The 97564-nt window shown below is 64.6% G+C and carries 85 protein-coding genes, 1 tRNA gene and 1 pseudogene (1 of these 87 only partly in view); 52 read left to right on the top strand and 35 right to left on the bottom strand.

Features of this window, described 5'->3' with window-relative positions; all coding sequences use genetic code 11:
• The 3 genes from M8523_RS08755 to M8523_RS08765 all read left to right on the top strand — a co-directional run.
• On the top strand, positions 1-151 hold the 3' end of the coding sequence (locus M8523_RS08755) for an alpha-ketoacid dehydrogenase subunit beta (RefSeq protein WP_282584453.1). It extends 848 nt beyond the left edge of the window; the window shows 151 of its 999 coding nt (coding positions 849-999); its start codon lies beyond the left edge, outside the window; its stop codon occupies positions 149-151.
• A complete protein-coding gene (locus M8523_RS08760) occupies positions 151-1563 on the top strand; it encodes an acetoin dehydrogenase dihydrolipoyllysine-residue acetyltransferase subunit (RefSeq protein WP_282584454.1) in 1413 nt (470 codons plus the stop codon). The genes M8523_RS08755 and M8523_RS08760 overlap by 1 nt, the downstream gene beginning before the upstream one ends.
• A 121-nt stretch (positions 1564-1684) precedes the next feature.
• Positions 1685-2470, top strand: coding sequence for a hypothetical protein (locus tag M8523_RS08765; RefSeq protein WP_282584455.1), 786 nt, complete (start codon positions 1685-1687; stop codon positions 2468-2470).
• Positions 2471-2690: 220 nt separating this feature from the next.
• Here M8523_RS08765 and M8523_RS08770 read toward each other — a convergent pair whose 3' ends face one another.
• Positions 2691-4418 carry an HAD hydrolase family protein gene (locus M8523_RS08770; RefSeq protein WP_282584456.1) on the bottom strand — a complete coding sequence of 576 codons (1728 nt, stop codon included), beginning with the start codon at positions 4416-4418 and terminating at the stop codon, positions 2691-2693.
• A gap of 236 nt (positions 4419-4654) precedes the next feature.
• Here M8523_RS08770 and M8523_RS08775 point away from each other — a divergent pair, with 236 nt between their 5' ends.
• Positions 4655-6010 carry a glycerophosphodiester phosphodiesterase family protein gene (locus tag M8523_RS08775; protein ID WP_282584457.1) on the top strand — a complete coding sequence of 452 codons (1356 nt, stop codon included), beginning with the start codon at positions 4655-4657 and terminating at the stop codon, positions 6008-6010.
• 108 nt (positions 6011-6118) lie between these two features.
• The gene (locus M8523_RS08780) at positions 6119-7747 is read left to right on the top strand and encodes an inorganic phosphate transporter (protein WP_428350174.1); all 1629 of its coding nucleotides are present in this window, start codon (positions 6119-6121) and stop codon (positions 7745-7747) included.
• A 61-nt stretch (positions 7748-7808) separates the two neighbouring features.
• On the opposite strand, the gene M8523_RS08785 is transcribed toward M8523_RS08780, so the two are convergent.
• Complete coding sequence (locus M8523_RS08785; RefSeq protein ID WP_282584459.1) at positions 7809-9458, bottom strand: long-chain-fatty-acid--CoA ligase; 1650 nt, start codon at positions 9456-9458, stop codon at positions 7809-7811.
• A gap of 300 nt (positions 9459-9758) precedes the next feature.
• Positions 9759-10781, bottom strand: coding sequence for a LacI family DNA-binding transcriptional regulator (locus M8523_RS08790; protein ID WP_282584460.1), 1023 nt, complete (start codon positions 10779-10781; stop codon positions 9759-9761).
• Between the two features lie 163 nt (positions 10782-10944).
• Between M8523_RS08790 and M8523_RS08795 the strand changes: the two genes are divergently transcribed.
• Positions 10945-11838 (top strand): sugar phosphate isomerase/epimerase family protein, encoded by an 894-nt coding sequence (locus M8523_RS08795; protein WP_282584461.1) that lies wholly within the window; start codon positions 10945-10947, stop codon positions 11836-11838.
• Positions 11839-11856: 18 nt separating this feature from the next.
• Here the strand turns inward: M8523_RS08795 and M8523_RS08800 are convergent, their stop codons facing one another.
• The 4 genes from M8523_RS08800 to dnaG form a co-directional block, all read right to left on the bottom strand.
• On the bottom strand, positions 11857-13083 hold the full coding sequence (locus tag M8523_RS08800; protein ID WP_282584462.1) for an MFS transporter: 1227 nt from the start codon (positions 13081-13083) through the stop codon (positions 11857-11859).
• 208 nt (positions 13084-13291) lie between these two features.
• Positions 13292-13591 carry an HlyU family transcriptional regulator gene (locus tag M8523_RS08805; protein ID WP_282584463.1) on the bottom strand — a complete coding sequence of 100 codons (300 nt, stop codon included), beginning with the start codon at positions 13589-13591 and terminating at the stop codon, positions 13292-13294.
• A gap of 55 nt (positions 13592-13646) precedes the next feature.
• Positions 13647-15692, bottom strand: coding sequence for an RNA polymerase sigma factor RpoD (gene rpoD, locus M8523_RS08810; RefSeq protein ID WP_282584561.1), 2046 nt, complete (start codon positions 15690-15692; stop codon positions 13647-13649).
• Positions 15693-15860: 168 nt separating this feature from the next.
• Positions 15861-17801: a DNA primase gene (dnaG, locus tag M8523_RS08815; protein ID WP_282584464.1), complete on the bottom strand. Its 1941-nt coding sequence runs from the start codon at positions 17799-17801 to the stop codon at positions 15861-15863.
• 188 nt (positions 17802-17989) lie between these two features.
• On the opposite strand from dnaG, the gene M8523_RS08820 reads away from it, so the two are divergent.
• Genes M8523_RS08820 through M8523_RS08840 form a run of 5 tightly spaced genes read left to right on the top strand, consistent with a single transcriptional unit; the run spans position 17990 to position 22677 of the window.
• Positions 17990-19150 carry an acyltransferase family protein gene (locus M8523_RS08820; protein WP_282584465.1) on the top strand — a complete coding sequence of 387 codons (1161 nt, stop codon included), beginning with the start codon at positions 17990-17992 and terminating at the stop codon, positions 19148-19150.
• 33 nt (positions 19151-19183) lie between these two features.
• Positions 19184-20044, top strand: coding sequence for a prolipoprotein diacylglyceryl transferase (gene lgt, locus M8523_RS08825; RefSeq protein WP_282584466.1), 861 nt, complete (start codon positions 19184-19186; stop codon positions 20042-20044).
• Positions 20041-21240, top strand: coding sequence for a class I SAM-dependent methyltransferase (locus tag M8523_RS08830; protein ID WP_282584467.1), 1200 nt, complete (start codon positions 20041-20043; stop codon positions 21238-21240). Before lgt ends, M8523_RS08830 begins: the two co-directional genes overlap by 4 nt.
• Position 21241: 1 nt before the next feature.
• The gene (gene pgeF, locus M8523_RS08835) at positions 21242-22015 is read left to right on the top strand and encodes a peptidoglycan editing factor PgeF (protein ID WP_282584468.1); all 774 of its coding nucleotides are present in this window, start codon (positions 21242-21244) and stop codon (positions 22013-22015) included.
• Positions 22012-22677, top strand: coding sequence for a DUF998 domain-containing protein (locus M8523_RS08840; protein ID WP_282584469.1), 666 nt, complete (start codon positions 22012-22014; stop codon positions 22675-22677). Before pgeF ends, M8523_RS08840 begins: the two co-directional genes overlap by 4 nt.
• Before the next feature lie 9 nt (positions 22678-22686).
• On the opposite strand, the gene M8523_RS08845 is transcribed toward M8523_RS08840, so the two are convergent.
• From M8523_RS08845 to fdhD, 3 genes are all read right to left on the bottom strand, one after another.
• Positions 22687-23547 carry an oxidoreductase gene (locus M8523_RS08845; RefSeq protein ID WP_282584470.1) on the bottom strand — a complete coding sequence of 287 codons (861 nt, stop codon included), beginning with the start codon at positions 23545-23547 and terminating at the stop codon, positions 22687-22689.
• A 28-nt stretch (positions 23548-23575) separates the two neighbouring features.
• Positions 23576-24562 carry an aldo/keto reductase gene (locus M8523_RS08850; protein ID WP_282584471.1) on the bottom strand — a complete coding sequence of 329 codons (987 nt, stop codon included), beginning with the start codon at positions 24560-24562 and terminating at the stop codon, positions 23576-23578.
• A gap of 102 nt (positions 24563-24664) precedes the next feature.
• Positions 24665-25510: a formate dehydrogenase accessory sulfurtransferase FdhD gene (gene fdhD / locus M8523_RS08855; RefSeq protein ID WP_282584472.1), complete on the bottom strand. Its 846-nt coding sequence runs from the start codon at positions 25508-25510 to the stop codon at positions 24665-24667.
• Between the two features lie 64 nt (positions 25511-25574).
• Between fdhD and M8523_RS08860 the strand changes: the two genes are divergently transcribed.
• Both M8523_RS08860 and M8523_RS08865 read left to right on the top strand, forming a co-directional pair.
• Positions 25575-26057, top strand: coding sequence for a DUF2721 domain-containing protein (locus M8523_RS08860; RefSeq protein ID WP_282584473.1), 483 nt, complete (start codon positions 25575-25577; stop codon positions 26055-26057).
• A gap of 132 nt (positions 26058-26189) precedes the next feature.
• On the top strand, positions 26190-26690 hold the full coding sequence (locus M8523_RS08865) for a GNAT family N-acetyltransferase (RefSeq protein WP_282584562.1): 501 nt from the start codon (positions 26190-26192) through the stop codon (positions 26688-26690).
• Positions 26691-26739: 49 nt separating this feature from the next.
• On the opposite strand, the gene M8523_RS08870 is transcribed toward M8523_RS08865, so the two are convergent.
• From M8523_RS08870 to M8523_RS08890, 5 genes are all read right to left on the bottom strand, one after another.
• On the bottom strand, positions 26740-27150 hold the full coding sequence (locus M8523_RS08870) for a hypothetical protein (protein WP_282584474.1): 411 nt from the start codon (positions 27148-27150) through the stop codon (positions 26740-26742).
• Between the two features lie 487 nt (positions 27151-27637).
• Positions 27638-29734: a hypothetical protein gene (locus M8523_RS08875; protein ID WP_282584475.1), complete on the bottom strand. Its 2097-nt coding sequence runs from the start codon at positions 29732-29734 to the stop codon at positions 27638-27640.
• A 34-nt stretch (positions 29735-29768) separates the two neighbouring features.
• A complete protein-coding gene (locus M8523_RS08880; RefSeq protein WP_282584476.1) occupies positions 29769-32567 on the bottom strand; it encodes a DUF4159 domain-containing protein in 2799 nt (932 codons plus the stop codon).
• Positions 32567-33508, bottom strand: coding sequence for a DUF58 domain-containing protein (locus M8523_RS08885; protein WP_282584477.1), 942 nt, complete (start codon positions 33506-33508; stop codon positions 32567-32569). Before M8523_RS08885 ends, M8523_RS08880 begins: the two co-directional genes overlap by 1 nt.
• A complete protein-coding gene (locus tag M8523_RS08890) occupies positions 33509-34513 on the bottom strand; it encodes an AAA family ATPase (protein WP_282584478.1) in 1005 nt (334 codons plus the stop codon).
• A 232-nt stretch (positions 34514-34745) separates the two neighbouring features.
• On the opposite strand from M8523_RS08890, the gene M8523_RS08895 reads away from it, so the two are divergent.
• From M8523_RS08895 to M8523_RS08915, 5 genes are all read left to right on the top strand, one after another.
• Positions 34746-35348, top strand: coding sequence for a DUF1285 domain-containing protein (locus M8523_RS08895; protein ID WP_282584479.1), 603 nt, complete (start codon positions 34746-34748; stop codon positions 35346-35348).
• Positions 35345-36007, top strand: coding sequence for a CoA pyrophosphatase (locus M8523_RS08900; protein WP_282584480.1), 663 nt, complete (start codon positions 35345-35347; stop codon positions 36005-36007). Before M8523_RS08895 ends, M8523_RS08900 begins: the two co-directional genes overlap by 4 nt.
• A gap of 8 nt (positions 36008-36015) precedes the next feature.
• Positions 36016-36264 (top strand): DUF6111 family protein, encoded by a 249-nt coding sequence (locus M8523_RS08905; RefSeq protein ID WP_282584481.1) that lies wholly within the window; start codon positions 36016-36018, stop codon positions 36262-36264.
• A 2-nt stretch (positions 36265-36266) separates the two neighbouring features.
• Positions 36267-37595, top strand: coding sequence for a CCA tRNA nucleotidyltransferase (locus M8523_RS08910; protein WP_282584482.1), 1329 nt, complete (start codon positions 36267-36269; stop codon positions 37593-37595).
• Between the two features lie 85 nt (positions 37596-37680).
• Entirely contained in the window at positions 37681-37950 is a 270-nt protein-coding gene (locus M8523_RS08915) for a hypothetical protein (RefSeq protein WP_282584483.1), read from the top strand.
• A gap of 40 nt (positions 37951-37990) precedes the next feature.
• On the opposite strand, the gene M8523_RS08920 is transcribed toward M8523_RS08915, so the two are convergent.
• Entirely contained in the window at positions 37991-39292 is a 1302-nt protein-coding gene (locus tag M8523_RS08920; RefSeq protein ID WP_282584484.1) for an Nramp family divalent metal transporter, read from the bottom strand.
• A gap of 315 nt (positions 39293-39607) precedes the next feature.
• On the opposite strand from M8523_RS08920, the gene M8523_RS08925 reads away from it, so the two are divergent.
• On the top strand, positions 39608-40828 hold the full coding sequence (locus M8523_RS08925; RefSeq protein ID WP_282584485.1) for an adenylate/guanylate cyclase domain-containing protein: 1221 nt from the start codon (positions 39608-39610) through the stop codon (positions 40826-40828).
• A gap of 170 nt (positions 40829-40998) precedes the next feature.
• Here the strand turns inward: M8523_RS08925 and M8523_RS08930 are convergent, their stop codons facing one another.
• Positions 40999-42060 (bottom strand): double zinc ribbon domain-containing protein, encoded by a 1062-nt coding sequence (locus M8523_RS08930; protein WP_282584486.1) that lies wholly within the window; start codon positions 42058-42060, stop codon positions 40999-41001.
• Positions 42061-42524: 464 nt separating this feature from the next.
• On the opposite strand from M8523_RS08930, the gene secE reads away from it, so the two are divergent.
• From secE to M8523_RS08955, 5 genes are all read left to right on the top strand, one after another.
• The gene (secE, locus tag M8523_RS08935) at positions 42525-42716 is read left to right on the top strand and encodes a preprotein translocase subunit SecE (RefSeq protein ID WP_282584487.1); all 192 of its coding nucleotides are present in this window, start codon (positions 42525-42527) and stop codon (positions 42714-42716) included.
• Between the two features lie 32 nt (positions 42717-42748).
• Positions 42749-43285 carry a transcription termination/antitermination protein NusG gene (nusG, locus tag M8523_RS08940; protein WP_282584488.1) on the top strand — a complete coding sequence of 179 codons (537 nt, stop codon included), beginning with the start codon at positions 42749-42751 and terminating at the stop codon, positions 43283-43285.
• Between the two features lie 146 nt (positions 43286-43431).
• Positions 43432-43860: a 50S ribosomal protein L11 gene (gene rplK, locus M8523_RS08945; protein ID WP_282584489.1), complete on the top strand. Its 429-nt coding sequence runs from the start codon at positions 43432-43434 to the stop codon at positions 43858-43860.
• A gap of 4 nt (positions 43861-43864) precedes the next feature.
• Positions 43865-44575, top strand: a complete 711-nt coding sequence (rplA, locus tag M8523_RS08950; protein WP_282584490.1) for a 50S ribosomal protein L1 — start codon at positions 43865-43867, stop codon at positions 44573-44575.
• 162 nt (positions 44576-44737) lie between these two features.
• Entirely contained in the window at positions 44738-45442 is a 705-nt protein-coding gene (locus M8523_RS08955) for a glutathione S-transferase N-terminal domain-containing protein (RefSeq protein WP_282584491.1), read from the top strand.
• A 13-nt stretch (positions 45443-45455) separates the two neighbouring features.
• Here M8523_RS08955 and M8523_RS08960 read toward each other — a convergent pair whose 3' ends face one another.
• From M8523_RS08960 to M8523_RS08980, 5 genes are read right to left on the bottom strand one after another with little or no spacing between them, the layout of a single operon-like run.
• The gene (locus M8523_RS08960) at positions 45456-46361 is read right to left on the bottom strand and encodes a glycosyltransferase family protein (protein ID WP_282584492.1); all 906 of its coding nucleotides are present in this window, start codon (positions 46359-46361) and stop codon (positions 45456-45458) included.
• 6 nt (positions 46362-46367) lie between these two features.
• A complete protein-coding gene (locus M8523_RS08965; RefSeq protein WP_282584493.1) occupies positions 46368-47291 on the bottom strand; it encodes an efflux RND transporter periplasmic adaptor subunit in 924 nt (307 codons plus the stop codon).
• Positions 47291-47497, bottom strand: coding sequence for a DUF1656 domain-containing protein (locus M8523_RS08970; RefSeq protein ID WP_282584494.1), 207 nt, complete (start codon positions 47495-47497; stop codon positions 47291-47293). The genes M8523_RS08965 and M8523_RS08970 overlap by 1 nt, the downstream gene beginning before the upstream one ends.
• Positions 47494-49569, bottom strand: coding sequence for an FUSC family protein (locus tag M8523_RS08975; RefSeq protein ID WP_282584495.1), 2076 nt, complete (start codon positions 49567-49569; stop codon positions 47494-47496). The genes M8523_RS08970 and M8523_RS08975 overlap by 4 nt, the downstream gene beginning before the upstream one ends.
• Positions 49566-50015 (bottom strand): MarR family winged helix-turn-helix transcriptional regulator, encoded by a 450-nt coding sequence (locus M8523_RS08980; RefSeq protein ID WP_282584496.1) that lies wholly within the window; start codon positions 50013-50015, stop codon positions 49566-49568. The genes M8523_RS08975 and M8523_RS08980 overlap by 4 nt, the downstream gene beginning before the upstream one ends.
• Positions 50016-50572: 557 nt before the next feature.
• On the opposite strand from M8523_RS08980, the gene rplJ reads away from it, so the two are divergent.
• The 5 genes from rplJ to M8523_RS09005 all read left to right on the top strand — a co-directional run bounded on the left by rplJ (position 50573) and on the right by M8523_RS09005 (position 61561).
• A complete protein-coding gene (gene rplJ / locus M8523_RS08985; RefSeq protein ID WP_282584497.1) occupies positions 50573-51094 on the top strand; it encodes a 50S ribosomal protein L10 in 522 nt (173 codons plus the stop codon).
• Positions 51095-51164: 70 nt separating this feature from the next.
• Positions 51165-51539, top strand: a complete 375-nt coding sequence (gene rplL, locus M8523_RS08990) for a 50S ribosomal protein L7/L12 (protein ID WP_282584498.1) — start codon at positions 51165-51167, stop codon at positions 51537-51539.
• A 414-nt stretch (positions 51540-51953) separates the two neighbouring features.
• On the top strand, positions 51954-56075 hold the full coding sequence (rpoB, locus tag M8523_RS08995; protein WP_282584499.1) for a DNA-directed RNA polymerase subunit beta: 4122 nt from the start codon (positions 51954-51956) through the stop codon (positions 56073-56075).
• A gap of 232 nt (positions 56076-56307) precedes the next feature.
• The gene (gene rpoC / locus M8523_RS09000; RefSeq protein WP_282584500.1) at positions 56308-60489 is read left to right on the top strand and encodes a DNA-directed RNA polymerase subunit beta'; all 4182 of its coding nucleotides are present in this window, start codon (positions 56308-56310) and stop codon (positions 60487-60489) included.
• Positions 60490-60619: 130 nt separating this feature from the next.
• The gene (locus M8523_RS09005; RefSeq protein WP_282584501.1) at positions 60620-61561 is read left to right on the top strand and encodes an NAD-dependent epimerase/dehydratase family protein; all 942 of its coding nucleotides are present in this window, start codon (positions 60620-60622) and stop codon (positions 61559-61561) included.
• 9 nt (positions 61562-61570) lie between these two features.
• On the opposite strand, the gene M8523_RS09010 is transcribed toward M8523_RS09005, so the two are convergent.
• From M8523_RS09010 to cpdR, 3 genes are read right to left on the bottom strand one after another with little or no spacing between them, the layout of a single operon-like run.
• The gene (locus M8523_RS09010; protein WP_282584502.1) at positions 61571-62245 is read right to left on the bottom strand and encodes a phosphatase PAP2 family protein; all 675 of its coding nucleotides are present in this window, start codon (positions 62243-62245) and stop codon (positions 61571-61573) included.
• 13 nt (positions 62246-62258) lie between these two features.
• Positions 62259-62894 (bottom strand): short chain dehydrogenase, encoded by a 636-nt coding sequence (locus tag M8523_RS09015; protein ID WP_282584503.1) that lies wholly within the window; start codon positions 62892-62894, stop codon positions 62259-62261.
• Positions 62895-62953: 59 nt separating this feature from the next.
• Positions 62954-63331, bottom strand: a complete 378-nt coding sequence (gene cpdR / locus M8523_RS09020) for a cell cycle two-component system response regulator CpdR (protein WP_282584504.1) — start codon at positions 63329-63331, stop codon at positions 62954-62956.
• Between the two features lie 182 nt (positions 63332-63513).
• Here cpdR and M8523_RS09025 point away from each other — a divergent pair, with 182 nt between their 5' ends.
• The 5 genes from M8523_RS09025 to aidB all read left to right on the top strand — a co-directional run bounded on the left by M8523_RS09025 (position 63514) and on the right by aidB (position 68071).
• A complete protein-coding gene (locus M8523_RS09025; protein WP_282584505.1) occupies positions 63514-64500 on the top strand; it encodes a DUF2891 domain-containing protein in 987 nt (328 codons plus the stop codon).
• Between the two features lie 55 nt (positions 64501-64555).
• The gene (hmuQ, locus tag M8523_RS09030) at positions 64556-64894 is read left to right on the top strand and encodes a heme-degrading protein HmuQ (RefSeq protein WP_282584506.1); all 339 of its coding nucleotides are present in this window, start codon (positions 64556-64558) and stop codon (positions 64892-64894) included.
• Positions 64895-64958: 64 nt separating this feature from the next.
• Positions 64959-65864: a glutamate racemase gene (gene murI / locus M8523_RS09035; RefSeq protein ID WP_282584507.1), complete on the top strand. Its 906-nt coding sequence runs from the start codon at positions 64959-64961 to the stop codon at positions 65862-65864.
• A 51-nt stretch (positions 65865-65915) separates the two neighbouring features.
• Positions 65916-67133 carry a TCR/Tet family MFS transporter gene (locus M8523_RS09040; protein WP_282584508.1) on the top strand — a complete coding sequence of 406 codons (1218 nt, stop codon included), beginning with the start codon at positions 65916-65918 and terminating at the stop codon, positions 67131-67133.
• A gap of 113 nt (positions 67134-67246) precedes the next feature.
• Positions 67247-68071, top strand: a complete 825-nt coding sequence (aidB, locus tag M8523_RS09045) for an AidB family quorum-quenching N-acyl homoserine lactonase (protein WP_282584509.1) — start codon at positions 67247-67249, stop codon at positions 68069-68071.
• A gap of 425 nt (positions 68072-68496) precedes the next feature.
• Here aidB and M8523_RS09050 read toward each other — a convergent pair whose 3' ends face one another.
• The 5 genes from M8523_RS09050 to M8523_RS09070 all read right to left on the bottom strand — a co-directional run bounded on the left by M8523_RS09050 (position 68497) and on the right by M8523_RS09070 (position 74317).
• Positions 68497-69219 (bottom strand): pseudouridine synthase, encoded by a 723-nt coding sequence (locus tag M8523_RS09050; RefSeq protein ID WP_282584510.1) that lies wholly within the window; start codon positions 69217-69219, stop codon positions 68497-68499.
• Complete coding sequence (locus M8523_RS09055) at positions 69216-70133, bottom strand: class I SAM-dependent methyltransferase (RefSeq protein ID WP_282584511.1); 918 nt, start codon at positions 70131-70133, stop codon at positions 69216-69218. Before M8523_RS09055 ends, M8523_RS09050 begins: the two co-directional genes overlap by 4 nt.
• A gap of 442 nt (positions 70134-70575) precedes the next feature.
• A complete protein-coding gene (locus tag M8523_RS09060; protein ID WP_282584512.1) occupies positions 70576-71607 on the bottom strand; it encodes an ABC transporter permease in 1032 nt (343 codons plus the stop codon).
• A gap of 10 nt (positions 71608-71617) precedes the next feature.
• The gene (locus M8523_RS09065; RefSeq protein ID WP_282584513.1) at positions 71618-73111 is read right to left on the bottom strand and encodes a sugar ABC transporter ATP-binding protein; all 1494 of its coding nucleotides are present in this window, start codon (positions 73109-73111) and stop codon (positions 71618-71620) included.
• Positions 73112-73279: 168 nt separating this feature from the next.
• Positions 73280-74317 carry a sugar ABC transporter substrate-binding protein gene (locus M8523_RS09070; protein ID WP_282584514.1) on the bottom strand — a complete coding sequence of 346 codons (1038 nt, stop codon included), beginning with the start codon at positions 74315-74317 and terminating at the stop codon, positions 73280-73282.
• Between the two features lie 175 nt (positions 74318-74492).
• Between M8523_RS09070 and M8523_RS09075 the strand changes: the two genes are divergently transcribed.
• From M8523_RS09075 to M8523_RS09135, 13 genes are all read left to right on the top strand, one after another.
• Positions 74493-75038, top strand: coding sequence for a YidB family protein (locus M8523_RS09075; RefSeq protein WP_282584515.1), 546 nt, complete (start codon positions 74493-74495; stop codon positions 75036-75038).
• 119 nt (positions 75039-75157) lie between these two features.
• Positions 75158-75424, top strand: coding sequence for a DUF2934 domain-containing protein (locus M8523_RS09080; protein ID WP_282584516.1), 267 nt, complete (start codon positions 75158-75160; stop codon positions 75422-75424).
• Positions 75425-75570: 146 nt separating this feature from the next.
• The gene (locus M8523_RS09085; RefSeq protein ID WP_282584517.1) at positions 75571-76314 is read left to right on the top strand and encodes a 4'-phosphopantetheinyl transferase family protein; all 744 of its coding nucleotides are present in this window, start codon (positions 75571-75573) and stop codon (positions 76312-76314) included.
• Between the two features lie 160 nt (positions 76315-76474).
• Complete coding sequence (locus M8523_RS09090) at positions 76475-77419, top strand: metallophosphoesterase family protein (protein WP_282584518.1); 945 nt, start codon at positions 76475-76477, stop codon at positions 77417-77419.
• A 25-nt stretch (positions 77420-77444) separates the two neighbouring features.
• On the top strand, positions 77445-77789 hold the full coding sequence (locus tag M8523_RS09095; protein ID WP_282584519.1) for a cupredoxin domain-containing protein: 345 nt from the start codon (positions 77445-77447) through the stop codon (positions 77787-77789).
• Positions 77790-77834: 45 nt separating this feature from the next.
• Positions 77835-78362, top strand: a complete 528-nt coding sequence (locus M8523_RS09100) for a sigma-70 family RNA polymerase sigma factor (RefSeq protein ID WP_282584520.1) — start codon at positions 77835-77837, stop codon at positions 78360-78362.
• A complete protein-coding gene (locus M8523_RS09105) occupies positions 78359-79150 on the top strand; it encodes an anti-sigma factor family protein (RefSeq protein WP_282584521.1) in 792 nt (263 codons plus the stop codon). The genes M8523_RS09100 and M8523_RS09105 overlap by 4 nt, the downstream gene beginning before the upstream one ends.
• Positions 79151-79338: 188 nt before the next feature.
• The gene (locus tag M8523_RS09110) at positions 79339-80358 is read left to right on the top strand and encodes a hypothetical protein (RefSeq protein ID WP_282584522.1); all 1020 of its coding nucleotides are present in this window, start codon (positions 79339-79341) and stop codon (positions 80356-80358) included.
• Positions 80359-80572: 214 nt separating this feature from the next.
• Positions 80573-82393, top strand: coding sequence for an ATP-dependent nuclease (locus M8523_RS09115; protein ID WP_282584523.1), 1821 nt, complete (start codon positions 80573-80575; stop codon positions 82391-82393).
• Between the two features lie 66 nt (positions 82394-82459).
• A complete protein-coding gene (gene ispG, locus M8523_RS09120; RefSeq protein ID WP_282584563.1) occupies positions 82460-83746 on the top strand; it encodes a flavodoxin-dependent (E)-4-hydroxy-3-methylbut-2-enyl-diphosphate synthase in 1287 nt (428 codons plus the stop codon).
• 173 nt (positions 83747-83919) lie between these two features.
• Positions 83920-84321, top strand: coding sequence for an endonuclease domain-containing protein (locus M8523_RS09125; protein WP_282584524.1), 402 nt, complete (start codon positions 83920-83922; stop codon positions 84319-84321).
• A gap of 41 nt (positions 84322-84362) precedes the next feature.
• Complete coding sequence (locus tag M8523_RS09130; RefSeq protein ID WP_282584525.1) at positions 84363-85010, top strand: glutathione S-transferase family protein; 648 nt, start codon at positions 84363-84365, stop codon at positions 85008-85010.
• 95 nt (positions 85011-85105) lie between these two features.
• Entirely contained in the window at positions 85106-85345 is a 240-nt protein-coding gene (locus M8523_RS09135) for a hypothetical protein (protein ID WP_282584526.1), read from the top strand.
• 67 nt (positions 85346-85412) lie between these two features.
• On the opposite strand, the gene M8523_RS09140 is transcribed toward M8523_RS09135, so the two are convergent.
• On the bottom strand, positions 85413-87875 hold the full coding sequence (locus M8523_RS09140) for a DUF3772 domain-containing protein (RefSeq protein ID WP_282584527.1): 2463 nt from the start codon (positions 87873-87875) through the stop codon (positions 85413-85415).
• A gap of 94 nt (positions 87876-87969) precedes the next feature.
• The gene (locus M8523_RS09145) at positions 87970-88926 is read right to left on the bottom strand and encodes an alpha/beta hydrolase (protein WP_282584564.1); all 957 of its coding nucleotides are present in this window, start codon (positions 88924-88926) and stop codon (positions 87970-87972) included.
• A 138-nt stretch (positions 88927-89064) separates the two neighbouring features.
• Between M8523_RS09145 and M8523_RS09150 the strand changes: the two genes are divergently transcribed.
• From M8523_RS09150 to M8523_RS09165, 4 genes and pseudogenes are all read left to right on the top strand, one after another.
• Positions 89065-91143 (top strand): molybdopterin-containing oxidoreductase family protein, encoded by a 2079-nt coding sequence (locus M8523_RS09150; protein ID WP_282584528.1) that lies wholly within the window; start codon positions 89065-89067, stop codon positions 91141-91143.
• 120 nt (positions 91144-91263) lie between these two features.
• Positions 91264-91353 (top strand) — tRNA-Ser (locus M8523_RS09155).
• Between the two features lie 126 nt (positions 91354-91479).
• Positions 91480-91706: pseudogene (locus M8523_RS36720) on the top strand (metallophosphoesterase); the annotation flags it as partial.
• A 119-nt stretch (positions 91707-91825) separates the two neighbouring features.
• Complete coding sequence (locus tag M8523_RS09165; RefSeq protein WP_282584529.1) at positions 91826-92893, top strand: M42 family metallopeptidase; 1068 nt, start codon at positions 91826-91828, stop codon at positions 92891-92893.
• A 313-nt stretch (positions 92894-93206) separates the two neighbouring features.
• Here the strand turns inward: M8523_RS09165 and M8523_RS09170 are convergent, their stop codons facing one another.
• Genes M8523_RS09170 through M8523_RS09180 form a run of 3 tightly spaced genes read right to left on the bottom strand, consistent with a single transcriptional unit; the run spans position 93207 to position 96762 of the window.
• Positions 93207-94229, bottom strand: a complete 1023-nt coding sequence (locus M8523_RS09170) for an ABC transporter permease (RefSeq protein ID WP_282584530.1) — start codon at positions 94227-94229, stop codon at positions 93207-93209.
• An 11-nt stretch (positions 94230-94240) separates the two neighbouring features.
• Positions 94241-95809: a sugar ABC transporter ATP-binding protein gene (locus M8523_RS09175; protein ID WP_282584531.1), complete on the bottom strand. Its 1569-nt coding sequence runs from the start codon at positions 95807-95809 to the stop codon at positions 94241-94243.
• A complete protein-coding gene (locus M8523_RS09180; RefSeq protein WP_282584532.1) occupies positions 95806-96762 on the bottom strand; it encodes a substrate-binding domain-containing protein in 957 nt (318 codons plus the stop codon). Before M8523_RS09180 ends, M8523_RS09175 begins: the two co-directional genes overlap by 4 nt.
• Positions 96763-97062: 300 nt before the next feature.
• Here M8523_RS09180 and M8523_RS36725 point away from each other — a divergent pair, with 300 nt between their 5' ends.
• Positions 97063-97443 (top strand): SDR family NAD(P)-dependent oxidoreductase, encoded by a 381-nt coding sequence (locus M8523_RS36725; protein ID WP_428350158.1) that lies wholly within the window; start codon positions 97063-97065, stop codon positions 97441-97443.
• The last annotated feature ends 121 nt before the right edge of the window (positions 97444-97564 follow it).

Here is a 97564-nt window from a genome sequence, read left to right on the forward strand (position 1 = left end):
CGAGGCCTTCGACTACCTCGACGCGCCGATCCTGAGGCTCGGCGGGGCGGAATGCCCGATCCCGTATAATCCCGATCTCGAAAAGACAGCCGTTCCACAGGTCGACACGATCCTGGCGGCGGCGCGTTCCCTGCTCGCCGGGAGGCTCTGATGCCAAGCGAGGTCATTCTGCCCCGCGTGGACATGGACATGGCCACGGGCAAGATTTCAAAATGGCTGGTGCCCCCCGGTGCCACGGTAACCAAGGGACAGCCTCTCTTCGAGATCGAAACCGACAAGGCCACGATGGAGATCGAGGCCGAAGCCGACGGGACGATCCGGGATCTCGTCGACGCGTCCGCCAGGGATATCCCGGTGGGCAGCGTGGTGGCCTGGATCGATGCGGCAGGCGAAGCTGCCGCAGAGAAGCCGGCTGCGGCCGAACCCGCGCCGGCTCCGCCGCGCGGCCGTCAACAGGACGAGGGCGCCGAGCAGGCCGTTGCTGAGTCGCCCGGAACCCCCAAAGTGTCCTCCGGTGGATTGGCCAGGGTGATCGGACGGGAACGCGCGACCCCGCTGGCACGGCGCCTTGCGCGTGAGCACGGGATCGCATTGGCCGACCTGCGCGGCTCGGGTCCTCGGGGACGTATTCAAGCATCTGACGTCGCAGCGGCCTCGAAGCCGGTTCTGCTGGAACCTCGTCCTGCAAGGTCCATCCCGGAGGCGTCACCCCCAGCGACGAAAAGCCTCTTTGCTGCCGGGGATTCCACAAACCCCGAAACCACGCCCGTTGCCGCATCGGCCGCGCCGCTCTCACCGGGTTCCGCCACCCTCGTGCGATTGCGGGAAGGAGATGGGACACCGCTGGTCCTGATTCACGGCTTTGGCTCGGAGGCCAACGGCTGGCGCCCGTTCTTGACCGGCCAGAGCTTCACCGGTCCGGTCTTCGGCCTTGATCTTCCCGGACATGGCGGCGCGGCCGGCAATGCCGTCGCGGGGTTCGACGATCTCGTCGATGCAGCCGAATCCGCGCTCTTGGAGGCCGGGCTTAAGGGTGCGATCGATGTGGTCGGGCACTCTCTCGGCGGAGCCGTCGCGGCCTCGATGGCCGAGCGCGGGATGCTCGACGTCCGGTCTCTTCTTCTGCTGTCGCCGGCCGGCTTGGGACCGGAGATCAATGGCGGGTTTCTCCAGGGCTATCTGGGGGCAACCTCGGAGACGTCATTGCGGCCCTGGATGCTGGAACTGGTGGTCGACCCTCAAACGATCACGCCGGCCCTGGTTCGTGCGACCCTCAAGGCTCGCCAGCGATCCGCTGGCGTCGAGGCTCAGCGGAGAGTGGCCGCGGCTGTTTTCCCGGACGGCACGCAGTGCTTCTCGATCCGGGCGGATCTGGCGCGGCTCCGGATGCCGGTCCGGGTGATCTTCGGAACGGACGACAGGATCATCCCGGCTCGGCACGCTGCCGGCCTGCCGCCGCTCGTGGCCCTCCATCTGCTGCCCAACATCGGCCATATGCCACACTTCGAAGCGTCCGAGGTCGTAACCACCATCCTGAACCAAGTGATTGACCCACAACGGTAACCTAACCTCGCTAGACCGTGACTCCGGTGGTGCTTGCATTGCCACAGTCCGGTGGCAATATCAGTTCCAGTCCTGACCGGCTTTCCGGTCTGTTGAAGTCGGCCTGAAACTTAGGTGTCCTATGCGGCGTTCGGCCAACAACCTCTTGCACTCGATCAAGGATCAGGTCCGCAACGTGCGGTATACGATTCGGGCCGAGGCCGATGCGCCTGGTTCGGGCTTGCCGAAGGCGGTGGGCAACATTGATCTCGGTCCGCTGATTGCCATCGGCTCCGTCGTCAGCACGCCCGCCTTGCGGGTGGTCGACGGCATTTTTACACAGGTCGAGTCCCTGGCCACGGAGGTGATGAAGCCACGCGGCAAGTTGGAGCTGCGGTTCCCGCTTCACATCGGCGCCTACCTTGACGGCGACGGTAGCTTTTCCGCGTATCTGTACGAGGCCTACAAGGATCTGACCGAAGTGCAGGGCGTTCGTAACGTCTTGATTTCCGAGCATGCCTTGGATGACGCGCAGGCCAAATTCCAGGCTCGCCATTCGGATGCCGCCGCGTCGAGGACACGTGGGTCGGGACAGGGCAGGGCGACGGATTTGGTGCAGCTCTGCGCCGGTCTCGCCTGCGCGCTTGTCGATGCGCGTCCGATCCGCAAGCTGGAATTCGGTGGTTCCGATATGGGCAATCAAAGCTTCATGCTGTCGCCGAACATCTACTGTGGTGTCGCGATCGGTCTGGTGACGGCCCTCGTTACCCAGAACCCGGCCTTACGGGATGACATTGAGAGCCTTCAGGACAGCGTCGGCTCCGTCGTCAGTGCGCGTTTCGACCGGTTCAAGCGTGCTCTTTCGGGTAAATCCCCGATCATTGATTTGGCGAAGCAATTCGAGGCCGTTCTTCCCTTCCTGCCTTAGTTGTGACGCCACATATCGATTTAAGAGGAAAGGTGATCGCTCTGTTGAGCGGATCGCCTTGATGTGGTGAGTTTCTCGGCATCGGGTGCAAGGGGGTAAAGCGCGGCCTTACCTGCCCCCGGACGGCCTTTTGTGGGTCGCCACCGTGGACCGCGGCGCAGGCAGGCCGGAGGCATTCCAGCGATGCCATCTCTGTCCTATCACGTGTGTCGGAGATCGCTCAGTCCGGCGTTGCCGGGGCTGTATAACGCTGCTCTACCGCGGCCCGCACCATTTTGCGGGATTCAGCGACGTCGATGCTCTCGTTGGCGGCGATATTCGCGATCTCGTCGGCCAACTCCTCGTCCTTGATCGACGTGCGAAGCCAGGTGTCGACATCCCCATTCCGCAAGTGGAACAGGTAGGTCTCGGCATCGACGCCATCGCCAATGTCGAGGAACATCGACAGGTTATGCGCCCGGATGTCGAGGCGATCCTCGGGGCCTTTGAAGTAGAAGCTCCGGTCGGGGCCCAAGGTGCCCTGGGCATATTTGCGCGTATGCCGCTTGACCGCCCCTTTGGGCTTTTCGGTTCGGATCAGCACAGGTGGCTCATTGGTGCGGCAAGCCCAGAACACGGCCTCGCCCACCTCCGGTCCTCGTTCCGGGAGAACCGGGCAGGGGCGGCCAAACTCTTGACTGAGGGATTCGATCAGGCCGAGGCTGTTCCGCCCAATGATCAGCACGGTTCCGACGCTCCGAAGCGCCGCCGCGGCGAGCGTGTCCGGGTGCACGGTGATGAAGATGGTCGGGACCTGGGCGTCGAGGTTGATCCCGGCCCCGGCGTCTTGCCCGCGCGGCAGCATGTGATGGGCTTCGTCGATCAAGATCCAGTGGGGCCGGCCATAGCGAGCCCGGATGTCGAGAACGGCGGGTAGCAGGTTGGCTAGGACTTCGGGCCGATCCTCCACGCTCGAGCCGAGAAGATTGGCCGTGACATTGGTGCCGAGCTTCCGCACGGCGTCGAGCACCGCTTCGGGAGCCACCGGCGTGTTGGCGTCGCCGAACGTGACTGTCGGCGCGAAATTATCGTAGTCACCCTCGGGATCGAACAGGCAGAGCTGGAAATCGGCTTCCGCGAGTCGTTCCAACAGGGCCGTCGCGAGCGTCGACTTGCCTCCACCCGAGGTGCCGGTGATCAGCACGCTGCCGCGATCGGGCCTCAAGCTGACCTCCTGGCCAAGGCCAAGGGTGGCCCCGATCAACACCGAATGGCGATAGATCGCCGCGTCGAGAAGTTCGCCCTCGCGATCGATCCAGCGGTCGATCAGTTCGGCCACACCGGCTCCACGAGGGGCGTCTGTCACCATATCGGCTGCCTCCTTCACGGCCGGCAGGGCGTTGCCGACCGCGACCGCGCAGCCGCAGGTCCGCATGAAGGCGAGGTCGTTCTCCGCGTCGCCGGTTGCCACCACATTGTGGGCGCTGAGACCCATATCTTCCAAGGCCGCCCCAAGTCCCGACGCCTTGTTGATACCGTTCGGGAGCACCATGACGGCGCCCTTGTTGAAGATGATCTGCAGATCGAGCCCGAGATCGCGGATCGCCTCGAGAACGGCGGTTTCGTTCGGCTCCCACGTCGCCACGATCACCTGGCCGATCGACAGCGGCTGCAGGCCGAGGCTCTGGAGGCGGTCCACGAATGCCGGCGGCGGCGGCGGTCCGAGGGGACGTTCCTCCTTGGTGGCGGGGTTGTAGAGCAGGGCGCCGTTTTCGACCACGACACGGTCGAACAGATCGAGGCGGGGGCAGACACGTTGCAGGTCGGGCAATTCGCGTCCCGTCACCATGATGAGGCGACGCCCGGCCCGCTTCAGGCGGTCGAGCGCCATGATGGTCGCCTCGTCGACGACGCCGTCATGCGCGATCGTGCCGTCATAGTCGGTGGCGAGTGCCCGGAAATATTGCATGCCTGCGATCCGCTTACTGCGCGATGCCGGCGCAAAAAGGAGCCGGTGTTCCCGCCCGCAGGGTAGGAGATGCGCAAGACATATTGATAACCATACGTCGGCGCCTTGGCCGGGGTTCCGAGAAGGGCTCCTGCCACTCGTGCCGGAGGCGACGCGCCTGTCGGCCGTCGATGCCGGGTCATCTCAGCGTCACTCCGCCGCACTAAGCGTCTGCTGGACGTGAGACGGAGGAATTGATGGGCAGCAACAACACGATGTGGATCGCGATCCTGGCTACGGCGACGAGCTTGCTCGGCTCGGCTGCGGTCCAGGCGTCCGACGCGATCCCCACCCTCGACGGCAAGCCTCCCTTGATCATCGGCCATCGCGGCCTGCCTGGCCTGATGCCGGAAGAAACCCAGCCCTCCTATGAACTCGCAGCCGATCTCGGCACGGATGCGCTGGAAGAAGACCTGCACCTCACCAAAGATTGCGTGCTGGTGGCCCGGCACAATCCCTGGCTCAGCGACAACACGAATGTCGCCGAGGTTGCGGCGACCAACCCGTCCGTTGCGGCCCGCAAACGCACCGTCCCTGGCGTGAAGGTCAAGGTGTCTTGGCCTCAGACGGCGACCAGCGGCCCCTCCGAATACCTGACGGACCTCACCGATCCGAAGGATCCGAAATCGGCTCTGAAGAGCCTCGTGGTCGATGGCGAAGACCATACGGGTGACTGGTCGATCACCGACTTCACGCTGGCGGAACTCAAGCAATGGTTCGGCGGCACGACCTATGACGCTCGGGCCGAACGGCCGACGATCTACAATGGCAAGTTCCCCATCCTGAGCTTCCAGGAGATCATCGATATCGCGAAGGCCAAAAGCCACCAGACGGGCCGCACCATCGCGGTCTATCCGGAAAGCAAGAATCCGACTTGGAACGATGCGCAGGCCATCGCGAATGGATGTGGCGAGCCCGGTAGCCATCCGCTCGAAGACGCGATGATCAAGATCATCACGGACAACGGCCTCAACACCAAGGCGGCGCCGATCTTCGTGCAGAGCTTCGAGCCGGGCAGCCTGAAATATATGGTGGCGCATGGCCTCAAGACGAAGATCGTCCAGCTGATCGATGGGTATGACGTCGACTTGAAGACCGGCTCGGTGATCTACAATGAGATTACCGACAGCCGCCCCTTTGATTGGACGGTCTCGGGTGACCCCCGCTGGTTCGACGCGATGCTGACACCTGCGGGTCTCGCGGAGATCAAGACCTATGCGGACGGCATCGGTCCCTGGAAGCCGCAGATCATCCCGCTGAAAATCGAGGCCTGGACGGACAAGACTGCCGACGGCACAGCCTTCACCGGATCGACCGCGCAGGCGCAGATCCAGCCGCCGACGAGCCTGATCGCGGAAGCCCACAGGGCAGGCCTGTTCGTCCATGCCTTCACGTTCCGCAACGAGAAGAAGTACCTGGCGGCGAGCTACGCGGGCGACCCGCAGCGGGAATATCTGACCTTCTTCCGCCTCGGCCTCGACGGCGTGTTCACGGATTTCTCGAATGCAGGCGTTGCGGCGCGCAGCCGCTTTTTGAGCGAGATCGCCCATTGAAGGGGCCTGCCCCCAGGACCACGTCGGCCTGCTGCGGAGCCCGCGCGCTCTGCATAGGTAAATGAATCCTTAAAAAACTGTCACATTAAGTGCGTACAGCTTGACCCGATTGTGAGGTTGCCGATGTCCAGCGTTTCCGCCGCTCCCCTCTCTGGTTCTGCGCCAGATCGTCCGAAAGTTGACTACCCTACAAGCCCGGGCACTGCCTTCGCGGTCCTGGGTTTTGTGGGGCTTGGCCTCCTCTTCGCCGCTTACAGTGTCTGGTCTGATGTGAGCGAGGCCGGGGCTGCGAGCCACTCGCCGCTCGTCTATATTCTTCTCGGCGTGGCGTTGATCATCGCCCTCGCGTTCGAGTTCGTGAACGGGTTCCACGACACCGCCAATGCGGTCGCGACCGTGATCTATACCCATTCGCTGATGCCCAATTATGCCGTGATCTGGTCGGGCTTCTTCAACTTCCTGGGCGTGCTCACCTCGACCGGGGCCGTCGCCTTCGGCGTCGTGTCGCTCCTGCCGGTGGAACTGATCCTCCAGGTCGGGTCCGACGCCGGCTTCGCCATGGTGTTCGCCCTGCTGATCGCCGCCATTATCTGGAACCTCGGCACTTGGTATCTGGGCCTGCCGGCTTCCTCCTCACACACTCTGATCGGCTCGATCATCGGCGTCGGCGTCGCCAATGCCATGCTGCACGGCCGCAGCGGCACGGCCGGTGTCGATTGGGACCAGGCCATCAATATCGGCAAGGCCCTCCTCATCTCTCCGCTCGTGGGCTTCTTCGCGTCGGGCGCTCTTCTCCTCGTGATGAAGCTGGTCGTCCGCAACAAGGAGCTCTACACGGCCCCGAAGTCGTCGGAAGCCCCGCCATTGTGGATCCGCGGATTGCTGATCTTCACCTGCACGGGCGTGTCCTTCGCGCATGGATCGAACGACGGCCAAAAAGGCATGGGCTTGATCATGCTGATCCTGATCGGCACGGTCCCGACCGCCTATGCGCTGAACCGCGCTGTGCCGGACAGCGAGGTGCCCCGTTTCGAGCAGCTGTCGCAGGACGCTTCGAAGATCATCGACGCCAAGGCGCTCGGCTATAATATCACGGGCGATCCGCGTCCCGCCGTCACGGCCTTCATCCGCGACAACAAGCTCGAAGACGGTGTCTATCCGTCGCTCGCGGTGCTGATCCGGGACGTGTCAGATCAGGTCAAGGGCTACGGCACGCTCAGCAAGATCCCACCCGAGCAGGTGCGCAACACCCGCAACGACATGTATCTGGTGTCCGAAGCCATCCGGAAGCTGCCCAAGGTGCAGGACAACCAATTGTCGCCGGACGAGTCCAAGACACTCGCGAGCTACAAGAGCGGTCTCGATCACTCGACCAAGTTCATTCCGACCTGGGTCAAGATCGTCGTCGCCCTGGCGCTCGGGCTCGGTACGATGATCGGCTGGAAGCGCATCGTGGTCACTGTCGGTGAGAAGATCGGCAAGACCCATCTGACCTACGGCCAGGGGGCCGCAGCCGAACTCGTGGCCATGGCCACGATCGCGGCGGCGGATAATTTCGGCCTGCCGGTCTCGACCACCCACGTGCTCTCATCGGGCGTCGCGGGCACGATGGCGGCGAACGGCTCTGGGGTCCAGGTCGAGACAATCCGCAACGTGGCTCTTGCCTGGGTGCTGACCCTGCCTTGCGCCATCCTCTTGTCCGGCACGCTCTACGTGATCTTCAGCCACCTCCTGTAAAGCGACCGACTGTGAAAGCGTCCGGGATCCGGACGTTTTCACCCCCTCGGCCAAGTATCAGTCACCGCTCCTCGCCTTCCCGGCCCGGCGGTCCCCCGGTCGGGAAGGCATAATGGTTGAACATCGCCCTTAGCGCCTTCTTGCTGACCTTGCCTGTCGCCGTATGCGGCAATTCCTCGACGAACTGGACGTCGTCGGGCATCCACCAATGAGCAATCTTTCCCGACAAAAAGCTCAGCACCGCGTCCTTGTCAGGCGCCGTTCCATCCCGGCCCACGACGACCAGCAGGGGACGCTCGTGCCATTTTGGATGGGGTAATCCGATGACGGCGGCTTCCGCGATGTCCGGATGGCCCACCGCGAGGTTCTCGATGGCGATGCTCGAGATCCACTCGCCGCCCGACTTGATCAGATCCTTGGTGCGATCGACGACCTGCATGTAGCCATGGGGATCGATCGTCGCGACATCGCCGGTATCGAAATAACCTTCGGGGTCGAGAACGGCCGTATCATCCTCGAAATAGCCGCTGACGACGGCCCAGCCACGTACAGCCAAACGGCCGAAGGTCGTCCCATCCCACGGTAGCCGGCGTCCATCGTCGTCGACGATCTTCATCTCGACCCCGAACGGAGCGTAGCCCTGCTTTTCCTTGTGCCCCAGGCGGCTGCCGGGTCCGAGGCTGTCCAGCACGGGTTTTGAGGATCCGACCGAACCGAGCGGGCTCATCTCGGTCATGCCCCAGGCATGGCAGACCTCGACGCCGAATTCATTCTCGAAGACCTCGATGAGCGAGCGCGGGCAGGCGGATCCTCCGACTACGAGACGTCGTAGGGTCGACAGGCGCAGGCCGTTTCGGCGCAGGTGGTCGATGAGCCCCATCCACACCGTCGGCACGCCGGCCGCGAGCGTGACGCCCTCCTGTTCCATGAGCTCATAAACCGAAGCGCCATCGAGCCGGGCCCCCGGCATGACCAAGCGTGCTCCCATCATGGGCGCCGCGAAGGGCAAGCCCCAGGCGTTGACATGGAACATGGGGACGATCGGCATCACGGTGCTGTGCGCCCCGATGGTCATGCCGTTCATACTGCTCACCGCCATCGCGTGCAGGATGGTCGAGCGATGCGAGTAGAGGACGCCCTTTGGTTCCCCCGTCGTGCCCGACGTGTAGCAGAGCCCGGCAGCGTCCCGTTCATCCCCCTCCGTCCATTCCGCGGCTGCGTCCGCCTCGGCAAGCCACTCCTCATAGCCGATGAGCCGGGGGAGCGCTGCTCCCGTTGTTTCGTCCCCAATGACGATTACCCGCTCCAAACACGGCAGACGATCGATGAGCCGCGCGATGATCGGCAGGAACATCGACTCGACGAACACGATCCTGTCCCGCGCGTGGTTGATGATCCAGAGGATCTGCTCAGGGAACAGTCGCGGATTGACGGTGTGGTAGACCGCCCCCAGCCCCGTCGCCCCGAACCACACCTCCATGTGGCGGGCGCTGTTCCAGGCCAGGGTGGCGACCCGGTCGCCGGAGGCGATCCCATCCTGCCGCAGCCGTTGCGTCACCTGCAGTGCGCGACACCTTAGTGCGGCATAGGACGTGCGGCTTGTCTGCCCGTCAGCGTGCCGCGAGACGACGTCCTGCTCGGGAAATTGCTCTGCCGCATAGTCGAGGATGCGGTGGAGACGCAACGGCCAGTCCTGGATCAGCCCGAACACATCAATCCTCCCTGCGGGATTCTTCGGTCCCGACCGGGCGAAGCCTACGCGCGATCGATCTCGGCGCAAATGGGGAGGTTTCCGAGACGTCTGGCCGTCCGCACTCGAAGATCGCAAGGTGGATCGCCCACAGTGCACCGCGCGTTGTGCCTTCGCTTCTATGCACTCATGGCGGCGGTCGATGCTATTAAGAGTGGTCAGACCAATGTGGATCGGAAAGAATGAGGGTGGGTACTATCCGGCACAGGCTGGAGCCGTACACAGGCTTGTACCCACGCTGGCGCACATCCTCTCATTGTTTCAAGCCGCCGCGTTTTTCGGCTCCCTCTTTGGTCGCAGCGTCGAGCCGCGGATCTCGATCGCGCAGGACAGGCGCAGGTGCTCAGGCGCCCCATCGCCGCCCGCCATGCGCCGCATCAACTGCGCCCAGGCCGCATGCGCCATGTCTTCGACGGGCTGTCGCACCGCCGTGACCGGCGGCGTGACCAAGCGCATCCACTCCGTGTCGTCGAAGCTGGCGAACCCCATGTCGTCGGGGATCGAGATCTCCAATTCCGCCAGCAACTGATAGGCGATCAGCGTCGTCACATGGTCCAGGGTGAACAGCGCATCGGGGCGTGGTCCCTGACGCAGCCTGTCGCGAAGGCGCCGGTGGATGCCCGCGGGATCGAGGCCGCACTCGACCATGTGGACCGACTCGGGTGCGACCGCTGCCACCCCGTCCCAGCGTTCGCGGACGTTGCTGATCTCAAGCGTGCTGCCGGCCACGAGGCACGTGCGATAACCCTGCGCGGCGAGATGGGATGCCATGGCCCCGGCCGCCAGCGCATTCTCAACTGCGACGAGATCGAAACCCGCGTCGTCGGGAATACGATCCGCCACCACGATCCGGGGATGGCCGCCTTTCGGCAACCTGGCCGAGAGCGCACCGTCGCAGGGGATTACGATGAGCCCTGCGGGTCGCCAGGAGCGGATCGAGCGCAGTCGTTCGGCTTCCTGCTCTGCCTCGTTGTCGCAACTCACCACCAGGAGATCGAAGCCATCCTGTCGCGCGACGCACTCCAGGGTCGACACGAAGGCGCTGAACATGGGGTTGGTGAGGTTTGGCACCACGACCCCGGCCAGCGAATGCCTGCCCGACCGTAAGCGGGATGCGCTGCTGTCCGTCACATAGCCGAGATCGTCGACCGCCCTGCGCACGCGTTCAGCGAAGACCGGTGACACGGACGTCTTGCCGTTCAGCACGTTCGAGACCGTCGCGGTTGAAACGCCCGCGCGCTCGGCGACGATCTTGATCGAGACTGGGCTTGTTCGGTCCAACATCCCTATTCGGCCAATGCCGAACCTCCCTATAAATCGTTTTACGAAGGCTAGACTTCCAGATATTCTGTGTCAATCATGAGGCCCGCGTGTATTGCGCGCTTGTTGCTATGGCGTTGCGGGAGGGCCGTTTCGCACTTGCAGCATGAATTTTGGAGTGAGAACAATGAACAAGTTGGGAGTGCACGCCTTCGTGTGGACGGCTGGCTGGACGCACGACGATTGCGCCCATGCGATCGCCAAGACCGCAGAGGTCGGCTTTGACCTGATCGAGGCCTCCACCCTCGATCTCGACGCCATGGACGTGGGGTTCACGCAGAAGCAACTCGAAAAGGCCGGGATCGGCATCACGTTTTCGTTCGGGCTTGATGCCGAGACCGATATTTCCTCGAACGATCGTGAGAAGGAGAAGCGCGGCGAAGCCCGGCTCCTGAAAGCGCTCGGCCTCGCGCGCGATCTCGGCGCTACGCATATCTGTGGCATTCTCGAATCGGCGTTCCAGAAATATACGGTGCCCACCACGGCGGAAGGCGTGAAGCGCTCGGTGGAGGTTCTGCAGCGCGTGGGCGAGGCGGCCGCGAAGAGCAATATCGTGGTCGGGCTCGAAGTCGTGAACCGCTACGAATCGAATGTGCTCAACACCGCGAGCCAGGCCGTCGAGATGTGCAAGCGGATCGGCTCATCGCACGTGAAGGCCCATCTCGACGTCTACCACATGAATATCGAGGAATCCGATATCGGGCAGGCCATTATCGAGACGGGCGACCACCTCGGGTATTTCCATACGGGCGATTCGCATCGCGGCTATCTGGGCTCGGGATCGATCGATCTGGCCGGCGTTTTCCGGGCGCTCGTCAAAGCGAACTACCAGGGGCCGATCACCTTCGAATCCTTCTCGTCCCGCGTGGTCGGCCAGCCGCTCGAAGGCATTTTGGGCATCTGGCGCAACCTGTGGGAAGACAGCCACGATCTCGCGAGCCACGCCTTGATGTACACGAAGGCGCAACTCAAGGCCGCCCAGGAGGCATCAAAACAGGCCGAGCGCAGCCGGCTGCCATAAGGGGTCGAGGGCCGGCGTCTAAAGCCGGGATCGGCCGAGTTCGATCCGTTCGGCCTCCGCGACCGCCAAAAGGTTGTCGCGGCGCCGGGTGCTGAGCATCAGGAGAAGCGCGCCGAGACCGGCCAGCACGATGCAAAGCGGAAAGATCGAGCGATACCCGAAGGTCTCGGCCCAGGGCCCCACCGCCAAGCCGGCCAGAAGGGCGCCGACCTGACTCGTGATGGTGAACAGGGCCGCGGCCGCGCCGATTCGCCTCGGCATCAAGCCTTGCATGTAGGTGATGCCGACCGACGCCACCAAACCGATGCCGATCGCCCTGAAGGCTTGCGAGGCGACCACTGTGCCGATGCCGGGCGCAACGGTAAGCACGACGAAATAGAGAAGCATCGCGACGAAACCGATCATCAAGCCGCTGTAGCCGCCAAGTCGCGCGGGGACCAAGGCGACCCCCATCATCACCGGCACCTCCAGCAAGGCGCAGAGACCGGCACTGATGCCGATCACGGTCTTCATGCCGTGCAGATCGCGCGTGATGACGATCGGCAGCGCCACGGCGCCCATCACGAGCGCGGTGAAGAACAGGACGAAACTGCCGGCCGTAAGTCCGATCATACGCTTCAGGCCGACGACATTGATATCCGGTCCGTGGTGCGTTCGGCCTGAGGCCCGCACACCGCTCCAGGCCAATGCGCCGCAGGCAAGCGATCCGCAGATGGCGCTCGCCAGGAAGACGCCCGCGAAATCGTAAGCTTCCACGATCACGGCGCCGAGGAGCGGCCCGATGGCCCAGGCGGCCGAAAAGCTCGACCGCATGACCGCGATGCCGCTCTCGGCCAAGCTCATATCGAACCGGTCGAGGTGCCCTTTCGCAAGGGAAAACACCTGTGGGAACGCCGCGCCGGTAGCGGCGAGCGGCCCCCCGGCAATCAAGAGCAGCAGGGCAAAGTCGTTCGTCGTTGCGAGCAGCGTGTAACCCACGACCCCAGCCAGCAGAGCCAATACGAGGGGAAGAACGCTGGGCATACGGTCAAACCAAAGGCCGAACAGCATGCTGAAGCTGACGGCGCCAAGTGAGCGGACCGTCAGGAAAACCCCGAGGGCGAGCGGTGCCAGATGAACCTTCTCAACTGCGAACAGAACGATATAGGGTTCCACCATCGCGTCGCGACAACCGATCAACACGGCCGTGAGGAACAAGGGGCGAAACCCCGGTGAGGCCCCCAGCCGCAGCAGCGGCTTGAACATCGGAACAACTCCCGATTTTCACGGTGGAGTGTCTCCGAACCGCGTGGCGCCGCATGACGCGACCGCGCCGGCTGGCAGGACAAACTGGCGAGTCACGAAGATGCGACAGAACGCGTCGCGAAGCTAAGACCCGTCTCCACCCCGTAGCGCATCCGTCGAGACGCGCAACATGAAAGATGTTAGCGCCATCCTTTGCCGTCGGCCTCGGTCAGCCGCCGGAAAATAGGCTCTCGCCCATCTGATCCACCATGAGCTGCCCTTTGCTCAGAGCGAGCGTGGTCACTTCATCGACCGAAGGGCTGCGGTCGGCACGCACAAAGCGATGCGTCTTCACGCTGCCTCCGATCTCCTTCTCGATCGTGCCCGCAGTTTGGTACTGGCCGTTTTCCTTGAACGGGACGGCCCGGATGGTGAAGCCCTTGTAGTCGACTTCTCCCGTCACGACCGGCTCGGCGGCCTTGCCCGGGGACTCGGCGCCGCCGCCGAACAGCTTCTTCAGAAACGACATGCCACCTCCCTGGCGTTTCTTTGAGACGAAAAAGGAGCCTTTCGGCTCCTTTTCCTCAATTGTCGAGGAAGCTTCGCAGCTTCCGAGACCGGCTCGGATGCTTCAGCTTCCTGAGCGCCTTGGCCTCGATCTGCCGGATGCGCTCGCGCGTCACCGAGAATTGCTGGCCGACCTCCTCAAGCGTGTGGTCGGTGTTCATCCCGATGCCGAAGCGCATGCGCAGCACGCGCTCCTCACGCGGCGTCAGCGACGCCAGCACCCGCGTGGTGGTTTCACGCAGGTTCGACTGAATGGCCGCGTCGATCGGCAGGATGGCGTTCTTGTCCTCGATGAAATCGCCGAGATGCGAATCCTCCTCGTCGCCGATCGGCGTCTCGAGGCTGATCGGCTCCTTTGCGATCTTCAGCACCTTGCGCACCTTCTCAAGTGGCATGGCGAGCTTTTCAGCCAGTTCCTCCGGGGTCGGCTCGCGGCCGATCTCGTGCAGCATCTGGCGCGAGGTGCGGACGATCTTGTTGATCGTCTCGATCATATGCACCGGGATACGGATCGTGCGGGCCTGGTCGGCGATCGAGCGGGTGATCGCCTGGCGGATCCACCAGGTGGCATAGGTCGAGAACTTGTAGCCGCGTCGATATTCGAACTTATCGACCGCCTTCATCAGGCCGATATTGCCTTCCTGGATGAGATCCAGGAACTGCAAGCCACGGTTCGTGTATTTCTTGGCGATCGAGATGACGAGACGGAGGTTAGCTTCCACCATCTCCTTCTTGGCCTGGCGCGCTTCACGTTCGCCCTTCTGCACCATATGCACGATCTTACGGAACTCGACGATTTCGAGCCCGGTCTCGGTCGACAGCATGTGGATGTCGTTGCGCAGGTCGTGGATCCCCTCCTTCTCGCGCGCCACGAACTCCTTCCAACCCCGACTGCCGAGCTTCGACACTCGCAGAACCCATTTCGGGTCGAGCTCGGAACTCTGATAGTTGCGCAGGAAGTCTTCCCGGCCGACGCCGCAGCTTTCGGCAAGCCGCATCAGCTTGGTCTCGTAACCAATGAGATTCTTGTTGATACCGTAGAGCTGCTCGACAAGGGCATCGATGCGGTTCTGGTTGAGCGACAGCGACTTCACGTCGCCGACGATCGCCTTCTTCAGGTCCTTGTATTTGCGCTCCTGAGCCGGGCTCAAGGTCTCGCTGTTGAGGCGATTCTCGATATCCTGGTCCTGCAGCCGGCGCAGCTTCTTGTAGGCATCGGCGATCCGGTCGAAGGTCTCCAGAACCTTGGGCTTCAGTTCCGCTTCCATGGCGGACAGCGACACGGAATTTTCCATGTCGTCATCTTCCTCGAAATTTTCCTCCGCCATGGGCATGTCGTCGAGGCCCGGCGGCGGATTGCGCGGCGCCGTCGCGGGCGCCGCATTGCGGGCCGCGAGCGCCTCCTGGGCGTCGGGAGCCGTCATGTCGATCTTGGGCGTGTTCTTGCCGTCCGGTCCCGCATAGGTGGCTTCGAGATCGATGATCTCGCGCAGCAGAACTTTGGCCTCGTTCAGCTCGTCCCGCCAGATGATAATGGCCTGGAACGTGAGCGGGCTCTCGCAAAGGCCCGCGATCATGGCCTCGCGCCCCGCCTCGATCCGCTTGGCGATGGCAATCTCGCCTTCGCGCGACAAAAGCTCGACCGAACCCATCTCGCGCAGATACATGCGCACGGGGTCGTCGGTGCGGTCGGTCGGCTCGCTCGTACGCGTAGCGACAGCGGTCGGACGTGGAGCTTCCGTCAGCTCGCCGCCTTCGCTCTCTTCCTCCTCGTTCGTGGCGGCTTCCTCGGCCGGCGCGGCACCCTCCTCGGCTTCCTCGCTTTCCACCACGCTGATGCCCATCTCGCTCAACATCGCGTAGATGTCCTCGATCTGGTCCGAGGTCACTTCCTCCGACGGCAGAACGGCATTCAGCTCGTCATGGGTGACGAAACCCCGACGTTTCGCGGCCTTGATCATCCGCTTGACGGCGGCATCCGAAAGGTCGAGCAAGGGGCTGTCGGTGGTCGTCTCACCAGCCACGCGCTCGCCCTCCGCCTTTTCCTCGTCCTTTTTCGCCATGCTGCGCTCCATTCCGGTCAGCGGACGGCCGGCCCGCTTCTCGGAAATTATTTGTGTGCTCATCCACATCCCTGGAGGTTCGCGACCTGCTGCGTTCAAGCATCGCACCAAGACTATAAGCTCGTGTTAACCATCGAGCTTTTTCGGTACGGGCCAGACGCCGCGATCTCAGATCTCGGGTTCCGGTCTGCCAGAACTGGTGCCGAACCCTTCGACTGTGGCCTCCATTCCGCCCAGTGCCGACAACCGCGATTGGACGTCACGCAATCGCGCGAAGTTCATTTCACTCGCATCGTCCGCAAGTGCGCGCTCGGCAGCCCTGAGGTGCTTATGTAGCGCCTGCATTTTCTGATGCAAGGTCAAGGCCTGTTGTAGAACGTGTTCGGCGTCGATCTCGGCGGCATCTTCGCGCAGGTGCCAATGTGGCAGCCGGTCGGCTGCGGCCTCGACATGCTGGCGGACGGTGTCGAGACCGTGCCGTTCGAGGGCGTGGCGCAGGGTGCCGGCATCGTGCAGCTCCTCGCCGGCGAGATGCACGATGGCATCGCGCAACTTCGCCGCTTCGGCATTGGTGAGGTCGAGGGATTCGATCTCGTCGAAATGCCGTTCCAGCAGATGCGGGTGGCTGAGGATCAGCGCGAGGATCAGGGCCTCGCGCTGGGGTAGGGCAGCTCGCGCGAAGGCGGGGCTCCGGGTGATGCTATCGCTCAACGGCGGCAAGCTTGCACCGCGATAGCCGCGCAAGGGTGGTGGAAACGGCTGCCGCCGTCCGCCAGCCATGAAGGCAGGGCGCGCTCCCGTGCCGGCCGCCGCTTGGCGTCCCGCCGGCTGGCGTCGATTGGTGCCGAGAAGCGCGGCGAGACGCTCCTTCATGGCAACCGCATAGTGGCGGCGCAGGCTGTCGTCTCCGATGCCGCGCACGATCTCCTGGAGGCGATGTTCCAGTCCCGCCCGTTGCTCTGGCGTGTCGATGCTGTGTCCTTCTGTTTCTCGCAGCCACAGGACGTCGACGAGCGGCTTCGCCTTGTCGAGCACCTCGGCCACGGCGGTCGCGCCGCCAGCCCGCGCGAGGTCGTCCGGGTCCTGTCCGTCGGGCAGGAAAGCGAAACGCAGAGAGCGGTTCGGGCCGATGAGGGGCAGGGCGGTCTCGACCGCCTTGAAGGCCGCGCGTCGCCCCGCCGCGTCGCCGTCGAAGCACAATGTCGGCTGCTCGGACATTTTCCACAGGAGTTCGCACTGGTCGGGCGTCAAGGCCGTACCGCAGGTCGCGACCACGTTGGGGAACCCCACGGCCGTCACGGCGACGACGTCCACATAGCCTTCGACCGCGATCACGGCACCACGGTCCATCGCTGGCTTCCGGGCTTGATGGTGGTTGTAGAGAAGCGCGCCCTTGTGAAAGAGCGTTCCCTCGGGTGAATTCAAATATTTCGCCGGCACGCCTTTCTCGAGCGCCCGGCCCCCGAAGGCGATCACACGACCCGAGCGATCGCAAATCGGAAACATCACCCGGTCGCGGAACCGGTCGTAGGGCACTTTCACGTCGTCGCCATGCACGAGAAGCCCAGCCTCGATCATCGTCTCGACATCGGCATCGAGGCTTGCGAGGTGGTCACGCAGGGCGTGCCGCTCTGCCGGCGCATAGCCAATCCGGAAGGTGGCCTGGCTCGCGGCCGAGATGCCGCGCTCGGTCAAATAAGCCCGCGCCTTCGCGCCCTCGCGCCCCGACAGGCGCTTTTCGAAGAACTGCGCGGCTTTCTCCAGCACTTCGTGCAGGCCGGCGCGCTTGCGCTCGTGCTCGACGCTCTCGACAGTGCGTTGCGGCAGCGCGAGGCCCGCCTCGCCGGCCAGACGCTCGACGGCCTCGGGGAAGGTCAGGCCCTCGGTCGCCATCACGAAGTCGAAGATGTTGCCGTTCTTGCCCGACGAAAAGTCGAACCACGCCATCTTGCCGTCGTTCACGTAGAAGGACGGGGTCTTCTCGGCGTTGAACGGCGACAGCCCGCGCCATTCCCGTCCCGCCTTCTTCAATCGCACCCGTCGGCCGACGACTTCCGACACCGGCAGGCGTGTCCTGATTTCCTCGATGAATTCGGGCGAAAAGCGCATCGGGCTATTTTAGGGCCTTGGCGCCGCGCAAGCGAGTCCGATGCGCAGCCGACGAACAGCCCGAGCGCCGACGCGTTGAGCTTTTGGAAAGCATAAGCCCCTGTCGCTCGGGTCTTCTTCAATCTTCCGAAGCGATTGCCAGCCACGCTGCTGGCATGCACGCGCTCGACTGCCACCCGACCTGAACCGTGTCGCTCGCCGCAACCACGACAGACCTTGCAGCCACGACGCTCCGGGAGCGCGCTGAGCCCGCCGTCTCGACCGTGCGGATCCCTGAACTCGATGGCCTGCGCGGTCTGATGACGATCTTCGTCGTCGTCTCACACTATTTCGGCGAGGTTCCGCATGGGATCGGCCCGCTTTGCGTCGGCTGGGTCGCCGTCAATGTCTTCTTCGTGCTGAGCGGCTATCTCGTCGGACGCCTCATCATCGAGAAAAAAGCGGCCGCCAACTTCCTGCCGGTCTTCTACATCCGGCGGCTCTGCCGGACGGTGCCGACCTATCTCCTGTGCTGCGCGCTCGTCCTCCTCGGCATTGCGGCGCTCGGGCAGACATCCTGGGCGCGCGGCGGAGATCCCCTGCCGGCCTGGACCTATTTCGCCTTCGTGCAGAACGTCTATTTCATCGTCGAGAGTTCGACTGGCGTCCGCTGGCTGTCACCCACCTGGACCCTGGCACTCGAAGAGCAGTTCTACCTCGTCGCGCCGCTCGTCTTTCTGGTGCTGCCGCGCCGCTTTTGGCTGCCGGCCCTGGGGCTCCTTGCGGGGCTCGGCTTCGCGGGCCGCGCCTATGGCATCACACACGGTCTCGTGGCCTATGCGCCCCTGGCTCTGCTTCCGACCAGCGGCGATGTTCTCTGCATGGGATTGTTGCTCGCGGTGCTCGTGAAGGAGGAGCGCATTGCCTGGGCGCGTTGGAGCCTTCCCTTGCGTGTGCTCCCCATCGTCCTCCTCTTCGCAACCTTCGGGGTGCAGCGGCTCGACGCGGAGCCGGGCGGACCCTGGTTCCAGGTCTTCGGTCCCCTGCTCATGGCCGGGGCCAGCGCCGCGTTCATCCTGATGCTGGTCAAGGGTGCGCCAGAGGCACAGCGATTCAAATCCCCACTATTGCGCTTCTTCGGGGAGATTTCCTACAGCGTCTATCTCACGCATCTGGCGGTGCTGGGCCTTCTGCACGGCTGCTTTTTTGGTCGAGAGCCGCAACTGGGGTCCGTCTCCACGGTTGCCGCGACCCTGCTTGCCATTCCCGCAACGATCGCGATCGCCTGGCTGCTGACCTCTCTGGTGGAACGTCCCCTTACGGCATGGGGACGTGGCTTCCGGTGGCGGGAGGACTCACCGCCGGCTTGACGCCCTCGCGGGCGGCGGGCATGTGCGGGAGCAATGCCCATCTTCGCCATACCCTATCCCATGATCGACCCCGTGCTGGTCGATATCGGCCCATTTCCGATCCGCTGGTATGCGCTTGCCTATGTGGCGGGCCTCGTGGCCGGCTGGGCCACGGCGCGGTACCTGGTCGGTCGCGACAAGTTCTGGGCGGCAGGCCAGCCGCGCCCGAGCGTGCTCAGCATCGACGACCTCGTGGTCTATATCGCGGTGGGGATCATTCTGGGCGGCCGCACCGGTTACGTCCTGTTCTACAACCTGCCGTTCTTCCTCGCCCATCCGGTTGAAATCCCGAAACTCTGGACGGGCGGTATGGCGTTCCACGGCGGTCTCGTCGGGGCCGTGCTCGGACTGTGGATCTTCGCCCGGCGGAACAAGATCCCGATGCTGACCGTGGCCGATGTCGTGGCGGCCGGCGTGCCGTTCGGTCTTTTGTTCGGACGGCTCGCCAACTTCATCAAGCCGGAATTGTGGGGGCGGGAGACCGATGTCCCCTGGGCCATGGTGTTTCCCGGTGCCGGCCCGCTGCCACGCCATCCGAGCCAGCTCTACGAGGCGGCGCTCGAAGGTGTGGTTTTGCTTCTGATCCTGGCCGTTGTGATCCGTCGCGGCGGTCTGCGGCGCCATGGCCTCGTGGCAGGCCTGTTCGCGGCCGGCTATGGTGTCGCTCGCATTACGGCCGAGTTCTTCCGCGAGCCGGACCCGCAGCTCGGTTTCCTGTTCGGTGGCGCCACGATGGGCATGCTGCTCTCTGTGCCGTTGATCCTTCTCGGTCTCGTGATCGTGGCCGATGCGCTGCGACGGCCGGCATTTGGGACCGGCGAGGTGCCGCCCGCTATCGGCAAGGGTATGCCGTGACCACGCTGCTCGGCGAGCTCAGGACGCTGATCGCCACCGAGGGACCCATCTCGGTCGAGCGCTTCATGGCCTTGGCGCTCGGCCATCCGCGTTACGGCTATTACATGACGCGTGATCCGCTCGGGACGGCCGGCGATTTCACCACCGCGCCCGAGATCAGCCAGATGTTCGGCGAGTTGATCGGCCTCTGGGCGGCCGAGGTCTGGCACGCGATGGGGCGCCCCGAGCCTGTGCGCTTCGTGGAGCTCGGCCCCGGACGCGGCACGCTGATGGCCGATGCGCTACGCGCCGCCCGCGCCTTGCCGCCGTTCCGGGCGGCGCTCGATGTCCATCTCGTCGAGACGAGCCCGGTGCTGCGCCAAGCTCAGGAGCGGAGCCTGGCCGTGCACCCTGTCGGCGTGACATGGCATGGGACGGTCGACACCCTCCCGGATGGTCCCGCCATCATCCTGGCCAACGAATTCTTCGATGCCCTGCCGGTCCGGCAATTCGTCCGCACCTCGCGCGGCTTCTGCGAGCGCCTCGTGGGTCTGGATGTGGACGGCGCCCTCGTCTTCGGGCTCGCGGCGGAGCCGGTTTCGCTGGGGGATCCCGGCGTGCCAGACTCTCGAACTCACAGATCGGCGGATGCGGAGCCCCAACCCCTCTCCACAAGGGAGAGGGGAGCTTCTGGGAGACGTGCGAATGCCGTAGGCCTGCCGGGCCAAGAGCAGGCATTACCAAACGCCCCTGTCCTTGAGGTCGGGTTCGCAGCCCAGTCGATCCTGCGCGGTCTGGCGCAGCGCATGGTTAGGCAGGGAGGCGCCCTCCTGGTCATCGACTACGGCCATACGCGATCGGGCTTCGCCGAGACCTTGCAGGCCGTGAAGCGGCACCGCTTCGTCGATCCGCTCGCCGAACCAGGCGAGGCGGACCTGACCGCGCATGTCGATTTCGCGGCACTCGCCCGTGTGGCCAAGGTCGAGGGCGCGCGGGTCCACGGTCCTGTTTCGCAAGGCCACTTTCTTGGTACTTTGGGGCTTGCGGCGCGCGCAGAGGCTCTGAGTCGCACTGCCGCCCCTGAACAAGCAGCGGCGATCGAGGCTGCCGTGACGCGGCTCGCCGGGCCAGATCCCGGCATGGGCGACCTTTTCAAGGTGCTGGCCGTCACCCATGCCGCTCTGCCGCCGCCACCCGGCTTTTCTTCGGAGATCTGATATGCCGTTGCCTTTGATCCGAGACGCCCATCTCAACTATCCCCGCGTCGGCCACGCATTCTTCATGCGGCACGGCGGCGTCTCCGAAGGCATCTACGCTTCCCTTAACGGTGGGGTCGGGTCAAAGGACAGCCGCGACGCCGTGATGGAAAACCGGCGCCGCATGGCGGAGGCGATCGGCGTCGCGCCCGACAGGTTTCTGGTGCCGTTCCAGGTCCATTCCAACCTCGCCATCGCGGTCGATCGCCCCTGGGCCGAGGACGAGCGTCCGCAAGTCGACGGCATCGTGACCCGCACGCCCGGCCTCGCGATCGGGGTCACGGGGGCGGATTGCGGCATGGTGCTGTTCGCCGATCCTCAGGGCGGAGTTGTGGGCGCCTGTCACGCGGGTTGGAAAGGGGCGCTCAACGATGTCGCCGGGGCGACGATCTCCACCATGCTCGGGCTTGGTGCCCGGCGCGACCGGATCGTCGCGGTCCTGGGTCCGACGATCGCCCAGAAATCCTACGAGGTGGGGCCGGAATTCGTTGCTCGTTTCACTGACATCGATCCGAAATTCAGCCGATTCTTCAAACCCTCCGTCAACGAGGGCCACAGCCTGTTCGATCTGCCGGGTTTCATCGGCATGCGCTGCCGTGCGGCTGGTGTGGGCCTGTTCGAGAATACCGACCGCGACACCTATTCCGACGAGGAAAGTTTCTATTCCTATCGCCGGGCCACCCATCGCGGTGAGGCCGACTACGGGCGGCTCGTCGGCGTGATCGTGCTGCGATGATGGCCGGCCGGCGCAACGCCGCCGGCGCCATCGTGCTGGTCGCCTGCGGCCAATACCTCGTCGCCGAAGGCATCGCGGCGGCCGCGTGGCGAGAGCCACCCTACAGCTACCTCAACAACTACATCAGCGATCTCGGGGTGACGGCGTGTGGCGGCAACGGGCCGTGTTCGCCACTGCACGCGGTGATGAACATCGGATTCCTGCTGTCTGGAGTCCTCGCGATCGCCGCGGCTCTGTTGCTCGCGCCGCTCTGGATGCGGCCAGGCTGGGGCCTGGCGCTCGCGGCTCTCGCGGCTTTGCACGGCATTGGGTCCATCATTGTCGGTCTCGTGCATAGCGAGCCGGGCGCGGCGCACGGAACGCCGCATCTGCATGTCCTAGGCGCCTATGCGGCAATCCTGGGTGGCAACCTTGCCCTGATCGTCGCTGGCTTCGGGCTGCGCCGGGATGCGACCGTATGCTGGTTCAGAGCTGCCGGCCTGGCGCTCGGCGCCTTCGGGTTTTTCAGCGGTGCCGGGCTCGTGTTCCTGAAAGGATTTCCGGCCGGATTGCTCGAACGCGGGGCTGTCGACACCATCACGGTCTGGGAGATCGTCGCCGGCACAACCCTGGTGGCGGCGCTGCTTCGTTCCAGTCCCGCAACGCCGCCGTTAACGCGATGAAACGCGCCCTCACATCTTCTTTTGGAACTCCGGATAGTCGGCTCCGAGCGTCGTGTCTTTCCACAGGTCGAGATTGGCCCGCACCGAGTCGAGCTTGGCGTAGGCGAGTTCCAGGGCCGGCGCGCCAAGCACGAGCCGCAATGGCGGCTTTGCGTCCGTCACGGCCTTGATCACGGCTTCGGCGGCCCGAACCGGGTCACCCACCTGATTGCCGCTCCGCTCGCGGGTCTGCGTGCGCCGCTTTCCGGCCGTCTCGGCATAGGCGGCGATCTCGGTCTTCGATTCGACGATCGAACGGCCCGCCCAGTCGGTGCGGAAGGGGCCGGGCTCGACGATCGTCACATGCAGCCCGAGCGGCGCCACCTCGATCGCGAGCGATTCGGACAGGCCTTCCACGGCATATTTGGTCGCATGGTAATAGCCGGTCGCCGCGAAGCTCACGAGACCGCCGATCGACGAGAAGTTGACGATGTGACCGCTCTTGCGCGCCCGCATGCCGGGCAACACCGCCGTGGTAAGATCGATCAGGCCGAAGACATTGGTCTCGAACTGCGCCCGGATCTGGTCGTCCTCGCCTTCCTCGATCGCGGAAATATACCCATACCCGGCATTGTTCACGAGAACGTCGATGCGACCGAACGCATCTTCGGCCGCCTTCACGGCGGTCGCGATCTCCCCAGGGTTGGTCACATCCAGCCTGAGCGCGATAGCCCGCCCCTCATGCCCCGAAATGAGGTCGCCGATCTGCTCCGGCTTGCGTGCCGTCACGGCCACACGTCCCCCGTTCGCCAGTACGGCCTTGGTGAGTTCACGGCCGAAACCGGTCGAGCAACCGGTGATGAACCACACAGCATCCTTGGTCATCGTCATGACTGCAATCCTTTCACGATCAGGCCGCTCAGCGGTCGACCATCGCCATCTGGCGTTCGTTGTAGCGCGGACCCGACACGGCATCGGGCCGCAAGGCTGCTTCCAGGCGGACCATGTCGTCGGGGCTCAGCCGGATGTCCGCAGCCGCGACATTCTCCTCGAGATAGCTGCGCCGCTTGGTGCCGGGGATCGGCACGATGTCCTCGCCCTTGTGGAGCAGCCATGCGAGGGCGATCTGGCCGGGTGTCGCGCCTTTCTCGGCCGCGACCGCCCGCACCGCATCCGCGGCCTGCATGTTGGCAGCGAAGTTCTCGCCCTGGAAGCGCGGGTCGCCACGCCGGTAATCGCCTTCGGGGTAGTCTTCGGCCCGTTTCGCCGTCCCGGTCAGGAAGCCGCGGCCGAGCGGGCTGAAGGGCACCAGGCCGATGCCGAGTTCGCGCAGGAGCGGGATGATCTCGACATCGAGATTACGTTCCCACAGCGAATATTCGCTTTGCACGGCCGAGACGGGGTGCACCGCATGGGCGCGCCGGATGTTCGCCGCGCCCGCCTCCGACAGACCGAAGAAGCGCACCTTGCCGGCTTTCACGAGCTCGCCCACAGCGCCGGCCACGTCCTCCATCGGCACGTCCGGATCGACCCGATGCTGGTAGAGGAGATCGATATGATCGGTCTGGAGCCGCCGCAGCGACGATTCCACCACATCCCGTATATGTTCCGGCTTGCTGTTGAGGCCGGCGAATTGCTTGTCGGCCTCGATGGCGAAGCCGAATTTCGTGGCGATCGTCACCTTATCGCGTCGGCCTTGCAGCGCACGGCCGAGCAGCGCCTCATTGGTGAAGGGCCCGTAGACTTCGGCCGTATCCAGGAACGTCACGCCCAAGTCCAAGGCGCGGTGAATCGTGGCGATCGACTCGGTCTCGTCAAAAGCCCCATAGGATTGACTCATGCCCATGCAGCCGAGGCCGAGAGCCGAAACAGTGAGGCCTTGGCGGCCTAGCGCGCGGTGTTGCACGATCGTCGATCCGTTGAAGGTAAGGTGCGGTTCAAACTTGATATGGGGCGCCAGCGAGGCTGTGACAGACCGGCAGGACGTATGACGAGCGAAAGGTTCCGCTCAGTCCAGCCCCTCGGGCACGATCCTGTCCGCGCCATGAAACACCGTCACCGCGTCGCGGCGGGCGATCCCGACGAGGGTGAGATCAAGCGCGGCGGCGCGGTCCAATGCGAGCGCGGTCGGGGCCGAAATGGCGACGAGCGTGCGGCAGCCGAAGGTTGCGGCCTTTTCCACCATCTCGAACGAGGCCCGGCTCGTGATGAGGAGGAACCCCGCTTCGGGCGAGATCCCGGATCGCACTAAGGCGCCGATCAGCTTGTCGAGGGCGTTGTGGCGCCCGACATCCTCGCGGACCTGAAGAATGGCGCCGTCGCGACCGCACCAGGCGGCGCCGTGAACGGCATGGGTTTCGTTGTTGAGGGGCTGTCGGGTCTCGAGGTCCTGCAAGGCGCGTCGGATCGCACCGAGGTTCACGCGCGGGGCCGGTTCCCGAGCCGAGGTGGCGCGAACCAGAGATGACAGATCCTCGATGCCGCAGAGCCCACAGCTGGTGCGGCCGGAGAGGGCGCGCTTGCGGGCGAGATGAGCATGCAGCTTGGCCCCTGTCAGATCGATGCGGAGCCGCAATCCCTCGGTCTCCGCCGCAATGGTGACGGCGCGCACGTCGCTTACGCCATCGATGACCCCTTCGGTGAGGCTGAACCCGAAGGCGAAATCTTCAAGATCTTCGGGGGTGAGCATCATGACGCCGAACGGCACATCGCCGTAGGACACCTGTACGGGACGCTCGATCGCGACCGAGCGCAGGCCGTCCGCCACCGCTCCGGCGAACGTGAAGGTGCGGGTGGCGGCGGCGCGACGCGCCGGTAATTCTTCCTGGGACAGTGGATCGCATTTGTCGTTCATCGCGCCTTGAGGTAACGCCTCCGACGTTCGATGACCATGGCAGAGCAACGATGAGAACCAAGACGTGATCTTCGGCCTCGGTGCAGGCGCCCCGGCGTCCCTCGATTCCGTCACGCATATCATTCAAGTGGCGTTGACCCCCGTCTTCCTCTTGTCCGGCATCGGGGCGCTGCTCAACGTCTTCGCGACGCGCCTCGGCCGCGTCGCCGATCAGCTCGACAAGGTCACGGCGGAGCTGCGGGGCGGGGCGGGGGATCCGACCATGACGCCGCAGATCTTCAGGCTGAGGCAGCGGCTCTTCGCGCTCGACCTGGCCGTGGTCGCGGCTGCGATCGGTGGCGGGGCGACATGCGGCGCCACGATCGCTCTCTTCATCGGCGCGCTCCGGGATGACGTGATGGGTTGGGTCCTGTTCGCCCTCTTCGGCGGCGCCCTCATCTGCACGCTGATCGCCCTTTGCGCGTTTCTGGCCGAGATGCTGATTTCGAGCGCGGCCGTTCGACTTCGGCTCGATGTGGAGGAGACGACGGCAGAAGGCCGGCGCTGATCATGCCTCACGCGGTCATCCTGGGATGGCGATTTGCACCGCTTGGGCTCCTCCCGCGCGACTGATAAGACAGCCGGTGTGAGGCGCTCGGGGATCCTGGGCACGCGGGAGCAGATCGTGACCAATGATCCGATGAGCCTATCCGTCATCGTGTCGGCCGAGGCGCCAGCCGATGCCGCGGCGGTCGAGCGGCTGAGCGAGCGCGCTTTCGGGCCGGGCCGGTTTGCCCGGACGGCTTACAGGGTCCGCGAATCAGCGGCGGCCGATCCCGCCTTGTCGTTCGTCGCCAGGATCAGCACGTTGCTGGTCGGCGCGAATCGCATGACCGGGATCCGATGCGGCGCGGCGCGCGGGTTGCTCCTGGGGCCGTTGACAGTCGACCCGGCGTTCCGGTCGCGCGGCATCGGAGCGGCGTTGGTGAAGCGCTCCCTGGATGCGGCGATCGGGGCGGGGCACCGGTTGGTCATTCTCGTGGGCGATGAGGCCTATTACGGCCGATTCGGCTTCGTACGTGTTCCGGCTGGCCGGCTTGCTATGCCGGGCCCGGTCGATCCCGCGAGGGTCTTGTTCCGGGAGTTGCAGTCGGGTGCGTTTGCCGAGGCCAAGGGAACGATCGTGGCTTGGACAGGCTGAAGGCAGTCGCTGGTGACCCGAATTCGCGATCTTTGAAGATGTGCGTCGGTCAGGCCGTCAGGCGCATGGCGTTCGGGTTATAGGTATCAAGTGCGCGCAGAAGGTCGGCGGCGCTTGAGCGGTTCTGCAAGCCGCCGGCCTCCGGCTTGTTCGTGTTTACCGTCGCTTCCGGTTCACTGCCATCAGCTCCGCCGAGTTTGGAAAGGTAGACAGTAAGTGCCGCCGTGATCTGCGCCGTTCCGCTGCCGGTGCTGTCGATCGAGGAGCGGCCAATCGGACGGACATTCGATCCGCCAGATCCGTCATTTCCCGCGGTTGCCGCGTCGTCGGTCGACTTCGTCATCCGCGTCTGTCGGAGGAGATTCGACAGGCCGTTTCCGTTACCGGAGGTGGACACAGAAAGGGGCATGATCGATTCCAATCGTCGGTAGTTCGAAATTGGCTCATTCTGCTCCTTCAATTGCTAACGTCGGGTTAACCTTAATTCTTGGAACGCCATCTTTCTTCTTGACCGTGGCTCGACCATGCATGCGGAAGCCAGCCATCTCATAATGCCGTAGCTGGACGTTGGGACAGCGTCCCTCGTGTCATATTCCCCTTCATCGATGAGGCGAGCGAGACCGGGCTTTGAGCAACTTCGGTGCTCAAGATCGACATCAGGCGTAAATAATACAAAGCTGCATCAGATCCGACCGGTCGCTCAATGGCGAGATATCGGGCTTTGACCCTTCGCCCAGCTTGCGGGGAGAAGGTGCGCGAAGCGCGGATGAGGGGCGGATGGGATGGGGCAGGCAACCCCTCATCCGGCCTGACAGCCACCTTCTTCGCGTAAGCGGGGCGAAGGGACACGGCACCCGTCGATCCTCATGCAGGTGGGTATAAGATCCGAATGCCGCCGAGGACTTGGTGGAAGCGGGTGTTTGCCCTCATCCCGTGCTGCCGACGGCTCAGATACCGCGCCGGAACCGCCGTCCTTCCCCGAACCAGGCCAGGAGGAGGCTGCCCAGGAGGATCGCCAGACCCAAGAATCCGATCGCCACGGGAAACAATCCGACGCCCCTCACGACGCTGGATTCGGTTCGTTTGATGCCGATGTAATCCGCACCGCCGTAGCGGGGGGCCTCATGCATGCCGACGAGTCGCGGCAGCGTGATCGCGCCATTCGGATCCGCCGCAATGCGCCGCACCGTGCCGCCCGTCGCCTCGGCGAGCCCGCGGAGCCGGTCGGGCGTCGAAACCACATCCTGGAATTCGCGGGGGTTCTCGGGGCCGACATTGGCCAGCACCGAAAGCGAGCCGTTGGTCACCTTGAAGAGCCCGAGCTCATGCGTTTCGACGATGGCGCGCGATAGGCCTGGCGCCTCGTCTTCGAGCGGGACAGTCGTCTGCTGCCCCGACGGCGCCGTGACCACGATCGAACCGTTGTTGCCCTGAACGCTTTGGCGTTCGATGACGAGATCGCGCCCGCGCACGCTGGCGCGCAGCGCTTCGTCCTCGAGGTCGGGTTCCTTCATCAACCAGTGCGCGAGGCGACGGAACAGGTCGAGATAGGGGCCGCCGTCCTGGTAGCCTCGGGCCCACAACCACATCTGGTCGCTGAGCAGAAGCCCTACCCGGCCCCTGTCCTCGTGGGACAGCACCAGCAGAGGTTTGCCCCCGTTGCCGGCCATGACCGGCGTCCCCTTGAGGACCGATGCATCGACCTGGCGGAACCAGGGCGCCCAATGCGGCGGGCTCGTGTCGCCGCCCGGGAGACCGCGTGTCACCGGGTGCTTCTCGCCGTCGGCCGTGATGCTGGCCCGGAACGGCGCTTCGGTCAGGCCACCGGTGGGGCGGGCGGGCGTGACGGCCCCGAGGGGTGAAAAGAACAAACCGTCCGGGGTCGAGAAATCCGGCCCCGTCGCGATCAGCAGGGCACCCCCGTTGCGAACATAGCGGGCGATATTCTCGAAATAGACGTAAGGCAAGATCGCCTGGTTGGAAAAGCGATCGAAGATGATGAGATCGAAGTCCTTGATCTTGGCACCGAACAATTCATTGGTCGGGAAGGCGATCAAGGCTAATTCGTTGATCGGGGTGCCGTCTTGCTTCTCAGGCGGCCGCAGGATCGTGAAGTGCACGAGATCGACATTGGCGTCGGACTTCAGGATGTTGCGCCACATGCGCTCGCCTTGGTGCGGCTCGCCCGAAACGAGCAGCACCTTGAGCTTGTCGCGCACACCGTCGATCGTCACCACGGCCTTGTTGTTGAGACCCGTGAGTTCGCCCGGCAGGGTCGGGACCTCGATCTCCACCACATTGGGGCCGGCATGGTCCACCTTGACCGGGATCTCGATCGTGTTGCCGACGCTCGCCTGAAGGGTCGCGATCTCCTCGCCATCGCGGCGCACCACCACGGTGACCGGCTCGCCCTTGTCGCCGGTGTCGAGAACCCGGATGCCGATCGTCTGATCCTTGCCGACGAGGCCGAAGCGTGGCGCCTCCGTCAGCTCGACGCGCCGATCCCGCTCGCCCTCGTGACCTGTCACGAGCACTTGCAGGGGCGCCTGGAAACCAAGCCCCGATGGAGCTGGCGGAATGTCATCGACCAGCCCGTCCGTGACCATCAATACCCCACCGATCCGGTCGGGCGGCACGTCGGCGAGGCTTGCATTTAGGGAGGAGAAAAGCTGGGTGCCGTCGTTGGTCGCATCCGTGCGGTCGGATTCGATTACCCGTGTCTCGACATTGCCGAGCGCATCGAGGCTGCGTTTCAGGGCCTCGCCGGCGCGCGTGGTCTGCAATTCGCGCTCGCCGATCGTCTGCGAGGCGCTGCGGTCGAGCACGATCGCAACGACATCCTTCTGCGGCTCACGGTCCTCGCGGACGAGCGAGGGATTGGTCAGGGCGACCAGAATGAGCCCCAATGCAAGCGCGCGCAACAGAGGGCCGCGCCGCTGACCCGCCAGGAGGCCCAATGCGACGACGACCAGCGCCGCGACCGCGAGCACGATCAGCAGCGGCCAGGGCAGGAGAGGCGAAACATCGAGGGAAAACCGCGTCATCGGATCTCATGCGTCCCGGCGCACGTCGGATGTCTCATCGTGCCAGCCGTTCCAACAGATCGTGGACATGGACCTGATCGGCCTTGTAGTTGCCGGTCAGCGTGTACATCACCAGATTGACGCCGCCGCGCAGCGCCAATTCCCGTTGGCGGGCGCCGCCCGGCACAAGGGGGAACAGGGGCTGGCCTTCGGCATCCGCCGCCCAAGCCCCGGCGAGATCGTTACCCGTGATGACGATGGGCGATACGCTGTCGCCGGCCCGCGCCGGACGATTGGCCTCGGTGGCGCTGACCGGCGGCAGCGCCTCGATCCAGGTCTGTGCGGTGGCATAGCGCCCGACAAAGCCCGCCAGGATATAGAATGTGCGGGTCACGACATGGTCGGCCGGCAGGGGCTCGATTTCGGGAACGTCCACGCCGGACAGCAGGTCGCGCAGCCAGGCTCCTTCGGGCGTCGGGGGTCCGCCTGGACGCTGCGCCAGTGCGTCGCGGGTGTCGAACACGATGGTGCCGCCCTGCTTCATATAGGCCGCGATGCGCGCCTTGGCGGCCGATGACGGCTGTGGCGCGGTGTCGAGGATGGGCCAATACAGCAGCGGATAGAAGGCGAGCTCGTCACGTGCCGGATCGACACCGATCGGGTCTCCCGGCGTCAGCGAGGTGCGGTCTGCGAGCGCATGCGAGAGCGCCACGAGGCCCTGATGGCTCGTGTTGTCGAGCGACGCGTTGCCGCTGACCACATAAGCGAGCCGCACCGAAAGAGCCGATTGCATGTCCTGTTTCGACACGTTCAGGCCATCCTCGGCCCGCGCCGGGCGGGCCGGCACGGCAGAAAGGCCACCGACGACGATTAGGAGGGCCGCCGCAGTTGCAGCCGTCCGTCGCAAGCGCAGTCCACCGCTCAGCCAAAGTGTGGCGAGTGCGTCGAGCAGGAAAGCTATCAGGGCGAGGGTGACGAGCGCAGCCCGGAGATCGATGGGTTCGGAGGCCGCAAGAGCCTGTCGGTCGAGGGGCAGACCCGACAAATCGAGCGGGGTGAGCGTATCTCCCGCATTCAACGCGTTCACGGCCACGAGCCCGTCCGCCGGGCCGTAGAAGCCGGGCGGATGGTCGAGCGAGGGTGGCGTCGGGACACCGGCCGCGATCGGCTTGGCGCTGGCGGGCGGCGATCCGAGCGTGCCGAAGCCATCGAGGATCCTGGTCGGCGCGAGCGTTGCGGCGTTCTGGTCCGCGCCGGCTGCCCTGCTTGTCTTCGGATCGGCCGTGGTGCTGGACAGATCAACGATCCGGCGCAGCATCGCGACGAACAACCCCGACAAGGGCAGGTTCGACCACGTCGTGTCGGCCGTGACGTGGAACAGGATCACGAGCCCCTTGCCGCGTTTTTCGGCGGTGACAAGCGGCGTACCATCGGTCAGCTGCGCCCAGGTCTTGTCGGAAAGACCAGGATCGGGCTCTGCCAGAACCTGCCGGGTCACCGTCACCTCCTCATGGGGCGTAAGGCCCGCGAAGGGACTCTTGGCATCGAAGGCCGCCAGGGCCTTGGGCTGATCCCACGAAAGCGCGCCGCCGAAAGTCCGGCCACCCCGGCGTAGCGCCACGGGCACGAGGTCGTCGGCCGCCCCGGCCAGACGCACCCCTGCGAAGCGAACCAGCACCCCGCCATCCTCGACGAAGCTCGCGAGGCGGTCGTGGTCGATGCCCGGGCCGACATTGAGGTCGGCGAGCATCATGACGGAGGGCTTTTCGTCGAGTAATGCCGCGATCGGGTCAGCCGAACCGCTGCGGATCTCGCGGATATCCGCGAAGGGCGCCAGTGCCTTCGCCAGATAGAAGGTGGGAGAGAGGAGGGGTTGTGCCACATCGGCCGTCGTACCCGACACGAGGCCGACGCGCCGCCGCTTCCAGCGTGAATCGAGGAGCGTCACGGCGCCCGCCGAATCTTCGCCTTCGATTGCCACGCGGGCGATCTCGTTCCGCAATTCGACCGGCAGGTTGAGGGAGGCATGGGTCTCGCGCGCCGTCCCGAAGGCGAAGTCGGCGTCGCCGATGGCAAGACCCTTCATGTCGAACGCATGCAGACGTCCGCTGCCGGGACCGGTCTCGTTGGCCCGCACGAGCCGGATGTCGAGCGCGTCCGGGCGATTGTCCGAACCCGCGAGGGCGTCCGGCGTGCTGCCACTGCTGAGCACCGAGGCCGGATGCTTCGTCGTGAGAGCTGCGAGGCGCTCCGCGAAGTTCCGCGCATGGCCGTTTTCTAGGCCGTCGGCGATCCAGACCAGATCGGCGTCCGGCGAGGTGGCGAGCAGGTGCTCGATGACCGGGATAGCCTGCATCCGGTCCGGTTCGAACGGCTGCGGCCTGAGGGCACGCAGCCGTTCGATCGTCTGCGATGCCGATCCTGGTTGGACCGCACGCGCGCCTTCTGACATGGGGACGACGGCCGTTGGGCGCCCGTCGCGCTCCGCCGCGGCCGCCCGTTCGCCCGCGGCGGCGATGCGGCGAGCCCAGGTCGGCGCCGCCGCGAAGCCGTCGTCGAGAAGGATGACGAGCGGCCCCACCCCGTTTCGCAAGGCGGCCGGCGGGTTCCAGATGGGCCCGGCCATGGCCAGGATGATGGCGGCCGCAACGGCGAGGCGGAGCAGCAGCAGCCAGAGCGGCGTGCGCGATGGCGTCTCCTGCCGGGGACGTTGGTCGAGGATGAGCCGCAGCGGCGGAAAGGGGATCGACTGCGGCCGCGGCGGCGTCACGCGAAGCAGCAGGTAGAGCACCGGCAGCAGCGCCAGGGCGCCGAGGACCGCCGGAACCGCGAAAGCGAGGGGCAGCCCGAGCATCAGCCGCGTCCCCCGAAGGCCGAGCCGTCGAGCATTGCCGGCGCCAGCCCCGAGGCCAGGGCCAGCAGCGCATGCGCGGCCGACTGGTCCGTGCGGTGGATCATGACGGTCCAGCCGATCGATCGCGCCACGGCCCTCAGGGCATCGCGATGGGCGGCAAGACGTTCGAGATAGGTGGTGCGGAGGGCACTCGCTTCACCGAGCCGCAAACGGGCCGATGTGTCTGAATCCCGCAATTCGACATGGCCCTCGAACGGGAAGGTCTCTTCGAGCGGGTCGGCGATCAGCACGATCTGGCCTTGCGCACCGGCGGAGGCGAGCCCCTTCAGTGTGGCGGCGATCGCCTGCGGGTCGGCCAGGAAATCGCCGATCAGCACCCCGCGCGAGCGAGCCGGCAGGGGCTGGGACGAGGGCAGGTCTTCGGCGACGCCGACACGATCCGCGACCGCGAGCGCCTCGGCCAAGCGGTCGATGATGCCGCGGGTCGCGAAAGCCCGGGTAAGCCCGTGCAGCCCGACACGTTCGCCGCCGCGCACCAGGAGGTCGGCGGCCGCGAGCCCGAGAACAAGACCACGGTCGAGCTTCGATTGCGGCGCGAGGTTCGACTGATAGGCCATGGAAGGCGATCGATCGATCCAGAGCCAGATCGTTTGCACGGCTTCCCATTCGCGCTCGCGCACATAGGTGCGGTCGTCTCGGGCGGAACGGCGCCAGTCGATCCCGCCGGCGCTTTCCCCGGCCATGAAGGGTCGGAACTGCCAGAAGGACTCTCCCATGCCGGCACGGCGGCGCCCGTGCACCCCATGGGCCACGCTCGCCGCGATATGCTGGGCCGAAACAACAAGTGCAGGCAGGCGGCGCGCCAGATCGAGCGCGGCGTGACGCTGATTTGCTCCGATGACCCGTTCGTCCGTGCCATGCAGCCGGGCCTGAGTTGCCATCTAGCCGAGCCGCTCGACCAGCGTGGCCACGATCTTGGGGATGGTCTCGCCATCGGCACGCGCCGCGAACGTGAGTGCCATGCGGTGTTTCAGGACCGGCAGGGCGAGGGCCTTGACGTCGTCGATCGACGGCGAGAGACGGCCGTCGATCAGCGCACGGGCGCGGGTCGCGAGCATCAGGGCCTGCGCGGCGCGGGGTCCCGGCCCCCAGGCGATGTGTTTGGTTGCGGCGTCGCCTTCGCCGGGGCGAGCCGAGCGGACGAGGTTGAGGATCGCGTCGACGACGCTGTCGCCGACCGGTAGCCGGCGCACCAGGCGCTGGGCGCTCATCAGATCATCGGCCGTCATGGCAGGCCGCGCCACCGCCTCGTGCTCCCCGGTCGTCTCGACAAGGATGCGGCGTTCGGCGTCCCGGTCGGGGTAGAGCACGTCGATCTGCATCAGAAAGCGATCGAGCTGGGCTTCCGGCAGGGGGTAGGTGCCTTCCTGCTCGATCGGATTCTGGGTGGCCAGCACGTGGAACGGGCGGGGCAGGTCATAGCGCTGGCCCGCGACCGTCACGTGCAACTCCTGCATGGCCTGCAGCAAGGCTGACTGCGTCCGCGGGCTCGCCCGGTTGATCTCGTCCGCCATCAGCAGCTGCGCGAAGACCGGACCCTTGACGAACCGGAAGGCGCGGCGGTGGTCGGCGGATTCCTCCAGAACCTCGGAGCCCAGAATATCGGCCGGCATCAGGTCAGGCGTGAACTGCACGCGCCGTTCGTCGAGGCCAAGCACCGTGCCGAGCGTTTCGACAAGCTTAGTCTTGGCGAGGCCCGGCACGCCGACCAGAAGACCGTGGCCGCCCGACAGGACGGTAATGAGCGCTTCCTCGACGACGGAGGCCTGGCCGAACACCACGGTGCCGATGGCGGACCGGGCCGCGGCAACTCGCTCCAAGGCGGCATCGGCGGCGCGGGCCGCGGCAGCTTCGAGGGACGTGGCCGTGTTCTCGAATGCGTTCATCAAAGCCCCTCTGTCGACATTCGAAGTGCGAAACCGACGCATCTTCCACTATGACAAGATTCATGCCACATCGCCGACCGCTCCCCGTCTTCGTGCAGGATACGGCCTGAGGCAGCATTCTTCCCGGAGTGCGGCCGCGGATGAGCGCAAACGCTAAGCGGATCGGGTAGAATGTCGATGCGCGCCCACGTCGCATGGATCAAGACCATGCACTGGAAGTTGGAGCCGGATCATGGCGAAAGCAAGTGAAGCTCTGCTCACGGAAGCCGGCCCCCTCGAGGCCCTCGGGGCCGTCGTGGCGAAGGCTGGCTCCGGTCGCCCACCCATTCACCTCTGGAATCCGCCGTTTTGCGGCGAGATCGACATGCGGATCGCCCGCGACGGCACATGGTTCTATCAAGGCACGCCGATCGGCCGCCCCGCGATGGTGCGCCTTTTCGCCTCGGTGTTGCGGCGCGAGGATGATCGTCATGTGCTGGTCACCCCGGTCGAGAAGGTCGGGATCAAGGTTGAGGATGCTCCTTTCGTGGCAGTCGAACTCGCGGTCGGGTTGGAGGTTGGCCACCCGATCCTCCGCCTGCGCACCAATGTGGACGATTGGGTGACAGTGGATGCGGACCACCCGCTGCGCTTCGAGCCCGGCGCGGCCGAGGGCATGAAACCCTATGTCCTCGTGCGCGACGACCTCTGGGCCCTGGTCAGCCGGGCCCTCTTCTACGACCTGGTCGAACGCGGGGAAGTGCGTCAGTGCGAAGGGCTGGAAATGTTCGGCGTCGCGTCGTCGGGATCGTTTTTCCCGATGGCGCCGGCAAATGCGATCGGCTTCAACGCATGACGCACGAGGCCGCCGCGACGCAGACATTCTCCGGGACGGATTTCGCACGGCGCGCACAAACCCGGCTCACCTTCGATCTGCCCGCGGACGTGTTCGAGCAATCTCCAGTCCCGCAAGCCGGCGACCATGCGCTCGACGGGCTCCCGCCTGGCATGACCCTGAAGCCCCCCAAAGCGGCTGCCGTGCTGGTGGCTGTCGTCGACCACGAGTCCGAGGCGACGGTCATCCTGACGCAGCGCGTCGCGACCCTCCGCACCCATTCCGGGCAGATCGCCTTTCCAGGCGGCCGCATCGATCCCGAAGACGCTTCGCCCGCAGATGCCGCATTGCGCGAGGCCAGGGAAGAGATCGGCCTCGATGCGGGGCACGTGACACCACTCGGCTATCTTGAGCCCTACCTGACCGGCACCGGCTATCTGGTGATCCCGACGGTCGCGCTGGTCACGCCGCCGTTTCGGCTGTCCCTCAACCCGGACGAAGTGCATGATGCCTTCGAGGTGCCGCTCGGGTTCCTGATGGAGCCCTCCAACCATCGGCGTCAGTCCCGTAGCTTCGGCGGCACCCTACACAGTTTCTACGCCATGCCTTATGCTGAGCGGAACATCTGGGGGGCCACGGCCGGCATGCTGCGCAACCTCTACGAACGCCTGTACGCCTGATGCTGCGCATGAGCGCCGAAGGATTGGCCCTCTTCCTCCTTCCGTTTGTGGTCTATGCCGGGCTGCTCCTCATCCGGGCCGCCCGGCCCCCCAAGCCGGACAGCAGGCCTGAGCCGATCCTGCTCCTCGCCTCCTGCGGGTTTGGCTTGGTGATCCTCGGTCTTCTGGCCCTCGGGATCTTGGGGCCGCGGTCCCGAGGCAGCTACACGCCGGCGCATCTCGAAGGCGGCCAGCTGGTGCCGGGGCACATGGAATGACGATGCCGCGTAGCCTGCATCTCGCTGGCGGTGTGCTGACGAATCGCGTGTTCCTGGACGACGGCCGCGTGATGGCCTTGCTGGCGCTCTTGAACCGGGAGGGCGAAGAGGCCCGCGTGGTCGGCGGCGCTGTCCGCAATGCCTTGCTGGGACTGCCGACCGGCGATATCGACATCACCACGACGGCCACCCCCGATGTCGTGATGGCCCGAGCCAAGACGGCACGCCTGCGGACGATCCCGACCGGGGTCGCGCATGGGACCGTGACGGTCGTGGTGCGCGGAGAGCCGTTCGAGGTCACGACGTTGCGGGAAGACGTGGAGACGGACGGCCGCCACGCCGTGGTGCTGTTTGGCCGGAGCTTCGTCGAGGACGCCCGGCGCCGGGACTTCACCATCAATGCCCTGTCGGTCGACCCGGAGGGCAGGCTCTATGATTATACGGAGGGAGTCGCGGACCTTGCGGCTGGCCGGGTGCGGTTCATCGACGATTCGACGACGCGCATCCGCGAGGATTATTTGCGCGTGCTGCGGTTCTTCCGGTTTTCCGCAAGCTACACCACCGGGGAGCTCGATCCGGAGGGCCTCGCGGCCTGCGCGGCGCAGCGGGACGGACTCGATCACCTGTCGCGCGAACGCGTGCGGGCCGAGCTGTTCAAATTGCTGACCGCCAGCCGTGTCACCCCGATCGTGGAGGCCATGCAGGCCATCGGAGTGCTGCCAATCCTGATCGGCGATCCGTGTCGGCCGTGGCGGCAGGCTCGCCTTTCGGCCGTCGAGCAAGCGGGGGGGTGGCCACCCGACCCCCTCCGGACGCTCGCGGCTCTGGGTCTCGCAACAGTCGCGGACGTGTCGCGCCTCCGCGATCGCCTGCGCCTCTCGAACGAGGAGCGCGACCGCCTCGTGCGGCTCGCGGAGGCGTCCGCGGCGGCCTCGACCCGCGCTGCGGCCCCGGATGCGCTCGCGATCCTGGCTCTGCTCTATTCCGTCGGCCGGCAGAGTGCGGTCGATGTGCTGCTTATGGCGCATGTCGACAGCGGCGCGTCGCCCGACGACCCTGGCTGGCAACAGGCGGCGCGCCAGGCCGCCTCCGTCATGGTGCCGACGCTAGCTGTGTCGGGCGCGGATGTGATGGCGCGTGGGTTTCGCAGCGGACCCCAGATCGGCGCGGTCTTGAAGGACGTGCAGGCCCGATGGATTCGGGCAGGCTTTCCCGAGGAGCCGGCCGTTCTGCATCGCTTGCTCGATGAATCCATCGTGACCGTGCGTGGCGGCGCCCGGGAGGTGGCGCGCGATCATGGCTCCGGCAGGGAGAAACCAACGGACGAATGACTCGCGATTGCTGGATTTCGTGGTAAATTCAGCCCCGGAAACCACGGGCGGCTTCTCCGGGCCGGCGCGCCGCAGGGAGTCCGGGATGGCAACCGAGCGAAAGATGCCGGTCGACGTGGCCCGTCGCCTTGGCCAGCGGCGCGACCAGAGTGGGCGCACCTCCAATGTGCCCCGACGTACGGATGGGTGGTGCCGTGAAACCTTCACCCTGACCAGGGAGGATGCCCGATCGGCGGCACGCGACTGGTTCACGCGCTTTCCCAAAGCCGCCTATATGACGGAAATCGAGTCCTGGAAGGTTCTCGACGACGGTCGCATCGAGTTCACGATGCGGCGGCTCCCCTCGGCCGATTGAGCGGCACGGACCGCCGGTCGGTGGTCCTTCATGCCTCCACTCAGGCTGTCGCCAAACCCGGAATCGGCACACCGAAGCTCTGCAACAGCAGGATCGCATTCAGCGCGAGTACAAGGACGGAACTCGCGACCGCCACGCCATTGACGAGCCGGCCGTTGGCCAGAGCGCCCATCAGGTCACGCCGCCGCGTAAGCAGCACCAGGGCCACCATCGGAACCGGCAACGCGATGCTGAGGACGACCTGGCTGAGCACGAGAGCCCTGGTCGGGTCGACGCCGAGCGCGACGACCACGAAGGCGGGCGCCATCGTGACCAGCCGCCGGACCCCGACCGGGATCCGGAAGGCCACGAAGCCCTGCATGATCATCTGTCCCGCGAGGGTGCCGACGACCGAGCTCGACAAGCCGGAGGCGATCAGCGACACGAGGAAAATCGCCGCGGCACCACCGCCGAGCAGCGGCGTGAGCGTATGGTAGGCGGTTCCGATTTCGGCCACCTCGCTGTGCCCGGCATGAAAGGCGCTCGCGGCCATCGCGATCATGGCCATGTTGACCAGCCCCGCGCCGATCAGCGCGGCCACGACTTCTCGGTTTGAAAAGCGGACCAGCAGGCGGCGTCCCCGCGCGTCCGTCGCGCGACCTCGACTTTGCGTCAGGCCTGAATGAAGGTAGAGCGCGTGTGGCATCACGGTCGCGCCGACGATCCCGACCGAAATGGTGAGCGCCTGCGCGTCGGGGATCTGCGGGACCACCATGTGGAATGCCGCCGCGGTCCAGTCCACTGGCGCGATGAACATCTCGGCCATATAGCAAAGGCTGATCAACACCACCATGGCCCCGATGATGATCTCCAACGGGCGGAAACCCCCTCGGTCCGCCAGGAGGATCACGTAGGTGACAAGCCCGGTCATGAGCATGCCGAACAGCAGGGGGAGATGCAGCAGAAGCGAGAGGCCGATTGAGGCGCCGAGAAATTCCGCAAGGTCGGTCGCCATTGCGGCGATTTCGCTGACGAGCCACATTGCGACGACGAGCGGACGCGGAAATTGCTCGCGACAGAGTTCCGCCAGATTGCGGCCGGTCGCGATGCCGAGCTTGGCCGACAGCGCCTGAAACAGCATCGCGATCAGATTGGCCAGGAGCGCCACCCAAAGCAATGTGTAGCCGTACCGGGCGCCGGCCTGGATGTTGGTCGCGAAATTGCCGGGGTCTATGTAAGCGATCGAAGCCACCAAGGCCGGGCCGACGAACAACAAGGACGACATCACGCCGGCGGGGCGGCGGCCTGACAGGACCTCTGAAATGCCGATCGCGGTTCGATCCGTCAGCGCCTGGAGTGACATGACCTCTCTGACGTTCAAGAAATAATCGCCGCCGCCGCAACGCGTGAGCACCGAACCCTCTGCGGCTTGGCTATATTGGGAGTGGCTTTCGCAAGGTTCAATCCCCGCAGATGCCGCGGCGGTAGTCGTAATGCGGCGGATCGCGTAAACTGAACTGGATGGGGCGCAAACAAGTGCCGCCGGGCGCTCAAGCGGCGCGCGGTCCTGCTGTGCCGCCTCTGGTGCAAATGAAAAGTTTCCAGCACCACACCAGTGAAGAGACGCTCGATGCCTGGCGCAGGTCCCGCGACGGCATCGGCTCGGAGATCATCCGTTTTGACGAACTATAGCATCGAGACCACCAGAGCCTGGGTGATTGAGCGCGGCCTCGCCGGCGCGAGCGAGACCGAGCTGCTGCACGGGTTTTGTGAACGCTGCTGTCACCTGGGTCTCGACCTCGCGCGCGGGATGGTGCTGATCGACACGCTCCACCCCGTCTACGAGGGCCGCGTGTTCCGGTGGCGCAACGATGGCGTCGAGGAAAGCCGGATGCTCGAATATGGCCGCACGAGCGACAACCTGGAGGCGGCCGAGAACTGGCGGCGCAGCGTCTTCTCTCACCTGCTCGACACGGGGGCGGACGAATACGCCTGTCATCTTTCCTCGACCGAGGCGGAATTCTGGAACTTCGAGGCCTTGCGTCGGGATGGCTTGGTCGGCTACGCGGCCTTCATTCACCGCTTCGCCCGCGAGGGCAGTTTCGGCGATATGGACTGCGTCTACTCGTCCTGGTCGACGCACCATGACGACGGGTTCAGCCAGGCCCAACTGGTCGCGCTCCGCGAGTTGTTACCGGCCTTGGCTCTCGCCATCAAATGCGTCTCGCTGGCCCGTGTCGCGGCCACGCTCGTGGAGGTTTATCTCGGCCGGGATGCCGGGGCGCGCGTGCTCAGCGGGCGCATCACGCGCGGCGTCGCCGAGAAGCTCAACGCCGTGCTTTGGTTCTCGGACCTGCGCGGCTACACGACGATCACCGACACGGCGGCGCCCGAGGAGATCATCCCGCTCCTCAACGATTATTCGGAGGCGGCGATATCCGCGATCTACCAGCATGGCGGCGACGTGCTCAAACTGATCGGCGACGGCGTGCTGGCGATCTTCCGGGCCGAGGACCAACAGCATGCCTGTCACTGTGCCCTCGAGGCGGAAGCGACCCTGAAGGCCAGCAAGATCGCGCTCAACCAGCGGCGGCGGGACGAGGGGCGGCCCGTCACATCGATCTACCTCGGGTTGCATATCGGCGATGTCCTGTTCGGCAATGTCGGCAGCGAGCAGCGCCTCGACTTCACGGTGGTCGGGCCCGCCGTCAACGAGGTGAGCCGGATCGCCTCGATGTGCCGGTCGGTCGACCGCAGCGTGGTGCTTTCGTCGGCCTTCGCGATGGCGGCCGCGCTCGAGGACCGCGAGCGCCTCGTCTCGCTCGGCCGCTACGCGCTTCGGGGTGTCGGGCGCGCCCAGGAACTCTTTACGCTGGATCCGGAGCGGCCTGCGAGCTGAGGTGCGTGTGTGTGGTGGTGGTAGCAGTTTTAAATTCGACGCGGTTGACGGGAGTAGGGCAGGCCGAGGGTCGCTTGGGGTTGAAAGTAGAACTTTCCTGGCCGCCAAAACCCGACGTTCGGCTCAGCGTCAGCAACTGACGTCAACTCGTTGCCCCGAACCGAACGTTCTCAAAGCGTCACCGGCACGCTGATGGCATGTTCCGAGTGGTGGCCGCAGCTGAAGCAGAACCGGTCGAAGGAACTCTTGCGCTCGCTACAGGCCGGGCAGCGCTCGAAGACGCCGATTCCACAATGCGGGCAGAAGTTCGTCTTGCTGTCCGTGAGGTCGATCGGCCGCTCGCAGCTAGGGCATACCTTCTTGGCCAGACGTACGAGTGCTTGGTCGGTGACCAGCTCGCTGCGTCGCTCTTCTTTCGGGCGCGCCTCCTCGGCCCGCTGACGTTCCATGTAGCGCCCGAGCGCCTGGATGGCGGAGCGGCCGGCGACCAACGTCGCGATCAAACCGACGCCGTACTGCACGTAGCCGCCGTAGCTCGGAAGGTATGGGACGAGCTCGACAAAAAACCCAAAGGCGGCCGCCAACGCAAAGCCCCACACGAAGGGCCAGTTGCGCGTGTGGCGCCGCTTCAGTAGCAGCCAGCCCGCAAGCACCAGCAACGGCAGCGTGAAGGCTAGGCGATAGCCGAAGACCCTGAGGTCTTGACGGCTGCTCGCAGCCTCGAGCCTCGCCTGCGCGCTCGACCGCAGCGCGTCTTCGGTCTGTACTTGCGTGGCCTCCCGCTCCGACAGATCAAGGCTGGCCTTGGCGAGCGCCGCCATCTGCTCCTCGATCGTGCGTTCGGCCGCCTTAAGGTCATCAAGCTTTTGCGTTCGTGCGATCAGGCCCGGATCCTGATCGACGCGTTGCGTCGCATCGCGCGTCTTAAGCCAGTTGGCGAACGTGTCCTGTTCGCTGGCGGATGCCGCGCGGGCCGCGTCGAGCGCGAGTTGCGCCTCGGTGGTGCGACGACCATTGTCCTCCTGCTCCCGGTGGATCTGCGTCAGAGCCGCTGTGGATGCGTCCGATTGGGGATGGTCGAGGAAACGATCAAGAGTGAAGCGCTGTTCAACCTCGGGAAGATCGCCGACGACAAGCGAGCCCAGTCCGATCAGGCATCCTGCGAACAGGAGCGCCACCAGCCAGAGGGCACGGTTGAACCATCGTTCCGACAACCTCGTTCCCGATCTCATTCCAGTTCACCTCCATCCACGTCGACACCTCCGGCGCAGGCGCGAGAGCGTTTGTCCGCAGTATTGCGGCCAACCATGCTCTTGGTAGGTAAACCGGGTCAATTCCAGGTCCGTGCCGCCAGAGCTCTACGGCGGCTTCTGCCCAATCTATTCAAGCTGGACTAGCCACGAGCGTGCAAGTCAAAGACCTTTTCGGCCATACTCGGTCGTCACGGCTTATTGGATCGCGGTAAGCAGACCTGCTGAGGGTCCGAGTAGGGTCGAAACAGGTCTTCCGCCGCAAAGACCCACGCACCCAGGCCGACTCCCTCCCACTGTCTTTTCCTGTTGAACCCGGCGCCGAGCCCGGTTATAGACAATCGATGTGGCGCGTGACCTTCCGGTCCCGCGCCGCTCTTCTTTCAGGCTGAGCGCTGGTGGAGGTTCCGCTTCCGGTCGCGCCCGGCCGTTTGGTGCGACGGTCGATGGCAAATCCGTTTCAATTCATGCAAGAGGTCCGGACGGAGGCCAACAAGGTCACCTGGCCGACCCGGCGCGAGACCATGATCACCACCGGCATGGTGCTGCTCATGGTGGTGGTGGCCTCGGCGTTCTTCGTCGCCGTCGATCAGGCGCTGCACTTCATCGTCAGTCTGTTTCTTCGCCTGGGCCACTGAGCTCGGCCTACAAGGTTGGTTGGAATTCACTCATGCCCATGCGCTGGTACATCGTCCACGCCTACTCGAACTTCGAGAAGAAGGTGTCGGATTCGATCCGTGAGCAGGCGGCGCAGCGGGGGCTCGCCGACAAGTTCGAGGAGATCATGGTGCCGACCGAGCACTATGTGGAAGTGAAGCGCGGCCGGAAGGTCAATGCGGAGCGCAAGTTCTTCCCCGGCTACGTGCTGGTGAAGGCCGATCTGACCGACGATGTCTACCATCTGATCAAGAACACCCCCAAGGTCACCGGATTTTTGGGCGCCGACAACAAGCCGCAGCCGATCTCGGAGGCGGAAGCCACTCGCATCAAGGGTCAGGTGCTCGAAGGGGTGGAACGGCCGAAGTCGTCGATCCATTTCGACATCGGCGAGAACGTCCGCGTGGCGGACGGGCCTTTCGCGTCCTTCAACGGCATCGTCGAGGAAGTCGACGAGGCGAAGTCGCGGCTCAAGGTGGCCGTTTCGATTTTCGGGCGTGCCACGCCGGTCGATCTCGAATTCGGGCAGGTCGAAAAACTTGCCGGATAGGTTCGGGCCTTCGGCCTGAACCGGCGCCGCGTCGCGGCGTGAACCCGTGGGAGTGAGCGTCCGGCCCGCCAAGCCGTCCTGCCTCACGCACCACGATCTGTCACCGCTCCCGCCTGTGCGGCGGAGCACCAACAGGATGAAACAACATGGCAAAGAAGATCACGGGTTACGTGAAGCTTCAGGTGCCGGCCGGCAGCGCGAATCCCTCGCCGCCGATCGGTCCCGCGCTCGGTCAGCGCGGCCTGAACATCATGGAATTCTGCAAGGCGTTCAACGCCCGCACGGCGCAGATGGAAAAGGGCGCGCCGATCCCGGTCGTCATCACGGCCTATCAGGACCGCTCCTTCACGTTCGAGATGAAGCAGCCGCCGGTTTCCTTCTTCATCAAGAAGGCGGTCGGCATCACCAGCGGCTCGAAGACGCCCGGCAAGGGCACGATCGGCCGCATCACGCGCGCTCAGCTCCGCGAAATCGCCGAGAAGAAGCTCGTCGATCTCAACTGCTCGTCGATCGATTCGGCGGTCGCGATGATCGAAGGTTCCGCCCGGTCCATGGGCCTCGAGGTGGTGGGTTAATCCGATGGCACATAGCAAGCGCATCACCAAGGCCCGCGAGGCCGTTAACCGCATCAAGCTCTATCCGGTGTCGGATGCGGTATCGCTCATCAAGACCAATGCGAGCGCGAAGTTCGACGAGACGGTCGAGATCGCCATGAACCTCGGCGTCGATCCCAAGCACGCGGACCAGATGGTCCGTGGCGTCGTCAACCTGCCGAACGGCACGGGCCGCACGGTCCGGGTCGCGGTCTTCGCACGCGGCGTCAAGGCCGACGAGGCGACTGCGGCGGGCGCCGACATCGTCGGAGCCGAAGACCTCGTCGCCACCGTCCAGGGCGGCACGATCGACTTCGACCGCTGCATCGCGACCCCGGACATGATGGGTCTCGTCGGCCGTCTCGGTAAGGTGCTCGGCCCGCGCGGCCTGATGCCGAACCCACGCGTCGGCACCGTGACCATGGATGTCGCCGGCGCCGTGAAGGCCTCGAAGGGCGGCGCCGTCGAGTTCCGCGTCGAGAAGGCCGGCATCGTGCAGGGCTCGGTCGGCAAGGCGTCGTTCGACAGCGACAAGCTCATCGAGAACATCAAGGCTTTCGTGGACGCGGTCACCAAGGCCAAGCCCACGGGCGCCAAGGGGACCTACATCGAGCGCGTCTCTCTCTCCTCGACCATGGGTCCCGGCGTGAAGATCGAGCCGGCCTCGGTCGCGACGCAGGGCGCTGTCGGGGCCTGATCGGCGCTCCAATCGCTTTGCATTTCAGCGGGCGCGACTCCAAAAGGAGTCGCGCCCGTTTTGTTAAAGTCTGTTCGTGCGCCGTCGTTATGGTAAGGACGATCCCGGCGTGCCGACTTCGACCAACCATGGGCGGCCGCACCGTTCCTGTGAGGAAGCGTGATGGCCGACCTTACCCGATACCCAATCGCTCGCCGCTGGCCCGCCCAGCACCCCGACCAGCTGCAACTTTATTCGTTTCCGACACCGAACGGCGTCAAAGTCTCGATCGCGCTCGAGGAGATGGGCCTTCCCTACGAGGTCCATGCCGTCAATATCATGCAGAACGAGACCTGGGGACCGGAGTTCCTGGCCCTCAATCCGAACGGCAAGATCCCCGCGATCCTCGATCCGAATGGGCCGGACGGCGCGCCGCTCGCCCTCTTCGAATCGGGCGCGATCCTGCTCTACCTCGGCGAGAAGACCGGGCAGTTGCTGCCGAGGGACGCGGCGCGGCGGTATGAGACCATTCAGTGGGTCTTCTTCCAGATGGCCGCCGTCGGCCCGATGTTCGGGCAGGTTGGCTTCTTCTATAAGTTTGCCGGCAAGGACATCGCGGACAAGCGGCCGCTCGACCGCTATGTGGCGGAATCGAAGCGCCTTCTCGGGGTGCTCGAAACACGGCTCGACAGCCGGCCCTGGATCATGGGCGACGATTTTACGATCGCCGACATCTCGCTGCTCGGCTGGGTGCGGGGCCTCGTCGGGTTCTACGGCGCGGGCGATCTGGTCGATTACGGGGCGTTGCAGCAGGTGCCCGCGTGGCTCGAACGCTGTCTTGCAAGACCGGCCGTGCAGCGCGGGCTCGATATTCCGAAGCGGCCATGACCGGGTGGCCGGTCTAGCCTGAACATCCAAGATCGGCTGCGACACGGGCCATGACGGAGGCCCAATCTCCGGGCAGAGGCTGACGATAGAGCCGCATCGACGGGTACCAGGGCGAGTCGATGCGGTCGCTCATCCAGCGCCAGTCCGCATCGTGCTTCAGGAGGAGGGCGGTCGGACGGCCGAGGGCGCCCGCCAGATGAGCCACCATCGAGTCGACCGTAACGACATGATCCACCCCCGCCACGAGCGCCGCGGTTCCGGCGATCTCGCGGGGACAGCCGTCGCGGTTCAGCACGTTCAACTCCGCCGCGCGCGGCGCGAGGGTGACGCAGGGGAGCGAGGTGAGTGGGAGGAACAGCGCCGGCGGCACCGAGCGTTCCGGGTCCCAGTCTCCGGCCTGCCAGCAGAGTCCCAAGGTTCCCGGTGGAAGCGGCGCGGCGGGCTCCGGGCTCCGCAGATACGGCGGGGGAGCCGCCGTGGCTGGGCTCCGGAGCGCGAAGGCGAGTTCCATGATCTCGATATCGCAATCAGCCGGCTGCGCTGGCGCCGCGACGTCGAACGGGATTAGCCTGTCGACGCCGTTGATGGCCGACAGCAGCGGCACGAGCTCGGGCTGACATTCGAGCGTGACCGAACGCGCCACACGCCCGAGGAGTGGCAGATAGCGCGCGAACTGCAGCGTATCGCCGAGGCCATGGTAGCACCGCACCAGCACATGTCTGTCCGCGACGGGACGCCCGTCCCACACCCAGCGCAGATGATAGGGCAGTCTTGGATCGTCACGCGTGGCCGGGTCGCGACCAGCCAGCACCTGTTCGCTGATCGCCCAGGCTCCGGCCTCGTCGCCGCGCCGCATGCAGGCCATCCAGCGTGTGTGCGGATCGACGTGCTCTTCACGGGGTGCGGCGGGCGTCTCCACGCAACCTCACCGGAACCAATGCTGCAGCGTGGAGGGAACCCAGGACAGTTGCAGCCGATCCTCGCCAGGGTTGATGATGACCGTCGCGGTCCGCCCCGGCAGAAAGTGAATGGCGTCGGGCGCCGCGTCGAGCTTCACGCGCACCGGCACCCTCTGAGCGAGCCGAACCCAGGTGAAGCTCGGGTTGACGTTGGCCAGCAGGTTCTCGCCCGAACTCCGCTCGCGGTCCTCGATGCCTCCGGCGATGCTTTCGACATGCCCGCCAAGGTCGTGGTTTTCCCCGAGGAGGCGCACCGCCACGGGATCGCCGATGTGGATGCGCGGCAGTTTGGTTTCCTCAAAATAACCCTCGACATGCAGCGTGTCGCTGTCGACGAGCGCCATCACGCCCTTGCCGGCCGTTACATAAGTGCCGGGCCGCAGGTCCATGTTGGTGATCGTGCCGGGCACCGACGCCTTCACCTCGGAGCGTACGAGATTGAGCTTGGCGACGTCGCGGTCCGCCAGGGCCTGCTCGTAACTGGCCTCGGCCTGCTGTTGGGCTGCCTGGACCTGTTCGAGCTTCTCGCGCGACACGACATTGTCGCTCAACTGCTGATAGCGGTTGAGATCGGCGGCGGCCAGGTCGAGCGCGGCCTTCCGCCCCGCCACATTGGCTTCGGCCTGACGCAACGCCAGCCCGAAACGGTCGCGGTCGATGCGGAACAGCACGTCACCCCGCGCGACCTCCTGATTGTCGTGCACCAAGACCTCGCTGACGAGCCCCGAGACGTCGGGAGCCACCGCCACGATATCGGCCCGGACGCGTCCGTCCCGCGTCCAGGGCGCTTCCATGTAGTAGATCCACAATTGCCAGCCCGCCACGCAGGCGATCGCCACGGTGAGAAGCGTCACGATCACACGAAGCAGCACTGAGCCGACCCGAAGCATCACACGAACCTTTGGCTTGCGGCGACAAGGCCGCCAAGGAGAATGACGTAGAGCGCCGCATCGAAGAGGGCGCGATGCCAGACGAAGCGATAGAAGCCGGCGAAGGCCAGGAGGCGGCGCGCCAAGGCGCTGAGCAGGAACGCAGCCGCCATCCAGACCAGCAGGTCGGGGACAAAGACGCCGTAGAGGTCGATCTCGTGGGTCATGCGGCAGCGCTCTCGATCTGGCCCGGATTGCTCGGCTGGTCCGGGCTGTACGGAGGGGCTTCGGGGAACAAGCCGCGTCGGATGCCGACGAGCGCCAACAATGCCGTGCGTTTGGCGGGCGCCTCGTCGCAGGACAGCACTTGGCCCAAGGCCGCATCGAGCCGGCCGATGAGACCGGCATCCGAAACTTCGAGCCCGGTCCGGTAGACGCGGGCAAGGCTCTTCAGCAGGGCCTTGACGGCTTCCTGGGCGGGAAGCGTGAGAGCCGAACGGGCGCCCCGCAGGTCGATCACGTTGAGGCCGATCCGGATATGGGCCAGGATATCGCGATCGCGCAGCGCATGGTTGGTGTCGAGAGCCGCAAGGCGAGGGGCCAAAAGCCCGAGGCGGTCGAGCATCAGTCCTGCGAAGCGTGCTCGGTTGGCGGGGTCGCGTCGGTCCGCCGCGGCCGCGATGGTCCGACGCCCCGACCAGATGAGTCGTCGGATCGCCCATTCGGCGCCGACCGATCGGACCAGCCGGGTCACGATCGCGGCCGCGTACATGCCGAGGATGAGCGAGAGATTGCTATTGGCATAGGAATTGAAGTCCGCCCCATAGGTACTTTGCAAGGCCAGGACCGTCGATCCGTTGGCCGCGATGGCAAGGCCGCGGCCGGCGGTCTTCGGCATGGAAATCAGCGTACCGACGATCAGGAACATGGGCGCGAGGACCAGGACCAGGATCTCGAAGTCATGGACCAGCGGGAAAATGGCGAATTGATAGACGGCCATCAGCACCACGGCGACACCCGTATAATTGGCGAACTGCAAGATGGCCGGCACGGGGTCGTCCTGCGCGGCGAAGAAGCAGCAGGCGACGGCGGCCATCATGGGCGCGGCGGAGCCATCCGGCCAGCCGGACTGGATCCAGAAGGTGCAACAGAGCACGATTGCGATCGCGACGCCGACGGCCGACAGCAACGCCATGGCATGATCACGATGCCGGAGTGCCAAGGCGCCGGCCTGCGGCTCGACGCGGAGCGGGGCTGGCCGGCGGCGGCCGGTCGCGATGCTGTGCCGCAATGCGCGGCAATCGCTCGCGAGGTCCACGAACTCCCGCAGCCGCAGCGTCAGGCTTGCGGTCACCGCGGCTGTCCAATCGGAATGCTGGTCGAGCATCGGCTCGGCCTCGGCGATCGCGACGCGGAGATGCTCGGCATCGGCTTCTCCGGCGATGCGCTCCTCCTCGGCGAACGAGGGCGGTCCGGGGCGGATCCAGCCGCGCAGGCGTTCGATCGCCTGCGCCAACTTGGGCGGTAGGTCGTCACCCTGCGCACGCAGCACCGTCAGCCGGTCGGCGATCGAGGAGAGGACCGGCAGCAGCATCAGCATGCGCAGCCGCAGGGCCAGAACGTGATGCGCTGCATCCCTTATACGCGACGTGTCATAGGCGAGATGAGTTGCCAGCATGTCGATCTCGGCTGCGTCCCCGGCCAGCCGGATCAGGTCGCGCCGCGTCTCGGTGCCGCCCCGGCCCGTGAGGGCGTCGAGCGCCAAGCGTGCACCGTCGCCGAGCCACGTATTGGCGCGCGCCGCCACGACGTCGCCGACGGAGCGCGGAAAGACCAGGCTCGAGACGAGGCTGGCGCACAATATGCCGAGCGTGATTTCCTCCGACCGCGCGAGTGCCAGGTCCCAGATGGAGCCGGGGTCCGTCGCGGCAGGAAAGCCGATCAGCGCCGCCGTATAGCCACCGAGCATGAATGTGTAGGAGCGCGGACTGCGATCGAGCAGCGAAACATAAAGGCATCCCGCCACCCAGAGGGCGAGCGCGCCGACCAGCAGGACCGGCGCGTTCGCCAAGCTTGGCACCAGCACGATCGCGGCCGTTGCGCCCATGCATGTGCCGATAACGCGGTACACACCCTTCGAGCGCGTCGCGCCGGAGAGCGGCTGCGAGCAGATGTAGACGGTCGCCATGGCCCAGTAGGGCCGGGGCAGGGACGTGAGCAGCCCGATATAGACGGCCAGCATCGCGGCCGCGAAGGTCTTGACCGAGAACAGCCAGTCGCGCCCGCTTGGCACTGTCATGATGCAACCGCCGCGGCGGCCTTTTCGATCGCTGCGAAGACACGCAAGCCGGCCTGAAGATCTTCGGGACGACATTCCGCAAAGACCATGGCGCGCGTGGCGTCGAGTTGGGCCTGGATCTCGGCCGCGACAGCCCGTCCACGCGTCGTCAGGTGCAGCGTCTTGGCCCGCTTGTCGGAAGCATCTTCCCGACGCTCGACGAGACCCGTTGCGCCCAGTTGGTCGAGGAGGCGCACCAGCGAAGGCCCCTCGATGCCCAGGACTTCCGCCAGGGTCGACTGTCGTATCCCGTCCCCAAGCCGGCTCAGCATGACGAGCGGAAAGGCCGTGGCCTCCGAGAGATCAAACGTGATCGCCGCGGCATCCGCAACACGCCGCCATCGCCGGGCAGCCTGCAGGAGGGCGACGCAATATCGTTGTTCAAGGGATGAGGCGGTTTTTGGCATAGCGGGTCACGAAGATAGGTTACTAATAGATAGCGGCCTATCGAAATGCAACGACTTTTTCGCCAGTGATGGCCCGGGCTATTTTCCGCCATCACGGCCCGTAAAGCTTTGCAGGTCTCCGCTTGACAAACTCAAAAAACCTCGCGCCGACCCCTTGGCAGCGCGTTGGGAACCGGCTATGACGTCATCTTATAATCATCGAGTTCCCGCGGAGAACCTCGGTTCGATGCGGTGGAAGGGCTGACGTTCCCAGGGGGAGATCCTTTGGGAGGTTGGCTTTGTCCTGTCCGAGACTGCTGGTGGCGTTCGACTCAGGTTGGGCACCTTAATCCATCCGGGCCAGCATAGACGGGGAAGAACCGGATTTTTACGAGGAGCATGGGCTTTCGCCCAAGCGCCTCGATTTGGTTTGGACCCTCTGTCCGGCCGCGATTCCTCAAGGATCGTACCGGAGGGCAGGCACGAAAGGATTTCAGGCCGCGGCGGGTCAGCCTGCCGGAGCTGAAATCCATGTGCAGCGGCGGTGCCTCGTGTGCCGCCCTTACGGAGAGTGTGCTGTGGACAGAGCGGAAAAGAAGGAGTTCGTCACCGCGCTCCACGACGTCTTTGAACAGACGTCGGTCGTGGTGGTGGCTCACTATTCCGGCCTGACCGTCGCCCAGATGCAGAATCTGCGCAAGCAGATGCGTGCCGCTGGCGCGACCGTCAAGGTCGCCAAGAACCGCCTTGCCAAAATCGCACTCGAAGGCACGGATGTCGCGTCGATCGGTTCGCTGATGAGCGGACCGACCCTGATCGCCTATTCGGACGATCCGGTCGCGGCGCCGAAAGTGGCTGTGGCCTTTGCCAAGGATTTCGACAAGTTCGTGATCCTGGGTGGCGCCATGGGCAAGACGGCCTTGGACGTCAACGGGGTGAAGTCGCTTGCGACGATGCCTTCGCTCGACGAACTGCGCGCCAAGATCGTGGGCCTCATCCAGGCGCCCGCGACGAAAGTGGCTCAGCTCACGACCGCTCCGGCGGCGAAGCTCGCGCGCGTGTTCCAGGCCTATGCCGATCGAGATGCGGATGCGGCTTAGGGTCTAGCGCCAAGCGCCAGGCCCGGCATCTTGCAAACAATCAATCCAAACCAGATATCAGGAACAGACAATGGCAAATCTTGAAAAGATCGTCGACGACCTGTCGTCGTTGACCGTGCTCGAGGCGGCTGAGCTCGCCAAGTTGCTCGAAGAGAAGTGGGGCGTCTCGGCAGCTGCGGCGGTCGCCGTGGCGGCTGGTCCGGCGGCTGCGGCTGCGGCTCCGGTTGAAGAGCAGACGGAATTCACGGTCATGTTGACCGCTGTCGGCGACAAGAAGATCGAAGTGATTAAGGAAGTCCGCGCCATCACGGGCCTTGGTCTCAAGGAAGCCAAGGATCTCGTCGAAGGTGCCCCGAAGGCCGTCAAGGAAGGCGTGTCCAAGGACGACGGAGCAAAGCTCAAGGCTCAGCTCGAAAAGGCTGGCGCGAAGGTCGAGCTCAAGTAAGTCGTTGGATGCGAAGGCGCGGCCAGGGTCCGCGCGCTGTCGCATCGCAGCATGACTCAAGGTTCCGGGGTGTTCTCCCCGGGACCTTTCCTGCGTTTGTGAGTGTCCATGCAAACGTTGGTAGACGAAGGGTTGTTTGGAACACCCACCTTCATCCTGAGCCGGCTGGGAGGGCCGGTCCCCGGGTGGAACCGGCCGGAATCTGGTGCGGTTCGTGCTTTATCGGACCCGCGTCGCGGCCGGCTCAGCATGAAGGTCACAGGGTTCTGAACGTGAAGTTACTGCCACGGCTTCTGCTGTGGGCATCGCCGGGTGTCTTGTCTCCACCGGCGTTGAAGGGCCTCTTCCGATCGGACGTCGGAAGCGGCAGGCGGTTCGCAAGGGCCGCGCGAGGCGGATGGTGCGAGGAACAACATGGCGCAAACGTTCACTGGCCGCAAACGGGTCCGCAAATTCTTCGGCCATATCCGCGAAGTCGCGGAAATGCCGAATCTCATCGAGGTGCAGAAAGCCTCGTACGACCAGTTTCTGCTTGTTAACGAACCTGAAGGCGGTCGGCCCGATGAGGGCCTGGAATCTGTATTCCGCTCCGTCTTTCCGATTTCCGATTTCGCCGGCACGGCGCTCCTCGAATTCGTAAAATACGAGTTCGAGCAGCCGAAGTTCGACGTCGATGAGTGCCGCCAGCGCGGCATGACCTTCGCGGCGCCCTTGAAGGTGACGCTGCGCCTTATCGTGTTCGATGTGGATCCGGACACCGGCGCCAAGTCCGTCAAGGACATCAAGGAGCAGGACGTCTACATGGGCGACATGCCGTTCATGACCATGAACGGCACCTTCATCGTCAACGGCACCGAGCGTGTCATCGTCTCGCAGATGCATCGCTCGCCCGGCGTGTTCTTCGACCATGACAAGGGCAAGAGCCATTCCTCGGGCAAGCTGCTGTTCGCGGCCCGCATTATCCCGTATCGCGGCTCCTGGCTCGATATCGAATTCGATGCCAAGGATATCGTCTACGCCCGTATTGATCGCCGTCGCAAGATTCCGGCGACGTCGCTGTTCTATGCCCTCGGCATGGACGGCGAGGAGATTCTCTCGACCTTCTACAAAAAGATCGCCTACACCCGCATCGGCACGGAATGGCGCGTGCCTTTCGATGCCGAGCGCCTGAAGGGTGTCAAGACCACTGCTGATCTGATCGACGCCGACACGGGCGAAGTGGTGGTGGAATCCGGCAAGAAGCTGACCGCGCGTTCGGTTCGCCTTCTGGCCGAGAAGGGCGTCAAGGCCCTCAAGGCGCAAGACGACGACCTTTACGGTCAATATATCGCCGAGGATCTCTACGACACCAATACCGGCGAGATCTTCGCCGAAGCGGGCGATGAGATCACCGCCAAGACGTTGCCGATCTTGCTCGGTCACGGCTTCGAGGACCTGCCGATCCTCGATATCGATCACATCAACATTGGTCCGTATATCCGGAACACGTTGGCGATCGACAAGAACTCCTCACGGGAAGAGGCGCTCTTCGACATCTACCGCGTCATGCGCCCCGGTGAGCCACCGACGCTCGACACCGCGCAGAACATGTTCGACTCGCTGTTCTTCGACGCCGAGCGCTACGACCTGTCGGCGGTCGGCCGCGTGAAGATGAACATGCGTATGGACCTCGACGCCGAGGACACGGTCCGCACCCTCCGCAAGGAAGACATCCTGGCGGTGACGCGGGCGCTCGTCGACTTGCGCGACGGTCGCGGCGAGATCGACGACATCGACCATCTCGGCAACCGCCGCGTGCGGTCTGTCGGTGAGCTTATGGAGAACCAGTATCGCCTTGGACTTCTGCGCATGGAGCGCGCCATCAAGGAGCGCATGTCGTCGGTCGATATCGATACGGTGATGCCGCAGGATCTGATCAACGCGAAGCCCGCCGCAGCGGCCGTGCGCGAGTTCTTCGGCTCGTCGCAGCTGTCGCAGTTCATGGATCAGACCAATCCGCTGTCGGAAATCACCCACAAGCGTCGTCTTTCGGCGCTTGGCCCGGGTGGTCTGACGCGCGAGCGCGCTGGCTTCGAGGTGCGCGACGTGCATCCGACGCATTACGGCCGCATCTGCCCGATCGAAACGCCGGAAGGCCCGAACATCGGACTCATCAACTCGCTCGCGACGTTCGCGCGGGTCAACAAATATGGCTTCATCGAGGCGCCTTATCGCCGTGTGCGCGACAATGTCGTGTCGAACGAGGTCGTCTATTTGTCGGCGATGGAGGAATCCAAGCACTACGTGGCGCAGGCCAACGCGGTGATGGACGCCAACCAGACCCTGACCGAGGATCTGACGCTCTGCCGGCATGCCGGCGACGTGATGCTCGTGCCACGCGAGCGTGTCGACTATATGGACGTTTCGCCGAAGCAGCTCGTGTCGGTCGCGGCCGCGTTGATCCCGTTCCTCGAGAACGACGACGCCAACCGCGCCCTCATGGGCTCGAACATGCAGCGTCAGGCCGTGCCGTTGGTGAAGGCCGACGCGCCTTTCGTGGGCACCGGCATGGAAGCCGTGGTGGCACGTGACTCCGGGGCCGCGATCGCGGCGCGGCGGTCGGGAATCATCGACCAGATCGATGCCACCCGTATCGTCATCCGGGCAACCGATGAGATCGATCCGGCCAAGCCCGGCGTCGACATCTACCGGCTGATGAAGTTCCAGCGCTCGAACCAGTCGACCTGCATCAACCAGAAGCCGCTGGTGCGGGTGGGCGAGCGCGTCAACAAGGGTGAGATCATCGCGGACGGTCCTTCGACCGACCTCGGTGACCTGGCGCTTGGACGCAACGTGCTGGTCGCCTTCATGCCGTGGAATGGCTACAACTTCGAAGATTCGATCCTGCTGAACGAGAAGATCGTCAAGGAGGATGTGTTCACCTCGATCCATATCGAGGAATTCGAAGTGATGGCCCGCGACACCAAGCTCGGGCCTGAGGAGATCACGCGCGACATTCCGAACGTCTCGGAAGAGGCGCTGAAGAACCTCGACGAAGCCGGCATCGTCTATATCGGCGCCGAAGTGATGGCCGGCGATATCCTGTGCGGCAAGATCACGCCGAAGGGCGAGAGCCCGATGACGCCGGAAGAGAAGCTTCTGCGTGCCATCTTCGGCGAAAAGGCCTCCGATGTCCGCGACACCTCCCTCCGCGTGCCTCCGGGCGTGCAGGGCACGATCGTCGAAGTGCGCGTGTTCAACCGGCATGGTGTCGACAAGGACGAGCGTGCCCAGGCGATCGAGCGCGAGGAGATCGAGCGGCTCGCCAAGGACCGTGACGACGAACTCGCGATCTTGGACCGCAACGTCTACGCGCGTCTGGCCCAGACTCTGTCGGGCAAGACCGGCATCGCCGGCCCGAAGGGCTTCAAGAGGGACACTGTTCTGAGCCGCGAAATCGTCGGCGAATTTCCCCGTTCGCAATGGTGGCAGTTCGCGGTCGAAGACGATTCCGTCATGGGCGAGATCGAGGCCATGCGGAAGCAGTACGACGAATCGAAGAAGGGGCTTGAGAGCCGCTTCCTCGACAAGGTCGAGAAGCTGCAGCGCGGCGACGAGCTGCCGCCCGGCGTGATGAAGATGGTCAAGGTCTTCGTCGCCGTGAAGCGCAAGATCCAGCCCGGCGACAAGATGGCGGGCCGGCACGGCAACAAGGGTGTCGTGTCCAAGATCGTCCCGCAGGAAGACATGCCGTTCCTCGAGGATGGCACACCGGTCGATATCGTGCTGAACCCGCTGGGCGTGCCGAGCCGCATGAACGTCGGACAGATCCTGGAGACGCATCTGGGCTGGGCCTGCGCGGGCCTCGGCAAGCAGGTGGCCGAAGCCGTGAACGCCTATATGAAGGCGGGCGCGACCGAGACGAAGCCGCTGCGCGAGACGCTGCACGGGATCTATGGCGACAACGAGCAGGTCACAGGGCTCGATGACGTGGCGCTTCTCGAACTCGCCCATAATCTGAAGCGCGGCGTGCCGATTGCGACGCCCGTGTTCAACGGCGCGCACGAGCCCGACATCGTCGAGCTTCTGGAGCAGGCAGGGCTCGATGCTTCGGGTCAGGTGACGCTCTATGACGGACGCACCGGCGACACCTTCGACCGCAAGGTCACGGTAGGCTACATCTATATGCTGAAGCTGCATCACCTTGTGGACGACAAGATCCACGCCCGGTCGATCGGCCCCTACAGCCTCGTGACCCAGCAGCCACTGGGCGGCAAGGCGCAGTTCGGCGGCCAGCGTTTCGGCGAGATGGAGGTCTGGGCGCTGGAAGCCTACGGCGCTGCCTACACGCTGCAGGAAATGCTGACCGTGAAGTCGGATGACGTCGCGGGTCGTACCAAAGTCTACGAATCGATCGTTCGCGGGGACGACACGTTCGAATCCGGCATCCCTGAGAGCTTCAACGTGCTGGTCAAGGAAATGCGCTCGCTTGGTCTCAACGTGGAATTGACCCAGTCGGTCAAGATCGAAGGGCCGACCGCCGAGGCGGCTGAGTAAAACCCGTCATAGCAAGCGATGCGCCGCGACCCATTGTTGCGGCGCTGTCTGGATTGCCGCGGCGCGTTCTGCGCCTCGCGATGACGGATGAACAAGTCTTCCGGTCGGTGTGACGCACCGATCGGGCCATGAGCCTGCCGCTTTCGTGAAGCAGGCCCGTGAAGAACGAATACAGCACGTCCGATGGCGGGTGCAGCGGAGGCCATTCCGGCGCCCGGTTCAGGAGTAGGTTATGAATCAAGAGGTCATGAATCTCTTCAATCCGGTCGTCCAGGCTCCGGCCTTCGACCAGATTCAGATCGCGATCGCCAGTCCCGAGAAGATTCTCTCGTGGAGCTTTGGTGAGATCAAGAAGCCCGAGACGATCAACTACCGCACCTTCAAGCCGGAGCGGGACGGGTTGTTCTGCGCCCGCATCTTCGGGCCCATCAAGGACTACGAGTGCTTGTGCGGCAAGTACAAGCGCATGAAGTACAAGGGCGTCATCTGCGAGAAATGCGGCGTCGAGGTCACGCTGTCGCGCGTCCGGCGCGAGCGCATGGGCCATATTTCGCTGGCCGCTCCCGTGGCGCATATCTGGTTCCTGAAGAGCCTGCCGTCGCGTATCGGCCTGCTGCTCGACATGACGCTCAAGGATCTCGAGCGCATCCTGTATTTCGAGTCCTACATCACGATCGAGCCCGGCCTGACGCCGCTCAAGGACCGGCAGTTGCTGTCGGAAGACGAGTATCTGCGGGCTCAGGACGAATACGGTCAGGATTCATTCACGGCCATGATCGGCGCGGAGGCCATCCGCGAGATCCTGCGCAACATGGACCTCGCCAGGATCGCCGAAGATCTCAAGGTCGAGATCTCCGAGGCTACCACCGAGCTGAAGCCCAAGAAACTCGCCAAGCGCCTGAAGATCATCGAGGCCTTCATGCATTCGGGCAACAAGCCCGAGTGGATGATCCTGACCGAAGTGCCCGTCATCCCGCCGGATCTGCGCCCGCTGGTACCGCTCGACGGCGGCCGCTTCGCGACCTCGGACCTGAACGACCTCTACCGCCGCGTCATCAATCGCAACAACCGTCTGCGTCGCCTGATCGAGCTGCGCGCGCCGGACATCATTATCCGCAACGAGAAGCGCATGCTTCAAGAAGCGGTCGATGCCTTGTTCGATAACGGCCGACGCGGCCGCGTCATCACAGGCGCCAACAAGCGTCCGCTGAAGTCGCTCTCCGACATGCTCAAGGGCAAGCAGGGCCGGTTCCGCCAGAACCTGCTCGGCAAGCGCGTCGACTATTCGGGCCGCTCCGTGATCGTGGTCGGTCCCGAGCTGAAGCTGCACCAGTGCGGCCTGCCGAAGAAGATGGCGCTCGAACTGTTCAAGCCGTTCATCTACTCGCGGCTCGACGCCAAGGGCCTCTCCACGACCGTGAAGCAGGCCAAGAAGCTTGTCGAGAAGGAGAAGCCGGAGGTTTGGGACATCCTCGACGAGGTGATCCGCGAACATCCGATCATGCTCAACCGCGCCCCGACGCTGCATCGCCTCGGCATCCAGGCCTTCGAGCCGATCCTCATCGAAGGCAAGGCGATCCAGCTGCATCCGCTCGTCTGCGCGGCCTTCAACGCTGACTTCGACGGCGACCAGATGGCCGTGCACGTCCCGCTGTCGCTCGAAGCGCAGTTGGAAGCGCGCGTGCTGATGATGTCGACCAACAACATCCTGCATCCGGCCAATGGCCTGCCAATCATCGTGCCATCGCAGGATATTGTGCTCGGGCTTTATTACGTCACGCTGATGCGCGACGGCGATATCGGCCAGGGTATGATGTTCTCGAGCCAGGGCGAGATCGAGCACGCGCTCTATTCGAAGTCCGTGACCCTGCACACCAAGATCAGGGGCCGCGCCTGGACCTATGATGCGAATGGCAACCGCGTGTCGAAGATCTTCGACACGACACCCGGCCGCATGATCCTCGGTCAGCTCCTGCCCAAGCACAACAAGATCCCGTTCGACGTCGCCAACAAGTTGATGACGAAGAAAGAGATCTCGAACATGATCGACACCGTCTACCGCAACTGCGGGCAGAAGGAGACGGTCATCTTCTGCGATCGCATCATGGCACTCGGCTTCCGCGAGGCCTTCCGGGCCGGCATTTCGTTCGGCAAGGACGACATGGTCGTGCCGGAGACCAAGCCGGCGATCATCGAGAACACGCGCTCGCTCGCCAAGGAATACGAGCAGCAATACAATGACGGCCTGATCACCCAGGGCGAGAAGTACAACAAGGTCGTCGACGCCTGGGCCAAGTGCTCCGACAAGCTGGCGGAAGAGATGATGCTGCGCATCTCGACCACCAAGAAGGATGAGCACGGCAAGGATCTGCCGGTGAACTCCATCTACATGATGGCTCACTCCGGTGCGCGTGGGTCGCCCGCCCAGATGAAGCAGCTCGCCGCGATGCGCGGCCTGATGGCCAAGCCGTCGGGCGAGATCATCGAGACGCCGATCATCTCGAACTTTAAGGAAGGTCTGACCGTTCTTGAATACTTCAACTCGACCCACGGCGCCCGCAAGGGTCTGGCCGATACCGCGTTGAAGACGGCGAACTCAGGATATCTGACCCGCCGCCTCGTCGACGTCGCGCAGGACGCCATCATCACGACCCCGGATTGCGGGTCGGAGAATGGCATCCGCATGCGCGCCATCATCGACGCGGGCCAGGTCGTGGCCTCGCTGGCGATCCGCATCCTGGGCCGGACCACGGCCGAGGACCTCTGCAGCCAGGACGGGACCGTCATCGTCAAGACCGGCGAGATGATCCAGGAATGGCATATCGATCGCATCAACGCGGCCGGTATCCAGGAGGTGAAGATCCGTTCGGTCTTGACCTGCGAAGCCAAGAACGGCGTCTGCGGCAAGTGCTACGGGCGTGATCTGGCGCGCGGGACACCGGTCAACATCGGCGAGGCGGTGGGTGTCATCGCGGCGCAGTCGATCGGCGAGCCGGGCACGCAGCTCACCATGCGCACCTTCCACATCGGCGGCGCGGCGCAGATCGCTGATCAGAGCTTCATCGAGTCGAATTTCGACGGCACGGTGAAGATCCGCAACCGCAACGTCGCACGGAACTCCGAAGGCGATCTCATGGTGATGGCGCGCAACGTCGCGATCGTCATCATCGGATCCGACGGTGCCGAGCGGGCGGTACACCGCGTGCAATACGGGTCGCGTCTCAAGGTCGACGACGGGGATCAGGTGAAGCGCGGCCAGCGTCTCGCCGAATGGGACCCCTATACACGTCCCATCATGACCGAGATCGACGGTGTGATCGGGTACGAGGATCTTGTCGAAGGCGCTTCGATGTCGGAGTCGATCGACGAGGCGACCGGTATTGCCAAGCGCGTCGTGATGGACTGGCGCTTGAACCAGCGCTCGGCCAGCCTCAAGCCCGCGATGGTCATCAAGGGCACGGACGGGAAGATCGGCAAGTTGGCGCGCGGCGGCGACGCCCGCTACCTGCTTCCGGTCGAGTCGATCATCCCGTTCGACCCGGGTGCGAAGGTGAATGCCGGCGACGTCATCGCCCGTATCTCGATGGAAGGCGCCAAGACGCGTGACATCACGGGTGGTCTTCCCCGCGTCGCCGAGCTTTTCGAAGCGCGGCGTCCGAAGGACCATGCGATCATCGCGGAAGCCTCCGGCACGGTGCAATTCGGCAAGGACTACAAGAACAAGCAGCGCCTCTCGATCGTCCCACACGACGGCGATGCGGATGCGGTCGAGTATCTGATCCCGAAGGGCAAGCACATCCATCTGCAGGACGGCGACGTCGTGGAGAAGGGTGACTATATCGTGGACGGCAACCCGGCTCCGCATGACATTCTTGCGGTCAAGGGCGTCGAGGAGCTTGCGGCTTACTTGGTGAACGAGATCCAGGAGGTCTATCGCCTCCAGGGCGTGTCGATCAACGACAAGCACATCGAGGTGATCGTGCGGCAGATGCTGCAGAAGGTCGATATCGTCGATCCCGGCGACACGACCTTCCTGTCGGGCGAGCAGGTCGACCAGACCGAACTCGAATATGCCAACCAGCAGGTCATCGCGATCGGCGGCAAGATCGCGACCGGTACGCCCGTGCTGCTCGGCATCACCAAGGCGAGCTTGCAGACGCGTTCGTTCATCTCGGCCGCGTCGTTCCAGGAGACCACCCGCGTCCTCACCGAGGCGGCGGTCAACGGGAAGATCGATACGCTGGAAGGGCTGAAGGAGAATGTCATCGTCGGCCGCCTCATCCCGGCCGGGACCGGCGCCGCTATGGCCCGCCTCCGTCGTGTGGCGTCCTCGCGCGACGAGATGATCCTGCAGCAGCGCACGGAAACCTCCAAGGCGCCGCTCCCGGCGCTGCCGCCCGCGGCAGCCGAGTGACCGGACGCGACGCGGCATAAGAAGGATTTGGGGCGCTTCGGCGCCCCTTTTCGTTTGCATCACGGGAGACGAGTCTGCTGCTGGCAGACAGCGTCACCCAGGTTTGAAACGGGGCGGGTAGGGCAGGGCCATGGCCAGAGATGTCGTTCTTGTGACGGGCGCCGGCGGCTGCATCGCCGCTTGGGTGATGAAGGATCTGGTCGAGGCCGGAGTCACGGTCGTCGGCTTCGACCTTTCCGATGACAGGCGGCGCCCTCGCCTCGCGATGGATGAGGCCGCCCTTTCCCAGATCATCTGGGAGACGGGTGATATCGCGGACGGCGAGCATCTCCGCCGTCTCGCGGAGCGGCATGGGGTCAATGCCATCATCCATCTCGCCGCGTTGCAGGTGCCGTTCTGCAAGGCCAATCCGGCGGCCGGGGTCAAGGTCAACGTGCTCGGAACCGTCAACGTGCTGGAAACGGCGCGGGCCCTCGGCATCAAGCGGCTCGCTTATGCGAGTTCCATCGCGATTCAGGGGATGACACCCGATAGTCCCTGGCTGGCGACACTCTATGGTGCCCACAAGGCCTGCGGCGAAGCGATGGCCCAAGTGTATTGGCAGGATTGGCAGGTCCCGAGCGTCGGAATCCGGCCCGGTGTGGTCTACGGTCCGGCGCGCGACCAGGGCATGAGCGCAGCCCCGACCGTTGCGATGGTGGCAGCGGTCGTCGGCAAGCCTTACACGGTCCCGTATACCGGGCCGTTCCCGTTTCTCTATGTGCGCGAGGTCGCGTCGGCTTTCGTGAAGGCCGTGTCGGAAGATCGTGTCGGCGCGCCCGTGTTCGACCTCAACGGGGTCGCCTCGACGATCGAGAGCGTTCTTACCCTCGTGCGTGAGCATGTTCCGCAGGCGGAGGTGAGCGGCCATGGCGCCTCGTTTCCCTTCCCGGCGGACCTCTCGGATGCGCCGATTAGAGAGTTCCTCGGGGATTACCGCAGGTGGAGTCTTGCCGAGGGTGTGGCCGAGACCCTGACGCGGTTCGCGGCTCTCACCCGCGACGGTCGCCTGGGTGCGGCCGACGTCGCCTGAGCCGATGCTTCAGCGACCCAGGCCGCTCCCGCGCGGCCGGATCGCGATCCAGCCTAACCAGAGAACGATCCAGGTGAACAGGACCGCGAAGACGGCATCGCTGAAATAGTGCCCGCCAAAGGCCATCCGCAGCAGGCCAGAACACAGCGCGAAGGCGAGCGAGGCGGCAACCGCCGCCCCGCGCCAGGGCAGGGGCAGCAGCAAGGCGGGGCCGAGCGTCCAGGCGCTTGTCGCTCCCTCGCCCGACACGAAGGAACAGTTGCGCTGGCACGCCCCGTCGAAAGTGTAGAACGGCCGGAACGGCTGATCACCCCCGAAATCTGTCGTCTGATAGGGGCGCGGCCGATGTGAATGCTCCTTGAGCAGCGTATTCGCCACCAGCCCCGGGCCCACCGCGAATGTCAGCAGGACGAAGACAACACCTCGCCCGGTCGGAGCCCACCATCGGCCGACGCCAAGACGACGTGCGCTGTAGAGCAGGACATTGAGGATCACCACGGCGGTGGGGATCCAGTAGAAGAGCCGGCGAGCCGCGCCGCCGAGGCCCATCTCGCCGACGAAGGTGCCATTGCCGGCATAGAACAACGCGGCGGTCGTTAGATCGAGCGCTGGGTCGAGACCGAACACCAGGGCGGCGAGAAAGGTGGCGCCGCAGAGTGCGGCCGGGATCGCGAAGCGGCTCACCGTGCGGACCCGTTCAGAACCCGACCCGGTAGACTTGTCCCGTCTGGATGCCTTCGACGCTGCGGCAATAGGCCAGCGCGGCCTTAGCCACCGGGACGGGCTCGAAGCCCGGGAAGAAGGGTCCGTAATCCGCCATGGATTCGGTGAAGACGGTCGGGCTCACGAGATTGAGACGCAGACCGCGGGGAAGTTCGCATGCCGCCGTGCGAACGAAGCCTTCCAGAGCGGCATTCACCATGGCGGCCGAAGAGCCGCCCGGGATCGGGGCTTCGGACAGGATGCCGGAAATCAGCGTGATCGAACCGCCGTCACGGAGGCTTCGACGTGCCGCGAGGGCCAGGTTCACCTGGCCCATCAGCTTGTTGGCGAGGCCGAGCCCGTAGACCGAGCTTGCAAGGGTCTGGGGTTCGACGCTGGCGAGTGGGGGAAAGTTGACCTTGCCGGCCGTACAACATACGGCATCGACAGGGCCGGCTTCGTTGAGGCCTTGAAGGATGCTCGCCGGGTCGGCGATGTCGATCCGGACCTCACCCGATTTCGAACCGGCCCGGATCAGATCGTGCCGCTCGCTGAGCGCCGCGTCGACGGCCCGCCCCAGGACACCGGAGGCTCCGACCAGGAGAATACGGAGGCGGGTCGATTGCGGCATGGCGTCGTCCTTCGGCAAATGCGCGAAGGCTTAGCCGAAAACTCCTCAGGCCGGAAGGCTCAGGCGGCGAGGAGCCGCTGCACTTCGCCGACCAGATCCTTGAGGTGGAAGGGCTTCGACAGGATCTTGGCGTCGCGCGGCGCGTTATTGTCGGGATTTAAGGCGACGGCCGCGAAACCCGTGATGAACATCACCTTGATGTCCGGGTCGAGTTCGGTCGCGCGGCGCGCGAGTTCGATGCCGTCCATCTCCGGCATCACGATATCGGTCAGGAGGAGTTCGAAAGGTTCTTCGCGCAGACGATGATAGGCCGACAGGCCATTGTCGAACGAAGCGACCGTAAAGCCCGCGTTCTGCAAGGCCTTGACGAGAAATCGCCGCATGTCGTTGTCGTCTTCGGCCAGAAGAATGCGCGTGACTGGCTCGACCTTGTCCATGTCGTGTTCCTTGGGTTCCAGGTACCATAAGGGCCGAGGGTGGTTAATTCCAGCTAAACCCAAAGATTCAAGTGGGAGCGCAGCAACTGCTTTTTTGCGGGTGTGACCGCTTTACCCGCAGACGGCGTCGAAGAGCTTGAATGGCAGGTCGACATCGAGGTGATGACAAGGAGGGAACCGCGATGATGCTGAATAGTGCGACCGCGACCAGCCTGGCCGGCATCGGCCTCAGCCACGTTGCGCGGGAATATCCGCACAAGCTCGATCATGTCATCGAAGGGCCGGACGTGATCGGGGGGCCGCGCCATCTGCATCCCGTGTTCTTCGGCAGTTTCGACTGGCATTCCTGCGTTCACACCTACTGGATGCTGGCACGGCTTCTGCGGCTCTATCCCGAGGCCGCGACAAGCCGGGATACCCGTCTCCTGTTCGATGAGGCGCTGACCCCAGAGCGGATGGCTGGAGAATGCGCCTATTTCGCGCGACCTGCGGCCCGTGGCTTCGAGCGGCCGTACGGCTGGGCTTGGCTGCTGGCTCTTTCGGCGGAACTGCGAAGGCACGCGGACCAGCCCTGGGCTGCGGCCGTGGCGCCGCTCGCCACGCTGATAGGTGATCGCTTCAAAGACTTTCTGCCGCGTGCCACCTATCCGATCCGGGCCGGGACGCACGGCAATACCGCCTTCGCGCTACGCCTCGCGGCCGACGACGCGGTGGATACGGAGCTCATCAGTCTGATCGAGGAGACGGCGCGCCGCTGGTACGGTGCGGATGTCGACTGCCAAGCCTGGGAGCCGAGCGGCGACGATTTCCTCTCCTCGGCGCTGATCGAGGCCGAATGCATGCGCCACGTGCTCTCCCCTGAGGCCTTCCTGTCCTGGTTCGACCGCTTTCTCCCGCAGCTCGGCGCCGGCGTGCCCGCGACGCTTTTCCTGCCTGCCGTGGCGAGCGACAGGACGGATGGGAAGATCGCGCATCTCGACGGGCTCAATCTCAGCCGGGCTTGGTGCTGGCGATCCCTGCTCCGCGACTTGCCGGACAGCCACCCGGTTCGCACCCGCGCCGAGGTAGCAGTCGCAGCACATCTGGCCGCGAGCCTGCCTGCACTCGACGGCCATTATATGGGGGCGCACTGGCTCGCGAGCTTCGCCCTTCTGGCGCTTCAGGGATGACCTCGCCGAAACCCGGCGGTCCCGCTACACTGCGGCCTGCAGCAAGGAGAACGCCATGTTCATCGCCATGAATCGCTTCAAGGTCATCAAGGGAGAAGAGGAGTCCTTCGAGCATCTGTGGCTCTCACGCGAGTCGCACCTCGACACTGTGCCGGGCTTCATTGAATTCCACATGCTGCGTGGGCCGGAGCGCGACGATCATGTGCTCTATTCCTCGCATACGATCTGGGCGAACCGGCAGGTCTTCACGGATTGGACGACCTCCGAGCAGTTCCGCGCCTCCCATCGGGGCGCGGGCGGCACGAAGCCGATGTATCTCGGCCATCCGGAATTCGAAGGGTTCGACGTGATTCAGACCGTCAAGAACACGCGGGCCAAGGTGGCCGCCGAGTAGGGGTGAGCAACCTGTTCTTAAGCATGGCTTGCTGTAATGGCGCGTCCGGCTTTAAAGCAGGTGCATGGTGTTTGATCTCGTGGCAGGCGCGAAGCAAAGGTTTTCGCTGCCGCAATCCTCGGCAGTCGCGGCGCGCCCCGCGCGCATTCTGGTGTTCGATTCTGGGCTTGGCGGCCTCTCCGTCTACCCGGATGTGCGCCGCATCGCCGAGGGAGCGACGCTGTTTTACACGGCCGATGACGCCGTGTTCCCCTATGGCAATCTGAGTGAGCAGGCGGTGCTCGATCGGATGACGGTCGTGATGGGCGCGCTCATCGACGCCCTTGCTCCGGATGTGATCGTCATCGCCTGCCACACGATCTCGACGGTGGTTCTGGCGCCATTGCGGGCGCATTGGCCGGAGGTTGTCTTCGTCGGCACGGTTCCGGCCATCAAGCCGGCGGCTCTGGCGTCGCACAGCAAATGCATCAGCGTGCTGGCCACGCCCGGCACCGTGGTGCGTGACTACACCCGCGACCTGGTCGAGACCTACGCGAGCGACTGCGCCGTCACCCTGGTCGGAGCGCGCGGGCTTGCGGCGCTCGCCGAGCGAGCGATGCGCCGTAACCACGTCGACGACGCGGCGCTTCTGCAGGAGATCGCACCGGCCTTCGTTCAGACCGCCGCGGGGCGCACCGATACGATCGTTCTGGCCTGCACCCATTACCCTTTGATTTTGCCGCGTCTTGTCGCTGTCGCGCCATGGCCGGTCACTTGGATCGATCCCGCGCCCGCCATCGCGCGTCGCGTCGAGCGCGTTCTGGAAGAGCGGGGTGCTCTCCCAGCAGCTCCCGTCGAAGGTCTCGCGCCCGCCTTTCTCACAAGCAATCGCCCTCCGGGCGAAGCGGTCGAGAACTTCATGGCCAGCTGCGGATTGCGTTGGCAGCACAGCCGGGCTTTAACCGCGCTCGCGCGCGAGGCCGCCGTCTAGGCCCGCAACAACACCATGGGGGCTTGCTCCCGAAGCAGGGAGCACGATTGCATGTCGCGATGGTTCGGGGGCAAAGCCCTCGCCATCATTTTCGTCACCGTTTTGCTCGATATGATGGGCATCGGCATCATCCTGCCGGTGTTGCCGTCGTTGATTGCCAATCTGGCGGGTGAGGGGATCTCGAACGCGTCCATGATCGGCGGATGGCTGTTCATGGCCTATTCGGCGACGCAGTTCCTGTGCGGCCCGATGATCGGCAACCTGTCGGACGCCTATGGGCGGCGCCCGGTCCTGCTGCTGTCGATCCTGGGCCTCGGCGTCGACTATCTGGTGACGGCCTTCGCGCCGACGATCGGCTGGCTGTTCGTCGGACGGCTGCTGGCCGGACTTTGCGGCGCCTCCTACACGACCGCGAGCGCCTATGTGGCCGACGTCACGGCGCCGCAGGATCGTGCGAAAGCCTTTGGGATGCTGGGGGCCGCCTTCGGCATCGGCTTCGTGCTGGGGCCGGCCCTCGGTGGTCTGCTCGGGCATTTCGGGCCCAGGACACCGTTCTTCTTCGCATCGGGATGCTCGATCCTGAATTTTGCCGTGGCGATTTTCGTGCTGCCGGAATCGCTCGGCCGCGATCGGCGCCGCCCCTTCGCCTGGAGGCGTGCCAATCCGCTCGGCGCCGTCCTGTCGCTGCGCCGCCATCCCCTGCTGATCCGCTGGGCGCTCGCGATTTTTCTGAGTTTCGTGGCCATGGCGGTCTATCCGGCCGTGCTGGCCTTCGCGACCATCGAACGCTATGGCTGGGATGCCACGCAAATCGGTTTGTCGCTCGCTTTCTTCGGGATCGTGTCTGCCCTCTTCCAGGGCGGCGTGGTGGGGCCGGCGATCCGCGTCATGGGTGAACGCCGGGCCGCCCTCGCGGGATTGATCGTCGCAGCGCTCACCGCCGTCGGCTTCGCTTTCGCGACCGAAGGCTGGATGATCTACGTGCTGATCGGCCTCGGCGGATTTCAGGGTGTCGCGATGCCGGCCGTCAACGCGCTGATGTCCCACGAGGTCGAGGCCGACGCCCAGGGCGAGCTGCAGGGCGCGGTCGCGAGCCTGCAGGCCTTGGGGTCCGTCTTCGGACCGCCGATGATGACCGAGATCTTCGCGATGTTCACCGGCGGCGGCGCCCGGGTGCAATTTCCTGGCGCCCCATTCCTGGTGGCTGCGGTTTTGTTTCTCCTGGCGACCGTGTTGTTGCCGCGGCACGGGAGGCTGGATCGACCGTGAACGGCTGATCTTTGAGTGATGGGAACGCGCAAGGGTCAATCCATGCGCGAGTTGCCCCCTCGCCCTGAGCATGCCTCGTCTCTATACAGCGACAAACATATCGGACGAACGGCATGGATCAGCTTTCTCAACGCGTCGGACGCTACAACGTGGCTCTCCTCAAGGACGGAATCTTCGATGCGCCGCCGGAGGTTCTGACCCATGTCGGGGGCGCTGATCAGCAAGCGGCGATGCTGGCGCGTTGGGGACAGTCGCGTGTCCAGATGGCGGTGAATTGTTTCCTGCTCGATGACGATGGCGACGTCACGCTCGTCGACGCCGGTACCGGCACCGCATGGGGGGCCGCGTTTGGTCATGCCCGGGCCGCGCTCGATCGACGGGGCATCGCGCCGGATCGGGTTGCGCGGGTCCTACTCACCCACATTCACGGCGATCATGCGCTCGGTCTCTTCGGCCCGCATGACGAAGCCTATTTTCGCAATGCTGAAATCCTCGTCCCGGCGCGGGATCTCGCCTATTTTACCGACGAGTTGTCTCGCGCCACCGTGCCCAAGGCACGGCAGGGTGGGTTCGACATCGCGACGAAGCTTCAGCATGTCTACCGAGGCCGCATTCGAACTTTCGCCGAGGGTCATGTCCTGCCCGAAGTCGAAGCCTTACCGTTGCCTGGCCACACGCCGGGGCATACGGGCTACTTGATCGGGAGCGACGCCAAGAAGCTTCTCATCTGGGCCGACCTCTTGCACATCGCCGATCTGCAAGCGGCCGATCCGAACGTTGGCCTCGTTTTCGATCTCGATGCCGGCCAGGCCGCGCAAACCCGCCGAACAGCGCTCGGGCGTGCCGCTGAGAAAGGCTGGACTGTCGCCGGAGCTCATGTCGATGGCTTCCTGAAAGTGGTGACGTCCCATGGCTCCTTTGCATGCGTGCCGGCTTAAACACATCGTCCCATGGTGCTCAGCCGAGAGACTTCTTCCATCCATCGGCAGAATGAGCGTCTAGGCCCCATCCGCCCAGGTCCGATCTGGACACCGCGATCGCGCGATAGATCAGCGCTTCTCCGGAATGTCGACGTCACGTTTCATGTCGTCAACATGGGAATAACCGAGCTTTATGGGCCCCGAAATCTCGTCGTCTAGGCAATCGAGCATCTGGACGATGTGGCGGTGAAGGGTGGGTTCGCCAGGATGAGGGCATCGCGCACGCGGCGGGCTCTTCGTCAACGCCGATCAATCGCTTGGCTCGGCGCCCGCTATCAAGGTTGACTGCTGTCGCGCGGTCGCGACTGAGCCGAGCCTTCGGACAGGTCCGTTTGACAGTTCGGTGGCGTGACCTGTTTCGCTTGCTCGTCCCGCCAGTGGCTTCAAGAGCCCGTCAGGACAATCTCAATCGCGGCCTTGTCCAGCACGCGATAGTGTCCCGGGGCGAGGTCGTCCGGCAGCGTCAGGCCGCCGAGCCGGTCGCGGTGGAGGGCCAGGACATGGTTTCCTAGGGCCGCGAACATGCGGCGGACCTGATGATAGCGTCCTTCAGTGATGGTCAACGCGGCGCGCGTCGGCGTCGCGACCTCCAGAAGTCCAGGGCTCAAGGGCTCGGTCTCACCTTGCAGAATCAGCGTGCCAGCGGCGAAGAGGGCCGCTTCATCGCCGCGCAGAGGTCGCGCCAGTTCGGCATGGTAGCGCTTCGGGACATGGGTCTTCGGGGCGATGATCTTGTGAAGAAAGGCTCCATCGTCCGTGAGCAGCAGAAGGCCAGTCGTTTCCTTGTCGAGGCGGCCCACGGAGGAGATCATCGGGTCGCGCCGGCGCCAGCGCTCCGGCAACAGATCGTGGACCAAGGGTCCCTCGTCCTTGTGTGAACACGTCATGCCGAGCGGTTTGTTCAGCATGATCACGAGCCCCGGCAAGGGGTCGAGTGGTTCCCCGTCTATACGCAATTCGGAACAGGCGTCGGGTGCGATCTTCTGCGCGGGGTCTGTCAGCCGCGTCTCTCCCAGCCGGACCCGCCCGGCCCGGACGAGTGACTGGATCTCGCGACGGGAGCCGTAGCCCAGATTGGCCAACAGCTTGTCGAGCCGCGGGCTCACAGGACCGCCTCGAAGATTTTGTAGCCCCCGGCCTCGGCCGCGACCGTCACCGTCCTGAACAGGGTCCTTATCACACCCTCGTAGGGGAGGTGGCGATTAGCGGTGAGCCACAGCCGGCCGCCGCGTCGCAGCGATTCGGATGCCCTCTGAATGAAGGTCCGACCGAGGCTGCGTTCCTCCGTCCCGCCCTCGTGAAAGGGAGGGTTCATCACGACGAAGTCGAGTTTGGCGAGGGTGTTGTCGGGTCGCTGGAGGTCGCTCCACCGGAACGTGACGCGCGGATCCTCGACGTTGCGACGCGCGGCCTCGATCGCGCGTCTGTCGATGTCGATCAGGAGCAGGCTCTTGACGGCAGGCGATGTCAGCACCCCACGCGACAACGTGCCGGTTCCGCAGCCGAAATCCGCCCCATGGCCCGAGAGAGCGGGCAGGTGCGTCATCAGCAGGGCGCTGCCGGGGTCGAGCCGATCCCAACTGAACACACCCGGTTGTGTCCAAAGGTCAAAGGGAGGGACGCGGCGCGGCCCGGTCTCGGCCAGCGTGTCCTCCAGGGCGGTCAGCGTCGGCGGTCGCGTCCCGGAACAGATCCTGTGGTGACGCTTGGCCACGTCCGCGACCAAGCAGCCCAGCGCCCGAAGCTCTGCGACCAGCCGCGCGCCGCCGCGTTCTTTCGGGGCCAGTATGTGAAACGGAGCGCCTGGCGCAAGCGCACGGAGCGCCTGAGCTATGGCGTAGCGCCGCTCCAGTGTGCCCGGAGGGGCCAGCATGACGAAACTGTCCAGCGACGCGGGCATGCAGGCCTCCAGGGCGGCGGCACCGGGAATGAGCGGCGAGAACTGGACGGTCTCGGAGTGGAGCGAAATGAGGCTTTCGGGCAGTTGTCCGTAAGCGCCGTGGCAAGCCGCGTCTGTCATCCCGTCCGCAATATTGGAATTCGGGTGCCATGCCCAGCGGGTGCTTGCGAGACTCGATCCAGAATTCTTCGTTCAATCGGGGAGCAGTGTCGTCTTTACGGCCTTGCTCGCCGCTCGACGAAGTCGCGAATGGTTTCATGGAGGTGGGCAGCTATCGCCAGCCCTCTAGGGCACATGATCAATGCGGAGACTGCGAAGTGAGTTTCCGCTGGTCTCGCGGGAAAACCTTCCGCTCTTGGACGATGGCAGCTTAAGCCTCTACGCTGCCCTAGGCGATCGATCGGCTGACGGCCAATGGCCGCCGCACCACGAACGTCCATTCAAGACCGGCGCCGCCTGAAAGCCGACGGGCGGGAGACGTAAATCAACCTTTTGCAAGCCGAATTCTCTACAACAAACTTAATCCTCACTACCCAGCTTCCCCCCTGGGGCAAGCCCTTCCTCAAACCTCCCCCCGCACCGCCGCCGTATCGCGCAGCCGCTGCGCATAGACATTGATCACCAGCGCCGCGAGCAGGATCAGGCCACGGATCAGGATTTTCAGGAATGAATCGATCTGCACGTGGTCGAGCCCGTTGTTGAGCACGCCGAGTACGCAGAGGCCAACGATCGTGTTGCCGATGGAGCCGCGGCCGCCGAACAGGCTCGTGCCGCCCACCACCACGGCGGCGATGGAATCGAGCAGATAGGTGTCGAACTCGTTCTGCTGGGCCGAGCCGAAATGCGCGACGCCCGCCATGCCGGCGACGCCCGAGCAGACGCCTGAAATGACCAGCACGGCGCCCAGGATCACCTTGGTGTTGACGCCCGAATATTCGGCGGCTTCGCGGTTGCCGCCGACCATATACACATAGCGGCCAAAGCGCGTGTAGGTCAGCACCACATGTCCGACGATGAGGAAGCAGGCGAGCAGCACGACGATCCATGGGACGCCATGGATGGAGCCGCTGCCGATCGTCGTGACGATGTCGGGCACCGCATAGGCGATCTGGCCGCGCACCAGCATGGCCGACACGCCGGCCGCGATCTGCATCATGGCGAGGGTCATGATGAAGGACGGGATGCCGATCAGCGTGAGGCCGAGCGCATTGACCAGGCCCAGCACACCGGCCCCGATCAGCGCCAGGATGATCGCGGCCCAGCCCGGCAGCGGGATGTTGGCGATCGAGACATAAGCCTCCTGCGAGGTGAAATAGGCCACCGCGATGCCGGTCGCATTGGCGACGGCAGCTACCGACAGGTCGATCTCGCCGCACAGGATCACGAAGGTGAGGCCGACCGCCATGATGCCCGTCACCGAGATCTGGGTCAGGATGTTGGCAAGATTGTCGGCCGTCGCGAAGGAGGGACTGGCGAGCGAGAAGAAGACCACGAGGCAGAGAAGCGTGGCGAAGGGCGCCACGTTGCGCATCTGGTTGCGAAGCCAAAAGCCGAGGCTCGGGCGCGGCATGGCGATCTTGTCCTGAACCGTCATCTTTGACCCTTCACGCGGCTTCCAAGAGGCGGTCTTTGCTGATCGAGCCGTCGGCGAATTCGCGCGCGATGGCTCCCTTCTTCATCACCAGGATGCGGTCGGCGAGAGACAGCACCGTCTCGGGTTCGGTCGAGACCACCACCACGGCGAGGCCCTGGTCGCGCAGGCTGCGCACGATGCGCACCACATCGTCCTTGGCGCCGACATCCATGCCCCGCGTCGGTTCGCTCAGCACCAGCACCTTGGGCGGATGCGTCAGCCATTTGGCGAGCGCCACCTTCTGCTGGTTGCCACCCGACAGCGAGCCGAGCAGCGCGTCGGCCCTGGGCGGGCGGATGTTGAGGGCGCCGATCTGCACCTGCGTGATCTCGCGCTCACGCATCGGCTTCAGCCACAGCCGCGAGATGCGGTCGAGGATGGCGATCGAGGCGTTCTTGTAGACGGGTTCGTGATGGAACAGCATCGAGCGCCGGCTTTCCGGCACGAAGGCGATGCCGGCACCCTTGGCGGCTGCGGTGTTGCGCAGGCGGCGCGGCGTGCCTTCCAGCACCAGAGTGCCGTGATCCGGCGCGATCTTGCCGAACAGCGTGCGGGCGAGCTCCACCTGGCCGCAGCCCATGAAGCCGTAGATGCCGAGGATCTCGCCGGCCCGGATATCGAAGGAGACGTCGCGGAAAAAACGGCTCGCCCCGAGGTTCCGCGCCGCCATCACGACCGGGGCCGAGGGCTTGGCCGCGAGCGGGATGGCGCCCGTGTAGCTTTCCTCGAGATCGTCGTGCCCGACCCCGATCATTTGCTCGATGACCCAGCCCTTGTCGATCGTGCTGACGGCGCTGTCCGCAACCTTGCGGCCGTTACGAAACACCGTGACGGCATCCGACACGCGCAAGATATCGTCCAGAAAATGCGAGATGAAGATGGTGCTGCGGCCCTCCCGCTTCAGGGCGCGCAGCACGCTGAACAGTTGCTCGACCTCGGGTGGTGACAGCGCCGAGGTGGGCTCGTCCAGGATGATGATGCGGGCCCCGGAAAACAACACGCGGGCGAGTTCGATCAACTGCTGCAGACCGATCGGCAGCGAACCGATGCGCGTGCGCGGATCGACGTCGAGCCCGAGTTTCCGGAGTTGCTCGCCCGCCTCGCGCACCATCGTGCTCCAGCGCACCTGCCCGACGGCACCAATGGGTTGCTTGCCGAGAAACACGTTCTCGGCGACGCTGAGGTCCGGCACGATGCTGAGTTCCTGGTGCACCATGCCGATGCCGGCCGCCAGCGCATCGCGGGCCGAGCGGAAATTCACCTCGCGGCCCTCGATCGTCATGCGGCCGCCATAGCCGGAATGCACCCCGGCGATGATCTTCATCATCGTCGACTTCCCGGCCCCGTTTTCCCCGACGAGGCCGTGGATCTCTCCGGCCTGCAAGGCGAAGTCGACGCCCTTCAGCGCCTGCACGCCGCCGAACGACTTGGTGATGCCGATCATTTCGAGAAGGGGTGTGGGCATACGTTTCCCATGGAGTCCCTTCTCCCGCATGAGCGGGAGAAGGTGGCCTTGCGGAGCAAGGTCGGATGAGGGCTGGTTCAAGCGCCGAGGGGGCCCTCATCCGCTTGCCGGTCTCGCTGCGCGAGCGGGCACCTTACTCCCGCTCGCGCGGGAGTAAGGACGCTGTCCTCAGAGCAAAAAGCTCTGCTCCAGCCACAACAACCCCGGCGCATTGTCCTTGGTGACAACGGGTCCATCCATGACGACGTGTTTCGGGATGCCGCCTTCACCGGTCTTCTGCCCGCCCATCACGGCTGCGACTCCGGCCGCGATCGCGCCGCCATGGATGCGTCCGGATGGGTTGCGGACCGTGGCGGTCATGCGGCCATCGAGGACTGCGGCGAGGGCGGGCGGCATGGCATCGCAGCCGCCGATCTTGATGTCGGTGCGGTTGTGCGCCTTCATCACATTGTAGGCCGCAAGCGCCATGTCGTCGTTGTGGAAATAGGCGGCGTCGATCTGCGGGTATTTGGAGAGATAGGTCTCCCAGATGCGCGCGGTCTTCGACACGTCCCAATCGCCGGGTTGCCGATCCAGGACTTCGATCCCCGGATAGTTCTTGACCACGCTTTCGAATCCCCGGGCGCGACCTTGGGCACCCGTATGGCCGAGCGCGCCTTGCGTCATGATGATCTTGCCCTTGCCCCCGATGGCATTGCACAGCGCTTGCGTCACGCCCGCGCCCATCAGTTCGTTGTCGGGCGCCAGGAACGTGTGCACGTTGATCTTGTCGAGCGGCGCGATCAGCGTGTCCATGTCGATCACCGGCACACCGGCGTCGATCATCTTCTGCACGGGTTGGGTCAGCGTGCCGATGCCGAAGGCCTGGATGCCGACGAAATCCCATTTCTGCGACGCCATATTGTCGATGGCGGCCCGCTGCTTCACGGCATCGAGCTCACCGTCGAACCACGTCACCTCGACGTTGAACAGCGAACCCCAATATTCGGCGGCCTGTTTGCCTTGCGCGCACCAGGTCGCCTGAAGACCGGCGTTGGAAAAAGCGGCCTTCAGGGGCTTTGAGGAGCGGCCGGTGGCCGCGGCCTGTTCGGCCGCCATGGCAGAGTCGAAGCCGAAAGCCCCCAGGAGCGCCGCCGCCGCACTGATCGAAGCCGACGATTTGAAAAATCCACGCCGCGATTGCGGCGGCACGAAGCCGTCTGTCATCTGTTCCTCCCGAAGGGCCGGCCGTCTCGTTGAGGTGGACGTGCCGTGCCGATGATGCCGCAGAAGCGCGGGACCTGATCCTAGAAGCAAGACTAGCATGCTGGCAATGGCCTTGCGGGCCGATGGAACCGGAGATGCGAGTTCGCGATTTCCTCTGTCGTAGGAGGAGGGGTTCATGGGCATTCTAGAGAATTCAATCGGCGCGATGTTCGGCCGCGGGTCGGGTGACAATGACGGGCCGAGTTTTGGCGGAGCGCCCTATGCTCCCTTGGCGACCGCCCTGATCGGCCTTTTGGCCGCCAAGGCGATGTCGGGTGGTTTCGGAAACCTCGGCGGCCTCTTCGGTGGTGGCCAGGCCGCTCAGCCTGCTCCGCAGCAGGGCCAGATGCCGCAAGGCGAGCCCCAAGGGGGCGGCGGTTTGCTTGGAGGGCTCGGCGGCCTGTTGCATCAGTTCCAGCAGAATGGCATGGGCAATGTCGCGCAATCCTGGGTCGGCAGCGGCCATAACGAACCGGTCAATCCCGGCCAGGTCCAGCAGGCGATCGGACCCGACATGATCCGTGAACTGGCGCAGAAAACCGGAATGTCGGAGCAGCAGATTGCCCAGCAGCTGTCGCAGGAGCTGCCCGACATCATCAACAAGCTGACGCCTCAGGGACGTCTTCCTTCGCATGACGAGGCGTCGTCGTGGCTCAAGGGCGGCAATCCGCTGCAAGGCTGACCCGGTAACTGCTCTCTGCCGTGGTCGCGCGGGCTTTTGTGGATGCCATGCATCCGCGTGAGACCCGTGCGCGTTGTCCTCGGCAGACGGTGTGATCTGTTGAACAAGGACGTACGAGTATGGACTCCGCGAAACATAATGAGGTCAGCCAGCGCGCCTATGAGATCTGGGAAGCTGAAGGCCGTCCACATGGACATCATGATGCGCACTGGCGGCAGGCTGAACAGGAACTCGGCGTCTCGCATGCGTCCGGGGCTGTTGATCCCCATCCAGGTATGATGGGCGACGGGACCGAGGAGCAGAACCTCAATCAGGTGGGCACGCCGGCAGCGCGGATCACGCAAGAGGAAGTCGAGGAAGCCTTCGCGTCCGTTAAGGCCGCCTAGCTCTGTCGCGGCTGGGGTCTAATAGAAGTAAATGTTTGTTCGAGATTCCATAGCTGGTTAGCGTGCCAGCCTTGAGCCAAACCGCGTCAGGTCCCCGGGGAGGGGGAGTGCATCTTCCCTCGCGTGTTGGTTCACGTTAGGGCTGCATGATGCCTATTCGCGATGCCATTCCGGATGATACGGTGCTGCTTCATTGGCTCGTTCTCGATGAGATCGAGGACGATGAACTTGATACTCTCACCGATCTTCTGGATTCTGGAGATCGCGCAAAAGCCGAGCGGTGTCGTTCTCCGACTGACCGCAAAGCCTCTCTTGCGTCCCACGCGCTGATCCGGGCCACACTCTCGCGCTACGCGCCCTTTTTCCCCGCGGAATGGCGTTTTGCCGCTGGGCTCTATGGCAAGCCTGAGATCGATGCCGGACCGGATGAGCCGCCGATGCGTTTCAACCTGTCCCACACCTGCGGATTGGCGGCGGTCGCTGTCTCGTCGCGAGATCCGGTCGGCATTGACGTGGAGCGCGTGGACTCGGCGCGCCTGGCGCTGGATTTTGCGCTCGCGACCTTCGCGCCCGCCGAAGGCGACTATCTGCGGCGTCTGCCGGCCGCCGCGCAAACTGCGGCCGCCTATCGATTCTGGACCTTGAAGGAGGCCTATCTCAAGGCCGTCGGCCTGGGCCTGTCCGTCCCGCTGAAACAATTCGCATTCACGCTCGATGGGCCCTCGATCGAATTCACCCACCGCATCGCCGACGACCCGGCCCGCTGGCGCTTCCACCAATGTCAGCCCACCTCGGACCACATGCTGGCACTGGCCGTGCGGCGTGACCGTCCCGGAGAGCTTCGCATCGATGCGCGTGCGACGACAGTCGCGGACCTCCTTGGGCGTTAAGGCGCACCCTGTCCCGAAGTGACTCCCGGTCGAGGGTGGTGTCGCTCCCTGGGGGGGAAGTCTTAGCTTGGCCGCACGAAAACAACCACCGGCTGCAGAATAAGTCCCCGCCTGACCGGGTCTCCTCCACAAGCGCCGCTGTTCGGCGTCGGAGGACCACATGGACCACGAAGATGCCAAAGGTCGCGGGCTCGACCGCCGTCACGCACTCGAATGTATGGTGTGGGCCGGCACGGGTGTGCTGTGGGGCTTGAAGGGCGGCGTGCCGGTCTCCCTCAACATTCTCGGTGCGGCCGAGGCGGCCGAGGTGCAGGCGGGCGGCTTCACCTTTCTGCAGATGTCCGATAGCCACATCGGCTTCGACAAGGCCGCGAACCCGCATGCGATCGACACCCTGCAGGAGGCCATCGCAAAGGTCCACGCCCTGCCGGTGAAGCCGGCCTTCATGATCCACACCGGCGACATCACGCATCTGTCCACGCCGGGCCAGTTCGACGACGCGGCCCGGATCCTCGGCGGGACCGGGCTCGACGCGCATTATGTGCCCGGCGAGCACGATATGATCGACGAGGGCAACGGACGCGCCTATCTCGACCGCTACGGCAAGGCCGCCAGGGGCGCCGGCTGGTACGCCTTCGATCAGAGCGGCGTCCATTTCATCGGGCTCGTCAATGTCGTGAACCTGAAAGCCGGCGGCCTCGGCTTTCTCGGGGCCGATCAGCTCGCATGGCTTGCCGACGACCTCAAAGCCGTCAGCGCCTCCACGCCCATCGTGGTCTTCGCGCATATCCCGCTGTGGAGCGTCTATGCCGAATGGGGCTGGGGCACCGACGATGGCGCCCAGGTTCTGGCCCTGCTGAAACGCTTCGGCTCGGTCACGGTGCTGAACGGCCACATCCACCAGATCATGCAGAAGGTCGAGGGCAATGTGACCTTTCACACGGCCCGCTCGACCGCCTTCCCGCAGCCCGCGCCCGGCACCGCGCCCTCGCCCGGCCCCATGACGGTCCCGCCCGGGCAACTTCGCAGCCTGCTCGGCATCACGACCGTCGCGGTGAAACAGGGGCCCGCCTCGCTGGCGCTCGTCGACAGCACCCTTGGTTGAGGGTGATCGCACGGAAAGGCTCGCCATGCTCCCTCCTCTCCACAGACGGCCGCGTCGCTCGATGCTGCTCCTCGGCCTCCTCTTCGTCGGTGCGGCGGCCACGCCGCTGCAGGCGGCGGAGACCGCCCTCGTGACGATCGACAATTTCGTCTTCAAACCGGACCGCCTCGTGGTGAAACCCGGCACCGTCGTCACCTTCCGCAACGACGACGACATCCCCCATCTCGTCGTCGCGACCGATCATTCGTTCCGTTCGCCGGCTCTCGACACGGGCGGCACCTACCAGATCACGGTCACAAAGGCGGGCGACCTGGCCTATTTCTGTGGCCTGCATCCCCATATGCAGGGCATGATCACGGTCAGTCCGTGAGCAGGCCGGCCTCGCGGTTTCGGGGAAGTGGACAATGGTGCAGCGTTGAGCGGTCCGTCGCCGACCGAACGCTTCGGCGCTGTGGTGCTGCCGCATCTCGGCGACGCCCTGGCGCTCGCCCGCTGGTTGACCGGCAACAGCCATGATGCGGAGGATGTCGTGCAGGAGGCGTGCATCAAGGCGCTGCGCGGGATCGACACCTTTGCGGGTGGCAGCGCCCGCGCCTGGTTTCTGACCGTCGTGCGCAACGCCTGCTTCACCTGGCTGGCGCGCAACCGGCCGCGCGACCTCGTGCTGGTCGGCGGCCTGAACGAGCTCGACGAAGAGGCGGGCGCATCCGAAGGTATGGAGAGCCCCGAGGCGGCCGTCATCGCCAAGGCCGATGCCGCCGCCCTCGAACGCGCCATCGCGGCGCTTCCCACCCACCTGCGCGAGATCGTCGTGCTGCGCGACATCAACGGCCTCGGTTACCGTGACATCGCCGCCATATTGTCGGTGCCGATCGGCACCGTCATGTCGCGCTTGTCGCGGGCGCGCGGCCAGTTGATGCGAGACCTGGGAGGCCCGCGATGACGGAGCCAGACGGAGGACCGGCCGACCCCACCGATCTGCCTCTACTGCTGCAGGCCTTGGCCGATGGCGAACTCGATGCCGCCACGAGCCTCGCTTTGGAACGTCGCATCGCGGCCGATCCGGCGCTGGCGGCCGAGCAGGCCCGGCATGCCGCCCTGCGTGAGGTCTTCGCGCGCCTGCCGCGCCCCCCTGTCACCGAGGCCTTCCAGGCGCGTATCGCGGCCCTCGCAGAAGCCCCGCGCCCCGCCGCAGCGCCACGACCCGCGCCCCGCTTCGATTGGCGCGCGATGGCGGCCTCGGTCCTGGTCACCGCGATGCTGGCGAGTGGCGGCACCGCCTGGCTCGACCGTCGCGCCGCGCCCGATGCGAGCGCGGCCGCCATCGCCAGCAGCCACCGCCGCAGTCTTCTCGCCGCGAGCCCGATCGATATCGCCTCGTCCGACCGTCACACCGTAAAGCCCTGGCTCGACGCCAAGGTCGGCCTGTCGCCGCCGGCCGTCGATCTCGCGGCGAGCGGTTTCGCGCTGCTCGGCGGCCGGGCCGATGTCATCGGCGAACGCGTCGTGCCCGCGCTTGTCTACCGCCACCACGAGCATCTGATCACGCTCGTGGCCGAACCCCGCACCCCCGACATGCCGCTCGCCGAGCCTGTGCCCGAGGCCGCCGGTGGCTTCGCCCTCGTGCACTGGACCGACCCCGCCTTCGCGTACTGGGCCATCTCCGACACCGAGCGGCCGCAGCTCGACGCGTTCGTGCGGGAGTTTCGGGCCGCGACGAAGGGGGATTGAGGCTCTCGGGGTCTGCGGCAGCCGATATTTTCGACGATTGCTTCGACCCTGGCCCGATGCGATGGTCGCGCGAGCGGGTGCCGGACCCAGTCGGCCGCCACCCGTTTCGACGACATCGATTGCAACGTTTCCCATTTGCTTAAGTCGGCCGACCGAGGCCCTCGGTCCGCGCGTTTCGAGGACCTGCCATGAGCCGAGACCATCCCGATCTCGAATATGTCGCGTTCGAGCGCGATGACCCGGCCCCCGCCAAGGGTCCTGCCGCGCCCGCGAAGGGTGGGGCGCTGCTGCGGCGGCTTCCGACGCCCGTCTGGCAGACCCGGCAGAAGGATCTCCCGCTGCTCAGCAGCCCGCCCGAACTCAGCAAGACCTGGAGCATGCGCTTCACGGGCCGGGCCAGCCGGGAGATGGAGAGCTTCGCGTTCGCGACCACCGGGCACGCGACGCTGAAATATGTCGCCGTGGTGGTCCCGAAGGGGGTGCGGCCGAGCGCCTGGCTGATCTATTTCCGCCACACCGCGCAGGCGAAGGACTTCTCCGGCAATCTGCTCGAACTGGGCGCGGGCGACTATATCGAGGGCCGCATGCAGGTCGCGAAGCAGATCGCCATCTCGGAAAAGAACGTCGGCGCGATCCTGCCGATCGCCATGGGGTCCTGCGGCGAGTTCGCCGGCAACCAGGCCTTCGTGACCAAGTGCCTGGAGGAGATCGAGCTCAGCCTCTATGGAACGCATTTCAAGCCGATGCTGCTCGCGGCCTCGAACAGCGACGGGTTGTTCCAGCTCGACAAGTTCCTGCAGAACTGCCCGACGCTGCGCACGCGGCTGAAGGGCATCTACGATTTCGATGGCACCCATCACGTCAAATCCGGCGGCATCTCGCTCGTGGTGCCGGGCGCCCGCACCTTCCGGTACGAGGGACGCCTCTCCCCGACGCCCGAGACCGTGCCGGGCCGCGACTGGCCTTCGGACGAGATCTTCCTGACGCGCCGCATGAGCGCCAATCCCGCCATGGTGCCCCTGGCTTTGTCGCGCTGGCGCCAGCATTCCGCCTTCGGCTCGATCAGGCCGGGCGAGAACCCGCTGTCGACCCACAAGAAGGGCGACCCGCTCAACGAGGCCCACACGATGGTCGACTTCAACTGGCTGCACCATCATATCCCGACGTGTATGCTGCACCATGGGCTGGTGAGTACGCCGGGGTTGTGAGGCGGGCTTGAGCGGTGCGGACATATTGGGCCGAGGCGTGGGGCGACGCCGGCCGTGCGATGCGACTTCGGCCCCAAAATCGAAACTGAGGATTGGGCTGGTCCTAAGAAGTTCAATTGCTTGTGAATCTTATAGGCGTCGGTCGATTTCGGCCTATCCAACATCTGAGAGTGCCGGTTACCATAAACATGACTTTCAACATACGAGTTTTGATTTGAGCCTGTTTAGAAGGTGGGGCCGCAGACGATCCAAGCCCGATGAGGAACCCATTCCTCCGGCGCGAGAAGCCGCCCATCTCCATATATCAAAGCTTACATTCTCTAATGGAACAAGTATAAACCTCGCGCCTGATGCGATACTGGTTCTAACTGGCCCAAATAATGTTGGTAAAAGCTCTGCGTTACGTGAAATCAGAGATTTTTTGCTAGATGGTCGAAGGCCGCGTCCTGTGCTGCAAGATGTTACTCTCGCTTGTAAAGGAGAGGAGGAAGATTTCAAACGTATTATCGTGAGCCAGGGAATAAAAGGGACGTCTGGTGAAACAGTGAAGATTCACGTTCATGAGTACATCCTTTCGTCAATTAAGGAAGACTTTCAGCGAGGGTTTGTTGGATCTCTTCCCATGAAGTTTTTTGCGATGTACCTGGGCGCAGCCGAAAGGCTCGCGCTGGCTGATCCTGTGCGTAGAGGCGATTACCTTCGTGACGCTCCGAACGAGCCACTTCAGTGGCTCGAATTCGACGAAAATATTGCTCATAGTATGAATGCAGTTTTTCAGAGCACATTTGGCCAGCAGTTAGTACTGAACTTGTTTGCTGGTGAAAAGCTCGCTTTGCATGTTGTTCCAACCGACGCAAATCCTCCGAAGGAAGACGGCAGGGAATATGCTCGTTGGCTTTCAGGAATGCCTCTGTTGCATCGCCAAGGCGATGGAATGCGTAGCTTTACCGGAACTGTTTTAAGCTTGTTAATTCATCCAAGAAACATGGTAATTTTGGACGAACCAGAGGCTTTTTTACATCCACCTCAGGCGCGACGTTTAGCAAGAATTATCTGCGAGCATGCTTCCGCATCATCGCAAGTACTCGTCGCAACGCATAATGATGAAATACTTCGTACAATGTTAGAATATGCAGGAGATCGAGTTGTCATTGCGCGAATAAACCGGCACAGGGAGAAGAATTCGGTCAGTGTGTTGAGATCCGACGAGCTGCGAGATTTATGGACCGACCCAAGTCTTCGTACATCAGATATCCTATCTTCTTTGTTCCATGAAATTGCGGTAATTTGTGAAGGGGACGCGGATTCGCGTTTTTTCAGAACGCTTTTAGACTCAACAAAAGCAGAGGGTAGAGATGCGGACGTGCGTTTCTACTATTTCGGCGGGAAGGATCGCATACCGAGCGTAGCAAAGGCATTGAGAGCTATCAACGTTCCCGTGGTTGCTATCGTCGATATCGATGCGCTTTCTGATCGCTCGAAATTTTTTCAGCTTTTCGAGGCGTTTGGGGGAGATGTAACGCACGTAAAGTCTGATTTAGATCTAATTATAAAATCTGTCGAGTCTCGAAAAGGACAGATTACTGGAGTTGAGCTTTCAATTGAGTTGAAGCGCATATCCGAAGAAATATGCAACTTGGCGCAAGTGCCGAAATCTGTACGTGAAAGTATATCGAGTATGGTTCGCTCTAGTTCCAATTGGGAGCGAGCTAAGCAAGACGGCTCTCGGGCATTTGCTGACGCAAGCGCTTATTCAGCGTTCGGACGATTAGATGACCGCTGTAAAAAAATCGGGATCATTATAAACCCCGAGGGCGAGTTAGAGCGGTTTTGTCGCGATATTTCGCAGGCGAAAAAGAGCGACTGGTTAGTGCAGGTCTTGAAAAGAGACTTGGGGAGCGATCCTGCTCTTGAAGATGCGCGCGAATTTGCAAAAAAACTGCGTTTGGTTATGTCAACCATTCTTGAGGATCATCAAGCAGCGATAAATGAGCAAACAAGTAGCGCTCGGGTCGACAGTCCACCCCCGTCTTGACCCCGCCACCATTCCCCCGCAAAACATCCGCCCAAAGGCAACCCGCGAGGATCGACTTCCGTGCTGATGGACCCGATGGACACCATTCCCGACGACCGGGCCGGGCCGGCGCCGCGGCGCAAGACCGTGGGCGTCATGGTCGGCAATGTGCTGGTGGGCGGCGGGGCGCCGGTCGTGGTGCAGTCCATGACCAACACCGACACGGCCGATATCGAGAGCACCGTGCGGCAGGTCGCGGCTTTGGCCCGCGCCGGCTCGGAGCTGGTGCGAATCACGGTCGACCGCGACGAGGCGGCGGCGGCGGTGCCGCATATCCGTGACCGGCTCGCCAAGATGAAGGTCGACGTGCCTCTTGTAGGCGACTTCCATTACATCGGCCACAAGCTGCTGGCCGACCATCCGGCCTGCGCCGAGGCGCTCGCCAAATACCGCATCAACCCCGGCAATGTCGGCTTCAAGGCCAAGAAGGACGGGCAGTTCTCGGCCATCGTCGAGACCGCGATCCGGCACGGCAAGGCGGTGCGGATCGGCGCCAACTGGGGCTCGCTCGACCAGGAGCTGTTGACGTCCATGATGGACGACAACGCCAAGACGGCGCATCCCGCCGAGGCGCGGGCCGTGATGCGCGAGGCCATGGTGCGCTCGGCGCTCTATTCGGCCGAACGGGCGGAAGAGATCGGCTTGCCCAAGGACCGCATCATCCTGTCCGCCAAGGTCTCGGCCGTGCAGGACCTGATCGCGGTCTACAAGACGCTTGCGTCGCGCTCCGATTACGCGATCCATCTCGGCTTGACCGAGGCCGGCATGGGCTCGAAGGGCATCGTCGCCTCCTCGGCGGCGCTCGGCATCCTGCTGCAGGACGGCATCGGCGACACGATCCGGGTCTCGCTGACGCCCGAGCCGGGCGGCGACCGCACCGTCGAGGTGCAGGTGGCCCAGCAGATCCTGCAGACCATGGGGTTCCGCACCTTCGTGCCACTCGTCGCCGCCTGCCCGGGCTGCGGCCGCACCACCTCGACGGTGTTCCAGGAGCTCGCGCGCGACATCCAGCACTACATCATCACCGAGATGCCGAACTGGAAGACCAAGTTCCCCGGCGTCGAGGGGCTGAACGTCGCCGTGATGGGCTGCATCGTCAACGGCCCCGGCGAATCGAAACACGCCGACATCGGCATCTCGCTGCCCGGCACGGGCGAGACCCCCGCCGCGCCGGTGTTCATCGACGGCCAGAAGGCCATGACGCTGCGCGGGCCGAACATCGCCAATGAGTTCAAGCAGCTGGTGGACGAGTATATCGTGCGCCGCTTCGGCCAGGGCGCCGAGACCGCCAAAGTGGTCGAGGCGGCGGAGTAGCTTGTCCCGAATACGCCGGGCCTGATCCCTTCTCCCCTCAGGGGAGAAGGTGCGCGAAGCGCGATGAGGGGTGGACCCTCGACGATTGCGGATCTCCCCTCATCCGCCTGCCGGCACCTTCTCCCCGCAGGCGGGGCGAAGGGGGGATTTCCCCCGAGGTTTGAGGGACCCCGGTGTCTGATGCGACGGTTCAGCGGGCGCGGATGTTGCGGCGGCGTCTTACCGACGCCGAGCGGAAGCTTTGGCTGAGACTGCGGGATCGGCGGCTTGGCGGATACAAGTTTCTGAGGCAAGTGCCAATCGGCCGTTATGTGGCTGATTTCGCGTGCCGGGACGTCAAGCTCATCTTCGAAGTCGATGGCAGCCGGCATGCGCGCGGAGACCGTGATGCACATCGCGACGCCGCGTTGGCTTGCGACGGATACAAGGTCCTGAGGTTCTGGAACCCTGAGGTGTTGTTGAACATCGAGTACGTGTGTGAGACCATCGTTGCCGCGTTGGAGGGCCGATTGCAGCCGTCCGACCGGTTTCGCTCAGCATGTCCGCCGCACGAGAGCCACGGTAGGCCGGCTTGAGCGTCGAATTTAATTTTTAGCCACCATCCCCGGAGAGCCTGATGCCGACCGCCGAGCCCATCACCCTCTTCTATTCGCCCCACACCCGCGCCACCGGCGTGCGGATCCTGCTCGAAGAGCTCGGCGCGCCCTATACGCTGCATGTGCTGAACCGCGCGGCGGGAGAGAACCGGTCGCCGGCCTTCCTGGCCGTCAACCCGCTCGGCAAGGTACCGGCCATCACGCACGGCAAGGCTCTGGTGACCGAGCAGGGCGCCATCTACACCTATCTGGCCGACCTCTTCCCCGAGGCCGGGCTCGCGCCCGCCTTCGACGACCCCATCCGGGGGCCCTATCTGCGCTGGATGTTCTTCTACGGCTCCTGCATGGAGCCGGCGGTCGTCGATCGCTTCATGGAACGCGAGCCCGGGCCGCAGGCCATGTCGCCCTACGGCACCTATGACGGGGTGATGGACGCGCTGATCGACCAGCTGAAGACCGGGCCTTACCTCTTCGGCGACCGGTTCACGGCCGCCGACCTCCTGTGGGGCATGGCCTTGTCCTGGCTCACGGCGTTCAAGCTGGTGCCCGAAGAGCCGCCGGTCCGGGCCTATGTGAAGCGCTTCCAGGCGCGGCCGATCGTGGCCCGGATCAATGCCGCCGACGCCGAAATGGCGACCGAGCATCAGGTGGCGGCGGCCCGGGGTTAAGGCTGTCGACCAATCCGTGACTGGACCCCAGGAACAAACACCGGCCGAACCGACTTCGACCGTGGGGTACTTTCGAAGGGTTAAGACATATGCGTATGACGTTGTTGCGAGCCGGGTTGGTGATGGCAGCCTCGATGGCTGTTTTGGCAAGCGTTCCGGCGAAGGCCCAGGACGATGAAGGCATGCGCCACATGCGTCACCGCATGATGCGGCACGAGATGCACCGGGACATGATGCGGCATGAAATGCGTCGGGACATGATGCGCCATGACATGCATCGGGAGATGCGTCACGAGCGTCACCGCCGCATGATGCGGAACATGACGAACGACTGAGCCGCCGTCCACCGGCGTTGTTTCTGCAAGAAGCCGCCTTCGGGCGGCTTCTTCGTATCCGGGTCGCTCAGGCGGTTCGGGCCCGCCGCACCGAGCTGTCCCGGTCGGCCAACAACGCGTCGACCGCCTTTTCCAGTGCCGGGCTCGACAGGATCGCCGGGCCGGGGGCCACGATGATGCCATCCTCCACGAGCCTGGCATGGATGGAGAAAAGCAGGTCGCTCGTGGTGCGCTTGCCCGACTCGATGTCGTCCACGAAACAGATGAGGTTGAAGGTCATCTGATCGCCCGCATAGGCCGAGAACAGCACCGTGGGCGACGGAATCTTCAGGACGTGGTCGTGATCCTTCGCGATGCCGATCAGCATCTCGCGCATCTTTTCGGGCTTTGCGGCGAGCCCGACCGTGATGGGCAGGTTGATGCGGCCGACACGGTCGCCGCGCACCCAGTTCTTGACGACGCCGGTCATCAGGTTCGAGTTCGGCACGATGACGGTCGCGCGATCGAAGGTCTCGATCTCGGTCGAGCGGACGTTGATCCGGCGCACGAACCCTTCCTCGGCCCCGACCACGATCCAGTCGCCCACCCGGATCGCGCGCTCCCACAGGATGATCAGGCCCGACACGAAGTTCGAGACGACCGACTGGAGGCCGAAACCGATACCGACCGACAGGGCGCCGGCCACATAGGTGACCTTTTCGAAACTGAGACCCAGGTAGCCGGCCGCGAGCGCGAAGGCCATGACGACGCCGAGATAGCCGAAGCTCGTCTTGATCGAGTTGCGCAGGCCCGTGTCGAGATGGGTGTGGGGCAGATAGGTGACATCGAGCCAGCGCTGCAGGGCGCGCGTGATCGCGATGCCGAGGATGAACAGCACCACCGCCACCGCGATGGTCGAGATCGAGATCGTGACGTCGCCGACGCTGAAGCCGAAAAAGGCCGCCTCGATGGTGCCGACCATATCGCCCGAGCCGATGCGCCAAGGCGCGAGCACCAGGAGCGCCGCCGTGACCAGAAGCGCGACCCGGAGGGCTCCGGAGAGCAGGATCGCCAATTGGTCGAGCGATTCCCGCCGCAGTCCGGCCGTGATCACGAAGGTGCGGCCGAGCCGCGTCTTCGGCTGGAACAGGGCCGTGACGCCCTCGTCGGCCAGGATCATGAGCAGGTAGAGCAGCGTGAACAGGCCCGACAGGTAGACGATCTGCCGGGTCAGGAAAGAGCCCAGCGCCACATATCCGGTAAGCAGCGTGGCCCCGAGCACCGTGGCCACCATCCACCCCAGGATACGCGCCGGCCCTGACCAATTGCGGGCGTCCGTCTGCGGCGCGGCCTGTTGATCCATCTCCCCGACGATGCGGTCGATCCTGTGCAGCGTTTGGGCCATGGCGACGGCGACGAGCAGCACGCCGATGCCGCGAACCGCAACCGCGGTGGGGAGCGCGGCCGCGATCGCGTCATTCAGCACCGCGAGAACCTCGAAGGCCGCCACGATGGTCGCGATGGTGAGGGTGAGGTTGTAGAGGTTGCGGGCCGAAGCGTCGCTGATCTTGATCAGGCGCCAGTTCGGCCGGCCCGGCGCCAGCAGCGCGCGTGCGAGCCCGGCCATCGCGCTGACCACGAGGATCCCGATCTCGATCGAATGCGCGATCGGCTGCAATCGGAACGTCAGCAGTTCGGCGCTGTTCAGGACTCCGAAGGCGGCCGCGGCCAGCAGGCTCGGAACCGCCATGGTGACGAGGGCCACCCAGAAGCCGAAGGCGGCCTTGCGCAATCGGGTCGGCTTGGCGTCGAGACGGCGCTGCTTGAACCGGCGTGTCAGTCGCAGCAGGGGCCAGAACGCGATTGTGAGACCGCCGAGCAGGACCGCGACGGTGGTGAGCTTCCACGGTTCGGTCTTCCCGACGACGCCGCCCCACCAGTCCTGGCCGAGGTAGACGATCGCGCGGACGTCGGATGGCAGATCCTGGGCGGCGGCGATCCAAAGCTGCGGGCTGAGGAGGCTCGATGATCGCTCCAGCACCGAACGGGCGAACAGCGCCCGGCGCCGCGCCGCAATCGAGTCGCTCATCTGGCCGGCCTGGACACCGAGGACCTTGGCACGTTTCAAGGTCGAGTCGAGGTCGCTGTAGAGCTTCTCCTGCGCGGCGCGTTCCGCCGTCACATCGGCCGCCTCGGTCGCGGCCTTGTCGGTGGGTTTCGGACCGAGCTGATCCAGCCGCGCCTTGGCGGCGTCGAGTTTGGGCGCGAGATCCGTCACGAGACCCTGGATGTCCGCCGACACGGGATCGAGGTCGGCCCGGAATCGCTGCAGGGTGCTGTCCGACACGTCGGCCCGGCCGAGCGCCGCCTCGATCCGGTCCACCGTGGCCTTGTCGGCATCGAGGCGCCCCGCGGGAGTCAGGGCGGCTTGCGGCGGCTGCGCGGCCTGGGCTTCCGCACGGGGCGCGAAGCCTTGAGCGAACACCAGGGCGGCCAGCACCATGAGAGCGGCGAAGCTGCGGCGAACGTAGCGGGGTGCATCACATCGCATCAGGCAGTCGTTCTCCGAAAGGGTTGGACGTCGCGGTGGTCCGGTCAAAGCGCGGATTTGGGGCGATCTTACGACTCGGCCCGCCTCAACCCGGTCACTTCGAGCTTGGCTGCGGCGGAAACAGCTTGTTCGACACCATCCAGGCCGCGAAAAGCCCGGGCCAAGCGTGGCTTTCGGCGCCGGGGAGGCCGAGCCCCCAGCCATGCCCGCCCGACTGGAAGACATGGAGTTCCGCCGGGACATCCATGCGGCGCAAGGCATCGAACATCCGAAGGCTGTGATCGACCGCCGCGATCGGATCGTCGGCCGCATGGGCCAGAAAGGTGCGCGGCGTCTCGCGGTCGACTTGCCGGTCGACGCTGAATGCGGCGGCATCCCCCTCACTTACGTCGCTGCCGAGCATCTCGCGCCGGGACCGCGTGTGATCGAGCGGCGGAAGCATGCTGATCACCGGGTAGATCAGCGCGGCAAAATCCGGACGGGCCGATGCGGTATCGGCCGTGTCGACCGGCTTGTAGAGCGGCGTCGCCGGACGCACCGCCGTCATGCCGGCAAGATGTCCGCCGGCCGAAAAGCCCAGCACCCCGATGCGGTCGGGGGCAAGCCCGTCAGCCCTGACGCCCGCCCGCACGAGACGCAGTGCCCGCTGGGCGTCCTGCAGGGGCGCGCGCGGCGGCCAGCCGTCGCCAGGCAGGCGATAGATCAGTTCGAAGGCCGTCACACCCAGGCTTTGCAGCCATTGGCATGCGGGTGTGCTCTCGTGTCCGGCGCCGATCCGGACATAACCGCCACCGGCGATCACGACGAGCGCGGTCCCGTTCGGCTGCGGCGGGCGGAAGACGTTCAAACGCGGGCGTGCGACGCCCGTGATGGTTCCCCTGTCGTTGACGTGCTCCGTCAGGCGCGGGCCCGGACTCTCCGGCGGGTCGCCTGGCCACAGATCCACCGTTTCCGGAGCCGGCAGGGCCGCCAACGGTGAGGCTACGACTGTGGCGAAGGCCGCGCCAAGGAGGGCCCGTCGGCCCTGATCGACCGGCGATTCGTTTTCCATGCGCGACACGGCACGTCCTCCTGGATTGATCATACAGTCCAACTGGCGCAGCCAGGAACATCGACGAGCCACACCCTCTTGGGTTTCAAACTGTGGACGCTGGGGTTAGGGTTGCCCCTGTCTTTGAAGAGCTCGTCCATGAACGCTCCCCTGCGCCCCAAACTCCGGGCTTCGGCCTGCCCGCACGATTGCCCCTCCACCTGCGCGCTGGAAGTGGAAGTTCTCGACGACCACACCATGGGGCGCGTCCGTGGCGCCGCGGCGAACAGCTACACGGCGGGCGTCATCTGCGCCAAGGTGGCCCGTTATGCCGAGCGGGTGCACAACCCGAACCGGCTCACCCATCCCATGCTCCGGACAGGACCGAAAGGGTCCGGGCAATTCACGCCGATCTCATGGGATGAGGCGCTCGACCGTACGGCCGAACGCTTCCTCGCGGCCGAACGGGAGCATGGCGCGGAGACGATCTGGCCCTATTTCTACGCGGGCACCATGGGCCTGGTGATGCGCGACGGCATCAACCGGCTGCGCCACGCCAAGCGCTATTCGGACCAATATTCGACCATCTGCACGGCCTTGTCTTGGGCGGGCTGGCTCGCCGGCCATGGCCGCATGACGGGGGCCGACCCGCGCGAGATCCCCGAGTCGGATTGCGTCGTGCTGTGGGGCACGAATGCGGTGGTGACGCAGGTCAATGTGATGACCCACGCGGTCAAGGCCCGAAAATCCCGCGGCGCGCCGATCGTGGCCGTCGACGTCTATGACAATGCCACGATGCAGCAGGCCGATGTGAAGCTGCTGGTGCGCCCCGGCACGGACGGTGCGCTCGCCTGCGGCGTGATGCATGTGTTGTTCCGCGAGGGCCTCGCGGATCGCGCCTATCTCGACCGCTACGCCGATGACCCCGCAGGTTTCGAGGCGCATCTGCGAACCCGCACGCCAGAATGGGCCTCGGCGATCTGCGGCGTGCCGGCGGCGGAGATCGAGTCCTTCGCGCGGCTGCTGGGAAGCCGCCCCCGCGCCTTCTTCCGGATCGGTTATGGCTTCGCGCGGTCCCGCAACGGGGCGGTCGCCCTGCATGCGGTGAGCGCCCTTCCGGTCGTGCTCGGCAGCTGGCAGCATCGGGGCGGCGGGGCATTGCATTCGAATTCCGGCATGTTCGGCTGGAACAAGACGCTGATCGAAGGGCTCGACCGCCGCGATGCGGGCGTGCGCAAGCTCGACCAATCGCAGATCGGCGCCATTCTTACGGGCGACCCGGAGGCGCTGCGGCATGGGCCGCCCGTGACCGGGCTCTTCATCCAGAACACCAATCCCATGACGGTGGCGCCCGATCAGGCCGTCGTGCGGCGCGGCTTCTCGCGCGAGGACCTGTTCACCGTCGTGCACGAGCAGGTGATGACCGACACGGCCCGGATGGCCGACATCGTGCTGCCGGCCACGATGTTCGTCGAACACGACGACGTCTACCAGGCCGGCGGCCAGCAGCACATCCTGCTTGGCCCCAAGCTGATCGAGCCGCCCGGCGAATGCCGCTCGAACCATGATGTGGTCTCGGCCCTCGCCCAGCGCCTTGGCGCCGAGCATCCGGCTTTCGCCATGACGGCACGCGAGATCATCGACCACACGCTGCGGGCCTCCGGCCGCGGAACGCTGGCGCAGCTGGAACAGGACCGCTGGATCGATTGCCAGCAGCCCTTCGAGAAAGCCCACTATCTTGACGGATTCGGCTTTCCCGACGGCAAGTTCCGATTTCGCCCGGATTGGGACCAGGTTCCCGGGGTGCCCTCAGGTCCCCGCGACGAGGTGCCGGCCTTTCCCGACCATTGGGCCGTGACCGAAGAGGCGGATGCCGTCCATCCGTTCCGCCTCACCACCAGCCCGGCCCGCAACTTCCTCAATTCCTCCTTCACCGAGACGCCAACCTCGCTCGTCAAGGAGGAGCGCCCCACCGTGCTGATCCGCCCGGACGACGCGGCGGAACTCGGCGTCGCCGAAGGCGATCTCGTCACCTTGACGAACCCGCGCGGGGAGGTGCGCCTCCATGCAAAGCTCTTCGCTGGCTTGCGTCCCAAGGTCGTCGTCGCAGAATCGATCTGGCCCAACGACAGCTACATCGACGGGTGCGGCATCAACACACTGACGGGCGCAGACGCGCCCGCCCCGGTGGGCGGAGCGGCGTTCCACGACATCAAGGTCCATCTGCGGCGCGGCTGAGCGGCGCCGCGGTCACGCTCCAACGGATCGTCGCTCCATTGTAAAAGCCCGGTGGAAGCCGCCCACATTTTCCGCTATGCAGGTCCGAACCAGCGTGCCCCGGGACCAACGGCAGGCGCTGGAAGGGTGGCCGAGTGGTTTAAGGCAGCGGTCTTGAAAACCGCCGTGGGTGCAAGCCCACCGTGGGTTCGAATCCCACCCCTTCCGCCAAAAAACACGTTTAACTGATTGTTTATACGATATTTTTTGATGATTTTTATTCAGGTAACCCTCATTCAAACCCACACTTTTCATCGGCTTTAGTCGGACTGCATCGCACATTATTGGACGAACTTGGACGAAGCAGGCTTGGAGTCGCGCATCTCCCTTGCGCATTACGTCCATCGGTCGTGGCCGGATCTCTGGCGGGACACACGGCACCTCTACGGACACACGCACGAAACCTTGGCCGACAACACGCGCTCATGTGACGTCGGCGTGGACGCCTGGCAGTGTCGCCCGTGAGTCTGTTCGCCATTCTCGACAGACAGAACGCGGCGAAAGTGCTGCCGGAGAGCTTCTCAATCGACGTTGAGACGTTGGCATCTCGAAGGCGGATGCAATCGTATGACGTGCGGCTTTCAGCCCAAGCGCAGAGGTCGGTTGGGTTGCGTGGCCGAAGCTCAAAGCTATAACCGGTCGTATGAGAGCAGCATCACTTGAGTTCCTGAAAGACATCGTCAACGCACCTTCGCCGAGCGGCTACGAACAGCCAGCGGCACGGGTATATCGGGCTTACACCGAAGCCATTGCCGATCGCGTCACCACTGACGTCCACGGCAATGTTGCGGCCGTGATCCATCCTGACGCGCCAATGCGGATCATGCTGGCCGGGCACATGGACGAACTCGGCTTCATCATCCACCACATCGATGATGAAGGCCTTCTGCATTTCCAAGGTATTGGCGGCCACGACACCGCGGTCCCGGTCGGTCAGAGGGTCTGGGTCTATGGCAAGCAGCGGCTCGTCGGTGTCATCGGCCGGACGGCGATCCATCTCCAGGACGAAACCGAACGCAAGCGAAAGCCGGAGCTGAAAGATCTTTGGATCGACATTGGAGCCGCCTCCAGGGCTCAAGCGGAGGAGTTCGTCAGCCTCGGCGATGTCGCCACGTTCCAATATGAGTTTCAGCCCCTGCTGAATGATCGCGCCACTGCACGTGGCTTGGACAACAAGATGGGGGCGTTCGTCGTCGCCGAAACGCTCCGTCTGCTGAAGGAAGATGGTGGCCTTCATCGGGATGTCGGGGTCTATGCCGTGGCAACGGTGCAGGAAGAGATCGGCCTGCGTGGTGCCCAGACCTCCAGCTTCAGCATCAATGCCCAGACGGGGCTGGCAGTCGACGTCAACCACGCCATCGACTACCCCGGCGTGAGCAAGGCCCGTCACGGTCACCTTCAGGTTGGCAAAGGCCCAAGTGTCTCACGGGGGCCGAACACGAATCACGTGACCTTTGACTTGATCATGCAAGCCGCACGTGAGGAGGACATTCCATACCAAGTCAGCGTTAGTGCACGGGGAACGGGCACCGACGCAAACGCCATGCAGTTGAGTCGGGGCGGTGTGGCGACAGGGCTCCTGGGCGTTCCTGTCCGCTACATGCACACGCCGTGCGAACTGTTGAGCCTGAAGGACGTGGAAGACTGCGCCCGGCTGATGGCCGCCTACTGCCGTCGCATCCAGCCGGACACGGATTTCACACCGCGGTAGAGACTTGCAAACTGGGCAGAGGATATATCAAAGGCAACCGCCAACCCGCCGCGTCAGATTTGTCGGGGAGCACTCGAGAGTGCGTGCCCTTCAATTCCGATACCACTGACATTTGCGGGGGGATTAACGGCCTAATCGCGCCACAAGCTTCCGTTGGCTGGTCGCGTCTCAGAGACATTGGTGATCTGAGATGGCGGTCTGCCGCCGATGCGAAGGACCTTATGGCTATCGACCCACAGCAGATTAAAGCGACAGGCCTCGAAATGGAGGTTGCATAGCTTTGTTCGAGGTGAACACTTTCACACTGCCCAGCTCAGGCGCGCCGGCGGCGAGATTTGGCGTAGGTATCAAAAGCGACCGCGAGCACGATGATCAGCCCGATCACGATCTGCTGGATGTAGGATGACACGTTGAGCAGCACGAGGCCGTTCAGCAACACGCCAATCAGGATTGCGCCTACGACGGTGCCGAAAATCGTACCGATGCCGCCGAAGAGACTCGTACCACCGATCACCACCGAGGCAATGACGGTCAACTCGTAACCGATCCCCGCCACCGCTTCGGCCGAGTTCAGCCGCGCCGCGAGAACGAAACCGGCCAAGCCGGAAAAGAAGCCCATCAGCACGTAGACGCTGAGGAGGATGCGGGGGACCTTCAGGCCCGACAGGCGGGCCGCCTCGGCATTGCCGCCGACCGCGTAAACCTGACGGCCGAAGCGGGTGTAGCGCAGGATGAGGTGGGCCAACACTGCGAAGGCGATGAAGATCACCACGGGCGTTGGGATCATGCCAATGCGGCCCTGGCCCCAGAAGGTGAAACTCTCGTCGAATCCACTGATCGGGCCGCCGTTTGCGAGTAGCAGGGTCGCGCCGCGGAACGCCGACATGCCGCCGAGCGTCACGACGAAGGGTGGCACCTTGGCCTTGGTGATCGCGGCGCCCTGCAGGAGTCCGCACAGGATGCCGACGGCGACCGCGGCCAGCAGGGCGAGCCCCCAGCCGTGCCCGGCCCCGTGACCGCCGCCCGCGAAGTTGCCGGCCGCACCACCCTTCGCCACGATGGCGGCCACTATGCCACAGAAGGCGAGCAGCGACCCGACCGACAGGTCGATCCCCGCGGTCAGAATCACGAAGGTCATGCCGATAGCAAGCAAACCAGAAATGGAGATCTGACGCAGCACGTTGAGCAGGTTGATCGTCGACAGGAAGCGCGGTTGCAGCGTCGCGAAGACGGCCATCAGAATGACGAGGAAGATCAAAGGCGCAAAGCGCGCCAGCAGCCCGAAGGCATCGAAGGGCTGCTTATCGGGGTTCTGGGTGATGGGGGCGGAGGTCACGGTGGCGGCCTTCAGGCGGGTTCGAGCGCGGTGCGTAGGGTCATGAGGCGCATGAGACTCTCCTCGGTCGCCTTGCGGCGGGCGACCTCGCCGGTGAGGCGGCCTTCGCGCAAGGTGACGATGCGGTCCGCCAGCGCGATGACCTCCGGCAGCTCCGACGAGATCACGATCACGGCGATGCCATCCTGGGCGAGCCGCCCGAGCAGCCCGTGAACCTCGGCTTTTGCGGCCACGTCAATGCCGCGGGTCGGCTCGTCCACGATGAGGATCTTCGGCTTCAGGGCCAGCCAACGGGCCAGAACGACCTTCTGCTGGTTGCCGCCCGACAGGTTGCCAATCGCCTGGTCGGGACTCGCCATGCGAATGCCGAGCGCCTTCTGGAACTCGCGTACGAGCCCCCGCTCCCAGGCGTCCGAGACGTAGTCGAACGGCGCGCGCCGCCGTCCCATGGCGGTCACGGCCATGTTGTTGCGGATCGCGAGAGATAGGAACAGGGCCTGCTGCTTGCGGTCCTCCGGCACCAGGCCGATGCCGAGCGCGATGGCATCGGCGGGGGAGCGGATCGCGACTTCCCGACCTTCCACGAAGATCTGGCCGCCCGTAATCGAGTCGGCGCCGAAGATCGCGCGCGCCAATTCGGTGCGGCCAGCGCCCACGAGGCCCGCAATGCCGAGGATCTCGCCCGGCTGAACCGACAGCGTGATGTCCGTCACGGTGGTGGCATGCGGGTCGGCGGTGTTGCGCGTGCAGAGACGACTAACCCGCAAGGCGGGGACTCCAGGTCGCGCCGAACCGCCCTCGACCGGCGCCATGGCGCCGAGGTCCCGCCCCACCATCATCCTGATGAGGTGGTCAATGCTCGTTGTTGCGATGTCGGCCGACCCAACCAGCCGTCCGTCCCGCAGCACGGTGGCGCGGTCGCAGACTGTCATCACCTCATCCAGACGGTGGGTGACGTAGATAATGCCGATCCCGCGTCCCTTCAGGATGCGCACGAGCGCGAGCAGCCGTTCGACTTCCGCAACGCTCAACGCCGCGGTCGGCTCGTCCATGATGATGAGCCGCGCCTCCATGGACAGGGCGCGCGCGATCTCCACCATCTGCTGGTCGGCCACGCTGAGGTCGCGGACGAGGCGTCGCGGGTTGATGGACAAGCCGAGCCGGCTGAGCGCTTCCCGCGCGACGCCGAACGTCGCGCCCCAATGAACGAATCCTGCGCGGCCCGGCTCGCGGCCGATCATGATGTTCTCGGCCACGCTCAGCGTCGGAATGAGCGTGAACTCCTGGTAGATCGTGACGACGCCGTTCGCCTGCGCCTCGTGGGGTTGCGCCGGGACGTAGGGCACGCCGTTGAGCAGGATCGTGCCGACGTCTGCCGCCTGTGCGCCCGACAGAATCTTGAGCAAGGTCGACTTGCCAGCGCCGTTCTCGCCCAGCAACGCCAGGACCTCGCCCGTCCCGAGGTCGAGGTCAATGCCGCTCAGTGCCTGCACGCCGGGAAAGCGCTTACTGACGCCCCTGACGGACAGCAGCGCCGGCCGCGACGGATGCGTGTCGCCGGCCAGGCCGCTCGCGGTCACTTCACCTCGTCGAGGCGCTCGGCCTTGCTGAGGTTCTGCTTGGTGAGCACGATGGGGGTAAGGAGCACCAGGTCGCTGTCGGGCTTCTTCTTTTCCTTGATGTAGCGCATCAGGATGTCGACCGCCGTCTTGCTCTGCTCGGCCGGAAACTGCTCCACCGTCCCGGCCATGCCCCCGTCCCGGATGCTCGCGAGTGCATCCGGCAGGGCGTCGAAGCCGATCACCTTCACCTTCCCCTGCAGGTTGCGGCCCTTCAAAGCCTCGAAGGCACCAAGCGCCATGTCATCGTTGGCGCTGACGATCACGTCCGGTTGGGTGGGGAGCGACGAAAGCAAAGCTTCGGTCACCGACAAGCCCTGGTCGCGCGCGAAGTTCGCGGTCTGCTCGGCCGCGAATTTGTACTTGTCCTTGTGGGCGTCGAGCACGTTGTGCAGGCCCTTGTTGCGGTCGATGGCGGGGCTCGCGCCAGGTTGGCCCTGTAAGTTCACGATGGTGGCGCCATTCGGAAAGGTGTCGAGCACCCACTGTCCTTGCGCTTCGCCACCCTTGACATTGTCGGCGCCGACATGGGCGAGAACGTTCTTGGCGGTGGGCACGCGGCGGTCGATAGTGACAACCGGTACGCCCGCGTCGGCGATCTCGTTAAGCGCGGGCGCCATCGCGTTCACGTCGATCGGGGACATCACGATGCCGTCGACGCCCTTGGTCAGGCCGGCCTCGACATCTGCCGTCTGCTTAGGCGCGTTGTTTTGCCCGTCGGCCTCAAGCGGCGTCGCGCCCTGGGCCGTCACCTCGGCCTTCATGGCTTTCAACATGTGGACGAAGAACGGAAAGTTCAGCCCGGGCACGGAGGTCAGGATCGTCAGATCCTTGGCCGTTGCCGAACCGATCGTCGCTCCGGCCACGGTGAATGCGAAAACACTGCCCAGCAGCACGCGCCTGCAAAGCGACATCCGGTTCCTCCCTCGTATCATCCCCGGCTTGGCGCCGAGGTTACGGCCAGTGTCGTTGTGTCCCTGGGGGTCGGTCAAGGGGCAATCACGAAATGCTTGGGCGTTCCGCCGACCCACCGGACCCGATCGATTGACAGCACCTCGTCCGGGCGCCTTGAGTCAGAGTGCATCGAACAACGAGCATCGACGGGACGGCTTACGTCGTGTCAGCCGGAGAGCGGCTCAACAGCTAGGGATGGAAACCATGAAGTCCATGACGGGCGGCGCTCCGGATTTCGGTCTCGCGGCAAGGTCGCGTTTGTGACGGGCGCGAACCGCGGCATCGGTCGGGCCTGCGCGGGCGCCGGTGCCGATGTGATCCTTGGCGTCCGCGGTTCTGCGGGCGCGCAGGACCTTGTCGAAATGATCCAGCGGCTCGGCCCGCGAGTGGCGACCGTCTGGCTCGACATGGCGCAGATCGACTCGGTTCGCACCGCCGCAGCAGCAGCCCTCGAGCACTTCGGGCGCATCGACATTCTGGTCAACAACGTCGGTATTGCGCCCGGCAACCTTGCCGAGAACATCACCGAGGCCAACTTTGGTAGCGTCCGGTTCAGTGGTGGAGAATTTGGCTCTGGGGCGGCGGGCGGAGCTCTGCGGATAGTGCTCCAAAGCAGACCCGAGGGCTGCACTCATCGATAGCTATTAATCTTACTGAGTCAGAAAGCCGCGTCGTCTGACGTCGTGGTCGGGCACTATGATCGGCATCGGGCTGATGTGGGGTTGGACATGACGTCGGAGAGTGACGCTCGATTTTCGTCTT

The sequence above is a fragment of the Lichenifustis flavocetrariae genome, assembly GCF_026130545.1.
Lineage (GTDB): Bacteria > Pseudomonadota > Alphaproteobacteria > Rhizobiales > Beijerinckiaceae > Lichenihabitans > Lichenihabitans flavocetrariae.

What these genes read in the sequence shown, in the direction of transcription:
- M8523_RS08760 (WP_282584454.1), top strand. Translation starts at nt 151, where the DNA reads ATGCCAAGCGAGGTCATTCTGCCCCGCGTGGACATGGACATGGCCACG.
- M8523_RS08765 (WP_282584455.1), top strand. Translation starts at nt 1,685, where the DNA reads ATGCGGCGTTCGGCCAACAACCTCTTGCACTCGATCAAGGATCAGGTC.
- M8523_RS08770 (WP_282584456.1), bottom strand. Translation starts at nt 4,418, where the DNA reads ATGCAATATTTCCGGGCACTCGCCACCGACTATGACGGCACGATCGCG.
- M8523_RS08775 (WP_282584457.1), top strand. Translation starts at nt 4,655, where the DNA reads ATGGGCAGCAACAACACGATGTGGATCGCGATCCTGGCTACGGCGACG.
- M8523_RS08790 (WP_282584460.1), bottom strand. Translation starts at nt 10,781, where the DNA reads ATGTTGGACCGAACAAGCCCAGTCTCGATCAAGATCGTCGCCGAGCGC.
- M8523_RS08795 (WP_282584461.1), top strand. Translation starts at nt 10,945, where the DNA reads ATGAACAAGTTGGGAGTGCACGCCTTCGTGTGGACGGCTGGCTGGACG.
- M8523_RS08800 (WP_282584462.1), bottom strand. Translation starts at nt 13,083, where the DNA reads ATGTTCAAGCCGCTGCTGCGGCTGGGGGCCTCACCGGGGTTTCGCCCC.
- M8523_RS08805 (WP_282584463.1), bottom strand. Translation starts at nt 13,591, where the DNA reads ATGTCGTTTCTGAAGAAGCTGTTCGGCGGCGGCGCCGAGTCCCCGGGC.
- rpoD (WP_282584561.1), bottom strand. Translation starts at nt 15,692, where the DNA reads ATGGCGAAAAAGGACGAGGAAAAGGCGGAGGGCGAGCGCGTGGCTGGT.
- dnaG (WP_282584464.1), bottom strand. Translation starts at nt 17,801, where the DNA reads ATGCGCTTTTCGCCCGAATTCATCGAGGAAATCAGGACACGCCTGCCG.
- lgt (WP_282584466.1), top strand. Translation starts at nt 19,184, where the DNA reads ATGCCCATCTTCGCCATACCCTATCCCATGATCGACCCCGTGCTGGTC.
- pgeF (WP_282584468.1), top strand. Translation starts at nt 21,242, where the DNA reads ATGCCGTTGCCTTTGATCCGAGACGCCCATCTCAACTATCCCCGCGTC.
- M8523_RS08840 (WP_282584469.1), top strand. Translation starts at nt 22,012, where the DNA reads ATGATGGCCGGCCGGCGCAACGCCGCCGGCGCCATCGTGCTGGTCGCC.
- M8523_RS08845 (WP_282584470.1), bottom strand. Translation starts at nt 23,547, where the DNA reads ATGACGATGACCAAGGATGCTGTGTGGTTCATCACCGGTTGCTCGACC.
- fdhD (WP_282584472.1), bottom strand. Translation starts at nt 25,510, where the DNA reads ATGAACGACAAATGCGATCCACTGTCCCAGGAAGAATTACCGGCGCGT.
- M8523_RS08865 (WP_282584562.1), top strand. Translation starts at nt 26,190, where the DNA reads ATGAGCCTATCCGTCATCGTGTCGGCCGAGGCGCCAGCCGATGCCGCG.
- M8523_RS08875 (WP_282584475.1), bottom strand. Translation starts at nt 29,734, where the DNA reads ATGACGCGGTTTTCCCTCGATGTTTCGCCTCTCCTGCCCTGGCCGCTG.
- M8523_RS08880 (WP_282584476.1), bottom strand. Translation starts at nt 32,567, where the DNA reads ATGCTCGGGCTGCCCCTCGCTTTCGCGGTTCCGGCGGTCCTCGGCGCC.
- M8523_RS08885 (WP_282584477.1), bottom strand. Translation starts at nt 33,508, where the DNA reads ATGGCAACTCAGGCCCGGCTGCATGGCACGGACGAACGGGTCATCGGA.
- M8523_RS08890 (WP_282584478.1), bottom strand. Translation starts at nt 34,513, where the DNA reads ATGAACGCATTCGAGAACACGGCCACGTCCCTCGAAGCTGCCGCGGCC.
- M8523_RS08895 (WP_282584479.1), top strand. Translation starts at nt 34,746, where the DNA reads ATGGCGAAAGCAAGTGAAGCTCTGCTCACGGAAGCCGGCCCCCTCGAG.
- M8523_RS08900 (WP_282584480.1), top strand. Translation starts at nt 35,345, where the DNA reads ATGACGCACGAGGCCGCCGCGACGCAGACATTCTCCGGGACGGATTTC.
- M8523_RS08905 (WP_282584481.1), top strand. Translation starts at nt 36,016, where the DNA reads ATGAGCGCCGAAGGATTGGCCCTCTTCCTCCTTCCGTTTGTGGTCTAT.
- M8523_RS08910 (WP_282584482.1), top strand. Translation starts at nt 36,267, where the DNA reads ATGCCGCGTAGCCTGCATCTCGCTGGCGGTGTGCTGACGAATCGCGTG.
- M8523_RS08915 (WP_282584483.1), top strand. Translation starts at nt 37,681, where the DNA reads ATGGCAACCGAGCGAAAGATGCCGGTCGACGTGGCCCGTCGCCTTGGC.
- M8523_RS08920 (WP_282584484.1), bottom strand. Translation starts at nt 39,292, where the DNA reads ATGTCACTCCAGGCGCTGACGGATCGAACCGCGATCGGCATTTCAGAG.
- M8523_RS08930 (WP_282584486.1), bottom strand. Translation starts at nt 42,060, where the DNA reads ATGAGATCGGGAACGAGGTTGTCGGAACGATGGTTCAACCGTGCCCTC.
- secE (WP_282584487.1), top strand. Translation starts at nt 42,525, where the DNA reads ATGGCAAATCCGTTTCAATTCATGCAAGAGGTCCGGACGGAGGCCAAC.
- nusG (WP_282584488.1), top strand. Translation starts at nt 42,749, where the DNA reads ATGCCCATGCGCTGGTACATCGTCCACGCCTACTCGAACTTCGAGAAG.
- rplK (WP_282584489.1), top strand. Translation starts at nt 43,432, where the DNA reads ATGGCAAAGAAGATCACGGGTTACGTGAAGCTTCAGGTGCCGGCCGGC.
- rplA (WP_282584490.1), top strand. Translation starts at nt 43,865, where the DNA reads ATGGCACATAGCAAGCGCATCACCAAGGCCCGCGAGGCCGTTAACCGC.
- M8523_RS08955 (WP_282584491.1), top strand. Translation starts at nt 44,738, where the DNA reads ATGGCCGACCTTACCCGATACCCAATCGCTCGCCGCTGGCCCGCCCAG.
- M8523_RS08965 (WP_282584493.1), bottom strand. Translation starts at nt 47,291, where the DNA reads ATGCTTCGGGTCGGCTCAGTGCTGCTTCGTGTGATCGTGACGCTTCTC.
- M8523_RS08970 (WP_282584494.1), bottom strand. Translation starts at nt 47,497, where the DNA reads ATGACCCACGAGATCGACCTCTACGGCGTCTTTGTCCCCGACCTGCTG.
- M8523_RS08975 (WP_282584495.1), bottom strand. Translation starts at nt 49,569, where the DNA reads ATGACAGTGCCAAGCGGGCGCGACTGGCTGTTCTCGGTCAAGACCTTC.
- M8523_RS08980 (WP_282584496.1), bottom strand. Translation starts at nt 50,015, where the DNA reads ATGCCAAAAACCGCCTCATCCCTTGAACAACGATATTGCGTCGCCCTC.
- rplL (WP_282584498.1), top strand. Translation starts at nt 51,165, where the DNA reads ATGGCAAATCTTGAAAAGATCGTCGACGACCTGTCGTCGTTGACCGTG.
- rpoB (WP_282584499.1), top strand. Translation starts at nt 51,954, where the DNA reads ATGGCGCAAACGTTCACTGGCCGCAAACGGGTCCGCAAATTCTTCGGC.
- rpoC (WP_282584500.1), top strand. Translation starts at nt 56,308, where the DNA reads ATGAATCAAGAGGTCATGAATCTCTTCAATCCGGTCGTCCAGGCTCCG.
- M8523_RS09005 (WP_282584501.1), top strand. Translation starts at nt 60,620, where the DNA reads ATGGCCAGAGATGTCGTTCTTGTGACGGGCGCCGGCGGCTGCATCGCC.
- M8523_RS09015 (WP_282584503.1), bottom strand. Translation starts at nt 62,894, where the DNA reads ATGCCGCAATCGACCCGCCTCCGTATTCTCCTGGTCGGAGCCTCCGGT.
- cpdR (WP_282584504.1), bottom strand. Translation starts at nt 63,331, where the DNA reads ATGGACAAGGTCGAGCCAGTCACGCGCATTCTTCTGGCCGAAGACGAC.
- M8523_RS09025 (WP_282584505.1), top strand. Translation starts at nt 63,514, where the DNA reads ATGATGCTGAATAGTGCGACCGCGACCAGCCTGGCCGGCATCGGCCTC.
- hmuQ (WP_282584506.1), top strand. Translation starts at nt 64,556, where the DNA reads ATGTTCATCGCCATGAATCGCTTCAAGGTCATCAAGGGAGAAGAGGAG.
- murI (WP_282584507.1), top strand. Translation starts at nt 64,959, where the DNA reads ATGGTGTTTGATCTCGTGGCAGGCGCGAAGCAAAGGTTTTCGCTGCCG.
- M8523_RS09040 (WP_282584508.1), top strand. Translation starts at nt 65,916, where the DNA reads ATGTCGCGATGGTTCGGGGGCAAAGCCCTCGCCATCATTTTCGTCACC.
- aidB (WP_282584509.1), top strand. Translation starts at nt 67,247, where the DNA reads ATGGATCAGCTTTCTCAACGCGTCGGACGCTACAACGTGGCTCTCCTC.
- M8523_RS09055 (WP_282584511.1), bottom strand. Translation starts at nt 70,133, where the DNA reads ATGACAGACGCGGCTTGCCACGGCGCTTACGGACAACTGCCCGAAAGC.
- M8523_RS09060 (WP_282584512.1), bottom strand. Translation starts at nt 71,607, where the DNA reads ATGACGGTTCAGGACAAGATCGCCATGCCGCGCCCGAGCCTCGGCTTT.
- M8523_RS09065 (WP_282584513.1), bottom strand. Translation starts at nt 73,111, where the DNA reads ATGCCCACACCCCTTCTCGAAATGATCGGCATCACCAAGTCGTTCGGC.
- M8523_RS09070 (WP_282584514.1), bottom strand. Translation starts at nt 74,317, where the DNA reads ATGACAGACGGCTTCGTGCCGCCGCAATCGCGGCGTGGATTTTTCAAA.
- M8523_RS09075 (WP_282584515.1), top strand. Translation starts at nt 74,493, where the DNA reads ATGGGCATTCTAGAGAATTCAATCGGCGCGATGTTCGGCCGCGGGTCG.
- M8523_RS09080 (WP_282584516.1), top strand. Translation starts at nt 75,158, where the DNA reads ATGGACTCCGCGAAACATAATGAGGTCAGCCAGCGCGCCTATGAGATC.
- M8523_RS09085 (WP_282584517.1), top strand. Translation starts at nt 75,571, where the DNA reads ATGATGCCTATTCGCGATGCCATTCCGGATGATACGGTGCTGCTTCAT.
- M8523_RS09090 (WP_282584518.1), top strand. Translation starts at nt 76,475, where the DNA reads ATGGACCACGAAGATGCCAAAGGTCGCGGGCTCGACCGCCGTCACGCA.
- M8523_RS09095 (WP_282584519.1), top strand. Translation starts at nt 77,445, where the DNA reads ATGCTCCCTCCTCTCCACAGACGGCCGCGTCGCTCGATGCTGCTCCTC.
- M8523_RS09105 (WP_282584521.1), top strand. Translation starts at nt 78,359, where the DNA reads ATGACGGAGCCAGACGGAGGACCGGCCGACCCCACCGATCTGCCTCTA.
- M8523_RS09110 (WP_282584522.1), top strand. Translation starts at nt 79,339, where the DNA reads ATGAGCCGAGACCATCCCGATCTCGAATATGTCGCGTTCGAGCGCGAT.
- ispG (WP_282584563.1), top strand. Translation starts at nt 82,460, where the DNA reads ATGGACCCGATGGACACCATTCCCGACGACCGGGCCGGGCCGGCGCCG.
- M8523_RS09130 (WP_282584525.1), top strand. Translation starts at nt 84,363, where the DNA reads ATGCCGACCGCCGAGCCCATCACCCTCTTCTATTCGCCCCACACCCGC.
- M8523_RS09135 (WP_282584526.1), top strand. Translation starts at nt 85,106, where the DNA reads ATGACGTTGTTGCGAGCCGGGTTGGTGATGGCAGCCTCGATGGCTGTT.
- M8523_RS09140 (WP_282584527.1), bottom strand. Translation starts at nt 87,875, where the DNA reads ATGCGATGTGATGCACCCCGCTACGTTCGCCGCAGCTTCGCCGCTCTC.
- M8523_RS09145 (WP_282584564.1), bottom strand. Translation starts at nt 88,926, where the DNA reads ATGGAAAACGAATCGCCGGTCGATCAGGGCCGACGGGCCCTCCTTGGC.
- M8523_RS09150 (WP_282584528.1), top strand. Translation starts at nt 89,065, where the DNA reads ATGAACGCTCCCCTGCGCCCCAAACTCCGGGCTTCGGCCTGCCCGCAC.
- M8523_RS09165 (WP_282584529.1), top strand. Translation starts at nt 91,826, where the DNA reads ATGAGAGCAGCATCACTTGAGTTCCTGAAAGACATCGTCAACGCACCT.
- M8523_RS09180 (WP_282584532.1), bottom strand. Translation starts at nt 96,762, where the DNA reads ATGTCGCTTTGCAGGCGCGTGCTGCTGGGCAGTGTTTTCGCATTCACC.